Annotated in this window: 85 protein-coding genes and 1 pseudogene; 41 read left to right on the forward strand and 45 right to left on the reverse strand. The window is 74.5% G+C overall.

Going from position 1 to position 99,008, the window contains the following annotated elements; all coding sequences use genetic code 11:
- Window positions 1–61: 61 nt before the first annotated feature.
- Window positions 62–568, reverse strand: a complete 507-nt coding sequence (locus ABZ873_RS14485) for a CAP domain-containing protein (RefSeq protein WP_360870436.1) — start codon at window positions 566–568, stop codon at window positions 62–64.
- Between the two features lie 270 nt (window positions 569–838).
- Between ABZ873_RS14485 and ABZ873_RS14490 the strand changes: the two genes are divergently transcribed.
- From ABZ873_RS14490 to ABZ873_RS14520, 7 genes are all read left to right on the forward strand, one after another.
- On the forward strand, window positions 839–2,446 hold the full coding sequence (locus ABZ873_RS14490; protein ID WP_360870439.1) for a phospholipase: 1,608 nt from the start codon (window positions 839–841) through the stop codon (window positions 2,444–2,446).
- Between the two features lie 142 nt (window positions 2,447–2,588).
- Window positions 2,589–4,325: a WG repeat-containing protein gene (locus ABZ873_RS14495; RefSeq protein ID WP_360870442.1), complete on the forward strand. Its 1,737-nt coding sequence runs from the start codon at window positions 2,589–2,591 to the stop codon at window positions 4,323–4,325.
- 42 nt (window positions 4,326–4,367) lie between these two features.
- Entirely contained in the window at window positions 4,368–5,300 is a 933-nt protein-coding gene (locus ABZ873_RS14500; protein ID WP_360870445.1) for an endonuclease/exonuclease/phosphatase family protein, read from the forward strand.
- Between the two features lie 171 nt (window positions 5,301–5,471).
- Window positions 5,472–6,476: a hypothetical protein gene (locus ABZ873_RS14505; protein ID WP_360870448.1), complete on the forward strand. Its 1,005-nt coding sequence runs from the start codon at window positions 5,472–5,474 to the stop codon at window positions 6,474–6,476.
- The gene (locus tag ABZ873_RS14510) at window positions 6,473–8,551 is read left to right on the forward strand and encodes a hypothetical protein (RefSeq protein WP_360870450.1); all 2,079 of its coding nucleotides are present in this window, start codon (window positions 6,473–6,475) and stop codon (window positions 8,549–8,551) included. Before ABZ873_RS14505 ends, ABZ873_RS14510 begins: the two co-directional genes overlap by 4 nt.
- Window positions 8,548–9,510: a MoxR family ATPase gene (locus ABZ873_RS14515; protein WP_360870663.1), complete on the forward strand. Its 963-nt coding sequence runs from the start codon at window positions 8,548–8,550 to the stop codon at window positions 9,508–9,510. Before ABZ873_RS14510 ends, ABZ873_RS14515 begins: the two co-directional genes overlap by 4 nt.
- On the forward strand, window positions 9,503–14,203 hold the full coding sequence (locus tag ABZ873_RS14520) for an SAV_2336 N-terminal domain-related protein (RefSeq protein ID WP_360870453.1): 4,701 nt from the start codon (window positions 9,503–9,505) through the stop codon (window positions 14,201–14,203). The genes ABZ873_RS14515 and ABZ873_RS14520 overlap by 8 nt, the downstream gene beginning before the upstream one ends.
- A gap of 18 nt (window positions 14,204–14,221) precedes the next feature.
- On the opposite strand, the gene ABZ873_RS14525 is transcribed toward ABZ873_RS14520, so the two are convergent.
- The 3 genes from ABZ873_RS14525 to ABZ873_RS14535 are packed head-to-tail and all read right to left on the reverse strand — an operon-like array spanning window position 14,222 to window position 16,772.
- A complete protein-coding gene (locus ABZ873_RS14525) occupies window positions 14,222–14,884 on the reverse strand; it encodes a methionine ABC transporter permease (RefSeq protein ID WP_360870456.1) in 663 nt (220 codons plus the stop codon).
- On the reverse strand, window positions 14,881–15,897 hold the full coding sequence (locus tag ABZ873_RS14530) for an ATP-binding cassette domain-containing protein (protein ID WP_360870459.1): 1,017 nt from the start codon (window positions 15,895–15,897) through the stop codon (window positions 14,881–14,883). The genes ABZ873_RS14525 and ABZ873_RS14530 overlap by 4 nt, the downstream gene beginning before the upstream one ends.
- Window positions 15,894–16,772, reverse strand: coding sequence for a MetQ/NlpA family ABC transporter substrate-binding protein (locus tag ABZ873_RS14535; RefSeq protein WP_360870462.1), 879 nt, complete (start codon window positions 16,770–16,772; stop codon window positions 15,894–15,896). Before ABZ873_RS14535 ends, ABZ873_RS14530 begins: the two co-directional genes overlap by 4 nt.
- A 220-nt stretch (window positions 16,773–16,992) precedes the next feature.
- On the opposite strand from ABZ873_RS14535, the gene ABZ873_RS14540 reads away from it, so the two are divergent.
- The 3 genes from ABZ873_RS14540 to ABZ873_RS14550 all read left to right on the forward strand — a co-directional run bounded on the left by ABZ873_RS14540 (window position 16,993) and on the right by ABZ873_RS14550 (window position 20,152).
- Window positions 16,993–18,507 (forward strand): glutamate synthase subunit beta, encoded by a 1,515-nt coding sequence (locus ABZ873_RS14540; protein ID WP_360870465.1) that lies wholly within the window; start codon window positions 16,993–16,995, stop codon window positions 18,505–18,507.
- 43 nt (window positions 18,508–18,550) lie between these two features.
- Window positions 18,551–19,606: a hypothetical protein gene (locus ABZ873_RS14545; RefSeq protein ID WP_360870468.1), complete on the forward strand. Its 1,056-nt coding sequence runs from the start codon at window positions 18,551–18,553 to the stop codon at window positions 19,604–19,606.
- 162 nt (window positions 19,607–19,768) lie between these two features.
- Window positions 19,769–20,152, forward strand: coding sequence for a hypothetical protein (locus ABZ873_RS14550; protein ID WP_360870470.1), 384 nt, complete (start codon window positions 19,769–19,771; stop codon window positions 20,150–20,152).
- Window positions 20,153–20,236: 84 nt separating this feature from the next.
- Here ABZ873_RS14550 and ABZ873_RS14555 read toward each other — a convergent pair whose 3' ends face one another.
- From ABZ873_RS14555 to ABZ873_RS14565, 3 genes are all read right to left on the reverse strand, one after another.
- Window positions 20,237–22,912: a DUF6493 family protein gene (locus tag ABZ873_RS14555; protein ID WP_360870472.1), complete on the reverse strand. Its 2,676-nt coding sequence runs from the start codon at window positions 22,910–22,912 to the stop codon at window positions 20,237–20,239.
- Window positions 22,909–24,354, reverse strand: a complete 1,446-nt coding sequence (locus ABZ873_RS14560; RefSeq protein ID WP_360870475.1) for an SWIM zinc finger family protein — start codon at window positions 24,352–24,354, stop codon at window positions 22,909–22,911. The genes ABZ873_RS14555 and ABZ873_RS14560 overlap by 4 nt, the downstream gene beginning before the upstream one ends.
- Before the next feature lie 88 nt (window positions 24,355–24,442).
- Window positions 24,443–25,045 carry a WHG domain-containing protein gene (locus ABZ873_RS14565; RefSeq protein WP_360870478.1) on the reverse strand — a complete coding sequence of 201 codons (603 nt, stop codon included), beginning with the start codon at window positions 25,043–25,045 and terminating at the stop codon, window positions 24,443–24,445.
- Window positions 25,046–25,142: 97 nt separating this feature from the next.
- Here ABZ873_RS14565 and ABZ873_RS14570 point away from each other — a divergent pair, with 97 nt between their 5' ends.
- Both ABZ873_RS14570 and ABZ873_RS14575 read left to right on the forward strand, forming a co-directional pair.
- Window positions 25,143–25,931, forward strand: coding sequence for an SDR family oxidoreductase (locus ABZ873_RS14570; RefSeq protein ID WP_360870481.1), 789 nt, complete (start codon window positions 25,143–25,145; stop codon window positions 25,929–25,931).
- Between the two features lie 161 nt (window positions 25,932–26,092).
- Window positions 26,093–27,508 (forward strand): lamin tail domain-containing protein, encoded by a 1,416-nt coding sequence (locus ABZ873_RS14575; RefSeq protein ID WP_360870484.1) that lies wholly within the window; start codon window positions 26,093–26,095, stop codon window positions 27,506–27,508.
- Between the two features lie 12 nt (window positions 27,509–27,520).
- On the opposite strand, the gene ABZ873_RS14580 is transcribed toward ABZ873_RS14575, so the two are convergent.
- From ABZ873_RS14580 to ABZ873_RS14620, 9 genes are all read right to left on the reverse strand, one after another.
- Window positions 27,521–27,952, reverse strand: a complete 432-nt coding sequence (locus ABZ873_RS14580) for a hypothetical protein (RefSeq protein ID WP_360870487.1) — start codon at window positions 27,950–27,952, stop codon at window positions 27,521–27,523.
- On the reverse strand, window positions 27,949–29,028 hold the full coding sequence (locus ABZ873_RS14585) for an ABC transporter substrate-binding protein (protein ID WP_360870490.1): 1,080 nt from the start codon (window positions 29,026–29,028) through the stop codon (window positions 27,949–27,951). Before ABZ873_RS14585 ends, ABZ873_RS14580 begins: the two co-directional genes overlap by 4 nt.
- 129 nt (window positions 29,029–29,157) lie before the next feature.
- The gene (locus tag ABZ873_RS14590; RefSeq protein ID WP_360870493.1) at window positions 29,158–29,919 is read right to left on the reverse strand and encodes a class F sortase; all 762 of its coding nucleotides are present in this window, start codon (window positions 29,917–29,919) and stop codon (window positions 29,158–29,160) included.
- Window positions 29,916–30,746, reverse strand: coding sequence for a hypothetical protein (locus ABZ873_RS14595; RefSeq protein ID WP_360870496.1), 831 nt, complete (start codon window positions 30,744–30,746; stop codon window positions 29,916–29,918). The genes ABZ873_RS14590 and ABZ873_RS14595 overlap by 4 nt, the downstream gene beginning before the upstream one ends.
- A gap of 616 nt (window positions 30,747–31,362) precedes the next feature.
- Window positions 31,363–32,430 carry an FAD binding domain-containing protein gene (locus ABZ873_RS14600; RefSeq protein ID WP_360870499.1) on the reverse strand — a complete coding sequence of 356 codons (1,068 nt, stop codon included), beginning with the start codon at window positions 32,428–32,430 and terminating at the stop codon, window positions 31,363–31,365.
- A complete protein-coding gene (locus ABZ873_RS14605) occupies window positions 32,427–34,991 on the reverse strand; it encodes a molybdopterin cofactor-binding domain-containing protein (RefSeq protein WP_360870502.1) in 2,565 nt (854 codons plus the stop codon). Before ABZ873_RS14605 ends, ABZ873_RS14600 begins: the two co-directional genes overlap by 4 nt.
- 137 nt (window positions 34,992–35,128) lie before the next feature.
- Window positions 35,129–35,545, reverse strand: coding sequence for a hypothetical protein (locus ABZ873_RS14610; RefSeq protein WP_360870504.1), 417 nt, complete (start codon window positions 35,543–35,545; stop codon window positions 35,129–35,131).
- 70 nt (window positions 35,546–35,615) lie between these two features.
- The gene (locus ABZ873_RS14615) at window positions 35,616–36,107 is read right to left on the reverse strand and encodes a DUF3291 domain-containing protein (RefSeq protein ID WP_360870507.1); all 492 of its coding nucleotides are present in this window, start codon (window positions 36,105–36,107) and stop codon (window positions 35,616–35,618) included.
- 48 nt (window positions 36,108–36,155) lie between these two features.
- The gene (locus tag ABZ873_RS14620) at window positions 36,156–36,848 is read right to left on the reverse strand and encodes a transcriptional regulator (protein ID WP_360870510.1); all 693 of its coding nucleotides are present in this window, start codon (window positions 36,846–36,848) and stop codon (window positions 36,156–36,158) included.
- A 126-nt stretch (window positions 36,849–36,974) separates the two neighbouring features.
- Between ABZ873_RS14620 and ABZ873_RS14625 the strand changes: the two genes are divergently transcribed.
- The gene (locus ABZ873_RS14625; RefSeq protein ID WP_360870514.1) at window positions 36,975–37,790 is read left to right on the forward strand and encodes an alpha/beta hydrolase; all 816 of its coding nucleotides are present in this window, start codon (window positions 36,975–36,977) and stop codon (window positions 37,788–37,790) included.
- Between the two features lie 52 nt (window positions 37,791–37,842).
- On the opposite strand, the gene ABZ873_RS14630 is transcribed toward ABZ873_RS14625, so the two are convergent.
- Window positions 37,843–38,250 (reverse strand): PPOX class F420-dependent oxidoreductase, encoded by a 408-nt coding sequence (locus tag ABZ873_RS14630; protein WP_360870517.1) that lies wholly within the window; start codon window positions 38,248–38,250, stop codon window positions 37,843–37,845.
- Window positions 38,251–38,565: 315 nt separating this feature from the next.
- Between ABZ873_RS14630 and ABZ873_RS14635 the strand changes: the two genes are divergently transcribed.
- Window positions 38,566–39,339 carry a trypsin-like peptidase domain-containing protein gene (locus tag ABZ873_RS14635; RefSeq protein WP_360870520.1) on the forward strand — a complete coding sequence of 258 codons (774 nt, stop codon included), beginning with the start codon at window positions 38,566–38,568 and terminating at the stop codon, window positions 39,337–39,339.
- Window positions 39,340–39,357: 18 nt separating this feature from the next.
- On the opposite strand, the gene ABZ873_RS14640 is transcribed toward ABZ873_RS14635, so the two are convergent.
- On the reverse strand, window positions 39,358–41,082 hold the full coding sequence (locus ABZ873_RS14640; protein WP_360870522.1) for a GAF domain-containing SpoIIE family protein phosphatase: 1,725 nt from the start codon (window positions 41,080–41,082) through the stop codon (window positions 39,358–39,360).
- A 141-nt stretch (window positions 41,083–41,223) separates the two neighbouring features.
- Here ABZ873_RS14640 and ABZ873_RS14645 point away from each other — a divergent pair, with 141 nt between their 5' ends.
- Window positions 41,224–41,526 (forward strand): hypothetical protein, encoded by a 303-nt coding sequence (locus ABZ873_RS14645; RefSeq protein ID WP_360870525.1) that lies wholly within the window; start codon window positions 41,224–41,226, stop codon window positions 41,524–41,526.
- Between the two features lie 109 nt (window positions 41,527–41,635).
- A complete protein-coding gene (locus ABZ873_RS14650; protein WP_360870528.1) occupies window positions 41,636–41,845 on the forward strand; it encodes a hypothetical protein in 210 nt (69 codons plus the stop codon).
- 101 nt (window positions 41,846–41,946) lie between these two features.
- On the opposite strand, the gene ABZ873_RS14655 is transcribed toward ABZ873_RS14650, so the two are convergent.
- The 5 genes from ABZ873_RS14655 to ABZ873_RS14675 all read right to left on the reverse strand — a co-directional run bounded on the left by ABZ873_RS14655 (window position 41,947) and on the right by ABZ873_RS14675 (window position 49,735).
- Window positions 41,947–43,311, reverse strand: coding sequence for a carotenoid oxygenase family protein (locus ABZ873_RS14655; RefSeq protein ID WP_360870530.1), 1,365 nt, complete (start codon window positions 43,309–43,311; stop codon window positions 41,947–41,949).
- Between the two features lie 76 nt (window positions 43,312–43,387).
- Window positions 43,388–44,887 (reverse strand): MFS transporter, encoded by a 1,500-nt coding sequence (locus tag ABZ873_RS14660; RefSeq protein ID WP_360870533.1) that lies wholly within the window; start codon window positions 44,885–44,887, stop codon window positions 43,388–43,390.
- A gap of 107 nt (window positions 44,888–44,994) precedes the next feature.
- Window positions 44,995–46,998 (reverse strand): ATP-binding protein, encoded by a 2,004-nt coding sequence (locus tag ABZ873_RS14665; RefSeq protein ID WP_360870536.1) that lies wholly within the window; start codon window positions 46,996–46,998, stop codon window positions 44,995–44,997.
- Window positions 46,999–47,084: 86 nt separating this feature from the next.
- A complete protein-coding gene (locus tag ABZ873_RS14670) occupies window positions 47,085–48,362 on the reverse strand; it encodes a cytochrome P450, cyclodipeptide synthase-associated (protein ID WP_360870539.1) in 1,278 nt (425 codons plus the stop codon).
- A 209-nt stretch (window positions 48,363–48,571) separates the two neighbouring features.
- The gene (locus ABZ873_RS14675) at window positions 48,572–49,735 is read right to left on the reverse strand and encodes a hypothetical protein (RefSeq protein WP_360870542.1); all 1,164 of its coding nucleotides are present in this window, start codon (window positions 49,733–49,735) and stop codon (window positions 48,572–48,574) included.
- A gap of 92 nt (window positions 49,736–49,827) precedes the next feature.
- On the opposite strand from ABZ873_RS14675, the gene ABZ873_RS14680 reads away from it, so the two are divergent.
- A complete protein-coding gene (locus ABZ873_RS14680) occupies window positions 49,828–50,526 on the forward strand; it encodes a 4'-phosphopantetheinyl transferase superfamily protein (protein ID WP_360870545.1) in 699 nt (232 codons plus the stop codon).
- A gap of 528 nt (window positions 50,527–51,054) precedes the next feature.
- Here the strand turns inward: ABZ873_RS14680 and ABZ873_RS14685 are convergent.
- Complete coding sequence (locus ABZ873_RS14685; protein ID WP_360870548.1) at window positions 51,055–51,477, reverse strand: GNAT family protein; 423 nt, start codon at window positions 51,475–51,477, stop codon at window positions 51,055–51,057.
- Between the two features lie 73 nt (window positions 51,478–51,550).
- Between ABZ873_RS14685 and ABZ873_RS14690 the strand changes: the two genes are divergently transcribed.
- Entirely contained in the window at window positions 51,551–52,072 is a 522-nt protein-coding gene (locus tag ABZ873_RS14690; protein ID WP_360870551.1) for a GNAT family N-acetyltransferase, read from the forward strand.
- Window positions 52,069–52,632: a putative immunity protein gene (locus ABZ873_RS14695; RefSeq protein ID WP_360870554.1), complete on the forward strand. Its 564-nt coding sequence runs from the start codon at window positions 52,069–52,071 to the stop codon at window positions 52,630–52,632. Before ABZ873_RS14690 ends, ABZ873_RS14695 begins: the two co-directional genes overlap by 4 nt.
- Window positions 52,633–52,808: 176 nt before the next feature.
- On the opposite strand, the gene ABZ873_RS14700 is transcribed toward ABZ873_RS14695, so the two are convergent.
- Window positions 52,809–53,348 carry a hypothetical protein gene (locus ABZ873_RS14700; RefSeq protein ID WP_360870556.1) on the reverse strand — a complete coding sequence of 180 codons (540 nt, stop codon included), beginning with the start codon at window positions 53,346–53,348 and terminating at the stop codon, window positions 52,809–52,811.
- Between the two features lie 133 nt (window positions 53,349–53,481).
- Between ABZ873_RS14700 and ABZ873_RS14705 the strand changes: the two genes are divergently transcribed.
- Window positions 53,482–54,525 (forward strand): phytase, encoded by a 1,044-nt coding sequence (locus tag ABZ873_RS14705; protein ID WP_360870559.1) that lies wholly within the window; start codon window positions 53,482–53,484, stop codon window positions 54,523–54,525.
- Between the two features lie 67 nt (window positions 54,526–54,592).
- Here the strand turns inward: ABZ873_RS14705 and ABZ873_RS14710 are convergent, their stop codons facing one another.
- The 3 genes from ABZ873_RS14710 to ABZ873_RS14720 form a co-directional block, all read right to left on the reverse strand.
- The gene (locus tag ABZ873_RS14710; RefSeq protein ID WP_360870562.1) at window positions 54,593–55,057 is read right to left on the reverse strand and encodes a hypothetical protein; all 465 of its coding nucleotides are present in this window, start codon (window positions 55,055–55,057) and stop codon (window positions 54,593–54,595) included.
- 171 nt (window positions 55,058–55,228) lie between these two features.
- Window positions 55,229–55,726: a YfbM family protein gene (locus tag ABZ873_RS14715; protein WP_360870565.1), complete on the reverse strand. Its 498-nt coding sequence runs from the start codon at window positions 55,724–55,726 to the stop codon at window positions 55,229–55,231.
- 68 nt (window positions 55,727–55,794) lie between these two features.
- Window positions 55,795–56,826, reverse strand: a complete 1,032-nt coding sequence (locus tag ABZ873_RS14720) for a hypothetical protein (protein ID WP_360870567.1) — start codon at window positions 56,824–56,826, stop codon at window positions 55,795–55,797.
- Between the two features lie 257 nt (window positions 56,827–57,083).
- Here ABZ873_RS14720 and ABZ873_RS14725 point away from each other — a divergent pair, with 257 nt between their 5' ends.
- Entirely contained in the window at window positions 57,084–59,831 is a 2,748-nt protein-coding gene (locus ABZ873_RS14725) for a M4 family metallopeptidase (RefSeq protein WP_360870570.1), read from the forward strand.
- Window positions 59,832–59,887: 56 nt separating this feature from the next.
- Here the strand turns inward: ABZ873_RS14725 and ABZ873_RS14730 are convergent, their stop codons facing one another.
- From ABZ873_RS14730 to ABZ873_RS14760, 7 genes are all read right to left on the reverse strand, one after another.
- Entirely contained in the window at window positions 59,888–60,616 is a 729-nt protein-coding gene (locus ABZ873_RS14730; protein WP_360870665.1) for an alpha/beta hydrolase, read from the reverse strand.
- Window positions 60,617–60,840: 224 nt separating this feature from the next.
- A complete protein-coding gene (locus tag ABZ873_RS14735) occupies window positions 60,841–63,786 on the reverse strand; it encodes a condensation domain-containing protein (RefSeq protein WP_360870573.1) in 2,946 nt (981 codons plus the stop codon).
- Window positions 63,776–65,617 (reverse strand): non-ribosomal peptide synthetase, encoded by a 1,842-nt coding sequence (locus ABZ873_RS14740; protein ID WP_360870576.1) that lies wholly within the window; start codon window positions 65,615–65,617, stop codon window positions 63,776–63,778. The genes ABZ873_RS14735 and ABZ873_RS14740 overlap by 11 nt, the downstream gene beginning before the upstream one ends.
- 1 nt (window position 65,618) lies before the next feature.
- On the reverse strand, window positions 65,619–67,514 hold the full coding sequence (locus tag ABZ873_RS14745; RefSeq protein WP_360870579.1) for a non-ribosomal peptide synthetase: 1,896 nt from the start codon (window positions 67,512–67,514) through the stop codon (window positions 65,619–65,621).
- The gene (locus ABZ873_RS14750; RefSeq protein WP_360870582.1) at window positions 67,514–70,675 is read right to left on the reverse strand and encodes an amino acid adenylation domain-containing protein; all 3,162 of its coding nucleotides are present in this window, start codon (window positions 70,673–70,675) and stop codon (window positions 67,514–67,516) included. The genes ABZ873_RS14745 and ABZ873_RS14750 overlap by 1 nt, the downstream gene beginning before the upstream one ends.
- Window positions 70,676–70,963: 288 nt before the next feature.
- Window positions 70,964–72,295, reverse strand: a complete 1,332-nt coding sequence (locus tag ABZ873_RS14755) for a condensation domain-containing protein (RefSeq protein WP_360870585.1) — start codon at window positions 72,293–72,295, stop codon at window positions 70,964–70,966.
- A gap of 105 nt (window positions 72,296–72,400) precedes the next feature.
- Window positions 72,401–73,768 (reverse strand): MFS transporter, encoded by a 1,368-nt coding sequence (locus ABZ873_RS14760; RefSeq protein ID WP_360870588.1) that lies wholly within the window; start codon window positions 73,766–73,768, stop codon window positions 72,401–72,403.
- A 503-nt stretch (window positions 73,769–74,271) separates the two neighbouring features.
- Here ABZ873_RS14760 and ABZ873_RS14765 point away from each other — a divergent pair.
- The 4 genes from ABZ873_RS14765 to ABZ873_RS14780 all read left to right on the forward strand — a co-directional run bounded on the left by ABZ873_RS14765 (window position 74,272) and on the right by ABZ873_RS14780 (window position 78,033).
- Window positions 74,272–75,198, forward strand: a complete 927-nt coding sequence (locus ABZ873_RS14765) for a hypothetical protein (RefSeq protein WP_360870591.1) — start codon at window positions 74,272–74,274, stop codon at window positions 75,196–75,198.
- 48 nt (window positions 75,199–75,246) lie between these two features.
- Window positions 75,247–76,290: an aldo/keto reductase gene (locus ABZ873_RS14770; RefSeq protein ID WP_360870667.1), complete on the forward strand. Its 1,044-nt coding sequence runs from the start codon at window positions 75,247–75,249 to the stop codon at window positions 76,288–76,290.
- Between the two features lie 376 nt (window positions 76,291–76,666).
- Window positions 76,667–76,915: a hypothetical protein gene (locus ABZ873_RS14775; RefSeq protein WP_360870594.1), complete on the forward strand. Its 249-nt coding sequence runs from the start codon at window positions 76,667–76,669 to the stop codon at window positions 76,913–76,915.
- Between the two features lie 53 nt (window positions 76,916–76,968).
- On the forward strand, window positions 76,969–78,033 hold the full coding sequence (locus tag ABZ873_RS14780) for a zeta toxin family protein (RefSeq protein ID WP_360870597.1): 1,065 nt from the start codon (window positions 76,969–76,971) through the stop codon (window positions 78,031–78,033).
- 16 nt (window positions 78,034–78,049) lie between these two features.
- Here the strand turns inward: ABZ873_RS14780 and ABZ873_RS14785 are convergent, their stop codons facing one another.
- The 3 genes from ABZ873_RS14785 to ABZ873_RS14795 form a co-directional block, all read right to left on the reverse strand.
- Entirely contained in the window at window positions 78,050–78,946 is an 897-nt protein-coding gene (locus tag ABZ873_RS14785; RefSeq protein WP_360870600.1) for a hypothetical protein, read from the reverse strand.
- 263 nt (window positions 78,947–79,209) lie between these two features.
- Window positions 79,210–79,710 carry a hypothetical protein gene (locus tag ABZ873_RS14790; protein ID WP_360870603.1) on the reverse strand — a complete coding sequence of 167 codons (501 nt, stop codon included), beginning with the start codon at window positions 79,708–79,710 and terminating at the stop codon, window positions 79,210–79,212.
- Between the two features lie 77 nt (window positions 79,711–79,787).
- A complete protein-coding gene (locus ABZ873_RS14795; protein WP_360870606.1) occupies window positions 79,788–80,216 on the reverse strand; it encodes a DUF4279 domain-containing protein in 429 nt (142 codons plus the stop codon).
- Between the two features lie 209 nt (window positions 80,217–80,425).
- Here ABZ873_RS14795 and ABZ873_RS14800 point away from each other — a divergent pair, with 209 nt between their 5' ends.
- A complete protein-coding gene (locus ABZ873_RS14800; RefSeq protein ID WP_360870610.1) occupies window positions 80,426–80,968 on the forward strand; it encodes an HPP family protein in 543 nt (180 codons plus the stop codon).
- Window positions 80,969–80,989: 21 nt separating this feature from the next.
- Here the strand turns inward: ABZ873_RS14800 and ABZ873_RS14805 are convergent, their stop codons facing one another.
- The gene (locus ABZ873_RS14805) at window positions 80,990–82,468 is read right to left on the reverse strand and encodes an amidase (protein WP_360870670.1); all 1,479 of its coding nucleotides are present in this window, start codon (window positions 82,466–82,468) and stop codon (window positions 80,990–80,992) included.
- A 223-nt stretch (window positions 82,469–82,691) separates the two neighbouring features.
- On the opposite strand from ABZ873_RS14805, the gene ABZ873_RS14810 reads away from it, so the two are divergent.
- From ABZ873_RS14810 to ABZ873_RS14825, 4 genes are all read left to right on the forward strand, one after another.
- The gene (locus ABZ873_RS14810) at window positions 82,692–83,282 is read left to right on the forward strand and encodes a PadR family transcriptional regulator (protein ID WP_360870613.1); all 591 of its coding nucleotides are present in this window, start codon (window positions 82,692–82,694) and stop codon (window positions 83,280–83,282) included.
- Window positions 83,283–83,344: 62 nt separating this feature from the next.
- On the forward strand, window positions 83,345–85,069 hold the full coding sequence (locus ABZ873_RS14815) for an acyl-CoA dehydrogenase family protein (RefSeq protein WP_360870616.1): 1,725 nt from the start codon (window positions 83,345–83,347) through the stop codon (window positions 85,067–85,069).
- A 203-nt stretch (window positions 85,070–85,272) separates the two neighbouring features.
- The gene (locus ABZ873_RS14820) at window positions 85,273–85,485 is read left to right on the forward strand and encodes a hypothetical protein (protein ID WP_360870619.1); all 213 of its coding nucleotides are present in this window, start codon (window positions 85,273–85,275) and stop codon (window positions 85,483–85,485) included.
- Window positions 85,486–85,554: 69 nt separating this feature from the next.
- Window positions 85,555–85,848 (forward strand): nuclear transport factor 2 family protein, encoded by a 294-nt coding sequence (locus ABZ873_RS14825; RefSeq protein WP_360870622.1) that lies wholly within the window; start codon window positions 85,555–85,557, stop codon window positions 85,846–85,848.
- On the opposite strand, the gene ABZ873_RS14830 is transcribed toward ABZ873_RS14825, so the two are convergent.
- On the reverse strand, window positions 85,836–86,570 hold the full coding sequence (locus ABZ873_RS14830; protein WP_360870625.1) for an MBL fold metallo-hydrolase: 735 nt from the start codon (window positions 86,568–86,570) through the stop codon (window positions 85,836–85,838). The two genes, ABZ873_RS14825 and ABZ873_RS14830, sit on opposite strands and share 13 nt — an antisense overlap.
- Window positions 86,571–87,116: 546 nt before the next feature.
- Here ABZ873_RS14830 and ABZ873_RS14835 point away from each other — a divergent pair.
- Window positions 87,117–87,742: pseudogene (locus ABZ873_RS14835) on the forward strand (nucleoside/nucleotide kinase family protein).
- Window positions 87,743–87,825: 83 nt separating this feature from the next.
- Here the strand turns inward: ABZ873_RS14835 and ABZ873_RS14840 are convergent.
- The gene (locus tag ABZ873_RS14840; RefSeq protein ID WP_360870628.1) at window positions 87,826–88,062 is read right to left on the reverse strand and encodes a hypothetical protein; all 237 of its coding nucleotides are present in this window, start codon (window positions 88,060–88,062) and stop codon (window positions 87,826–87,828) included.
- Window positions 88,063–88,234: 172 nt separating this feature from the next.
- Between ABZ873_RS14840 and ABZ873_RS14845 the strand changes: the two genes are divergently transcribed.
- Genes ABZ873_RS14845 through ABZ873_RS14855 form a run of 3 tightly spaced genes read left to right on the forward strand, consistent with a single transcriptional unit; the run spans window position 88,235 to window position 89,855 of the window.
- A complete protein-coding gene (locus ABZ873_RS14845) occupies window positions 88,235–88,663 on the forward strand; it encodes a hypothetical protein (protein ID WP_360870631.1) in 429 nt (142 codons plus the stop codon).
- Window positions 88,657–88,890: a helix-turn-helix transcriptional regulator gene (locus tag ABZ873_RS14850; RefSeq protein ID WP_360870634.1), complete on the forward strand. Its 234-nt coding sequence runs from the start codon at window positions 88,657–88,659 to the stop codon at window positions 88,888–88,890. Before ABZ873_RS14845 ends, ABZ873_RS14850 begins: the two co-directional genes overlap by 7 nt.
- The gene (locus ABZ873_RS14855) at window positions 88,887–89,855 is read left to right on the forward strand and encodes an NAD(P)-dependent alcohol dehydrogenase (RefSeq protein WP_360870637.1); all 969 of its coding nucleotides are present in this window, start codon (window positions 88,887–88,889) and stop codon (window positions 89,853–89,855) included. The genes ABZ873_RS14850 and ABZ873_RS14855 overlap by 4 nt, the downstream gene beginning before the upstream one ends.
- Here ABZ873_RS14855 and ABZ873_RS14860 read toward each other — a convergent pair.
- The gene (locus ABZ873_RS14860) at window positions 89,812–91,119 is read right to left on the reverse strand and encodes an AI-2E family transporter (protein ID WP_360870640.1); all 1,308 of its coding nucleotides are present in this window, start codon (window positions 91,117–91,119) and stop codon (window positions 89,812–89,814) included. The two genes, ABZ873_RS14855 and ABZ873_RS14860, sit on opposite strands and share 44 nt — an antisense overlap.
- Window positions 91,120–91,223: 104 nt before the next feature.
- The gene (locus ABZ873_RS14865; protein ID WP_360870673.1) at window positions 91,224–91,379 is read right to left on the reverse strand and encodes a DUF6131 family protein; all 156 of its coding nucleotides are present in this window, start codon (window positions 91,377–91,379) and stop codon (window positions 91,224–91,226) included.
- A 299-nt stretch (window positions 91,380–91,678) separates the two neighbouring features.
- Between ABZ873_RS14865 and ABZ873_RS14870 the strand changes: the two genes are divergently transcribed.
- The 6 genes from ABZ873_RS14870 to ABZ873_RS14895 all read left to right on the forward strand — a co-directional run bounded on the left by ABZ873_RS14870 (window position 91,679) and on the right by ABZ873_RS14895 (window position 96,828).
- Complete coding sequence (locus ABZ873_RS14870) at window positions 91,679–92,128, forward strand: SRPBCC family protein (RefSeq protein ID WP_360870642.1); 450 nt, start codon at window positions 91,679–91,681, stop codon at window positions 92,126–92,128.
- 5 nt (window positions 92,129–92,133) lie between these two features.
- Window positions 92,134–92,958, forward strand: a complete 825-nt coding sequence (locus ABZ873_RS14875) for a DUF1206 domain-containing protein (protein ID WP_360870644.1) — start codon at window positions 92,134–92,136, stop codon at window positions 92,956–92,958.
- Window positions 92,959–93,070: 112 nt separating this feature from the next.
- Window positions 93,071–93,616 (forward strand): hypothetical protein, encoded by a 546-nt coding sequence (locus tag ABZ873_RS14880; RefSeq protein ID WP_360870646.1) that lies wholly within the window; start codon window positions 93,071–93,073, stop codon window positions 93,614–93,616.
- Window positions 93,617–93,752: 136 nt separating this feature from the next.
- Complete coding sequence (locus tag ABZ873_RS14885) at window positions 93,753–93,992, forward strand: hypothetical protein (protein ID WP_360870649.1); 240 nt, start codon at window positions 93,753–93,755, stop codon at window positions 93,990–93,992.
- A 50-nt stretch (window positions 93,993–94,042) separates the two neighbouring features.
- Window positions 94,043–96,283, forward strand: coding sequence for a heavy metal translocating P-type ATPase (locus ABZ873_RS14890; RefSeq protein ID WP_360870676.1), 2,241 nt, complete (start codon window positions 94,043–94,045; stop codon window positions 96,281–96,283).
- A complete protein-coding gene (locus ABZ873_RS14895; RefSeq protein WP_360870652.1) occupies window positions 96,280–96,828 on the forward strand; it encodes a copper chaperone PCu(A)C in 549 nt (182 codons plus the stop codon). Before ABZ873_RS14890 ends, ABZ873_RS14895 begins: the two co-directional genes overlap by 4 nt.
- Window positions 96,829–96,870: 42 nt before the next feature.
- Here ABZ873_RS14895 and ABZ873_RS14900 read toward each other — a convergent pair whose 3' ends face one another.
- Together ABZ873_RS14900 and ABZ873_RS14905 are read right to left on the reverse strand one after the other, a co-directional pair.
- The gene (locus ABZ873_RS14900) at window positions 96,871–97,599 is read right to left on the reverse strand and encodes a DUF4328 domain-containing protein (protein ID WP_360870655.1); all 729 of its coding nucleotides are present in this window, start codon (window positions 97,597–97,599) and stop codon (window positions 96,871–96,873) included.
- Window positions 97,600–97,781: 182 nt separating this feature from the next.
- Window positions 97,782–98,150, reverse strand: a complete 369-nt coding sequence (locus ABZ873_RS14905; RefSeq protein ID WP_360870657.1) for a hypothetical protein — start codon at window positions 98,148–98,150, stop codon at window positions 97,782–97,784.
- Window positions 98,151–98,311: 161 nt separating this feature from the next.
- Here ABZ873_RS14905 and ABZ873_RS14910 point away from each other — a divergent pair, with 161 nt between their 5' ends.
- Window positions 98,312–98,953, forward strand: a complete 642-nt coding sequence (locus ABZ873_RS14910) for a GNAT family N-acetyltransferase (RefSeq protein WP_360870660.1) — start codon at window positions 98,312–98,314, stop codon at window positions 98,951–98,953.
- Window positions 98,954–99,008 lie beyond the last annotated feature (55 nt).

Here is a 99,008-nt window from a genome sequence, read left to right on the forward strand (position 1 = left end):
GCTTCCCGCGCGGGCGCGCGGGAAGCCGGGGGGGGTGATGCGGGTGGATACCGGCTGCCGGTCAGTCCGTGAAGACCTGGACGATCCGGTCGCCGGAGACGGCGACGCCGGTCTTCTTGAAGTTGCAGTTCTTGATGGCACCGGCGTGCGACGGGCTCTTCAGCCATCCGTCGACGTGTGCCTTCTCGTCACCGGAGCCCCAGGCTATGTTCTCGGATCCGGTGGTGAAGCCGGTCGCGCCGGCCTTCTTGATCCGGTCCTGGATGCTGGACCCGTCCGAGCCCACGTGGTTGGTGGTCGAGTCGGCCGCGTATTCCTGCGCTGCCTTGGTGAGGGCCGGGTCCACGGTGAGCGGCGCGCAACCCGCTTGCGCACGCGCCTGGTTCACCAGTTCCAGGACCTTGCCCGGGTCGTTCTGCATCGGAAGCACGGCGTGTGCCCCGGAGTTCGCGGTCGGCGCCGCGGCGGCTACGGCCGTCGTCGCACCGGCGGTGCCGGCCAGTACCAGCAGGGAGGACGCGCAGGCGAGGACGCACCGGCGTCGCGTTCGGCCAGATCCGTGTCCCATGGGGTACCTCTTTTCGTTGGCTGGAAGCGGCGGACGCGAGCGCGCCGCCGCCGGAGCCCCAAGACCCGATTCTGCGCCGAGCCCCTCCGGCCCGCATCTCTCCAGGGCATCGCCGCAGCTCAGAGGCCGGATTCCGACCCCGTGACGGAGCGGGAGACGGCCTGGCCGGATCTGTTCGCCGTGGCGCCGGACCCTTCGTACGGACTGGTAACTTCCGCAAGTCGATCTTGCTTCACCCGCAGTTCACCTGCGCTGCACGAAGGAAACACCGTGATACGTCCGCGCCACGCGGCAGTACCCGCCCTCGCTCTCGCCCTCAGCCTGCTGCCCGCCTCCGGTGCGTTCGCCGCCCCCGCCGACGGCGGGACCCCGTACCTCGACACCGTCGAACAGACCCTGCGTCAGGTGTCCCCCGGTCTCGAAGGCAGCGTCTGGGAGCGCACCGCCGGCAACCGCCTGGACGCGTCCGCCCCCGGCGGCTCCGACTGGCTGCTCCAGACCCCCGGCTGCTGGGGCGACGCCACCTGCGCCGACCGCCCCGGCACCCGCCGGCTGCTGGAGAAGACCACCGAGAACATCGCGGCGGCCCGGCGCAGTGTGGACATCTCCACGCTCGCCCCCTTCCCCGAAGGCGCCTTCCAGGACGCGATCGTCGCGGGCCTCAAGCGCTCGGCGGACGCCGGGAACCGGCTCGACGTACGGATCATGGTCGGCGCGGCGCCGATCTACCACTCCACGGTCGTGCCCTCCAAGTACCGCGACGAACTCGTCGCGAAGCTCGGTCCCTCCGCGCGGAACATCACGCTCAACGTGGCCTCGATGACCACCTCGAAGACGGCCTTCTCCTGGAACCACTCCAAGCTGCTCGTCGTCGACGGCACCTCCGCGATCACCGGCGGCATCAACAGCTGGAAGGGCGACTACCTCGACACCGCCCACCCCGTCTCGGACGTGGACCTGGCCCTGACCGGCCCGGCGGCGGGCTCGGCAGGGGCCTATCTGGACACGCTGTGGGACTGGACCTGCCGCAACAAGTCGGCCTGGACCAGCGTGTGGTTCGCCTCGACGGGCGACGCGGGCTGCATGTCCACCCTGCCGCGCGACACCGCCGCGCCGGTCGCCGCCGGACAGGGCGGCGGAGTACCGGTGATCGCGGTCGGCGGTCTCGGCGTCGGCATCAAGGGCCGCGATCCCGCGTCCCGCTTCTCCCCCGTGCTGCCGACCGCGCCCGACACCAAGTGCCTGGTGGGCGTGCACGACAACACCAACGCCGACCGCGACTACGACACCGTCAACCCCGAGGAGAGCGCCCTGCGCTCGCTCGTCGGCTCCGCCACCCGGCACATCGAGATCTCGCAGCAGGACATGAACGCCACCTGCCCGCCGCTGCCCCGCTACGACATCCGCCTCTACGACACCCTCGCCGCCAAGCTCGCGAGCGGTGTCAAGGTGCGCATCGTCGTCAGCGACCCGGCCAACCGCGGCACGGTGGGCAGCGGCGGCTACTCGCAGATCAAGTCGCTGAACGAGATCAGCGACGTACTGCGCGGCCGGCTGACCGCGCTGACCGGCGACGCGGCGAAGACGCGTACCGCGATGTGCTCGAACCTCCAGCTGGCCAGCTTCCGCAGCTCGGACCGCCCGACCTGGGCCGACGGCCACCCGTACGCCCAGCACCACAAGCTGGTCTCCGTGGACGACTCCGCCTTCTACATCGGCTCGAAGAACCTGTACCCCTCCTGGCTCCAGGACTTCGGCTACATCGTGGAGAGCCCGGCGGCCGCCGGTCAGCTGAACGCCTCCCTGCTGGCCCCGCAGTGGCGCTACTCGCAGGCCACCGCCACCTTCGACCACGCGCGGGGCATCTGCCAGGGCTGACGCCCTCCGGCGCACCCCCGTTCGTACTCCCTCCCCTCCGGGTCCTGTCGGCGGTGCCGCCTACGCTGGCCACCGGCCCCGCGCCGCGCCGCTCAGGGCGCGCGTGCTCCCGTACGGCGGGCCCCGAAGGAGAGTCGGCACCGTGTCCCGCAGTACCCCGCCCGTCCCCCGCGCCGTCCCCGTCGAGGGCGGCGCGCCCTTCGGCCGGCGCTTCGCGCTGGTCGACCCCGCGGCCGGGCTGGTCCGCCCGCCGGACCTGAGCGCCGTCGGACGGTTCCGGGCCGACGGGCGGGGCGGCCTGGTGGCCCCCGCCGCGGACCTCTCCGGACGCTGGGGCTACCTGGACGGGCGGGGGCACTGGCTGGCCGAACCGGCCCTGGAGCACGCCACCGACTTCGACGGCGCGGGCCTGTCCCGCTTCCTCGCGGACGGCGCGTGGGGGTACGCCGACACGGCCGGTACGCCGGTGGGCCCGGCCCGTTTCACCGAGGCGGGCCCCTTCTCGTACGGGCTGGCCGCCGTCCGCACCCCGGAGGGCGTCGGGTACGCCGATCCCACCGGAGCCGTGGTGATCGGCGGAACGTACCGGCAGGCGGGGCGCTTCGGGCCGAACGGGCTCGGCGGTGTGATGCTGCCGGACGGCCGCTGCGGCTATGTGGGCCGGGAGGGCCGTACGGTCATCGCCCCCCGCTTCGAGGGGGCCCGCCCCTTCACGGCGACCGGGACCGCGCCCGTGTGCCTCGGCGGGCTGTGGGGGCTGATCGACACCGAGGGCGAGTGGATCCTCCCGCCCTCCTTCACCCTGTGCAACGCCTTCGACGAGAACGGCCTGGCGTACGTGATCGGCGGCGGGCCCGGGGACTCCTTCGCGGGCTTCGTCGACACCCGCGGCACGCTGGTCCTGCGCCGCGACGGGGAGATGGACGACGCGCTGTCCTGCGGCCTGTTGAAGGTCGGGAACGAATTCACCCGCGGCTACCTGGACGCCACCGGCGCCCCGGCGATCGAGCCCGTCTACGCATGGACCGACCGCTTCGACCGGGGCGGCGCCGCGGTGGCCCTCCCCGCCGGGCAGACGGCCTGGGGCGTGCTGCGGACGGACGGCTCCTTCACCCCCACCCCGCACGCCGAGCCCCTCACCGACACCGACAGCTGGATCACCGGCTTCGACGGCGGGCACGGGCTCGCCCCCTTCCTCACCACCGAGGGGGACATCGTCCACGTGGACCGCGAGGGCCGGGACCTGTGCCGGATCCGCACCGCGTCCGCCGACGGCAGCACGGTGGCCCTGCTCGACGCGGCCGGCCGCACGCTCTGGGAGGACAGCACCGCGCCCGGCACCTTCGAGCGGAACCCGCTCTTCCTGAGCGCCGACGCCCGCACCCACATCGACCACCCGGAGACAGCGGAGGGCGATATCGGCGCGGCCGTGCGCGCCCTGCTCGACCTCCCCGCCCGCACCTTCCGCCCCACCTCCCTCATCTGCGACCGCGACGAGGACCCCTACGACCTCTCCGCGCTCGACGACTACGACCTGGAGCGCACCCACGAGGGCGCGATCCTGACTATTGCCAGCACCTGGCTCGCCGCCGAATGGCTCACCGAGTACCCCTTCCTCCAGGAGCGGACGCAGCAGTGCTTCGCGGAGATCCTCGACACCTGCGTCGACCGCCTGAGCTCGCACCTCGGGAGGCCGCCGCTCGCCGACAGCGCCACCCTGCTGCGCGGCGGCGACGGCGAATGGTCCGCCGACTGGGAGGTCGACGGCCGCCGTCTCGTGCTCCAGCTCTTCGAGCTCGTCGGGGACGGGGACCACGAGATCCAGATCTGGCTGGCCGTCACCACCGGGACGGTCACCCAGGGGGTCACCACCCCCTGAACGAGGTGAGGAGGACGGAAAGGCGGGGAAAAGATCACGGGTGTGCGCCGAACCCCCGTGATCCCCGTGACCCCCGCCGCCCTGGCCCTTCTCCTCCTGCTGGCCCTGCTCGCCGCCGCCACCGCCTCGCTGGCCCCCGCCGCGCCGGCCCTCGCCGCCGCCGCGGCCGCCGGGACCGTCCGCCTGACCAGCTACAACATCTGCGGCAACATGTGCTCCGCCCCGCCCTACGATCCGGCCCGCCGGATCGGGGCCGTGGCCGCCGAGGCCGAACCCGCGGGCGGCTGGGGCGCCGATCAGCTCTTCCTCCAGGAGGTCTGCGCACACCAGTACGACGAACTCCTCGCCCGGATCGGCCCTTTAGGCTACGAGGGCTTCCACTCGGCCACCCTCCCCGCGGGGAATCCCGCCATCTGCGAGGGCCACGCCTACGGCAACGCCGTCATCGTCCGCGGGCCGCTCTCCGGCACGGCGGAACTGGACCTGACGGTGGGCGGCGAGCGCGAGCCCATCACGGTGCCGTGCGCCCTGAACTCCCTCGCCGACCGGCCCACCTGGTCCTGCTCGGTCCACCTGTACTGGGACGACGGCACCCTGGCCGCCCCCGAGGCCGACCGGCTGGCGGCCCAGGCCCGGCGCTGGCTCGCGGAGGGCTACGCCGTCGTCCTCGGCGGGGACTTCAACCACTCCCCCCGCAGCGCGACCCTCTCCCGCTTCTACCTGGCCGCGCGCGGGGAGGGCGCCTCCGGCTCCTTCACCGAGGCGGACGAGACCGACCGGCGGTACTTCGACCCGGCGGTGTGCCCGCCCGCCCTCAGCACCGCGTGCCGGTCGGGCGAGGCCACCTTCGGCCCGAAGAAGCTCGACTACGTCTTCCTCGACGCCACCCACTTCCGGGCACCGGACGCGGACGCCCTCCCCCGCGACCCGGCCGTCTCGGACCACGCCCTGCTGCGCGCCTCGGCCACCGGCTGACCCCCGCCCACCGTCCCGCCCACCGTCCCGCCCACCGTGCCGTCCACCGGCCCGTCCACCGGCTCGTCCGCCGTCCCCCGGTCCGGTGCACATTCACCGATTACCGTACTGAGCACGGCGGTTGTGTCCTAGGGTGGCCCCGGATCGACGTACGGGCGGCAGGGGGCGTGGGTGGGCGGGTCGGGCGCTGTTCAACTGGTTTTCGTCCACGGCATCGGAGGGCTCCGCGACAGCGCGCGGGAGCGCCGCGACTGGCTCGACGCCCTGGCCGAGGGAGCCCGCCGGGCCGGGCACGCCGACGTGGTCTCCGGGCTCACCCAGGGCTGGCTGGCCGACACCCGCTTCGCGGACTACAGCGACCTGTTCACCGACCCCGAGGCCCAGGGCGGCGAGGGCGGCCCGTCACCGGAGGACCGCGAGGACACGGCCTTCATGACGGCCTTCGTCGGCTCCATGCTCGACGAGCTCGGCCGGCAGGCCCGCGAGCGCGGCGACCTGCGGGCACAGGCCGTGGTCGAGGACGCCCGCGCCCAGCTGCCCGGCAAGGGCGAGGACGGGGAGCAGGGCGACGACGAGGACGTGGAGCAGGGCTTCGGCGAGCCGTTCCGGATGCTGGGGGCGGTCCTGACCAGCCTCCTGCAACTGCCCGGACTGCGCGGTTCCAGCCAGTGGGCCAGTGGTACGCCCCTGCTGTGGCACCTGGCGCAGGTCGGCCGCTACCTCCGCCGGCGGGAGGCCGACGCCTCGGGCCGCACCCTGGACCGGCGGATCCGCGAACGCGTCCTGCGCGGGACGGACCCCGAGCGGCCGCTGATCGTGGTGAGCCATTCGCTGGGCACCGTCGTCGCGTTCGAGGCCCTGCGCGGCTACGAGGGACGCGTACCGCTGCTGATGACGCTGGGCTCGCCGCTGGCCACCGCGGCGGCCGTGCTGCACCGGCTGGAGCCGCAGCCTCCGCGCACGCCGGAGCCGGTGGAGCGGTGGCTGAACTTCTGGGACCGGGACGACATCGTGGTGGGCCGGCCCCGGGTGGAGAAGTGGATGGGAGCCAATACCTCCGGTGTCCTGCCGGTGACGGCGCGGGTGGACTCCGACGGCCTGTGGGTGCACACGGCGACGAAGTACCTGCGGCAGCCGGCGGTGGCCGGTGCGCTGGTCGAAGCGCTCAAGAAGTGACCGAGGGGCGGCACCGGCACGTCCTGGTGGTGGGTGCGCAGTGCGCGTCCATGCCGAGGCTGCCCCGGCTGGAGTCCGCGGCCCGCGGGCTGCACTCCGTACTCACGCACCCCGACCTCGGGGCGTGCGCGGCCCGGACCGGTGCGCATCCCTCGCTGCTGATCAGCCCCGCGCTCACGCCCGGCGCGGTGCGCGCGGCCGTGCACGAGGCGATGCGGCGGGCGCGTGAGGACAAGGCCGTCCTGGTCCTGGCGCTGCTCGGGCACGGCTTCACCACGCCCGCGCAGCAGGGCCTTTATTACATGACCGCCGAATCGACGACCGGCAGCACACTGTCCGCGCTGAACGTGGGCCAGCTGCTGAGCGAGGCGGTCGACGAGCCGGGCGTCGAGGGGGTGATCGCGCTGATCGACACCTGCTACGCGGGCGCCGGGCTGCCGGACACGGGCAGGATCGCGGGCGGGCTGCGGGCCGGCCGGCTCCGGCTGTCCGTGGTCACCGCCGCGGCCTCCGACCAGCCGGCCCGCGGGATGAAGCTCAGCCGCGGGCTCGCCCATGTCCTGCGGTCGGGGGTGCCCGGGGCGGGCGCCGTGCTGTACGCGGACGAACGGCTGCTGGGCGCGCTGCGCCCGCACACCGTCGGCCAGGCCGTGGGCGGGTTCGCCTTCCAGAACGACCCCTTCGCGGCGGAGGGGCTGTGGCTGGCCCGCAACGCCCGGCGCGGAGCGGCCGGGGCGTCCGGGGCGGTGGGTCCGCTCGGGCTGGGCGACCTCCAGCAGGCCGTGTCCTTGTGGCGGGCGGACACCCGTCTGCCGCTGCCGCTGACGCGCGCCGAGCTGGACTCCCTGTACGCCTTCGCGCGGGAGGGCGAGGTGGACGACGAGGCCGACCCCCGCTGGCGGGCGCGGGTGGTGGAGGTGGTGGGCACGCTCCTCGTCTGCTCGGACACCGTCACGCTCCTCAACGAAGCCCTCGCCGAGGTCCTGACCAGCGATCTGCTGCGCGAGGCCCGCCGGCTGGCCGGCCTGCCCCCCGCGGCGGAGGGGCCCGAGCTCCTGCGCGACCTGGTCGAGTACGCGGCCCTGCGGGCGGCCGGGGCCACCGGTCCCGCCTGGCAGGGGCTCGTACGGCTCGTGGCCGCGCTCGCCCGGCAGTCCGGTGCGGAGGAGGCGATGCCCCGGCTGCGGGCGTGGGCCACGGACCTCAAGGCGGTCACCGAGTTCAACGACGCCCTGGCCGCGTTCGACCGCAAGGACCGGCAGGACGGCCTGCGGCTGGTGCTGAGCCTGGCCGGCGCGCTGACGGACTGGCCCGAGGAGGTGGACGCCTGGCTGGTCGGCACGGGTGAGCGGCTGCCGGTGCACCGGCGCTTCCCCTGCCGGTCCGCCGACCGCCTGGGCACCGCCGAGACCATCGGCGCGGCCCTGCGCTGGGCGCGCGGCCTGCTGTCCGGCTCCGCGCCGCTGGTGAACGTCGATGTGGCCGCGCCCGCCCATCTGCTGGCGCGCTGGCAGCCCGAGGAGGCGAAGGTCGGCCTGCGGCTGCTCGGGGTCAACCATGACATCGTCGTCCGGTGGAGCGGCCGGCTGGCGCCCACCGCCGAGAACGCCGAGCTGGCCGCCGAGATGAACGACGCCGCCCGCCGGGCGCTGCGCGGGATGGGCGGCTGCGCCACCGTGCCCGTGGAGTGGATCGGCGCCTCCGTCCTGGCGGACCCCGAGGAGCTGGAACGGGCCCTGACGACCGGGCGGTACGACACCGCCGTCGGCCTCGACCACCACCCCGACACCTTGCAGGACGTGCTCGAACAGCTCCTGCCCTACGCCCCGATCATCCTGTGGCCGCGGCCGGGCGCCCGGATGGGCCACGGGCGGCTGCGGGCCCTGGTGCAGCAGCACTGGCACGGTCTCCCGGCCGTACTGCCGGCCGCCTACCGCAAGCGCTGGGACGTGGTCCACGGCGAGTGCGCGGACTGCCTGGGTGATGTCCGGGCCGTCTGGCACGACGAGGCATGGCTGGAGTTCTGCCGCCCTTTCGAAGAACGCGTCGTGGCCGCCCCTGAGGAGGAATGGTGACCTGGAACCCCTACTACCGCGGTGACGGCGAGCAGCGGCGGACCCCGCTCGCCGACCCGCCGCCGTGGCGGACGTTCCCGCGGACGCCGCAGCACCGCCAGTACCAGCCGCCGCCCGGCCTCGTCGACGCGGTCAACACCGCCCTGCACCTGCGCCGTCCGCTCCTGGTCAGCGGGCCCGCCGGTTCGGGCAAGTCCACCGTGGTGGAGCAGGTGGCGCACGAGCTGGACCTCGGGCCGGTGCTGCGCTGGCACATCACCTCCCGCAGCTCGCTCACCGAAGCCCTGTACCGCTACGACGCCCTCGGGCGCATCCACGCCCAGAGCCTGCGCGCCGCCACCGCGCCGGGGCCGGCGGGCCGCCGCGCGGGCGGGCGGGGACGCGGCCGGGACGACATCGCGCCCTTCCTGCAGCTCGGGCCGCTGGGCACGGCGCTGCTGCCCGCCGAACGCCCGCGCGCGCTGCTCATCGACGAGATCGACAAGAGCGATCTCGACCTGCCCGGCGACCTCCTGGAGGTCCTGGAGCGCGGTGAGTTCGAGATCCCCGAGCTCGTCCGCTACCGCCGGGCCCGCGTCTCCGTGCGCCAGTGGGACAGTACGGCGGAGCACCCCGTCGAGCAGGGCCGCGTGCGGTGCACGCAGTTCCCGTTCATCGTCCTCACCAGCAACGGCGAACGCGAGTTCTCCCCGGCCTTCCTGCGGCGGTGCATCCGCTATGCCATGCCCACACTGACCGCCGGGCTCCTGCACGGCATCGTCCAGGCCCATTTCGAGGCGGTGCCGGAGGGCGGGGCGGCGCTGGTGGACGCGTTCGCCGAACGGGTCCTGGGCGGGGAGCACCTGGCCATCGACCAGCTGCTCAACGCGGTGGCCCTGCTGACCGGCGAACAGGCGCCGCAGGGGAAGCAGTCCGAGGAGCTGCGCGAGCTGATCCTGCGCGAACTCTCCCGTGCCTGACGCCCTCGCCCGTCTCCTGCGGGTCCTGAGCGAGGCGCCGCTGCCTCCGGGGACCGACGCCCGTGCCGTGGCCGACGCCCTGTGGCTGGCCGCCTCCGGCACGGTCGGCGCGAGCGCACCGCCCGCCCCGCCGCCGTCCGCCGAGGGGCCGTGGGACACCGGCGCGGAACCCGAACCGGCCGAGGGGTCCGCCGAGGAGTTCCCGCCGGGCGGGACGGACGCCCGCACGGCCGGGCCGGGCGTGGAGCTGTCCGTACGCCGTGCCGGTACGGGCACGGCCGTCCGCGGGGTGGCCGTGTCGCTGGGCCGGGGCAGCGCGCTGCCGGACGCCCTCGCGGTCGGCCGGGCGGTCCAGCCGTTCCACCGGCCGTGGCGGCGCGGCGCGCGGGAACGCCTCGACATCGAGGCCACCGTGGAGCACTACGCGCGCGGCGGTCCGCTCGTACCGCTGTTCGGCCCCGCGCCCGAGCCGTGGTTCGAGGTGGTCGTCCTGGTGGACTCCTCGCTGTCCATGAGCGTGTGGGAGGAGACCACGCGCGCGGTGACCCGCCTCCTCACCCGTCTCGGCGGCTTCCGCGCCGTCCACACCTGGCGGCTGAGCTGGGCGGCGGACCGGCCGCGCGTACAGGACCACCAGGGGCGCGAGGTCCCCGGCGCGCGCGTCCCGCACTACGGCAGCGGCGCCGGCACCCGGCGCCTGATCCTGGTGGTGTCCGACTGCGCCGCCCGCGGCTGGCACGAGCCGGAGCCCTGGCTGCTGCTGCGCGACTGGGGCAGGCGCGGGCCCGTGGCCCTGCTGGACCCGCTGCCGTCGCGGCTGTGGCGCCGCTCCGCCCTGGACCACCCGGCCGTACGGGTCACCAGCGCGCGCACCGGCGGCCCGAACAGCACGCTCCGCTTCGCCCTCCCGCCGCGGCTCAAGGCCCGCGCCGAGCGGGAGGAGGGCCTCGCGCCCTGGGTGCCCCTGCCCGTCGTCGCCTGCACGGCCCGCTCCCTGGGCGCCTGGGCGGGGACCCTCATGCGCGGCGATCCCGCCGGATGCGACGCGGTGCTCCTCCCGGAGTCGGGCCGGCTGCGCACGAACACCCCGGCCCGGCGGAGCGATCCCGGGCGGCTGGCCGAAGCCTTCGTGCACACCGCCCCCGCACCGGCCGTACGCCTGGCGGTCCTCTGCTCGGGCCTGCCCGAACTGCCCCTGGCCCTGCTGCACGTCCTGCGGGAGGAGGCGGTGCCCGAGGCGGAGCACGCCGATGTCGCGGAGCTGCTGACCAGCGGTCTGTTCACCGTACGCCGCGAGCCGGAGGGTGATCCGGTGCTCGTGCTGCACGCCGCCGCGCGCGCGTACCTGCGCGACCACCTGACCACGCACGACGTCTGGCAGACCCGCGCCGCCCTCGGCCGGCACGCCGCCGCCCACCCGCACGCGCCACGGGGCATCGCCGCCGTGCTGCACGACGCCTGGGCGCCGTCCGAGGTCCCGGCGGATCCGGTGCCGTTCGGGCGGACGGCGGCCGTGTCGGGGTGGGAGGCGAGCGGACCCGACGGCGGGGAGGCCCGGCGGCTGGCCGACTGGGCGTGGACCAGGATCCGGACCGACCTGAGCCCGGGCATGGACCGGCAGGTGCTCGCGGACTTCGGGAAGCTGCTGCGCCATCTGATCGACTACGCGCACTCCCGGCTGCCGGCTCCCCTGGGCAGCTGGCCCGGCCCGGACACCCCCTTCGACGACCGGCGCGTGGCGCAGGGCGTGGTGACGGCCTCCGATGTGCTCGAAGACCTCTGCGGGTTCGCCTCGGCGGCCGGGGTCGGGCTGACCAGGATCGACCTGGCACGGGAGGACACGGAGTACGACCTGCTGTGGGCCGCGCCGAGTGGGGCTGTTCCGGTCCAGCTGACCATGCACCGCCGGTTCTCCTGGCATCCGCTGCTGACGAGCAGCCGCTACGACCAGGGCCGGGTGCCTTTCGTTCCCCTCGCGCTCCATGTGCACTTCGACGAGGCGGACACGCCCGACGGGCTCGCGACGCTCGACGACTGCCTGAAAATGGTGCGCTACGGGGGCTCGCAGCCGGGCCTGGCCGTCCTGCTCCGCGTACAGACCCGCTACGGACCGGCCCCCGGCGGGAGCGGTGCCGCGCTGGCCGACGCGCTGCGGGCGCTGCGGGCACAGGCCGGGCACCCGGCCTATGTGACGCTGGCTCATCAGGCCGCCCTGGAGCAGCCTCCGGTGCGGGTCAGTTCCGACCAGCTGTCCGCGTGGTTCAGCGGACGTGCGGTGCCCTCCGACGAACGGGCCTACACCTGGCTGACGGACCACCTCGCCCGGTTGGCGGACCCGGCGGACCGTGGTGAGCCGGGCCCGGTCCCGGCCCGGCGGCACCGGTTCGCGGCACTTCGCCACCACGCCCTCGCGGAGAGCCGCCGAGCAGCCGTCGTGCAACGCGCGGCACGGCAGCCGGCGCAGCCGCTCGCCGACTTCCTCCAGGGGTACGCCAAGCTGGAGCGGGCCTCCTACACCGCGCAGCCGCACGATGCCCAGCTGCGGGACGCGGTGGGCCGGGTCGTGGGCGGGGAGAGCGCGGCGGTCATGCTCGTCGGCCCGCCGGGTTCCGGCAAGACGCGGTCGGCGCTGGCGGCGCTGCGGACATTGCCGGAGGACTGGCAGGTGTGGGAACCCCGCAACACCGCCGCGCTGCGGACCGCCATGCTGACCCGGATCCCGCTCGCCCCGCGGACGGCGATCTGGCTCGACCACGGCGAGTCCTACCTGTTCGACCGGAAGGGGCGCGGCGAGGGGATCGCGGGGGGCCTGGACCTGTGGCTGCGGACGGCGGTGGACGGTCCCGCGCTGCTACTGATCGGCCTGCGGCCCGACTCGTGGACGACGATCGCCACGCCTCCCCCGGAAGGCGCCACCGACGCCCACGCACAGGTGCGTTCCCTCCTCTTCCGCACCCAGGTCGTGTTCATCGACCGGCCCACCCAGAACCTGGGCGGACCCGTCGCTCCGGGACGACTGGTCGACGGCACGGCGGCCGAAGCCCTGCGGACGCTGCTCGGGCGTGCGGACCTCCCTCCGGCGGAGGTACGCGCCGCCGTGGACCAGGCCATCGCCTGGCTGCGGAGGGAGGAGACACTGACCGACCGCGAGTTCGTCCTCGGTGCCCTGCTGGGGCACAACGGGATGACCTCCAAGCAGGCGACTCAAGTGGCCCGGCTGGCGCTGACCTGGCTGGAGGAGCACGACGGCTCCCAGCGCGCCGAGTACGTACTCGGTCCTCTGCTGGCCCTGGAAGAGCTGCCCGAGGAGGACGCGGAACGGGCCGTGCGGATGGCCTCGGAATGGCTCGACGCGTTCGGAGCCGAGCGAACGGCGCATTTTGTCCTGCGCCCCGTCCTGCGCCGCCGGGACCTGCCGAAGGAGCGGGCCGACACCGTCGTGGACCACGCCCTGAACTGGCTGGAAGGCCACAGGACCGGCCAGCCGGCCCAGTTCGTCCTGGGCCCGGTGCTGCGCCGCCGCGACCTGCCGTCCGAGGCGCTGTCACGGTGCGCGCGGGTGGCCCTCGACTGGCTCCATGACGCCGGGACCGACCGCGAGGCCATGTTCGTCCTGCGCCCCCTGCTCCAGCGGAACGACCTCGACCCCACGGTGGCGCGGTCGGTCGAACAGCTCACCCTGGAATGGCTACAGGTGCACGACGCCGTCTATGACACGCGGTTCGTCCTGCGTCCCCTGCTGCGCCGCACCGGCCTCAGCCCCGAGGTGGCGCGCCCCGCCGTGGGCTTCACGCTGTCCTGGCTGCAGGAGCACGGCACGGCACGGCAGGCGCACCTTGTCCTCCACGCCCTGCTGTCCCTTCCCGAGCTCGACGCGCACGAGACGGACGGGGCCTGCCGGGCGGCCCTGGAGTGGCTGGAGTCCCATCCTCACAGCGCGTCGGCCCATTCCGTGCTGCGCCCCCTGCTGCGGCGCGGCATTCCGGACAACGAGCTGTCCGTACGCGCGGTGGAGGCGGGCGAGGAGTGGTGCCGGGCGCGTGCCGCGGAGGGCAAGCCGGACAACGGCATCGCGCGGCTCGTGAACGCGAGCCGCGGCGTCCTGGAAGCCCGGCGGAACCGTCTCGTACTCGTCTTCCAGATCGTGGGCATGGCCCGCGCTTCCCGGGCGGACCAGAGCGCATGGCGCACTGCCCTGGACTGGGTCCTGTCCGTCGTACTGGACCGGGACGCGGGTTTCCGCCGGGAGGGACAGCACACCGGGGACGGCTGGTCGGTGGTGCTGCTCCCGGACGGGAAACCGCGATCCGAGCGGGTGTCCGAGCTGCTGCGGCGGCTGGAGGACGCGCTGCACGAGCACAGTGTGGTGGGCTCGATGCGGCTGTGCTTCGCCCTGCATCACGGGGAGGTGGTCAAGGTCGAGCACGGATGGGCGGGGCAGGCTCTGATCACAGCCTCCCGGCTGGTGGACTCCGCGCCCGTCCGCGCCGCGATGGACCACGGCCGGCGCTCGTCCGTGGCCGCCGTGCTGTCGGACGTGGTCTTCACCGAGCTGGCCGCAGGGCCCGGATCCGCCCTGACCACCCGCTTCCGGCCGGTGTACATCGGCTCGCAGAAGGCTTGGCTCTCGGTCGCCGGGTACGAGGAACCGCCGGGCATCGAGCCCTGGAGCAAGCCTCCGGCCCCCCGGTAGGGCCGGAGGCACACGGGGTCAGCGGCGGAGGACCTTGCGGGAGACCGCGTTGCCCAGGAATTGCGCCGACTGGACGAGCGCGATGAGGACGAGGACCGTCACCACCATCACCGAGGTGTCGAAGCGCAGGTAGCCGTAGGTCATCGCCAGGTTGCCGACGCCTCCGCCGCCGACCGTGCCGGCCACGGCCGAGAAGTCGATCAGCGCGACCAGCATGAAGGTCAGTCCGAGGACCAGGGGCCCCAGCGCCTCCGGGATCAGGACCGTGAGCAGGATCCGCAGTGGGCTCGCGCCCATGGAGCGGGCTGCCTCGATCACGCCCGGTTCGACGGAGAGCAGGTTGGACTCGACGATGCGGGCGATCCCGAAGGTCGCGACGACCGTCATCGGGAAGATCGCCGCGTTCGTGCCGATCATCGTGCCGACGACGCCCCGCGTGACGGGGGCGAGCGCCACGATCGCGATGATGAAGGGGACGGGCCGGATGATGTTGATGAGCGAGCCGAGCACCGCGTGGACGGCCCGGTTGGGCAGGATCCCGCCCTTGCGGGTCGCGTACAGGGTGAGGCCCACGGCCAGCCCGCCGAGGGTGGACAGGGCGAGGGTGACGAGCACCATGTAGACGGTCTCGCCGGTGGCGTCGAGGACCTTGGGCCAGAAGGTGTTCCAGTCAGCCTTCATCGGGCACCCGCTTCCACGCGCTCGGAAGCGGACAGTCCGGCGACGACGGCGTCGACGGCCGCGGGCTCGCCGCGCAGTTCCAGGGTGACGCTGCCCAGGGGCCGTCCCCGTACCTCGCCGACCCCGCCGTGTACGAGGGTGAAGTCGACGCCGTGCGTGTGCAGGAGCTTCGAGAGCCCGTCGAGTCCGGGGCGGCCGTCGGCGACGGGCAGGGTGATCAGCCGGCCCGGGTGGCGGGCGCGGAGCCGTTCCAGGAGGGCGGGGTCCGGTGCGCTGTGCCGGGCGGAGCGGACGAAGGCGGCGGTGGTGGCGTGCCGGGGCCGCGCGAAGACCTCGTACACCTCTCCGCTCTCGACGACCGCGCCGTTCTCCATGACGGCGACGCGGTCGCAGAGGGTGCGGACGACCTCCATCTCGTGGGTGATGAGCAGGATGGTGACGCCCAGTTCGCGGTTGACGCGGCGCAGCAGGGCCAGGACCTCTTCGGTGGTCTGCGGGTCGAGGGCGGAGGTGGCCTCGTCGCAGAGGAGGACCTTGGGGCGGGTGGCGAGCGCGCGGGCGATGCCGACGCGCTGGCGCTGGCCGCCGGAGAGCTGTTCGGGGTAGCGGGCGCCGTGGCCGGCGAGGCCGACGAACTCCAGGGTCTCCTCGGCGCGGGTGCGGGCCGCTGTGCGGTCGAGTCCGGCGAGGCGCAGCGGGTAGAGCACGTTGCCGAGAACGGTGCGTGAGCGGAAGAGGTTGAACTGCTGGAAGATCATGCCGATGTCGCGGCGGAGCGGGCGCAGTTGGCGTTCGGTGAGGGCGGAGAGGTCCTGGCCGTCCAGCAGGACGCTGCCGGAGGTGGGCTCCTCCAGGCCGTTGACCAGCCGCAGGAGGGTGGATTTCCCGGCGCCGCTGTGGCCGACGACGCCGAAGACGGTGCCCGCGGCGACGGTGAGGCTGACGCCGTCGACGGCGCGCGCTCCGCCGGGGAACTCCTTGGCGACCTGGCGCAGTTCGATCGCGGCGGTCATCGCTTGAGCTGCTTCTGGATCCGGGCGACCTCCGCCTGGAGTTCGGCGGCGGGCAGCTCGATGTGGTGGGCGGTGCCGTTGCTGGTGCGGCGGACCTCGTCCTGTACGGCCTGGGAGGCGTAGAGCTTGATCACCTTCTGGAAGTCCGGGTCGTCCTTCCGGTCGGCGCGGGTGGCGATGACGTTGAGGTACGGGACGGACTGCGGGGCGGCGGGGTCGTCCTTGAAGAGGGCGGTGTCGGCCTTGATCCCGGCGAGTTCGGCCACGCCGTCGTTGATGACGGCGGCGTCGGCGTCCTGGAGGGTGCGCGGGGTCTGCTGGGCGTTGACCGGGGTGAGCTTGAGGTGCTTGGGGTCGGCGGTGATGTCGTCGGGGGTGGCGAAGAGCCCGGCGTCCTTGCGGAGCTCGATCAGCTTGGCCTGTTCCAGGACGCGCAGGGCGCGGCCCTGGTTGGCGGGGTCGTTGGGGAGGGCTATCTCGGAGCGGTCGGGGATGTCCGCGAGCTGCTTGTGCTTGCGGGAGTAGAGGCCGAGGGGGACGACGGTGGTCGCCGCGATGGGGGCGATGTCGGTCTTGTTCTCGGTGTTCGACTGGGCGAGGAAGACCAGGTGCTGGAAGGCGTTCAGTTCGATGTCGCCGGCGCTGAGCGCCTTGTTGGGGAGCGAGTAGTCGTCGAAGACGACGGTTTCGACGGTCAGGCCCTCCTTCTGGGCCTCCTTCGCCAGGACGTCCCACTCCGGGGAGTCGCCGGAGACGCCGACCCTGATGCGGTGGGCGTCCCCGCCCCCGGCGCCGCAGCCGGATACGAGCAGTGCGAGGGCGGTGGCGGTGGCGGCGGCGAGCAGGGTGCGGCGGCGCGGGAGCGCAGAAATCATCGTGTGATCCATGTGCAGAAGGAGGTCGAACAAAGGGATGGAGGGATCGTAGATCGAATTCCCCCTCTCACCTTTGAATGAAAGGTTCCCTTCATGAATCCGAAACGAATGGAAGAGATCCTGCGGCCCTGACACATGACTGCCACATCGCCGCCATGCGGCGTAACCTGGTCGGACCGGCACAGAGCGCGCCCATACGCACGATCCAGGGAGGCGGCGCGTGACCGATCCCTTCGGCTTCCTCAGGATCCCCCGCGAGCCCGTCCCGGCCCGGCCCGTCGGGGAAAGGCTCGGCGACTGGCACGAGGTGTACGCGGGTCAGGCCCTGCTGCCGTTCGTCTCCCGGCAGGCCGACCGCTGCATGGACTGCGGGGTCCCCTTCTGCCACACCGGCTGCCCGCTGGGGAACCTGATCCCCGAGTGGAACGCGTACGCCGCCCACGCCGACTGGTACGCGGCGTACGAGCGGCTGCACGCCACGAACAACTTCCCCGAGGTGACGGGCCGGCTCTGCCCGGCGCCCTGCGAGGACGCGTGCGTGCTGGCGATCAACTCCGACCCGGTGACCATCAAGAACGTCGAGCAGGCCATCGTGGACGAGGGCACACGCTGCGGCTACATGCGGCCGCACCCGGCGGAGCGCGGCAGCGGGCGGACGGTCGCCGTCATCGGCTCCGGCCCGGCCGGACTGGCCGCCGCGCAGCAGCTCACGCGGGCCGGGCACACGGTGACGGTCCACGAGCGGGCCGACCGGATCGGGGGCCTGCTGCGGTACGGCATCCCCGAGTTCAAGATGGAGAAGGCCCCGCTGGACCGCCGCATCGAGCAGATGCGGGAGGAGGGCACGGTCTTCGTCACGGGTGCGGACCTGGGCGGCGCCACCGACGCGGGGGCCGGCGGGCTGCGCGGGCGCTGCGACGCGGTGGTCGTCGCCGTCGGGGCGGGCGAGCGGCGCGAGCTGCCCGTACCCGGCCGTGCGCTGGCCGGCATCCACCAGGCGATGGAGTACCTGACCTGCGCGAACCGGGTGCAGGAGGGGGACTGCGCCGCACCGGGCATCACCGCCGAGGGGCGGCATGTGGTCGTGGTGGGCGGCGGGGACACCGGCTCGGACTGCCTCGGGACGGCGCTGCGGCAGGGCGCGCTCTCGGTGGTCCAGATCGACATCAACCCCGAGCCGGGCGAGGACCGGCCCGAGGGCGAGCCCTGGCCGGTGTACGCGCGGACGTACCGGATCTCGCACGCCCACGAGGAGGCCCGCGGGCGGGCCGGACAGGACCCGCGGCTGTTCGCGCGGGCCACCCTGCGCTTCGACGGGGATGCGGCGGGACGGGTGCGGGCGCTGCGGCTGACCGCCGTCGAGCCGGTGTCGCGCAGCGCGCTGGCGGGCACCGAGCAGGTGGTACCGGCGGGGCTGGTGCTGCTGGCCCTCGGCTTCTCGGGGCCGGAGCGGGCCGGCCGGCTGCGGGAGCAGCTGGGGCTGGAGCTGGACGAGCGGGGCAACTTCGCGCGGGACGCCGGTTTCGCGGCGGCCGGCGGGCGGGCGCCCGGGGTGTTCGTCGCGGGGGACGCGGGCCGGGGGCAGTCCCTGGTGGTGTGGGCCATCGCGGAGGGCCGGGCGGCGGCCGCCGCGGTGGACCGCTATCTGACCGGCTCCACGTGCCTCCCCGCGCCGATCGCCGCCCACGACCGGCCGATGACGGCGCTGGGCCGCATGCGGTACGGGGCGTTCTGAACCCGTTGGCCCCGGCGGTCCCCCGGCTGCGACGATGCGGGGCATGAACAGCACGGGGGATGAACGGATCGGCGTCGTGGCGCTCGGCACGCTGCGGGCTCGGGGCACGGTCGAGGCGGTGGCGGGCGGGCGGCTCCTCGTCCGCACACCGGAGGAGCTGGCGGTGTACGAGCGCGAGGACTTCCTCGCGGGCCGGACCGGGGGCGCGCTGCACGCCCTACGGACGGAGGAGCACGAGCGGGCGGTCCCCCTGCCGGACGGCGGCTTCGTGGTGGCCGGGACGGCGTCCGTACGCGCGCTGGATCCGGACGGCGGCCCGCGCTGGGAGCACGCGCACGATCCGTGGCACGGCACGGGGCGGGCGCAGAGCCCGGCCGTCAGCCCGGACGGGCGGCTGGTGAGCCTGGTGGTACCGGCGATCGAGCGCGACCGGAGCAAGGCGGCCCTGGTCTACGACCTGGAGCCCGAACGCAGCTACACCTGGGACGAACTGCTGCTCCTGGACGCGGCGTCCGGCGAGGTGACCGGCCGGCAGCGGCTGCGGTCGCTGACCTCGGGCACGGTGCAGTATTGGCGCTCGGACGGCGGGGCGGTGGGGGTGTCCTGCTGGACCGCCTGGAACAGCTGGTCGACATGGTGGGCCGAGCCCGGCGCCGAGGGATTCCGCCTGCTCGGGAGCACCTGGATGCACGCCATGGCCGGTTTCCTCGCGGACGGCCGGGCCCTGACCCAGCGCTTCGCGGAGCACGTGTTCCCCGCCGACGACCGCGACGAGCTGGCGGTGTTCGACCCGGTCTCCGGGGAGCGGGTGGCGCTGCTGGACCTGGCGGAGCTGGCCGTCGACCCGGAGAACGACGAGTTCTCCTCCGCCGAGATCGTGGACGGCCGCCACCTCGTGCTCCCGGGCCAGGTGTACCCGTCGACCGGGCCACCGGAGCACCGCCACTGGCTCCTGGCCGCGGAGGGCCTGCGCCCGCTGGGCCGGCTGGACTACCCGCGGGCGGTCGGCCCGGACGTGACCCCGCTCGGGGACGGCACCTGGCTCACCGAGGACGACGGCCTGCTGCACCGGTGGTCGCCGGCAGACCGGGGCGCCTGAGCGGCGTGGCGGGGGCGGGGCCCGGCGGGCCAGGCGGGTGAGCTTGGGACCCGGTTGGCCCACCCCGGTCCGGCGTGGCTGCCGTCGTACGCGGCGGGGCCGCCCAGGGTGGTGGGGACCGTCCGCAACTCGCTGTGGGCCGCTTCGCCGGGAGTGTGAGTGATGCGCCGCTTTTTGCCCGTCCTGCCAACCGCCGTCGTCCTGACCGGAGCGCTCGCCGCCCCGGCTGCCGCCGTCGCGGCGGACCCCATGCCGATCACCTCCCCGTACGTGCAGGCCGCGGCGGACGTCTCCGCCTCCGGCGCGCTGCGGCGGGCGAAGAACATCGACTGGGTGCGCCACGTGAACACCGGTCGCTACTGCGTGAACGTCAGCGAGAACATCAACCTGGCGTTCAGCGTGGTCCAGGTCGAGCTGCCGAACACCAACCGCCGCAGCTTCAGCACGGCGCCCAACTCGGTCTGCGGCCCGGACTCCATCTCGGTCTACACCTATGACCTGAACGGCAACTACGTGGACAACGCCTTCACGGTCGCCGTGCTCTGACGCTCTGGCGCCGCGGTGTCCTGACCGCTTCGGCGCGACGAGGACGAAGGGCCCGCCGGAACACCCGGCGGGCCCTCGCCATGCTCACGCGGCGTTCGCCGCCAGGGCTGTGTGCAGTCTGCGTGCCTGGGCGAGCAGTTGCGAGCCGCCCTTGCGGGCGGCCGTCCCGGCCAGGCCCTCGGGTACGGGGCCGGAGGCGCCGCAGTGCTCCACGCAGTCGGCGGCCACCGCGAGGAGTTCGCCCGCTCCCCGGGTCGCGCCGTCCGCGAGGACGGTCGGCAGCGCGGGGGCCAGTACCGCCCAGGTGGTCGCGTACGCGCCGGTGGCGGCGGCCGTACGGGCCGCGTCGGCCAGGCGGTTGGGCTTGACGTTGCCCAGGGCGAGCAGTTCGGCCAGGTCCCGGCCGAGCAGCGCCGCGTCCAGTTCCCCGCGTCCGGCGAGGACGAGCAGCGCGTCCACGGCGGCGAGCCGGTCCTCGGTGTGCCGGGCGCCCAGGCCGGTGGCCACCGCCAGGTGCAGCGCGGGTCCGGCGGGGCCGCCCAGTTCCGCCAGCCGGGACAGGATCTCGCCCGCGCCCTTCTCCTCGACGGTCGCGCAGCCGGTCAGGTGGGGCAGCAGCCAGACGGCCTGGGTCTCCCGGTCCTCGGGCAGGACGGAGAGGACCGGCAGGGTCCAGCCCCGCCAGTGCCAGCAGCGCTTGGCGCCCGCCGCGTAGGGCCGGGCCAGCGCATGGAACACGGCGGGGAACTCCTTCTGGATGACGCGGTGTCCGGAGGTCTCCAGGACCAGGTGCGAGACGGCCTCGCGTTCCCCTCCCCACCAGTAGCGCGCGTTCGTCTCCCCCTCCTTGAGGCGCCGGGTGTACGGGGCCGGGGCGCCCTCGGTGGTGAGCCAGGCGGCGAGGCGCCGCCCCTCGGGGGTGCCGAGCGCGGCCGCGGCCCCGGCGGCGGAGGGGTCGCGCCGGACGCGCAGCAGGGCCTGGGCGAAGTCGACGGGGCCCGGGGTGATGCCGAGGCGGCCGTACTCGGTGAGCCGTGCGACGAGCTCCAGCGGTTCCACGGTGCCGGAGTCCCAGGTGGGGGTGGCGAGGAGGAAGGGCTGGGGGTCGGTCAGGACGCGCAGGGCGGCTTCGCGCAGCCGGGCGGCCGTGACCCGGTGCAGGGCGTCGTGTATGCAGTCCTGGCCGTAGCCGGAGCCGTTGATGCGGCGGGCGGCGGCCAGGTCCTTGGCCCGGACCCGCCCGAGGACGGCCGCGGCGACGACGGCGAGCCCGCGGAGGTCGTCGGGGGCCGTGCAGCAGTCGCTCTCGCCCGCCCAGTGCAGGTCCGCGAGGGCGGGGCGCAGCCCCGCGGCCAGGGCGGCCCGGTCCTGGTGGGCGTGGCGGACGAGGAGGTCGAGGGCGGTCTCGGTCTCGGCGGCGGTGGCCTCGGCGGACTGGAGGAGGGCGGCGACGAGTTCCACGGTCTCGGCGACCGGCCGCGGGCCACCGGTGCTCAGCGGGCGGCGGGCGGGCGCGGCCGGGAGGGTCTCCTCGTAGGCGTCGGCGGGGGTGCCGGGGTCGGCGAGGGCGCCGAGCAGTTCGGCGGCGGTGCGGCGGAGGGCGGGGCCGAGTTGTTCGGCCTCGAAGGCCAGCTCGGCGCGGAGGTGTTCGTCCTCGGGGCGCAGATGGGTGGCGACGAGCTTGAGGGCGCGTTCCTGGAGGGCGGTGTCGGCGTGGCCGAAGGCCGCGGTGACGGCGGGCAGCAGCAGGGAGCGGTCCTCGGGGGTCTGCCGCAGGGCCTTGCCGAGCAGGACGAGCTGGGCGCGGACGAGCTTCTTCTCGGGGCGGAAGAGCACGGCGGAGGACATCTCGGCGAGCCGGTCCGCGGGGAGCCGGCCCTCCGCGAAGAGGCCCGCGAGGATCTGCTGGGCGCGGCCGGCGATGGGTGAGGGGGCGTCGGCGGTGAGGGCGATCCAGTCGGCGGTGTGCTCCTGCCGCTCCTCCGGGGTGAGGTCGAGGACGTCGAGGAGGTCGGTGTAGAAGCCGAGCCGGTTGGGGCGGCGGTTTCCGCGGAGCAGCCGGGCGATGGCGCCGTCGACGAGGACGCGGCGGCCGATGACGCCCTCGGCCGCGAGGTGGGCCAGCTCGGCGGGCCAGGTGCCGGGCCTGCGCGGGTCCTCGTACCGGTCGAGGCCGGGGGCGGGCTCGGCGGTCTCGAAGAGCAGCGGCACGAGTTCGCGTACGTACGGCTCCTCGCGCAGCCCGACGCGCAGCGGGCGGCGCTCGGCGCGGCCGCGGCGGGCGCGGGTGGTGCTGTCGATGGTGATGTGGTCCGTCCAGGCGTGCACGAAGGCGTCGCCGGTGGGGGCGGGGGCGCCGGTGTCCGCCAGGAGCAGGCGGATGAGCGGGTAGTCGTCGTGGACGGTGGCGGTGCGGGCGGCGAGGCGTTGGGCGACGTCGGCGCGCCAGGCGGGGGCGCGGCCGGCGAGGGCGGGGGCCACGAAGGCGGTGTCGCGGTTGGTGCCGTCGCGCAGTTCGCGGGCGGCGATCCAGGCGGAGGCGGCCGCGGCCCCGGTGTGGCAGGCGGCTCCGGCGAGGAGGAGGGTGCGCAGGGTGCGTTCCTCGTCCCAGCGGCGGCGCCAGCCCCAGCCGCGGATCTCCTTGCGCAGGGCGGTCAGTTCGGGCAGCTGGGCGCGGCGTTGCGTGTCGTCGAGGGTGCCGATGAGGCCGGCGACGAAGGTGGTGCGGCCGGCCCGGACGGCGTCGAGCAGGGTGGTCATCGGGGGTCTCCGGTGGTCGTGGAAGCGGCCGGGGCCGGGGTGGTGGCGGTCGGGCCGGCGGGCGCGGCGGCCTCGCGGCGTGCCATGCGGACGGCGAGGGCGTGCTTGCAGGGGCCGCGGCGGCCGCGGTAGTCGGCCCACCACTGGCAGGTGCAGCTGAGCACCCCGCCGGCGGCCTCGCGGACCTGGTAGTGGCGCTCGCCGGAGCGGACGGTGGCGGTGGCGTCCGCGTGCCGGAGGACGGCGCCGTCGGCGAGGAGGGCGCGGGCCGCGACGAGGCGCGGGTTGTGCCGTTCGGCGCGGCGGGCGTCGTAGGGCAGTTCGCGGTGGAAGTAGGCGGCTTCGGCGGTGTCGTAGCCGACGCGGCCGGCGGTGCCGAGCCGGACCAGGGCGGCGCGGACCCGTTCGGCGCTCAGCCCGCTCTGGGCGGCGAGGTCCGCGACCTCGATACGGGGTTCCCAGGCGAGCAGGACGGAGACCAGGTCGGCGTCGGCGGCGGCCTCGTCCGTGGCCAGCGCCTCCAGGACGCCGCCCTCGCCCGAGAAGCCGCGGCTGGGCTCCGGGGAGAGCGTGAGGGTGAGGCGCATGCCGGGCAGGGTGACCTCCCAGGCGGCGGCGGTCGCGGCGCCCTCGTGTGCGGCGGGGCCGTAGACGCGCAGGCCGGTGGCGTGCCGCAGGACCCGCTGGAGGGCGGCCAGCCGCTCGGGGCCGGGCAGGCAGACGGCGCCGGGCACGGGCCGGGTGGTGGGGCGCAGGGTGCGGCCGGCGGGGACCACCCACAGGGCGGCCTGCCGGCCGCCGCCGGTTCCGGCCGCGCCGGTGCCGCGCGGGAGGGTGCGCAGGAAGCGTACGGCCTCGGCGGCGGACAGTTCGGCGCGCAGGTCGAATCCGGCGGTGGCCACCTGGGATTCGGCGAAGCCGCGCAGCCAGCGGTCGGGCAGCGGGACCTTCTTCTCCACCACGGGGCCGTCCAGGGTGGTGACGGCCAGTTCGTCGGGGCCGACGCGCAGGTGCAGGGGTTCGTCGCCGGTGAGCCGGGACAGGGCCTCGCGCAGCGGGTTGTTGACGTCGACGTTGGTGGTCCCGTGGCCGGTGTCGGCGCCGTCGAGCCCGCCGGGCAGCACGTCGAGCCGGGCGTACACCCCGCAGCACCCGGAGAAGGACTCGAAGCGCAGCCGGTCGCCGTTGGCCGTGACCACCGGGTCGAGCGAGGCCCGCAGGGTGCGCTGGTAGTAGCGGGTGGCGGCGACGTCCGCGACGGCGAGCAGGCCCCGGGCGGCGGCCTGGGGCGCGCTCAGGAAGCCGGCGAAGAACTGCGGGTGGGCCTCGGGGCCCACCGGGGTCAGCCCGCCGGAGGTCTCCAGCCCGAGGAGGCGGCCGTCGCCCCGGGCGGTGAGGGCGGACGGGCGTGCGTAGGCGAGTGCCTGGAGGGATCGGCTCATGGGCGTCAACGTAGACGGCACCACCGACAACGCTGATGGGCCGTCATGTTCCGTGCGCGTACGGGAGCTTTCCGCGCGGCGGCGCCGGTCAGGACGGCCGGGCGCCGAGCCCGGTCAGCAGCACGTCGAGGGCGAGGTCGGTGGCCTCGGCCAGCGGGGTGTCGTCGAGGAGGGAGCCGACGGCGAGCAGGGCGAGCCCGTGCAGGGTGGAGAAGGCCACCTGGGCGAGGCGGCCCGGGTCCCCGGCCCGTACGGCGCCCTCCCGCTGGGCGTGCGCGATCAGCTCGGCGGCGATCTCCAGGCTGCGGTGTCCGAGCTCGCGCAGCTCGGGGCTGGAGGCGTCGGCGTGCTTGGCGGTGAACATCAGGCTCAGCAGCGGGGCGTGCCCGACGGCGAAGTCGACGTAGGCCCGGCCGAGTCCGGCGAGCCGGTCGGTGACGGGGCCGGGGGCGTCGGCCTCGGCGCGCATCCGCTCGTTCAGCCGGGCGAAGCCGGTGACGGCCAGGGCGTCGAGCAGGGCCTGGCGGTCCCGGAAGTGGCGGCCGGGCGCGGCGTGGCTGACGCCCAGGTCACGGGCGAGGCCGCGCAGGGAGAGGCTGTCGGCCCCGGTGGTCGCGAGGACGGTCTCGGCGCGCTCCAGCAGAGCGGCCCGGAGGTTGCCGTGGTGGTAGGGGGTATCGGCGTGGGCCACGACCCTGCCCCTCTCATGTTGTCATTGACTACAATGTTGCCCCTGCCTACATTAGGTGGACCGGGCATCACCGGAGTCTCGAAACGGAGTACGTACGATGTCTATGACATACCGCGGCACCACCGCTCTGATCACCGGGGCCAGTTCCGGCCTCGGTGTCGAGTTCGCCCGCCAGTGGGCCGAGCGCGGCGCGGACGTCGTGCTCGTGGCCCGCCGCCTGGACCGGCTGGAGCAGCTGGCCGAGGATCTGCGGAGCCGGTACGGGATACGGGCGCACGCGGTGGCCGCGGACCTCGCGGCGCCGGGCGCGGCGGCGGCGCTGCACTCCGAGCTGGAGGCCCACGGCTTCCGGGTGCACACGCTGATCAACAATGCGGGCTTCGGCAGCCACGGCGCGTTCGCGGAGCAGGAGCCCGCGCGGATCAACGAGATGATCCAGTTGAACGTGGTCGCGCTGACCGAGCTGACCCGGCGGTTCCTGCCCGCGATGACCGCCGACGGGCGGGGCGCGCTGGTGACCGTAGCCAGTGCCGCCGCCTATCAGCCGACGCCGTCGATGGCCGTGTACGGGGCGACCAAGGCGTTCGTACTGAACTTCACGGAGGCGGTGGCCTACGAGACGCGGGCGTCCGCGCTGCGCGTGCTGGCGGTATCGCCGGGGCCGGTGCGGACCGAGTTCTTCGACGTCGTGGGCAGCCAGGACGCCGCCGTGGGCCGGATGGCCACCCCCGAGCAGGTGGTGACGGCGACCCGGCGGGCCCTGGAGCGGCGCAGCAGCCCGCCGAGCATCGTCGCGGGCCTCGGGAACCGCATCTCGGCGATGGCGGCGAGCCTGGCGCCGCGCCGGCTGACGCTGGCGATGGCGGGGCGCGCGCTCAAGGCGTGACGGGGGGGGCACGGGCGGGGGCTTACGGGCCGCGGGGCGGCCGGTGCGCCGAGAACTTCGGCCGCCGTTCACGGGCCGTCCGCCCCACGGGAGCCGTCCGGTCGGGTCCGCGCCCGACTGTCGGGGCGCCCCGATTTCCGCGACCCCTGGACGGATCCCCCGTGACCGCATCCCGCACCCGCCACCGGCGCCGTGACCTGGCCCTTCTCCTCGCCGCCGGATCCCTCGCGGCCGGCCTGCTCGGCGCCGCCCCGGCGCAGGCGGCGCCCGCCGACGACATCCGGATCAACGAGGTGGTGACCACCGGCGGCGTCGAGGACTCCATCGAGCTGTACAACAAGGGCACCGCCGCCGTGGACCTGTCCGGCTGGGTCCTCAAGGACGACAAGGACAGCTCCTCGTACACGATCGCCTCCGGGACCACCCTGGCCGCCGGGGCCTTCCGCACCTTCGACGTGCACGGCTCCTTCGGCCTCGGCTCGGAGGACAAGGCGCGCCTGTACCTGCCGAGTGGCCGGACCCTGGTGGACAGCTTCTCCTGGACCACGCACTCCGCCCCCTCCTGGTCCCGCTGCCCGGACGGCACCGGCGCGTTCCGGGCGGCCGCGCTGACCCTGGGCGGCGCGAACTCCTGCGGCACCGGCGGCGGCGGTACGACGCCCACCGCCTGGCCCGGCGGCAGCGCGGTCGCGACCGCCGACGGCTCCCAGGTGTTCGGCCAGGACCTCAGCGGGCTCCACCAGGAGGGCGGTGTGGTCTGGGCCGCCCAGAACAACGGCAGACTGTGGCGGCTGGTCCGCGACGGCTCGGGCGGCTGGCAGCCCGACACCGGCAACGGCTGGACCTCGGGCAAGTCCCTGCGCTTCCCCGGCGGTTCGGGCAGCCCCGACAGCGAGGGCGTCACCCTCACGGGCGGCGGATCGGCCGCCGGGGTCTTCGTCGCCTCGGAGCGCGACGGCAACGCCTCCGGGACCAGCCGGCTGTCGGTACTCAAGTACGACATCTCCGGCAGCGGGAGCACACTGACCGCCGCCAAGGAGTGGAACCTCACGTCCGACCTGCCGTCGGTCGGCCCGAACCTCGGCCTCGAGGCCCTCACCTGGGTCCCCGACGCCTCCCTGACGGGCGCCGGCTTCAAGGACGCCTCGACGGGGGCCGCGTACGATCCGGCGCGCTACGGGGCCCACGGCGGCGGGGTGTTCTTCGTCGGCGTGGAGGGCACCGGCATGATCCACGGCTATGTCCTGGCGGACTCGGGCGCGTTCACGCGCGTCGCGAGCGTGAGCAGCGGCATGGCCGGGGTGATGGAGCTCCAGTGGGAGCCGCAGGCCGGCCGGCTGTGGGCGGTGTGCGACAACACCTGCGACGGGCAGCACCGCACCCTGCGCGTCGACGCCTCGGGCGCCTTCGCCGTCACCGCCGTCCACGCCCGGCCCACCGGCATGCCGAACTACAACAACGAGGGCTTCACCCTCGCCGGCGCCGACGAGTGCACGGCCGGCCTCAAGCCGGTCCTCTGGTCCGACGACAGCAACGACGCCGGCCACGCCCTGCGCCGAGGCACCATCACCTGCTGACCCCTCGCTTCGTCATGACAGGTCCGGGCGGCCGAGCCAGGAGGGGCGGAGGGGGATGCCGTCCTCGTCGTGCGGCGGGCCGGGGGCGGGCGGGGGTTCGGGGGCGGGGTCCGGTGTGGGCTGCGGGGCGGGGTCGGGGGTGGGTGGTGGGGCCGGGCGGGCGGAGTCCTCCAGGAGTTCCGCGATGGTGAAGCGGGTGGCGTAGGAGTGCCAGGCTCCGTCCAGCACCAGCAGGAAGCCTTCCCCGGTGCGCAGCAGGCGGCGGCGTTTGGGGCTTCTCGGGTGCTCGGGGTCGTAGGAGCGGGCCCGGCGCTCCAGCTCGGCCAGCGCGTCGTCGCGTGTGCCCTCCACGTGGGTGAGGACGTACGCCTCCATGCGCTTGCGTTCCCCCAGGCCGACCGTGACCTCCACGATCAGGCCCCAGGTGGTGGGCGTTGTCGTCATGTTCCTGCCTCTGTCGCGCGGATACGGAAGGCGGACGACGGGTCGGCCGGGTCCCGGTCCGCGATCCGGACCGGGGCATCGGCCCACTGCCATACGCCGATGCCCGGGACCCGGGAGAACGTGATCCGCCCCCGGGTGCCCTCGACGGCGACCTGCGACCAGGCCGCGGCCGTGCCGTGGCGGCGCAGGAGTTCGGCGAGGACGGTCACCGTGTCGTAGCCCTCGAAGGCCACGAAGGAGGGGGATTCGCCGAGGCGATCGCGCAGGGCTTGGCCGACGCGGGCGCCGAGGGGGCCGAGTTCCTCGGGCAGGTAGCGCAGGAAGGGGACGGCCGCCCCGTCGGTGCCCAGCAGGCGGGCCCAGTCCGTGAACTCCGGCTGCCCGGCGGGCGCGCCGATCAGGAGGCCGGTCAGGCGCCGGTCGCCGCGGACGGCCCGGACGAGGGGGACCGCGGGCTCCGGGGTTCCGGCCAGCAGGAGCAGGGCCGTGGCCCGCTGCCCGGCGAGCGCGTCGCAGAGTTCCGCCGGGCCGAGGGCGCGGGCGTCCAGCTCGATGAGGGTGGCGCCGCGCGAGCTGAGGCGGTCGCGCAGGATGCGGGTGCCCGCCGCCCAGTAGACGCTGGGCTCTGCCGCCACCGCGATCCGGGTGTGGCCCGCGCCGAGGAGGAAGTCCGCGTAGAGCCGCCAGCCGCGGGACTGCGGCGGGGCCAGCCGGGCCACCCATCGCGTGGGCCGCTCGGTGAGCGCGTCGAGCACCGCCGAGGAGCAGAGGAACGGCAGCCCGAGGGTGTCGGCCCGCGCGGCCGCCGCGCGGGCGACGACGCTGTGGTACTCCCCCGCCACCGCGGCCACGCCCAGCCCGGCCAGCTCGGTCACGGCCCCGGCGGCCTTCTCCGGGTCGGCCGCGGTGTCCCGGACCAGCAGTTCCAGCGAGGCCCCGGCGATGCCGCCGGTGTCGTTGACCTCGCGGACGGCCAGTTCCAGTCCGGCGAGCAGATGGCGGCCCGCCTCCACCCAGCCCGGCGGGGAGAGCGGTACGAGGGCTCCGATCCGCAGCGTGGTCGGTGAGGTGATCATGTGGCCATTCCACCGGCCGACGCCGTGTTCCGGCAAGAGGGTAAGGGGCGACGGGCTGTGCCCGTCAGCCGCAGAGGCCCCTGCGGCTGACGGGCGGCCGGGCCTCCTTCCCGGCTTCGGCGGTGCCCGTCAGGCGGCGCCCGTCATCCGGGCGAAGACCACCACGTTGCTGTCGTAGTAGTGCTTCTTGGGGTCGAAGTCCCCGCCGCACGTGACCAGGCGCAGACCCGCGTGGTCGAGGTTCTTGTAGACCTCCATCGTGGGGAACTCGGCCTTCGGGTACTCCGCGACCCGGTCCACGGTGAACGTGACCGTCTTGCCGTCCTTCCTGGTCACCTTGATGGTGTCGCCGCCCTTCATCGCCTTCAGCTTCTCGAACACCGCCGCCGCTCCGTTCCACGTGACATGCCCTGCGATCACGGCCGGTCCCTGGGAGCCGGGGGTGGGCCCCGGTTCGTACCAGCCCGCGAGCGCGGGGTCCTTGGGGGTCTGCATGGTGCCGTCCGTGTTCTGCCGCAGCGTTTCCAGGGTGCTGGTCAGGCCGAGGGACGGGATCGTGATCTTCTGCGGTTCCGAGCGCGCGAGGGCCGGTGCGGCGGCCTTGCCCGCGCCGGAGCCGGTGCCCGCGCCCGCCTCCGTACCGGACTTCGCGCCGTCCGCCGGGGGCGCGGAGCCGGCGCCGCCGGGTGCCTGTCCGGCCGGTACGGGGGCGGTGGCGCCCGCCGCGTCCGGCTGGGCCTGCCCGGCGGGCACCGCGGGCTTCGCGGTGTCCTCGCCGCCGCCGCAGCCCGAGAGCAGCAGCCCGGCCAGGACCGTCGCCGCGAGGGCGCCGGCGGTGCGGCGGCGGGCGAAGCCGCTGGGCGGGGTGGCCGCGCGGGTGGGCCGGTTCACGCGCCGCCTCCCGTGGTCTCCCGGCGGACGGTGACGGCCTGGGCCCGGCGGCGCCCGAGGACCACCGCACCGGCGGCCACGGCGAGGGTGGTGATGGCGACTCCGTCCCGTACCGTCACGGGCAGCTGGGCCGCGGCCGTCTGCTCGGAGCCGCCGCCGGTCTCGATGGCGCCGACGGGGAGGGAGCCCACGGCCGCGCCCTTGACCTCGCCGCAGTTGGTCGGGGCGGTGGCCTCTTGGGGCAGCTTCGGGTCGAGTTCGCTCTTTCCGGCGCCCTGGACGTCGTACTTGCCGTTCTTGTTGCGGTCGATGCCGTGCTGCACGACGTGCAGGTCCTTGATGTGGTCGACCACGTCCTGGCCGACGGCGATCGTCCGCTTGTAGGAGAGCTTGCCCTTCTTGTCGGCGACGGGCATGCGTTCCACCGCGAGGCCGCTGGTGGGCTTGGTGTCTCCGGAGGTGGTGAGCGAGATGTTGATGTCGCCGTAGTCGTGTGTGGCCTCGGTGTTGCTGAGGACCCCGTCGCCGTCGGTGTCGTCGGAGGCGTCCGGGCAGTGGAAGTCGTGCCCCTTGGTCGAGCCGTGCAGGTGCTGGGCCGAGGGCTGCCCCGGCACCATGCCCTCGGACTCGATCTGCACGGTGAGCTGGTTGCCCCTGAGGCTGAGCATGACCGTGCCGCGGGAACCGGATTCGTTCAGCTGCGCCAGATCGATCTGGTACGCCTTTCCGCCCTCCGCGAGGGCGGGCCCGGAAAGGCCGATGGTCAGGAACACGGCGGCGGGGACGGACGCGAGAACCACGAGGCGGCCGGCGCGCTTGACTATCATATTCGCTCCTGTTCCATGGATTCCCGGGACGGGAATCTCACATCTCATGTCGTACGAGTGGGAAGCGAGCCCCGGTGGGGGTCTCGTTCCCTTCTTCGGCACCCCGGCTGCTGCGGATGGGTGCCTTTTTGAAATATTTTTCCGGCTACCGGATCTACGCACGGACGGGCCATTTCGAGGCGCGTGCGGGTGGGCGCGGGCGTATTTCGCGCGCACGAATCACCGGTAGGTGCGGCAGCGCCGCTGCGGGCTCGGGGCAGCGCTCATGGCCCGGAACGCCGGGGGCGGCTGCCCGTCCGGTCCGTCGCGAGTATTGCCGGACCGGAGAAAAAGAAGGTGAAAAGGGGGTGGAAAACGCAGAGGGAGGTGAGAAATTCCCACCTCCCCGCGCCCGGCCCTGCCGCATTACCTCCCCGAGGTCACCTCACCGTTGGACGGACGGTCGGATTCAGTGGCCGGACACCGGTCTCTCCGGAACTAATCTGACCTCATTCGATTCGCCTCTGCCGCAGTCACGCACGCGCATCCACCGCCTTCGACTTCAGGTTCGGTCCGCTTCGGTCTCGACCTTTGTAGTCCTCCCGGCGGCGGGCGGGCCAATAGTTGGCGGCTGATGCTAAGAATTCACCGGATCCGCCGCTCCCGGGCCGCCGGAGGACCCGCCGGACGGCCGGCCCGACGACCCGCCCGACCCGCCCGGCCCGGCCGCGCGTTCGAGGACTTCGAGGACGGTGTCCCGGAAGAGGGTGGTCTTGTAGCCGGTCAGCGGCAGCGGACGGCAGCGCTGCAGCACCGTCGCGGCGGCCGCCGACAGCGCCTCGGGGGTCGCCTCGCGGCCGATCAGGGCCGCCTCCACCTCGGTCAGCCGCAGCGGTACGCGGGCCACCCCGCCCGCCGCGACGGCCACGTGCGTGACGGTCGGCCCGTCGAACGCCAGCCGGGCGGCGGCCTCCACCAGCGGCCATTCGGCGTGCGCCCGGCTGATGGCCCGGTGGCAGGCGGCCCGTTCGCCGGGCACGGCTGCGGGCAGCCGGACGGCGGTGAGGACCCGGTGCGGTGGCAGCAGGTGGTCGGTGCGGTCGAGTCCGCGTCCGTCGCCGTACAACTCGGCCACGCTGCGCGGGGGTTCGTCGTGCACCTCGGCCTCAGCGTCGTAGGTGAGCAGGGCCATCGCCAGGGTGGACGGGTGCGGGGCGACGCAGAGGCTGTCCCCGGCGACGACGCCGTAGTGGTGGTCGCCCTCGCGGGCGGGGCAGCCGGTGCCGCCCTTCTGGAGGCAGCTGACCCGCGGATTGCGGTAGTACCAGCAGCGGTTGCGCTGGAGCAGATTGCCGCCGAGGGTGCCCGCCGCGCGGATCTGCGGGGTGGCCGCGCTGTGGGCCGCGGCCGCGAGGGCCGGCCAGCCGACGCGCACCCGGGGGTCGGCGGCCAGCGCGGCGAGGGTGGTCAGGGCGCCGATCCGCAGCCCGCCGCCGGGCAGCGGGGTGGTCCCCCGCATGCCTCCGGCGCCGTCCGAACCGTCCGCCCCGCCGGCCCCTCCCGCCTGCCCGAGGTCGGTGAAGGGCCCGGCGGAGACCCCGCTGCGCTGCCGGGCCGTGGTGTCGGTGCCCCCGGCGCGCAGCTCGCCGCCGCGGACCCGTACGGCTTCCGAGAGGGCGGTGAGATCGAGCGGTTCGGTGCTCACGTACCCAGTCCTTCCAGGAGCCGGTCGGGCCGGATCGGCATGTCGTACGGGCGCCAGCCGGTGGCGTCGTGGACGGCGTTGGCCAGGCTGGCGGCGGTGGGCAGGGTGGAGATCTCGCCGAGGCCGACCCCGCCGCCGGGCACGTGGTCGAAGCCCTCCTGGTGGAAGTGGACGGTGATCTCGGGGGTGTCGCCGATGCCGGGGATGCGGTAGTCCTCCAGGTTGTCGGTGAGGACCCGGCCGGTGACGGGGTCGGCGCGGCGCTCCTCGAACAGGGCGTAGCCGATGCCCTGGATCACGGCGCCCTCGCACTGGCTGCGGGCCAGCCGGTCCTCGTGGATGCGCCCGGCGGCGATGCCGCTCCAGACGCGCAGCGGGCGGATCCGTCCGAGCCGGGTGTCCACCTCGACCTCGGAGACCTGGACGGAGCCGGTGAAGCCGCGGCCGACGGCCACGCCGCCCAGGGGGAAGGGGAGCGCGTAGCCGCGGTGGTCGCGCGGGCGCCGGCCGGTGACCCGTACGCCGTGGGCGGTGTCCAGCCGGGCGGCGACCTCGCCCCCGCCGAGCGCCGCGCGCAGCCGCTCGGCGGCGTCCATGGCGGCGGGGACGAGGGAGGGGGTGGTGCGGCTGCCGCCGGAGGTGGGGCCGTGCGCGGCGTCGCTCCGGCCGACCTCGGCGCGCACCCGGTCCTCCGGCAGGCCGAGTCCGGCGGCGACGGCCCGGCACAGCACGGTACGGGCGCCGGTGCCCATGTCCTGGACGGAGCAGCGGGCGAGGACCATGCCGTCCTCCACGGCGAGTTCCACCTCGGTGACGGGGTCGAGGAAGTACAGCCAGTTGGCCGCCGCGACGCCGACACCCCGGCGGAAGCGGCCGGTGCCGCCGCGCGGGCCCGCCCAGACGGGCAGGGCCGCGGCCAGGTCGTAGAGGGCGTGGCGGCGGGTGTTGCCGTCCCAGCGGCGGCGCAGGGCGATGGGGTCCTCACCGAGCCGGTGGGCCATCTCGTCGACGGCCTGTTCCAGGGCCCAGCACATGGTGGGTCCGCCGGGCCCTCGGAAGGGGGCGCCCGGCGGCTGGTGGGTGACGGTGTCGAAGTCGCGCAGCCGGCGGGGGGCCTTGCCGTACATGAAGCGGGCGAGGGCGGCGACGGTGCCGCCGGTGGAGACGCCGCCGTCGTTGTCGGCGTCCATGGCCAGCGCGCTCAGCCCGCCGGACGCGTCGGCGGCCATGGCGATGCGGATGCGGGTGCCGGGGCGGTAGCCGCCGTCGGTCAGTTCCTCGTCCCGGTCGAGTACGACCCGTACGGGCGCTCCGTGCAGCCGGGACAGTTCCGCGGCGGCGACGACGTCCGAGGTGAGGCCCATCTTGCAGCCGAAGCCGCCGCCCACGTGCACGGCTGTGGCCACCACCTGTTCGGGCGGCAGGCCGAAGCGTTCGGCGGCCTGCTCGGCGACGTGGCGTACGGACTGGGTGGACACCTCCAGGCGGAGGCCGTCGTCGGTCCACGTGGCGAGGCAGGCGTGCGGTTCGAGGGGGGTGTGGGTCTGCGCGGCGGTGGTGAACTCGCCCTCCACGACCCGTTCGGGGCTGCGCCTGCGGGCTTCGGTGATGCGGCGGACGGCGGTGGCGGGGCGCCGGCTCATGGCGGAGGGGCCGCGCAGGTTGCCGCGCCAGCGGGTGGGCAGCAGCTGCGGGGCCTCCCCGGAGGCCGGTGCCCGTTTCCGCGCGGCCGCGTCCTCGTAGACGTACGGGCCCTCCCCGGTCCTGGCCCTGCGTACGTCCAGGGCCGCGGGCAGTACCTCGTAGTCCACGGCGACCCGGGCGGCGGCGGCCCGCGCCGCGGCCCGGCCGGCTCCGGCCACGGCGGCCACGGGCTGGCCGACGTAGCGCACGACGCCGTCCGGGGGCAGCAGGGAGACGAGCGGTACGCCGTCCGCCGTGAGGGAGCGTACGTGGGCGTGGGCGTGCGGGGAGCGGATGATCAGCCCCTCCAGCAGCCCTTCGGGGTGCAGGTCGGTGGTGTAGCGGGCGGAGCCGCCGGTCTTCTCGGGGGCTTCGACGCGCGGGACCGCTGGCGCCGCGCCTCCGGCCGGGGCGGTGTCGTACTCGCCGGCGCAGGCGGCGGCGACCGCCCGGAAGATGCCCGCGTAGGCGCCGCAGCGGCACAGGTGTCCCGCCAGCGCGTCGGCGGTCTGCTCGCGGGTGGGCGGGACGGAGCCGCGCGTGGCCCGCCACCGGTCGACGAAGGCGGCCGCCTCGACGACGAAGCCCGGGGTGCAGTAGCCGCACTGGAGGGCGTCCTCCGCGGCGAAGGCGCGGGCCACCGGATGGTCCGCCAGGCCCTCCACGGTGGTCACGCGCCGGCCGGCCAGGGTGACGGCGGGGGTCAGGCAGGACACCCGGGGCTCGCCGTCGACCTGGATGGTGCAGGCGCCGCAGACGCCGCCCTCGCAGACCAGTTTGGTGCCGGTGAGGCCCAGCCGGTCGCGCACCACCTCCACGGCGGCCGGGTCCTCGTCCACGTCCACCGCGCGCGGGGCGCCATTGACCTCGAACTCCACGAGACGTGCTCCTCAGCCGTGGGGCGGTGAGCGCCGGTGCCTCGCGCTCACCTTCACGTCCCTTGATATCCCGGTCCCGCGCGCGGCGCAGTACGAGGATCCGCGCCCCCCGCGGCCGTCCCCGTCAGGGCATCTCGTCAGGGCATCTCGTCCGGGTCGCAGCTGGCCCGGCGCAGGCCGATGGTGCGTAGGGCCCGCATCAGGGCCTCGTGGTCCCCCTCGCGGACGAGGTGGACGGCCCCCTCGGCGGCGAGCCCGGCCACCGCGCGGGGTACGGGCGCGGCGGCGGTGCGGAGCACGACCCCGCCGGGCGGGTCCAGGGCCCGCACGCCGCGGAACAGGCGCAGGACGGCCGGGTCCGAGTCCAGGCTGTCCAGGCCGGGCGGCAGGGCCAGGACGGTGATGTCGGGCAGGAGCACGCGGGCGTGGGCGAGGGCCACGGCGGGGTCGGAGGCGTGCGAGAGGACCTGGAAGTGCGGATTGCGCTGGATGCCCGCGCGCAGCAGTTCCAGCTGCTCGCCCTCGGGCACGCCCACCACCAGCACGGTCATCACGCTCCCCATCGTGCTGTCCGGGCGGGCGCGCGGCGAGTCGGGGGGCGGCCGGTGCCGTGCGTCGGCCGGGTCAGGGCCGGGCGGCCGGGAGGTGTGCGGCCGCCTCGGCGGCGGAGTGGGCGGAGGCGAAGGTGAACGCGCGCGGGGACGGCCCGTGTTCGCGCAGCTCCGCGAGGCGTTCCAGGGCCTCGGGGACGGTGGGGATCTCGCCGGCGGGGATCCACCACAGCACCAGGTGGGCCTCCATGTGGCGTTCGAACCAGTCGCGGCGCCGCCGCATCGCCTCCAGGTGTCCGCTGCGGTAGAGGAAGTCCCACAGGGCCTCGCGGGTCTCCCACACCGAGAGGTTGACGATGACGTTCTCACCCGCGGGGCGCAGACCGGTGGCGTCGCCCGCGCCTTCCTCGATCAGCCGCCAGACGAAGCCGGGGGCGGCGTCGGCGAGGGCGTTGACCGGGTTCAGCATCTCCACGAAGGGAGCCAGGCGCGGGTCGTCGAGGGGGTGGCGGAGGGTCGCGACGTTGAACTGGGCGAGGTGGAAGGCAGGCGTGGGTGAGGTCATGGCCTCATCCCAGCACGGGCCGCATTTCTATGTCAATGAGTATTGTTTTTAGAGTTGTTCGACCACCACGCAGCACTCCCCCGGCCGGGCGTCCATCCGGGCCCGCACCGGGCCGTCCGTACCGAGCAGCCCTTCCAGCAGGGCGAGGTTCATCCCGCAGACGAGTGGCGGGAAGCGCTCGGCGACGGCATGGAAGGGGCAGTTCCGCATCCGCACGACGCGACCGTCCGACTCCTCGCCGGCCTCCTCGCCGCCGCCCCCGCCACTGTCCTCGCCGCCCTCCACATGCGGCTCGTAGCCCCGGGCAGCCAGCAGTTCCATGGCCTCCGCGAGCCCGCCGCAGGGCGCCGCGCCCCCGCGCAGGGCCTCGCCGCGCCGGCGGGCGGCCGCGCAGAGCCCGGCGTCCAGACCGGCCTGCTCGGCCGCCTCGGCCAGCAGTTCGGCGGCGGTGCGGTAGTCCCGGGCGGGCAGCGAGACCGAGCGCTCGCCCGGCGCCCGCGTGTACACCTTGGCGGGGCGGCCCGCCCCGGGCCCCGAACGCCCCGTCAGGCGCCGGCTCCCGCTGACCAGCAGCCCGGCCTCCGTCAGGCGGTCCAGGTGGTGCGCCGCGAGGGTGCGCGCCACGCCCGCGGCCTCGGCCGCCTCGTTGCGCCCGACCTCGCGGCCCTGGGCCACCACGTACTCGTACAGACGGCGCCGCACAGGGTCCTGCAGCACCGCGATCGCATCGATGTCCTCCACCCGGCCATTCTAGAAACGACGCGGATTGGAGTTAGAAAGCGGTGGCGCCGGAAGTGGCGGGATCGCGTTTTCCGTCGGCGGATTACGGCGTACCGGACGCCGGTGCGGCGGCACTAGATTCGGCCCATGGAAGAGATCAGCCACCGGTCGGCCGACGACTGCACCCTGCACGCCACCCTCATGGGAGAGGGCGAGGCCCTGGTCCTTCTGCACGCCGGCGGCCCTGACCACAGGAGCATGCTTCCGCTGGCCGAACGGCTCGCCGATCGCTTCCTGGTCGTCCTGCCCGATCTGCGAGGCTACGGCCGGTCGGTCTGCAGGGAACCCGCCCGCTACACCTGGGCCCGGTACGTCGAGGACGTCATAGGGCTCCTGGACCGCATCGGCCGCTCCCGTGCCGTACTCGCCGGGGCGGGTCTGGGCTCCACGATCACCCTCCGGACAGCGGCCGCACACCCGGACCGGGTCCGGGCAGCCGTGCTCATCGGGGTGGAGGACATCGAGGACGACGAGGCCAAGGAGGCCGAGATCCGCTTCCTCGACGCGTTCGCCGCCCGTGTCGCGGCCGAGGGCATCGAGGCGGGCTGGGCGCCCGTCCTCGCCGCCTTCCCTCCCCTTGTCGGTTCCATGGTGCGCGACGCCATCCCCCGGTCGGACCCCGCCAGCATCGTGGCCGCGGCCGCCATCGGCCAGGACCGCTCCTTCCGGAGCGTCGACGAACTCGCGACGATCACCGTGCCGACGCTCGTCTTCCCGGGCACCGACCCACGCCACCCCAGCGCTCTCGCCGAAGCGGCCGCCCGCACCCTGCCCCACGGCCGACTGGCCGCGATCCCGATCGGCGACGACCTCCTGACCGCCGTGGACCTCGCCCGCGCCACCGCTCCCGCCATCCGGGAGTTCCTGGCCGGAGCGGTCCCGCCCGTGGCCGGCACGGAGTGATCGTGGCGGTGTGACGGGACCGGTCGTGACGTCCCCCTTCGCGGCCGGAGCGCTAGAGAGAACCGACGACCTTGCGGGGCACGACCCGGACCACCACGCGGGGCGCGTCCTCGCCCGAGGCGGGGTTGAAGTCCGCGTACTCCTTGCCCGTGTACTTCCGCGAGAGCGCGTCGATGAGCCGCTGGCCGCCCTCGGTGTCCAGCTCGGCCGTGCCGCGCACCTCGGCGTAGGTGTACGGCGCGTCCGGCGGGTTGATCATCACGGTGATCCGGGGGTCGCGGCGCAGGTTCCGCTCCTTGCGGCGCCCCACGGTGGTGGAGATGAGGAGGTCGTCGCCGTCGCGCATGAGCCAGGTCACCGACAGCTGCGGGCTGCCGTCGGGCTGGACGGTGGCCACGGTCGCGAAGACCGGGGATTCGTCGATGATGCGCTTGAGATCGTCGGAGAGTGTGGTGGACATGGCCTGGGCCTTTCCGGAAGGGCGCCCGTGCCCGCGGCACGGAACGACGAGGTGTGACCCCGCGTCACCCTAGCCCCGGGGCGCCCGGACCGCGCGGCCACGCGCTTCGTGCGGCGCACGATCACCCCCCTGCCCGGCCCCCGCCGGCTGTGCCGGGAGTGGCTGGGCATGCGACTCATAACCCTCTGGGGCGGGCGTGGCGAACCGTGGTACGAACCGGTGTACGCCTCTTCGGGCGGCCGGACCGCGCGGTCGGGCCGCCCCCACCGAACGGAGTTGGTCCTGTTGTTCAGTGCGTTACGTGTGTCACGCGCGTTGCCCGCGATACGTGCCGTGCGGGCCGCCGCCCTCACCGTCCTGCTCGCGGGGGCCTCCCTGCTCGCCGCGGGCGCACCCGCGAGCGCGAGCGCCGCCGCCCCCACTCCGGTGGGCGGGGGCACGGGGATCATCTTCCGGATCACCCCCACTCCGCAGGAGCCCGCCGGCTACTACATCTGCACGCTCACGGCGGTCGGACGCGACGGCGCGGGCAACCTCGTGGCCCTGACGAACGCCCACTGCTTCATCGACGACGCCGGCAACAAGCTGGTCGGCGAGCAGGTCTACCGGGACAGCTCCCCGGCGGGCACCGCCTTCGCCCCCGCCCCCGTCGAGAACAGCCGCCCCGACCTGGCTACGGGCCCGATCGGCACCGTGACGTACGTCAGCACCCCCAACAACCTGCTGAACTCCGGCCCCAAGGGCCTGGATTACGCGGTCATCAAGCTCGACGAGAGCCGGGTGGCCCCCACCAGCACGGTGGGCGGTACGACGATCACCTCCCTCGGCGCGCCGCCGCCCAACGGCACCCGCATGTGCAAGGAGGGCCACCGGACGGGCCTGACCTGCGCCATGAAGCTGGGCACGAACGGGATCTGGTTCACGCACCTGATCTGGACGAACGCCGGTGACTCGGGCTCGCCCGTGGTGCACGGCCAGACCCTGGTGGGCAACGCCTGGGGCGCGCAGCACAGTTCCCCGATCCTCAGCATCCTCGACGAGATGAACGCCCAGGGCGGCGTGGGCGCGGGCTTCCACCTGGTGCCCTGATCACTCGGCTCGCTCGGCTCACTCGGCTCTCTCGGCCTCCCGGCCCGGCGCCACCCTGACAGCGAGCAGCACGGTGTCGTCCTCCGCCCTCGCCGGTGCCACGGTGTCCGCCAGGTGCTGGAGGACGTCGCCCAGGGGTGTCGCCGGATCGGCCTCGGCCAGCAGGAGGGCGGTGCGGTGGATGACGTCGTCCAGGTCCTCGTCGCGGTGCTCGACCAGCCCGTCCGTGTAGAGCAGGAGCGTGCTGCCGGGCGGCAGCAGCCGCGTGTGGCTGCTGCGGGACACGGGCGGCAGCGAGGGGTGCAGGAGCAGGTCGTGGACGTCCATGCGCTCCGCCGCCGCGCCCGCCGCCTCCGGGTGGACGAGCAGCGGCGGCGGATGGCCCGCGTTGGTCCACGTCAGCTGCCAGTGCCCGGCGGGGCGCGGCGCGAGGTGGCCGTGGACCAGGGTGCCGCCCGTCGGCACGCCGAGTGTCCCGGACGCCTCCACCAGGGCCTCGACCGCGTGGTGCGGGGGATGGCCCCGGTGGTCGTGGTCCGCCTGCCGGAGCATGCTGCGCACCTGCCCCATGACGGTGGCGGCGCGCATGTCGTGCCCGGTGATGTCCCCGACGGTCACGGCCCAGGCGCCGCCGTCCCCCGGCAGCGGGTAGAGGTCGTACCAGTCCCCGCCGACCATGTCCTGGCGGGCGGCGGGCCGGTAGAGGGCGGCGGTCTCCAGGCCCCCGACGGCGGGCAGTCCGGTGAGCATGGCCTCCTGGAGGCTGCGCGCGACCGAGATCCGCTCGTCGAGGTAGAGGGCGCGCTCGACGGCCCGCGCGGTGTAGTCGGCCAGTACGACGAGCAGCGCGCGCTCGGCGGGCTCCACGGCGTGCGGGATGTCCCAGCCGAGCGCCAGCACCCCGAGGATCCCGTCGGCGGCGGGCAGTGGTACGCAGACCAGCGTCTGCAGGCCCAGGGCTTCGAAGCGGGCCAGGACCTCGGGCCCGTAGCCGCTCTCCAGGGCCGTGCGGTCGCGTATCACCACCGTCCGCCCCTCCCGTACGGCCTTGGCCTCCGGGCGGTCGGCGGCGGTCTCGTACTCCTGCCCGTGGTCCCGCCACGGGTCCGCGCCGCCGGGCATCGAGACCCGGCGGAGCAGTCCGTCCTCGCCGATGAGCAGCAGGCCGACGTGCGAGGGCTTGAGGTCGCCGCCGGCCAGCTCGCCCACCCGCTCGCAGACCTCCATCAGCCCGCTGGTGTCGCCCAGGCCCTCCGCCGCCCGCAGCAGCAGCTGGGCCCGGCCCAGCAGCGATTCCATCCGGTCGGCGTCCGCCTCCGCGATCCCGGCGGCCTCCTCGGCCTCCACCTGCCCCCGCCAGGCGGCCCGGGAGCGGCTGCGCAGGCGCATCTGGGCGCTGCACGCGGCCGCCAGCTCCCCGAGGTCGCGCAGATCGTCCTCGCTCCACGTGCGCGGTCCCTCGTCGGTGACCGCGAGCACGCCCAGCAGCTCGCCCCCGGAGCCGATCATGGGGATACCGGCGAAGGCGAGGCCCGGCCCGCCCGGCAGGGCCAGCGGCGCGCCCTGCCCGGCGGCGCGCCGGCACAGCTCCGCGATCTCGGGCTCCACGGGTCCGGCGGGCCAGCTCTCGCCGCCCAGGGGGTCGTCGTCCGGAGCCTCGTCCTCCAGCACACCGTCCGGCACCCATACGAGGCCGCGCGAGGCGGCCAGGAGGCGGGCGGCGAGGCGCGCGAACCGGTTCACCGCGTTCCCTTCACGTCGGGCGTGCCGTGGTGGCACGCGTGCCACCCAGCGTATGCGCGGCATCCGGTGTGCGAGCCCGGCGTACCTGAGGGACGCTGGCGTCATGGCAGTGCAGGTGTCGGCGCGGACCCTGGAGGGCGGATGACCTGGGCATCATGGACCACGCAGGGCGTCTACGCCGGGCGGGGCGGCGTACGGACCGACGGCGCGCCCGTCCTGACCGGCCAGCTCGACGTCCATACGACCTGGACCGAGGCGGACGGCATGGCGCATGTCGCCGTACAGCACAGCGGTGGCGCGGAATGGTTCACGCTGACGGGCAGCCCGGTTCCCTGCCCGAGCGCGGAGGCGAGCCGCACCCTGCACGACGCCGTCCTGCGCGCGGTGCGCGCCGGGAACGCGGCGACGCTCCCGCACCCGGACGCCTCGATGGGGAACGCCTGAGCGCGGCGGACGCTCCCGGTCCGGCCCGGGTCCCCGGCCGGACCGCATACCGGCCGGTCGCAGGGGTAGGCGCGGGCAGGACAGCGACACGTACCGAGGAGGAGCCGCCATGAGCCCGGACCGGCGACCGCACCTGCCCCCTCCCGTTCCGGAGGACCCCGACGCCCCCACCCCCGACCTGCCGCCGCTCGGCCCGTCCGCGCCGGATCTGCCGGGGGCCGGCCCGGAGGAGTCCCGGGAGGACCCGCCGGAGGACGATCCGAAGCGGGCGGGCTCGGCGGACCGCTCGGCCGAGCGGGCGGAGGAGCCCCCGGACTAGACGGCGGGAGACGTGACGGAACGGCCGGACCCGCGGGACACCGCGGCTCCGGCCGTTCCGTGTGCCGGCCCCGGGGGCAGGGCCGGCGGACCGTGGGGCTGTCAGGCCGTGAGGCCGTCCAGCGCGGTGTCCGGGATCCACGAGCCGTGGATGCCGCCGGGCACCCGGCGGGGCAGGTGGACGGTGGCGACCGGGTCGAGGTTGGCCGCCTCCAGGACGAGGAGCTGCGAGGAGTCCTGCTTGAGGTCGGAGACCACGGTCAGGAGGTAGCCGTCGTCCTCACAGACGGCCCCGGCGGCGGGGACGAAGACGGCTTCGCCCGGCATCCGGGCGTCGCCGACCTGATGGATGCGGCGGGCGCCGGTGGTGCGGTCGTACTTGACCACGCCGTAGCCGCCGAAGCCCTTCTCGTCGGGGAAGGCGATGGCGTACTGGTAGCGGTTCTCGGCGCCCAGGAAGTCCTCGTTGAGGGTGGGGAACTCCACCGGCAGGTCGTCGATGATCTGCTCGTCGACGGTGCCGTCGGCCATGTCGACCACCCAGCGGCGGGTGTAGGAGCGGGAGCCCGGCTCGGAGCCGCGGTCCGGGGCGCCGGCCCACCAGTTCCAGGAGAGGCGGAAGCCCTCCCGGTCCACGGTCGGGCCCTCCAGGACGATCCGGCCGCGGCCGTCCTCGTAGGCGTTGCCGACGTGCAGCATGTTGCCCGGCTCGATGGAGAACCAGCGGATGTGCCGGGTGCCGTCCTCGCCGCGCGGCATCACGCCGATGCGGGCGGGCTGCTGGTCGCTCCAGCCGTAGGGGATGCCGGAGTGCTCGGTGGGGTCGAAGGTGACGTTGCCCTCCATGAAGACGACGTGGTGGCGGGTGATCGCGAAGTCGTGCTTGAGGGCGGCCGTGGCACCCGGGATCTCGGCGCTGTGGATGATCTCGCCCTTGGCGTCGGAGACGTAGTACATGAGGTAGGGCGGGAAGGGCGAGGAGCCGAAGAAGTGGAGCTCGCCGGTGACCGGGTCCTCCTTGGGGTGCGCGGTCATCGCGGAGGTGAGCTTGCCCTTGAAGTCGAAGGCTCCGACGGTGTCCAGCTCGGGAGTCAGTTCGAAGGGGTAGTTCGACTCGCAGAGGGCGAGCAGGCGTCCGGCGTGCTCGATGACGTGGGTGCCGGCGGTGCTGGCGGTCAGGTCGGGGCCGCGGTCGGTCATGTACGGGGCGCCGTCGAGGGCGGGGGTGTGGACCCAGCGGTTGCGGTACCACTCGGCGCGGCCCTCGCGCAGCCGGATGCCGTGCACCATGCCGCTGCCCTTGAACCAGTGGGTGGGGGTGACGCCGGGCTTCGGGTTGTGCCCGTTGCGGATCAGACGGCCGGTCAGCTCGGGGGGCAGGGTGCCCTCGACGGTGAGCCCGGTGGCAGAGATCTCGTCGACGACGGGGGTGTAGTGGCCGGTGAGGTACGGCTTCGGGGTGGTCATGGCGTTGCCTTTCGCGGGGGTGGTGCCGGGGTGGGGAAGAGGTCGCCCGGGTGGGGTGGTACGGGATTCCACGCGCTCAGTGGGACCGGCTGAGCCCGGGGCCGACGGGCCGCGGTTCGGGCGCCGGGGCGGTGGCGGGGGTGGTGGTACGGGGGCTCGTGGGGCGGGTGAGGAACAGTGCGAGCAGGGCCGTCGCGGCCAGGATCGCGGCGGAGACGGTGAAGGCCGCCCGGTAGCCGGCGGTCAGGGCCTCCCGTACGGGCTCGTGGGCCGCCGCGGTCACGGATCCGGCGAGGGTGGTCAGGACGGCGAGGCCGATCACGCCGCCGACCTGGCGGGTGGTGTTCACCAGTCCGCCGGCCAGACCGGTGTCCTTGCCCGGGACCCCGTCCACGGCGAAGGTGGTGAGCTCGACGAAGGAGATGCTGAGGCCGAGCCCGACGAGGACGCTCGGGCCGAGCACGTCCACCGCGTAGCTCCCGTCGGCGTGCAGCCGGGACAGCCACAGCATTCCGGCGGCCTCGATGAGCAGGGCCGCGGTGACGGTGGCCCGGGCGCCGAAGCGGCGGGCGATCTGCGGGGCGAGGACGGCGCCGAGCATATTGGCGGCGGCGAAGGGCAGTTGGCCGAGGCCGGTGGCCAGCGGGCCGGAGCCGAGGACGTGCTGCTGGTAGAGCGGGAGGAAGAAGAAGAGGGCGATCCACACCGAACCCATCAGCGCCATCAGCAGATTGCCCGCCGCGACCCGCCCGGTGCGGAAGAGCCGGGGCGGTACCAGCGCGTGCGGCCGGCTTCGCTCGATGACCACGAAGGCGCCGAGCAGCAGGACGGCGGCGCCGAGCGCGCCCAGTACCCGGGGGTCGGTCCAGCCGGCGCCGCGGGCCGTGGTCAGGCCCCAGACCAGGCCGGTCAGGGCGAGGGTGACGGTGGTGGTGCCCAGCAGGTCGAAGCGGCCGGCGGGCTCCGCGGCCCCGGCCGCCGGCCGCGGTACGAGGAGGACCACGGCGGCCAGGACGCCCGCCGTCGCCAGCGCCACCGAGTGGAAGATCCACGGCCAGCCCCACGCCTGGGTCAGGGCGCCGCCGAGGATGACACCGCTGGCGCCGCCCGCTCCGGAGACCGCTCCCCAGACGCCCAGCGCCCGGCCCCGGCCGGCGCCCGTGGGGAAGCTCTCCATCACCAGGGCGAGCGCGGCGGGGGCGATGGCCGCGGCGCCGAGACCCTGGACGGCGCGGGCCGCGATCAGTACGGCCGAGGAGGTCGCGAGCCCGGCCGCGAGCGAGGACAGGGCGAACAGGGCGAGCCCGGCGATCAGCACCCGGCGGCGGCCGAGCAGGTCACCGACCCGGCCGCCCGCCAGGAGCAGGGCCCCGAACGCCAGGCCGTAGGCGTTGACCACCCAGGTGGTCCCGCCGTCCGAGAGGCCGACCCCGGCGCTGATCTGCGGGAGCGCCACGTTCACGATGGATGTCGCGAGCATGACGGTGAACTGGGCCGCGGCAAGCGCCGCGAGCACCGCCTGCGGCCGGTGGGGCCGGGCTGCCGCCCGGTCCTTCTGTGTGCGTGCTGCGTTCATGGGGCACAGACTCGTGCCGGACGCTGTCCACTCTCCAGAGCGGGCGGCGCCCTACGCTGTCCACCGCTGTCCGCGGCTGTCCACCGGGCGGCTGCCCGCCGTACGGGCTACCGGGGGCCGTGCAGTTCCCGTTCCCACAGGGCCTCGCACAGCAGGTCCAGGCCCTGGCGCAGGTGGCGGCGGTACGTGCCGTACGGGAGGCCGAGGCGGCGGGCGGCGGCCTCCTGGGTGGGCGCACCGGAGAAGTAGCCGGCGGCCAGCGCCTCGCGGGCCCGCACCCCGCGCGGATCCCCGGCGAGCTCGTCGACGGCCCGGCGCAGCAGGGCGCGCGACTCCCCCACCGGGTCGTCCAGATCGGCGGCGAGCCGGGTGCGCAGCAGGGCGCAGGCGGCGAAGGCGCCCGTGTCGCGCCAGTGCGCCAGGGCCTCGCGTACGGCCTGGTCGAAGACGGAGCGGGAGACGGGCGAGGGTCCGGCGGCGGGGAGCGGTTCGTCGGTGAGGGAGATGAACCGCTGGAGCCAGCGCTCGACGGGGGTGCGCCGCCAGTCGACGGCGAACAGCCCGTAGGTGTGCTCGCCGACGCGCGGGCGGGCCCCGGTGTCGTCGAGGGTGCCCCGGACGCGTTCGGCCCAGGCGTCGGCGTCCCGGTAGACGGCGAATCCGTAGGCGCGGCCGCGGGCGCGGGCGGACTCCGCCTGGGCGCGGGAGCTGCTGAGGTCGATGACCCGCGAGGGCACCTGGTACCGCTCGGGGTAGACGGTGAAGCGGCTGATGCCGATGTGCTCGCCGGGGCTCACGGGCGCGTCGGCGTCGGTGTGCCGCCAGGCGGCGGCGACCACCGGGTCGGTGGCCAGGTCCTGCGGGTCGGGGGGTGCCGGGAGGGCGAGCCGGGCGGTGAAGGCGACGATCCGGCCGGTGCTGACGAGCCGGTAGACGCTGAACGCCTGCGGCTGGCGGTCGGCCCAGTAGCGGACGAGGTCGGCGGAGGCGGGGCCCTCGGTCTCCTCGGCCATCCGCAGGACGGTGTCGAGGTCGTCGGGGTGCAGGGGGCGGTCGTGCACCTCGTCCTCGCGGGACCAGGTGCGCAGCCGGGCGAGGGTCTTGCCCTCCCGGAAGAGGTAGAACAGCTCGTCGGTGACGGTCCACACGCGTTCGTCGGGGGCCTCGCGCAGCAGCCGCAGGTATTCGTCGGCGAGGCGGCCGCGCATGGTCTCGAAGGCGTTCGGTGCCCGCCAGCGCAGGTCGGCGGCGAGGGTTTCGCGTGCGGCGTCGTGCGGGTGGAGGCCGCGGTGGGTGGCCTCCATGAAGGGCAGGTCGCGCAGCCAGGCGAAGAGGAGGTGGGCGTCCTCCTCGGGCAGGACGGCGGCGAGCAGTTCCTCGGAGGTGGAGTGCGCCTGCGCGGCGAGCTCCAGGGCACGCCGGTGGGCCGCGGTGGGGACCTCGCCGATCAGCCCCGACAGCAGGGTGCGCAGGACGTCCGCCGAGGGGGCCCAGATCTCCTCGCGGCCGCAGCCCGCCGATCCGGCCGCGGCGGCCAGGGAGAGGGCGAGGGGGTTGCCCCCGGCGAAGCGCAGGACGCGGTCGCGCAGTTCGGGCCGGATGTCCGCCGCGACGAGCAGCCCGCGGGCCTGGTCCTCGGAGAAGGGCTCCAGTTCGGTCACGTGCAGCAGCCGGGACCAGGCGGGGTCGGCGCTCCACTGCGGCTCGGGCGGGCGCCGGCCGCCCAGGACGACAAGGGTGTCGTCGGCGGCGCGGGGCAGGAAGTGGTGCCACAGCCAGCTCTCCAGCCACTGGCAGTGCTCGAAGGAGTCCACGAGCAGGACGGTGCCGGGTACGTCCAGGAAGGGGCCCGCGGCGCGTTCGAACTCGGCGGGGTCCCGGCTGACGAACCGCCCGTCGAGCTCGACGAGCAGCCGTCCGGCGGCCCGCGCGTGGTCGGCCAGCCGCCGCAGCAGCGTGGACTTCCCTATGCCGCCCGGCCCGCACACGTAGAACGCGAACGGTGCCTGCGGATCCCCCGCCAAGGCCGCCTCGAAGCGCTCCAGTTGATCGTCGCGGCCTATGAAGGCCCGCACGCGGGCCCGGCTGAGTCTTTCTCCCACGGACACCATGGCCGTTCTCCTTGCCCTCTGTTCCACGCGGCGTTCCACCCTGCCGCGCGGGGGCGCCGCCTCGGAGCCCCCGCTTCCTGTACGAGTCACTTCGCGCGCCCGGGGTTCCCCTCGCCGGGCCGTCCGCCGGGGCCGGGGGCGGTGCCGGGGGTGAAGTCGAGCGAGAGGGAGACCGGGCCTCGGGTGTACAGGCCGGTCTCCCGGTAGTGGAAGCCGGGGCTGTAGCGGACCTCGTCGAGCAGCGGCAGGAGCATCGCGGCGACCGTCTCGATCTCGGCGCGGGCGAAGGCGGCGCCCACGCACTGGTGGAGTCCGGTGCCGAAGGCCAGGTGCTGGGCTGCGGCGGTGAAGGAGCGGGCGGTGCCCAGGTCCGGGCGGTGGAGGTCGAAGGAGTCCGGGTCGGTGAACGCCTCGGGGTCGCGGTTCGCCGCGCCGATCATGCAGAAGACGGTGGCGCCCGCCGGTACGCCGGTGCCGCCGAAGTCGGTGTCGTACCGGGCTCGCCGGGGCACGAGCTGGACCGGCGGGGTGTGGCGCAGGGTCTCGGCGATCGCGGCGGGCAGCAGCCCGGGGTCCGCGCGGACGGCGGCGAGCTGCCCGGGGTGGTCGATGAGGTGCTTGAAGAGCAGGGCGAGGGTTTTGTCGGCGGGCTCGGCGGCGGCGACGAGCACGTTGAGGATCAGGGCGGTGACATCCCCGTCGCTCATGGCCACGCCGTCGAACTCCGCCGCGCAGAGCCTCGATATCAGGTCCTCGCGGGGGTGGCGGCGGCGCTCCGCGATGACGGGCAGCAGGTACGCCTCCAGCCGCTCGGCGCAGTCCAGGCAGTGGCGGCGGCGCTCCGGGGTAAGGGTGACGCTGGTGATGAACTCGGCGACGCCGTGGTGCCAGGCCGCCAGTTGGCGCCAGTCCCGTTTGTCCAGTCCGAGGACGTCGAGGGTGACCTGCACGGCGAAGGGCCTGCCGAAGTCGTTGACCAGGTCGATGCGGCCCCGGTGGAGGAAGGGGGCGAGCAGGGCGGTGGCGTTGGAGCGGATGGCGCGCAGCTGGTCCTGGAGGGCCGGGCCGGTGAAACCCCGTACGACGATCTTGCGTTTGGCGGTGTGCTCGGCGCCGGTCATCTGGGCGAGGACCCGGCCGCGCATCACCGGTTCGGCGCGCAGCTGGAGGGTTTCGGTGGTGAACGCCTCGTGGTCGGTCAGGACGCGCTTGACGTCCGCGTGGCGGGAGAGGAAGTAGCTGTCGATCTCCGGCTCGTGGTGCACCGGGGCCTGCTCCCTGAGCGCCGCGAAGTGGCGGTAGGGGTCGGCCGCGAACTCCTCCGACAGGACGCTGAGGGTGGCTGCGGGTGCGGGTACGGGCACGGTGGGGCCTTTCGGGGGGCGCGGCGCGCATGGGGGTGGGCGCGCGGGTGACGCGGGGGCGCGGTGGGGTGCGGTGCGCCCCGGTCTGCGGTGCGCCCCCGGTCGGTGGTGCGCCCCGGTCCCGTGCCGCTCCACACCCTCGACCATTGGCCACAGGTTAACAACCGTTCGCGGGTGGGCGGTTGCGGTGCCGCAGCGGGACTCGCTGCTCACCCCTGCGGGATCCCGGCCCCCTCGGCGGCGCTGCCCAGCGCCTCCAGCCGCTGTTCCGTCAGCCGCAGATGGTGCGGGTCGAAGGCGGGCAGGGCGCGCAGCAGCCCGAGGAGTTCGGTCCCGGAGGTCATGGCCCGTACCGGGTCCTTCAACCGGGTCCAGCAGTACAGGGCACCCGCCGCCGCGTCATGGGCCTCGGGCGCGGTGGCGCCCTGGGCGGCGAGCCGGGCCCGTACGGCGGCGGTCCACAGCGCGGTGGCCAGGGCGAAGTCGCCCGCCATCCGGGCGAGGTCCGCGCGGATCTCCGTACAGCGCAGCGCCTCGGGGGAGCCGGGCCCGGCGGTGTCCAGGAGGTGCCGCTCCCAGGACCGGGCCAGCTCCGCGGCCTCGGTGTGCCGCCCGGCGGTGGCGAGCGCGTGCAGCCGGGGGCGGGGGTCGCCGTCCGGCAGGGCCCGGGGAGCGGCGGGCTGGGCGTCCAGCTCGCGGGCGGTCGGCAGGACGAGGGTCCCGGGTGCGAGCCCGGCCGAGCCCGCCGCGAGGGTGTGGAGCTGTACGTCGGAGGGGCGCGCGGGGGCGCGGCGCAGCTGGTCGATCCAGTGGCGCGTGTAGCCGCTGACCGCGCCGGGGGCCGTCACGGGCGCGGTGGGCGGGCCGGGCGGGGCGACTACCCCGTACATCTCGGCGCCGGGCGGGGCGGGCAGGGTGCCGTGCTCCCGCAGCAGCGGCCAGGCTTCCTTGTCCGCGGCCAGGTCCAGCAGCAGGGTGGTGGTCCCGGCGGGCCGTTCGCGCAGCTCGCCCGTCAGCCAGTCCCAGGCCAGGGCGGTGTAGCGGACGGTGCCCGGGGTGCTGCCGGGGAGGGCCAGGTGGAGCCGGTGGCCGCGGCGGTCGGCGGTGAGCCGGCCCGAGAGGTAGAGCAGCAGCGGACCGGGGGTGCGGGCGGCCGTACGCAGGCAGGCCAGGACGGTGTTGGGCTCGCGGGCGCCGTCCAGGTACACGGTGTCGCTGGGCAGCTCGCTGCCGAGCAGCAGCCCGGCGGGGACCATCGCCAGCGCGGCGAGATTGGCGCCGGGCGCGAGCCGCACGGTGCGGCGGTGCACGGCGGCGTCCCCCGCGATGAGCAGTACGTGACCGCGCCGGCGGTCCCGTCCGTTGATGTGCATGAGCAGACGGTACTCACCCGGCGCCGCCCCGGGGGCCTCATGGGGGTGTGCGGGCGGGGCGCGGCTCGCCGGCCTGGTCTACCCTCGGTCAGGTGATCGAGTACGTGAACCAACTCGGCGGCAGCGCACCGTCGACCGGGCCGGCGCCCGAGGGGAGGACCGCCGTCGTGTGGTCGCTGGACACCACGGCCACGACGGTGGGCGGCTACCGCCTCCAGGACGCGGCCGGGGTGCTGGACGCCGACGAGCGGGACCGGGCGGCGCGCATGGCCCGCCCGGACCTCCGCGACCGCTACGTGGCCTCCCACCTGGGGCTGCGGATCCTGCTCGGCGGCTACCTCGGGGCCGACCCGGGGGCGGTCCGCCTGACCCGCGAGGACTGCCCGTGCTGCGGCGCCCCGCACGGGCGGCCCGCGGTGGCGGGCGGCGGCGTGCACTTCTCGCTCTCGCACAGCGGGGACCTGGCCTACCTGGCGTTCGCGGCGGTGCCGGTGGGCGTGGACATCGAGGAGATCCCGGGCGAGCAGGCGGTCACGGACGTCCTGGGCTCCCTGCACCCGGCGGAAACGGCCGAACTCAGCGCCCTCCCTGTGTCTGCCCGCCCCGAAGCCCTCGGCCGCCTGTGGGCCCGCAAGGAGGCATGCCTCAAGGCCACCGGCACGGGGTTGGCCCTCGGCCTGACCGAACCCTACGTAGGCTCCCTCCCCACCCCCTCCCCCGTCCCCGGCTGGACCCTGACCGACCTCCCGGCCCCGGCGGGCTACGCGGCGGCACTGGCGGTGGAGGGCTGAGGGCGGGGGCTGGGGCTGGCGGCTGAGCGGGGCTCGAGACGCGGGCGGGGCGGGGGCGGCTGGCCGCTGAGCGGCTGGCGGCTGACGCTTGGCGGGCCCGCGTTGGCGCGCGGCACCTGGCAGCCGGCCCTTGGCGGCTGACGCATGGCGGCCGGCGGCCGGGGGCCGGGGTAGCCTGCGCTCCACCCGCCGGCCGAGCGCGCGCTCGGCCTGCTTGCCGGGCGCGCCCTCGGGCGGGGGCGGAACGGCGCGGCGGTACCCGTGGTGCGCATCCTGGCCCGGCCGTGCAAGCGCCCCGCAATCCGCACCCGACCACGGCGGACGGCCTTGACCGTCACTGCTGATGGCGGACTTGACGGCGTTCCGGTTCCCCTTTCCGGAGGCGAAGGCCCGCCCGTCCGGGCCTGCCCGCGCGGCGCCCCGGCGTAGGCGAACAGATCCGTACGGGCCGACCGGTTCATGCCGGGCGGGCGAGCGACACACCGCCCGACTCCGCCCCCCAACCGGCAGCGTCTCGTCGGTCGGTCGTCAGGGGCTCAGCAGGCCCCCTACCCACCAGTCGTGCGGCCGGCCGTCGTTGGCGATGCTGCGGTTGCGCAGTGTCCCTTCCACCGTGAAGCCCAGCTTCTCGGCGACGGCGCGCGAGCCGGTGTTCCCCACCATGGCCCACCACTCGACGCGGTGGACATCAAGCGCGGCCCAGCAGTACGAGCCGACCAGGCCACCGGTGTCCTTCCGGAACGCGCCCAGGGTGTAGTCCTTGTCCGAAGCCCACTGGGCGGGCAGCTTCTCGCCCACCAACTGCTCCGCGTCCGCCCGCCGATACGGCACCGGAACCGGCGTGTAGAACTGGATGTCCTCGTCCTGGCAGGCTTCGTACACCGCGTCCACATCGGCAGCCGTGAAGGCCCGCAGCAGCAGACGGTCGGTCTCAAGAGTCACAGGCTCCATCGCGGCAGTATGACCACCGCCGCCGAGCAACGACCAACGAATATCCCGCACACGGCCGGTCTAAGCTATGGCCATGCCCACCATGATCCACCAGCAGCCGCGCACCCTGCGGCTGGAGCCCGTCACCGTCGCCAACTTCGACGCGGTGTGCGCGATACAGGTCCGTCCGGATCAGGCCCACTTGGTCTCGCCCGTCGTCAAGTCCCTGGCCGAGGCATACGTCAACCCGGCGGTCGCCTGGCCCCGGGCCATCGTCGACGGCGACGAGGTGGTCGGCTTCGTGATGGCCTTCCTGGACATCGTCTGGGACCCGGCCGGCGACCCCGCCGACCGCCGCAGCGGCATCTGGCGCCTGAACATCGCCGCCGGCCACCAGGGCAAGGGCTACGGCACCTTCGCGATCCAGGCGGTCGCAGATGAACTCCGCCGCCAGGGCACCACCCACGCCTACGTCACCTGGCACACGGGGCAGGGCACGCCCGAACCCTTCTACCTCGCCCTCGGCTTCACCCCGACAGGCGAACTCAGCGAGGAGCAACGCGTAGCCGTCCTCGCCCTGGACACGCCCCAGGCCGGGCCTACCGCGAGGCGATGACCATGAACGGTGACTTCGAACTGTCCATGGACGAACTGCGCGTCGTGGCGCGCTATGTCGCGGAGACGGCGCAGCAGGTCCTCCCGGTCTTCGAGGACGCCCACCCCGACGACGCCCGACCGCGCGCGGCCGTCGATGCGGCCTGGGAGTTCGTCAACGGCGCGCCCAGGACCAGGCTTCAGCGCATCACGTCGATGGACGCTCACCGAGCGGCGAAGGATGCCGTCACCGAAGCGGCACGTCTCGCCGCGCAAGCGGCAGGCGACGCCGCATCCGCCGCCTACCTGCATCCGATCGCGAAGGCGCACCAGGTGGGCCACATCCTGCGCGCCTCCGCGAATGCGGCCCGCATCGCCGAAATCGCCGCAGGCGAGGACCCCGAGACCGCGAACCGGGCGATGGAAGAGGCCCGCGAACGAGCCACCCCGGCCCTGATCGACATCCTCCAGCGCTACCCCCTCGCCCCCACGGGCAAAAGCCGCCCCGCCCAGCTCATGACCACACTGGACCTCTCCCTCCGCGTATCCCCGCAGGCGGGACCTGACCACGCGGGTGGCTAGGCCCTGGCCGCGCCCCTCCGAGGCGCCCGTTGGGCAAGCCACCGCAGGGGCATCAACAGGGGGTGATGGCGGAGGCCGGTAGGCCCGGCGACGTCGCGCCGCGCCGCGTCACCCGTAGGGGGTACGGACGTACGGCAGTTGCCGCGGCCGGGGGCCGCCGCCCCGCAGGCGGGCCGTCACTCCGGTCGGCGCACGGCCCCATCGGCCGGACCGTCCACGTTCCACGTCGGCGGCAGATCCGTATCGCAGAAGACGCACGCGTAGTCCCCGTCGCGGACGACGTTGAGCTGACGGCACGCCGGGCAGCGGCGGAACACCAGCTCGTGGGTGAAGCCGGCGGGCCGGCCGAGCCCCGCCCGGTCGAGGGCTTCCGCCACCGCCGGCCAGGAGGCCGCGTCCGGGCAGTAGCCGGTGGACTGGTTGCTGATCTCGGCCACGACCCACCCGCCGGACTCCTCGCGGAAAGCGACCTCCCCCGCCCCCAGGACGGCCCCTCCCCCGGCACACACCACATGCTCACTACGGCGCGGCGCCAGCCGCAGCACACCGGCCGGGTCCACCACGTAGGTGAACGGCTCTGCCGCCGGCTCCACCCCTCGCGCCCAGGACGCGAAGTCCGCCGCCGAGCGGATGCTCCGCCCCTCCGCCCCCGGCCGCACCAACTCCCGCAACTCCTCCGGCCCTGCATACCGGTACAACCGCCGCCCCGTCCCCATGTCCGCCAACCTAATGCCCGCACGGGCCCGGCGGCCCCACCCCCGCGCCCTGACCGGTTCAACTGGCGTTCACGCACCGCTCGCCGGGTATCCCTAGCCTCCTCCTGTCCGTCACCCGACCGAGGGGAACCCGGTGTCCTTCACCTCTTCCGTCCGCGCCGCCGCCCTGCCCGCCGCCGCCGTCCTGGCCGTACTGGCCGTTCCCGCCGGCCCGGCGCACGCGGCGGCGGCAGCGGCGGCCGTGTCCGTCACCGCCAGTGTGGAGACCGCCCCGGTCTCGCACAGCGGGGACGCCGCCGACGACCCGGCCATCTGGGTCCACCCCACCGATCCGGCCAAGTCGGTGGTCGTCGCCACCGACAAGAAGGGCGCGCTGGAGGTCTACGACCTCTCCGGCACCCGGATCCAGCGGATCACCGGCGACTACGGCAACAACGTCGACCTGCGCGGCAACATCGTGATCTCCGCCGACGACGAGGCCGCGGGCGGCAACGGCGCCATGCACGTCTACCGGATCGACCCCGCCACCCGGCGGCTCCAGCGCCTGGCGGACGTACCGACCGAGGTCACCGCGCACGGCATATGCCTCTACACCTCGCCCGTCTCGGGCAAGCTGTACGCCTTCCCCAACTCCACCTCCGGCCGCGTCGAGCAGTGGGAGATCGCCGTGCAGGGCGACGCGGTGACGGCCACGTCCGTCCGCCTGTGGGACGCGGGCTCCGCGGTCGAGGGCTGCTACGCCGACGAGACCACCGGGAAGCTGTACCTCGGCGAGGAGGACGTCGGCGTGTGGGTGTACGGCGCCGAGCCGAACGCCGGGACCGGCCGCACCAAGCTGGACTCCACCGGCTCCGGCGGCCACATCACCGCCGACACGGAGGGCATCACGGCGGCGGGCAACCGCATCTACGTCTCCTCGCAGGGCAGCAACGACTTCACCGTCTACGACCGCACGAGCCGGGCCTACCTCGGCCGCTTCTCGGTGTCCAACGGCACGGCCGCCGACGACTGCGAGGACACCGACGGCATCGACGCCACCGCCGCCAACCTCGGCCCGGCCTTCCCGCAGGGCGTCTTCATCTGCCAGGACGGCTCGAACGGCGCCCCGGGCACCAGCGGCAACCAGAACTTCAAACTGGTCCCGCTCCAGCGCATCACATCCCACTTCGGCGGCTGACCCCTTCGGCACCCCGAGCCACGCCGGTCACCCCGCCGGTACGAACCCCGCCGCCGGTGTACGGCCGTCAGCCGTGCTGGGGGTTCAGGAGGGTGGCGGCCGAGGTGACGAAGGTAGCGGTGGCTTCGTTGGCCGCGTGGCGGAGGGCGTCCAGTTCGGGGCGGGTGGTGGCCCGGCGGAGTGCGTACGTGGCGTCCGCCGCCCGCTGGGCCGGGGCGGACAGTTCCGGGACCAGGACCTGGAGGCGGACGTGCGGGGCGGTGATCGCGGAGCGCGTGTCGTGGGATCGTGTCTGCGCCTCCAGCTGGCGCTCGGTGTCCGCCGCGATCAGCGCCAGCCGCTCCCGGTGGAACATGGCCGAGCGGTGCGCGTCCAGGGCGGCCGCGAAGTCGGTGACGGCGCCGAGCCGGTCCTGGCGGTGGCCGTCGGCACGGGCCTCGGCGCGGGCCGTGCGCGCGGCGCGGAGCTGGAGGGATCCGGCCGTCAGGGCCCCGGCGAGGGTGCCGAGCACCGCGATGATCGAAGCCCACATGGCGGTGGTCGTCCTCTCGGTCGGGCTGGGGCGGGCGTAGGGCGCGACCGCCGCCGCCCTCGGATCGAGTCGGAGCGGGTGTGCTGACGGTGATCACGCCACAGTACTGAACTTTGCCGCGCAGGAAGGGACTTCACGGCAGAGGGCGCCGCGCGCGAAGCACGTCCGCCCTCAGGAGATCCAGATCAGCAGCGCGTCCCCCTCGCGGGCCGCCGCGCGGAGGTAGTGGCCGAGGGAGAGCCAGTGGGACGCGACCCAGTCCGGGTCCTCGCCGCGCTCCCAGATCGCCTGCGGGTAGACGTTCGCCGCGGCCAGGTCGGCCGGGGTGACCCCCGAGGTCAGGGTGTCCGGGTTGTGCGCGGCCAGGGCGGAGGCGGCGGCTCGTACGCGGTCGGCGGCCAGGAGGCGGGGCGGGCCGTAGCCCCAGTCGTGCCCCGCGGGCCACGGCATGTCCTCCTCGCCGAAGACCACGTCCACGGGGAATCCGCGCCGGGTCAGCACGAAGTCCAGCGCGTTCCACGCCTTGTCGGTCTCGTGCACGCGCGCGGCGGCCGCCGCGTCCTCGCGCTCGTACAGGCCGCGCGCGTGCCCGGCCGCCCAGTCCGGGTCCCGCAGGGCGCGTTCCAGTTCGGCGGGGCCGAGGCGGAGATAGTTACCGATCATGCTCATGCCCCACACCGTAGGGGCGGCCACCGACAACGCCCCCGCCCCTCACCCCACGCCGCCTTCGCCCCGCCTCACCTCACCGCGGCGTCGGCGTTCGGGTCCGGGCGGGGCTGCAGCCAGCCGCGGATGGCAGCCTGGACGCCCGCCTGGAAGCGGGTGTCCGCGTCCAGCTCCTCCAGCATGCGGGTGATGCGACGCCGGGCCGTGTGCACGTGGACGCCGAGCCTGCGGGCTATCGTCTCGTCCTTCAAGCCCGAGGCGAGCAGCCCCAGCAGTTCCCGCTGGTCGGCGCTGAGCGGCCCGCCGGGGCTGCCGACGGGGGTGGCGCGGGCCCACAGGGACTCGAACAGCGGCAGGGCGGCCCGGTGGAGCAGGGAGTCCCCGAAGAGCAGGGCCGCGCCGTCCGCCCCGGCGCCGTCCGCCCCCGCGTCCTCGCAGGGCGTCGGCGGCATGAGGCAGGCGCGCCGGTCGACGAGGACCAGGCCCGTGGGCAGCTGCTGCCCGATCCGGGCCTGGAGCCCGAGCCGGGTCAGCTCGACCAGCTCCCGCGCCCGTCGCGGGAAGTCCGTACCGCGCCGGTCGATGACGATGCGTACGGTGACACCGCGGGCCAGCAGGCGGTGGATCCGGTCCCTCCCCCGGCCCTCCTCCGCCTCCCCTCCCGGAGCGTCCGAGCCGTCGGAGCCGTCCGATCCGCCCGTACCGCCCGTGCCACCCGGGCCCCCCGTCAGCGCCGTCCGGTCCAGGATCAGCACCTCCGTCTCGGCCGAGTCCAGCATCAGGTCCAGGCGGGCCCCGACCGCGTCCGCCCCGGTCAGGATCTCCAGCCCCGCCGCCCGCTCCGGCGGCACCGCGGGGGGCGCCGGCAGCCGGTGGGCGAGGCGGTCGGCGTAGGTGCGCAGGGAGTTCAGGTCCGCCGACTCCCGGTGCAGGAGGTCCTGTCGGCGCTGGATGAGTACGCGCAGCACGGACGCCGGATCGACGGCGCCGGCTAACCCCGCCCTGCTGTCGTGCCTGCTGTCGCTTCTGTCGCGGCTGTCGCCACTGCCGTCCTGCGTGCGGGCGGCGGCCGGGGTCCGGTCGTGCGGGTCGGTTTCGATCATGCGGGGGATTTTGACCGCCTTCACAGGGCCCCCACAACTGTGCATGGCCACTTCTGAGGGGGGCCGGAGTCTGGTCGCGGGCCTCCGACGGCGCTTGCATGGCGGCGACTCACAGCAACGCATCAGGCACTCATGGTTGAGGAGACCCCTTGCCCAAGTTCAGCGCAGGTTCGTCGGCTCCGACCCCGGCCGTACGACGGATATGGCGGAAAGACCTCCGGTCCGCCGGAGGAATCGCGGTTCTGCTGGCCGCCGCAATGACCTTGCAGGCGTCGCCGGCGTGGGCCGCGGACCCGGGCCCTTCGAACGTCGTCCCTGCCCAGGACACCGCGACCCCGGTTCTCGTCGAGGGCATACGCGAGCCCGTGGACGCCAAGGCCGCCCCGGCCGACGCGGCGCGCGGCCACCTCGCCGCGAACAAGAGCCGCTACAAGATCCCGCGCGCGGCCGCCGATCTGGTCCCGCTGTCCGCGACGGCCACCGGCGGCAAGGACGAGACGGTCCGCCTCCAGCAGAAGCACCGCGGTGTGGACGTCCTGGGCGGCCAGTACGTCGTCCGCATGCAGAAGCAGGACGGCAAGCGCGTGGTCACCGGCACCTCGGGCCACTACTTCACCGCGCTGAGCACCGATGTCACCCCGCAGGTCAGCGAGGAGGTCGCGGTCCGCCGCGCCGTGGCCGCCACGGCCCGCCGGCTCGGGTCGGCCCTCGACAAGGGGCAGGCGCCCCGCTCGGAGTCGGGCGACCCGGCGGCCACCGGCATGACCGGCGAGGCCCGGGGCCTGGTCGTCCTGCCCAAGGGGGACGGCGTACTCGCCTACCGCGTCACCGTACGCGGCACCGCGCCCGGCACCGGGGCGCCGGTGGTGGACGAGGTGTACGTGGACGCGCGCTCGGGCTACCCGGCGCTCCAGTACAGCGCGCTCAAGACGCTGACGGCCCCGCCGGCCGCCGCGCGCACGGCCGGACAGGCCGCCGAGGGCCCCACGGCGGACGGGCCGCCGGCCGCCCCCGCGAACCTGGTCCCGGAGACCGGCTCCGGCACCCGCCTCGGTGGCAAGGCGGCCTCGCTGGACATCGCCTACGACCCGGCCGCCGGGAACTACCTCCTCGCGGACGCGGGCCGGATGCGCGCCGGCTCCAAGAGCCTGCTGTCGACGTGGGACGCGCGCGGCAAGTCGGTGTCGGAGACCTCGGGCAAGTGGCCGTCCGGCATCGCGATGTTCTCCTCCCCGGACACCACCTTCGGCGGTCCGGCGACCGACTCGGGAGCCGTGGACGCCCACTGGAACGCGGGCCAGGTCTACGACTTCTACAAGAAGAACTTCGGGCGCGACAGCCTCGACGGCAACGGCGGAGCCGTCAACTCCCTGGTCGGCGTGACGTATTACGGCCTGCCCTACGCGAACGCGTTCTGGGACGGCACCAAGATGGTGTACGGCATCGGTGACGACGAGTACAAGCCGATGTCCGCCGACACCGACGTCGTCGGCCACGAGATGACCCACGGGGTCATCGAGCACACCGCGAACCTGGTCTACGCGGGCCAGTCCGGCGCCCTGAACGAGGCCCTGGCCGACTACTTCGGCAACGCGATCGACGTCACCGCGAACGGCACGCCGATGAGCGATCCGGCGGCCGGCCTGATCGGCGAGGACCTGTGCCGTACGAAGGCGGCCGCCGCGTGCGCGCTGCGCGACCTCAACGACGGCGCCACCACCTCGAAGAGCTTCCTGGGCGTGTCCTTCGCCACCGACAACGGCGGCGTGCACCTCAACTCGACGATCTTCTCCGGCGCGCTGTGGGACATGCGCGAGGACCTGGGCGGCGCCCTGGCCGACAAGATCGTCTACAAGGCCGTCACCGAGTACATGACGCCGATCGACGGCTTCACCGAGGCCCGCGGCGCGGTCCTCGCCGCTGCCAAGGCGCTGGGCGCGACCTCGGCCCAGCAGAACGCCGTCAAGCGCTCGTTCAACGCCCACGGCATCGTCCCGGGCTGGGAGCAGGCCCTCGGCGTCGACAGCGACACCCTCTTCGGCGCGCTGAACACCACCGACTCCGGTGTGGGCGCGGGCGGCGGCTGGTGGACGGTGTCGAAGTCCAACGACGACGGCTCCGAGCCCTACTCGGTCTACGCGGGCAAGCTGGACGGCAAGGGCTCCGCGAAGGTGATCAGCCCCAACGACGGCCGCTACCACACCGCCCCGGCGACGGACGGCAAGACCGTGGTGTGGACGGCGTACGGTCCGGCCTCGGTGGACGTGCTGTCCCGTCCGGTGGCGGGCGGCCCGGTGAAGACCCTGTACAGCTCCTCGACCGGCATCGCGGGCCTGCGCGTGGACAAGGGCACGGTGGTGTTCGAGGAGTACGACATCCTCGGCGGACGGCACGTCGGCTACCTGCGGCCCACCGACAAGGCGCCGGTCTTCACCGACGGCAAGAAGTGGAACACCCTCACCGCACTGCCCTCCATCAGCGACAACAAGATCGCCTACGCGAAGCTGTACTCCCAGGGCGGCGCCTACCGGCTGGGCGTGGAGATCGTCGACCTGGCCACGGGCAAGGCAGTCCTGACGGAGCAGCTGGACGAGCCGGTGAGCCTCGGCCAGACCGGCATCAACGGCAAGAACGTGTTCTGGCTGGCCGACACCGACGAGAGCGACGGCGGTCTGATGTCGGTGGTCAGCTCCGGTCTGGACGGACGCGGCGCGTTCCTCGTCAGCAGCGAGCACAAGCCGGGCGCCTTCATGGCCTCCGACCTGACGGTCTCGCAGGAGGCGCTGACGCTGGTGGCCCGGACGCCCGACATCCGCTACCGCAACGAGTCGCTGCCGAAGCTGTGGCAGCTGACCACCGACGGCTCCCGCCGCGAGCGGGTCTCCTGCAACCGCGGTGAGCAGAGCTACCCGGCGGCCGGTACGGGCCGTCAGGTCGCCTGGCTGGACGCCACCACCGGCTCCACCGACCTGGTGGTCCGCGAGCGCCCGGCGGGCACCTGCTGATCCCCGCCTGAGCGGGAGGGGGGCCGACGGCGCGCTGCCGTCGGCCCCCTTCGCCGTTACCTCAGGTGGCGGTCGAAGAAGCGGCTGCCGTCCTCGACCTCGAACCATGGCGTGCCGGTGTGGCCGCCGAGGTTCGCGTGGAGCGTCTTCTCCCGCGTGCCGAAGGCGTCGAACAGGTCGAGGGCCCGCTGCCGGGGGTTCCCCTCGTCGTCCCACTGGAGCAGGAACAGCAGCGGCACGGTGACCCGCCGCGCCTCCTCGCGCTGGGCGCGGGGCACATAGCCCCCGGCGAAGAATCCGGCGGCCGCGACGCGCGGTTCGGTCGCCGCGAGGTGGATGCCGACGGCGGTCCAGCCGGAGTACCCGACCGGGCCGCGGGTCTCCGGCAGTGCGAGCAGGGCGTCCAGGGTGGCCCGCCATTCCGGGACGGCCCGTTCGACGAGCGAGCCCACCAGCGACTCGAAGATCTCGTCGGCGGGCTCCCCCGCCCGCATCGCCCGGCGCAGATCCGCGCGGGCCCGCTCGTCGGCGGCCGTACGGGGCCGGTCACCGCAGCCCGCGCTGTCGATGCTCGCCACCGCGTAACCGCAGGCCGCGGAGTGCCGGGCGCGGGCCACCAGCCGGTCCGCGCTCCGGGGCAGGCCGTTGTTGTGGGCCATCAGGATCAGCGGGGCCGGGTCGGCGGACGCGGGCGTCCACAGGGTGCCCGGGATCTCGCCGAGGGTGAACTCGCGTACGAGGACGCCGTCGTCGAGGCGCTGCTCGGAGGTGAAGTGAAGGGGCATGGTCATGCCTTTCGGGAGAGCTGGAAAACGGCGCTCCCGGACGACGACCTATCGCCCGACCGTGACCCCGGAGGAGAGCACCCATGTCACTGTGTTCACGGGTACCACCTCCTCGTTCTCTCGCACGGCCACCGGCAACCTAGCAGGGGCCGCCCGCCCCGCCCAAGGGATTTTTTCATGCGCCGGGAGCCCCGGGGCCTCCGGGACTCCCGGCGCGCACCGGCTCAGGCCCCGCCGGTCATCTCCGCCAGCACGCTCCTGCGGTCCTCCCCCGCCCGCGCCCGCAGCGGGCGCGCCAGGCGCCGGCTGTCATAGTGCCAGCGGTGATCGAGATCCCGGGAGACGGTCTCGGCCGTACGGAGCTCCGCGCGCGTCCCGAGCAGTTCCGTGAGGTCCTGGGCCAGGTCCTGCCAGGACACATGCCCGCTGCACGCGTTGGCGACCCCGTGCACGGGCCGGTCCAGGCACTCCGCCACCGCGCGGGCCAGGGCGGCCGCGTGCACCCAGGCGACCCCGTACCAGGGGTGGCCGCCGGTGCCGGGGCGGGGCAGCTCGATCGGGCGGCCCTCGCGGGCGGCCTGGTAGAGCGTGCCGAGGGCGCCCCAGCGCAGCTGCTCGCGCAGCCGGTCGTGGCCGCCCCAGACGATCGGTGAGCGTACGGCGCTGGCGCCGCCGCGCCCCCCGGTCCCGGCGGCGCGCAGGACCCTCTCCTCGCAGTCCAGCTTGGCCTGCCCGTACGGGCTGACCAGCCCCTGCGGCGGCGCCTCCTCGGCGACCCGGCCCGTGGCGGGCTGCCCGTAGGCGTCGACGCTGCTGACGAAGACGAAGGGGCCGCCGCGCCAGGCGTCGACCATGGCCTCCGTCGCCGCGAGGTCCACCTCGTGCCGGGTGAAGGTGCAGGCGGCGTGCACCACCGCGTCCGCCTGTGCGACGGCGTCCCGCAGCCCGGCCAGGTCGGAGAGGTCGCCCTCGATGACCTCGACACCGTCGGCGGCGACCAGATGCGCGGATTCGGGCCGGGCCAGGGCCAGGACGGGACGCCCCTGGGCGGCGAGTTCCCGGACGACGAAGGCGCCGACACCGCCCGTGGCCCCGGTGACCAGGACCGTGCCCGGCCGCCGGCCCCGGGAGCGGGCCACGGGCCGGGGCGCCGTCTTCGCGGCGCTCTGCCGCGCCGCCCGCTCGTCGAGGAGCGCGGTGAGGGCGCGCGGGGTGCGGGCCTGGAGGACGTCGAGGCCGGTGAGCGGGAGCGTGAGTTCCGTACGCAGCCGTTCCGCGAGCTGGACGGCCTTGAGGGAGTGGCCGCCGAGGGCGAAGAAGTCCTCGTCCGGGGCGGGCCGGACGCCGAGCACGGCGGTGAAGCCCTCCGTGACCGCCCGGGCCCGGGGGCCCGTCGGGGCGGCCGGGGGCGGCGTCCCGGGCAGCCGGGCGGCGTCGGCCGGTCCCGTGGCCGTACGGGGCAGGGCGTCGAGCAGGGTGACCGCGGCGGGGAGGTCCCCGGGGGCGAGGGTACGGCGCAGCAGCCCGAGCAGTGCCAGCCCGGACGGGCCGTCGCTGCCGCGCAGCACGGCGTAGGCCACGGCCGGTCCCCCGGCGGGCCGCACCACGGTGGCGTCGGCCACCTCCGGGTGGGCGCGCAGGGCCTCGGCGGCGGGATGCCGGTCGCCCTCCGGGGCGGGGTCCTCGGCCGTCTCCACGGGCGCGGCCGTCTCCACGGGCTCCTCCGGGGCGGCGGCCGGCCCGGGCAGTGCGGCCGGGACGGCCTCCGGGTCCTCCGCCACGGCCTCCAGCAGGGCCGCGAAGTCCCGTACGGCCGCCTCCGCCGCCGGGCCGTCCAGCGCCTGGGCGTCGTACTGGACGAGCGCCCGGGGCCCGGCCGGGTCACCCAGGTCCAGGGCGTAGGAGAGGGCGAACTTGGCGCCGTCGGAGGGAAGATCGACGTACTCGGCGGAGGTGCCCGGCAGCCGGAGCACCGTCGGCTCGCCGAGGACGTCGGAGGTGACGCGGACCAGCCCGGTGCCGTCGGCGTCGCGTGCCCCCGCGCCGAGGCGTTCCAGGACCAGGTCGAAGGGGATGTGCCGGTGGCGCTGGGCGGTGAGCAGGGCCTCGCTCACGCGGGGCAGCAGTCCGGCGAAGGACGGCCGGTCGGAGAGGCCGACCCGTACGGGCAGGGTGTTCACGCACAGGCCGACCAGACCGCGCATGGCCGTTCCGCTGCGGTGGGTGCTCGCCACGCCGATGACAAGGTCCTCGTCGCCGGTCAGGCGGTGCAGTGCGGCGAAGGCGGCGGCGAGGGACACGGCGAAGAGCGTGGCGTTGTGCCGCGCGCCCAGCGCCCGCAGCGCGGCGGGCAGGGCGGGAGCCAGGGGCACGCTGTGGACGGCCGCCGTGCGCGCGGCCGTGTCCGGGGCGGGCGCGGTGGGCCGGGGCAGGCGCGGTGGGGCCGCGTCGGCCAGCAGGCCCGCCCAGGCGTCGAGTTCCGTGCGCAGGCCGGGCAGGGCTTCGTGCTCGCGGCGTGCGTGGTCGGCGTACTGCGGGGGCGCGGCGGGCAGTGCGGGGACCTCGGCGCCGGTGATCTGGCCGTACAGGGCGGCCAGTTCCCCGGCGACGGTCTCCAAGGAGGCGCCGTCCAAGGCGATGTGGTGGAACGTCAGCAGAAGGGTGTGGTCCTGCGGGCCGTGGCGCAGGACGAGCGCGCGGACGGCGTCCCCGGCCGCGAGGTCGAACGGCCGGGCCGTCTCGCGGCGCAGCAGTGCCGGGGCGTCCGCCGGGGCGGCGTCGCTGACGTGCACGGGGACGGTGTGCGGGGTGGGCAGGACCTCCTGGTGCGGTACGCCGTCGCGCTCGGTGTAACGGGTGCGGAGGATGGTGTGCCGGGCGACCAGTGAGGTCAGGGCGGTGGCGAGCGCGGCCACGTCGAAGGGGCCGCGCAGCCGGGTGGCGAAGGGCACATGGTACGAGTCCCCCGCGCCGCCGAGCCGTTCCATCAGCCACATGCGGTGCTGGGCGCGGGAGAGCGGGGCGTCGGTGACCTGCGCGGTGTCCCCGTCCTGAGCGGGTACCGCCGGTGCGGCCGGGGTGCGGCGGGCGGTGCCCGCGCGGGCCCGGCGCAGCAGTTCGCGCTGGAGCTGCTGGCGGTCGCGGGCCGCGGAGTCGGCGTCAGTGGGCATCGCTGTGCTCCGGGGTCTCGGGGCGGAGGTCGGTGTGGGCGGCGAGGAGGGCCCGTTCGACCAGGGCGGCCTGTTCGGCGACGGTCGGGGTGGCGAAGAAGTCCGCGAGGGAGAGCTCCACGCCCAGTTCCTCGCGCAGGTCCTCGGTGACGGCGAGGGCGAGCAGGGAGTGGCCGCCGAGCAGCAGGAACTCGTCCTCGGCGCGGGTGACTTCGGTGCCGAGGGCCTGGCTCCACACGTCGGCGACGGCCTGTTCCAGCGGGGTCAGGGGGGCGGCGGCCGGCCCGTCGGCGGGCCGGTTCCCCTCGGCGGTGGCCCGGCCGGTGAGGGCGCGCCGGTCGACCTTTCCGGCCGGGGTGAGGGGCAGCCGTTCCAGCAGGGTGACCGTGTCGGGGACGAGGTGGGCCGGCAGGAGGGCGGCCAGCCGCTCGCGCAGGGCCGTACCGGCCGGTACGGGGCCGGGTGCGGGCACGACGAAGGCGACGAGCCGGGCCTCGGGGGTGCCGGCGCCTTCCACGGTGACGGCGGCTTCGTCCACTCCGGGCTGCTCGCGCAGGGCGTGTTCGACCTCGGCGGGCTCGATGCGGAAGCCGCGGACCTTCACCTGGTCGTCGTTGCGGCCGTGGAACCGCAGGATGCCGTCGGGCCCGAGGGAGACGAGGTCGCCCGTGCGGTAGAGCCGCCGGCCGGTGGCGGGGTGCTGGACGAAGCGTTCGGCGGTGAGTGCGGGCAGGCCGGTGTAGCCGAGCGCGAGCCGGGTGCCGCCGATCCACAGTTCGCCGCGCTCGCCCTCGGCCACGGGGTGGCCCTCGGCGTCCAGGACATGGGCGGTGGCTCCGGCGATGGGACGGCCGATGGGGACCGGGCCCGCGCAGTCGGCGGCGGTGACGCGGTGGGCGGTGGCGAAGGTGGTGGTCTCGGTCGGCCCGTAGCCGTTGACCAGTTCCAGCCAGGGGAAGGCGGTCAGGACCTCGCGCGCCTGGGCGGCGGCCATCGCCTCGCCGCCCACGACCACCGAGCGGAGCTGGGCGAAGACGCGGGAGCGGCGGGTGGCGAGCTGGTGGAAGAGGGCGGTGGTGAAGAACGCGACGGTGACGCCGTAGCGCTCGACGTGCCGGGCGAGGTCTTCCAGGGAGGGCCGCTGCTCGGTGCAGACGACGACGGCGGCGCCGTTGGCGAGGGCGGACCAGACCTCGAAGGTGGAGGCGTCGAAGGTCATGGGCGAGTGGAACAGGACCCGGTCCCGGCCGCCGAGGGTGACGTAGTCCGGGGCGGTGACCAGCTCCGCGACGGCCCGGTGCGGGACCAGGACGCCCTTGGGGCGGCCGGTGGAGCCGGAGGTGAACATGATGAACGCGGGGCGGTCCGGGTCGCAGTCGTCGGCCTGCGGGCCGCTGGTCAGCGGCTGCTCGGGCAGGGCGAGCACGGGCCCGGCCGGGGTGGCGGCGTCCAGCAGCTTGGCGTCACCGACGGTGAGGGTGACCTCCGCGTCGGCGGTCATGGCCTCGGTACGGGGGCGGGGCTGGGCCGGATCGAGGGGCACGCAGACGGCCCCGGCCAGCCACAGGCCGAGCTGGGCCACGACGGTGCGCGAGGAGCGGGCCGTCAGGAGCGCCACGCGGTCCCCGGGGGCCACGCCGTGGGCGCGGAGGTGGGCCGCGAGGGCGTGGCCGGCCTGGAGGAGGCGGCCGTAGGTGAGGGTGGTGTCGCCGTCCACCACGGCCAGGGCCTCGGGGGTGCGGCCGGCGTGCCGGGCGAGCAGCGCGGGCAGGGTGGCCGCCGCCTCGGGGGCGGTGGCGGCGGGCTGCTGCGGGAGGGTGAGGGTGGTCATGTCAGGCTCCTTCCGGGCGCGGGGTCCGGCGCTGGTCGAGGAGGGCGGCGAAGGCACGCAGGTCGGTGCTGCGCAGCAGCTCGGGGGCGCGCAGGCGCACGCCGGTCTCGCGTTCGACGGTCTCCAGGAGGCGGGCGGCGATGATGGAGGTGCCGCCCGCGTCGCTGAACCGGTCGGTGAGGGCGGTCCCGGGCCGGCCGAGGAGATCGCGGACGGTGGTCAGTACGAGCCGTTCGGCGGCGGTGAGGGCACTGTCGTCCTCCGCGGCCGGGGCTGCCGCGGCGGCCGGTGCCTGGGCGGCGAGGGCGGGCCGGTCGACCTTGCCGTTGGCGTCGAGCGGGAACTCCTCGACGAGCCGTACGGCGGCGGGGACGGCCTGTTCGGGCAGCCAGGAGCGGACGGCGTCGAGCAGGTCGCCCGCTTCGGGCGTGGTGCCGTCGGCGGGGCGCACGTGGGCGACGAGGCGGCTGTGGCTGGCGCTGTCGCGCAGCACGGTGACGACGGCGGTGCGCACCCGAGGGTCCTGCTCGAAGGCGGCTTCGACCTCGGCCGGTTCGATGCGCACTCCGCTGATCTTCACCTGGTCGTCGAGGCGGCCGAGGAAGTCGAGGCTGCCGTCGGAGTGCATGCGGACGCGGTCGCCGGTGCGGTAGAGCCGGTCCCCGACGGGCAGGGCGGTTCCGGCCGGGGGCGCGGTGAAGCGGCGAGCGGTGAGTTCGGGGTCGAGGTAGCCGAGGGCCAGGCAGTGGCCGCCGATGCGCAGTTCGCCGTCCTGCCCACGGGGCACGGGGTGGCCCTCGGTGTCCGTGACGACGAGGGTCACGCCCGGCAGCGCCGTGCCGATGGGCGGCGGGGCCGGGTCGCCGGCGCGCGGGCCGGTGGCACGGAGGGTGTGGGCGGTGGCGAGGACGGTGGCTTCGGCGGGCCCGTAGGCGTTGTGGACGGTGGCGGTGACATCGGGGCCGGGGTGGCGGCGCATACGGTCGCCGCCGACGACGAGGTGACGCAGGCTCAGGCCCTGCGGCCAGGGCCGGTCCAGGAGCGGTTCGACGGTGGGGGTGGCGGCGACGGCGTGGGTGAGGCCGGCCTCGCGCCACCAGTCGGTGAGGACGTGGGAGTCCCAGCGGGTGTCGTCCGGGGCCGGGACCAGGGCGGCTCCGGAGGTCAGGCCGGCCCACAGTTCGAGCAGGTGCGGGTCGAAGGCCACGCCGATGAGGAGGGACTGGCGGTCGCCGGGGGCGAGTCCGGTCGCGGCCCGGTACCAGTCCAGGGCCACGGACAGCGAGGCTTCGGCGACGGCCACGGCCTTGGGGCGGCCGGTGGAGCCGGAGGTGAGGACGGCGTACAGGGCCCCCTCGGGCGCGCGGCGCGTACCGCGGGCGGAGTCGGTGAAGGCGGCCACGGCGGTGGCGGGGGCGTTGACCCCGTCGGTGGGCAGCGGAAGCGGGGTGTGCTGCCCGGTGCGGTACTCGGCGGGCAGGACGGCGGGGTCCCCGATGAGGCAGACCACATCGAGGTCTTCGGTGACGGCCTGGGTCCGGCGCTCGCCGGGCCGCGGCCCGAGCGGCAGGTAGACGGCGCCGGCCCGCGCGAGGGCGACGGCGGTCACCACGAGCGCGGCGGACCGGTCGAGGCAGACGCCGACCAGATCCCCGGCCCGGACCCGGTCCCCGAGGGCAGCGGCCAGCTCGGCGGCGGCCGTGTCGAGCTCCTGATAGCTCCAGACCCGGGCGCCGTCGGCCACGGCGGGAGCCTCCGGCGTCCGCCGGACCCACTCCTCGAACCGGGCGAGGACGCGGCTCGGTTCGGCGGCGGGCCCGTGGACGACGCTGAGCGCGGGGTCCGTGTCGAGAGAAGCGGCGGGCAGGACAGCGGTGGTCAGGGAGTGGGTGGTCATCACGACTCCGTGGTGTGGCTGGTGGTGGCGAGGGCTGCGGCCTGGTCGGCGAGTACCGGGTTGCGGAAGAGCACGCGGAGCGGCGGGCGGGTGCCCAGGCGGGGCTCCAGCCAGGCGGCCAGTTCCGCGGCCAGCAGGGAGTGGCCGCCGCTGTGGAAGAAGTGGGAGCGGGCGTCGAAGCGGCTGTGGCCGAGGACCTTGCTCCAGCCCTCGGTGAGCAGCGCCGTCATCGGGTCGGCCGGGACGGGCGCGGGGGCCGGGTCGTGGTCCGGGCCGTCGGCGGCGGGCTCCGCCGGGGCGGTGTCCTCGGGTGCCAGGCCGGCCGCCCGTCGGGAGAGCGCCGTACGGTCCGGCTTGCCCCCGGCCAGGGTCGGCATGCTCTCCAGCCGGGCCCACCGGGCGGGGACGAGGGGGCCGGGCAGCCGGCGGCTCAGCTCGGCGTGCAGCGTCTTCTCGTCGAACTCCGCGCCCTCGGGGCCGAGTTCGAGGAAGCCCACGAGCCGGGGGCCGCCCGCGTTCTCCCGGTCCAGGACGACGGCGCAGGACCGCCCGCCCAGCACCGCGGAGGCGGCGGCCTCGATCTCCTCCAGCTCGATGCGGTGGCCGCGCAGCTTGATCTGGTTGTCGCGACGGCCGAGGAAGTACAGCAGGCCGTCCAGACCGCGGTAGCCGAGGTCGCCGGTGAGGTAGACCCGCTCCCCGCCGAGGGCGTCGACGGTGACGAACCGTGCGGCCGTCACCTCCGCGTTGCCCGCGTAGCCCTCCGCGAGTCCGGGCCCGGCGATGGCCAGTTCACCGACCGCGCCCGGGGGCAGCGGGCGGTGGTGGGCGTCGAGGATGTGGATCCGCTCGCCCGGGAGCTCCGTACCGAGCGGGATCTCGGCGCCCTCGGTGAGGGCGTCGCGGGAGACCTCGTGGACGGTGGAGCTGATGGCCGCCTCGGTGACCCCGTACACGTTGAGCACGGTGGCGTCGGTGTCGGCCAGGACTCCGCGCAGGGCCTCCACGGGCAGCCGCTCGCCGCCGAGCACCAGGAGCCGCGGCGCCCAGGTCTCGTCGCGCAGGACGGGGCGCAGGTCCTCGCGGGTGGCGAGGAAGTAGCTGGTGGGCAGGTTGGCGACGGTGACCCGGGCGTCGGCCAGCAGTCCGGCGAGCTCGGCGCCGGTGGGGACCTCGTACTCGGGCAGCACCAGGCAGGCCCCGGCGTGCAGGGTGGGCAGCACCTCTTCCAGCGAGACGTCGAAGGAGGGCTGGGCGAACATCAGGACCCGGTCGGAGGTGGTGAGGCCGAAGCGCTCGGCGGTGGCCGTCATGTGGTGCACCAGTGCGGCGGGGCCCACGGCGACCGGCTTCGGTGTGCCGGTGGAGCCGGAGGTGTGGATGACGTACGCGGTCCCGGGGAGGACGGTGCCGGTGCGGGCGGCGGGCAGTTCCCCGGCGTCGATCCGGGCGGTCGGCAGCGTGCCGGGCAGGGCCGGGGTGCTGTCGCCGGTGAGGACCAGCGCGGGGGCCAGCCGCTCCAGCAACAGGCCGAGCCGGGCCGGCGGGTCGGCCGGGGACAGCGGGCAGTGCACGGCGCCGGTGCGCAGGCAGGCGAGGAGGGCGACGACGGAGTCGAGCCCACGGGGCAGGACCGCGGCCACTGGCATCCCGGGGGCCACTCCGGCGGCGCGCAGCCGCCGGGCCAGGGAGTCGACGCGCTCGTCGAGTTCGCCGTAGGTGAGGCGGCGGGCTCCGCACAGCACGGCCGGCAGGGAGCGGTGGTGGGCGGCGACGGGGTCCAGCGGGTCCCGGTCGGCGGGTACGGGCAGCGGCTCGGCGGCCGGTTCCACGGCGGCGGGCGCGAGGTCGGCCAGCGGGGTCTCCGGGCTGTCGAGGTAGGCGCGCAGCAGGTCGAGGAAGCGGCCGGAGAGCAGCCGGGCGATGTCCTCGCCGAAGAGGTCGGCGTCGTAGTCCCAGACGAGGGTCATGCCGGGCGCGCCGACGCGGGGGGTGACACCGCGCCGGTCGTCGGGGAGCAGGACCACGTCGAGGTCGAAGCGGGTGGTGCCGGTGTTGAAGCCCTCGAAGAGGGTGATGTCGAGGCCGGGCACGTCGATCTCGGGCAGGGGCGCGTCGTGGGCGCTGAACATGACGGAGAACAGCGGGTTGTCGGCGCCGGAGGTGTGCATGCCGAGCGCCCGGGTCAGCTCCTGGACGGGCACGTCCTGGTGGGGCAGGGCCCGGATCAGGGTGTCGGTGACCTCGTCCATGGTGTCCTGGGCGGGCAGTGCGGCGTCCAGGGCGAGGGGCAGCGCGATGGTGTTGACGAACATGCCCACCGCGTCCTCGTAGCCGAGGGGGCGGTTGCCGACGGCGGTGCCGATGACCATGCGGGAGCGGCCGCTGTGCCGGCGCAGCAGCTCGGCGAAGAGCCCGAGGAGCGTGCTGAACGGGGTGAGGCCGCGGTCGCGGGCGTGGCCGCGCAGGCGTTCGGCGAGGTCGGCGCCGATGGTCTGGCGCAGCTGTCCGCCGTGGTGCCGGCGGCGGGCGCCGGGGCGGGCCAGGCCCGGCAGCGGCAGGTCGTGCTGGAGGTCGCGCAGTGCGGTGCGCCAGAAGTCGAGGGAGGCGGGGGTGTACGCGGCTTCGGCGCGGGCCGTGATGTGGTCGGCGTAGGAGGAGGCGGAGGGCAGTTCCAGGGGCTCGCCGAGGACGTGGGCGCGGTAGACGCGGAAGACGTCGTCCAGCAGGATCGCGAAGGAGTGCCCGTCGTGGATGAGGTGGTGCTCGACGTGGATCAGCCGGTGGTGGCGGTCCGCGAGCCTGACGAGCGTCCAGCGGATGAGCGGCGCCTCGAAGGTGTCGAGCGGGGTCTCCGCCTCGGTGCGCAGCAGCCGGGCGAAGGCCGCCTCCGGGTCCTCCTCCGCGCCGAGGTCGACGGTGTGCAGCCGGGGCGCGCAGTGCGGTGCGACCCGCTGGGCCGGTACGGAGCCGGTGGCGGCGACGAGTTCGAGCCGCAGGCCGGGGTGGCGGGCCAGGGTGGCCGCGAGTCCGCGGCGCAGGGCTTCGGTGTCGAGGGTGCCCCACAGGTCGAGCGAGGCGGTGAAGTTGTACGCGCGGCTGCCGGGCTGCATCTGCTCGTGCAGCCAGACGATCTCCTGCGAGGAGGAGAGGGGAAGCATGGGCGATCCCTGAGGTTGTCGGGTCGGTGTGCGGTGCCGGTCACGGTCGTGTCCGGGCGCTCGTGCGGTCGGCTCCGCGGGTCGCGCGGTGCCGGGTACTGCGTGGGGGATGCCGTGGGGGGGGAGGTTCGGGGTGCGCGGCGGACGGCGTGGGTGGGCCGTGGGGGCCGGGCGGTACGGCGTACGGGGTGGGGGCGCGGGTATCGCGGAGGGCGCCGGGGGGCGGCGTGCGCCGGGGGCTCGTCGCGTGCCGGGGTCACCGCTGGGTGGGCGGTTCCGGCGGGCGGGTCACCGTACGGTGTGCTCCGCGGGGCGCAGGGCGTGGGTGAGGGCGTCGAAGGCGCGGTGGGCGGTCTCGTCGTCGAGCACGGCCCGGTCCCAGACCATCCGCAGGCGGATCTCGGCGCCTTGGGTGACGGAGACGGCGAAGGGGCCGCGGACGGGCCTGCCGTCGATGTGGACCTCGCGCCCTTCGGCGCCGGCCAGCCGCAGGGGCGGGCGGCGGCTGTCGTCGTCCACGGTGAGCAGTCCGTCGAGACCGCCGGTCCAGCCTGAGCCGGCGGCCCGTACGGCTTTCACGACGGCGTCGAAGGGTACGTCGGCCCGGTCGAGGTCGTCCCACCAGGCGTCGGCGGTGTCCTCGGGGCCGGGTCCGAAGCCGCTGCCGGGGGCGTCGGAGGTGAGGTCAGGGTCCGTGTCGGCCGGGAAGACGAGGGTGTTGAGGAAGCAGCCGATGACCGGCTCCGCGCCCGCGGGGCGGCCGCCCCAGGGGTAGCCGAGCGGGACCGTGCGGGCGGGCCCGTACAGCTCGCGGGCGGCGGAGCGGCAGGCGTCGAGCAGCCCGGGGAAGGAGACTCCGCCGTCGTGCGCGGGCAGGACGGCTTGCGCGGCACCGCTGGGCCGCGCGCCCTCGGGTACGGCTGCGGGGCGCGGCTGCGGGGCGTGGGTGTGCAGGGCGTGCAGGCGGCGCGCCCAGTAGGCGGCGGCCTCGGGGGTCTCCGCCCGTTCCTCGGCGGCGAGTTGGCGCAGGACGGCGTCCTCGTAGGCGGCGGCTTCGGTGGCGGACTCCTGCGGTGCGGGGGCGGCTCCGGGGGCCTGGGCCTCGTACTCCCCGTAGGCGGCGCCGAGTTCGTCGACGATGCGGGCGAGCGAGCGGCCGTCGCAGACGGCGTGGTCGAGGGCGACGGCGAGCAGGTCCTCGGCGCGCTGGGCGTCGTGGACGAGGAAGAGCCGCAGGGGCGGGCCCTGCGGGTCCCAGGCGGCCAGGGCGCGGCGCAGGGTGTCGGCGGGCCGCTCCCCCGGTAAGGGCTCCGGGTGGGTCAGGGGGATGTCCGGGGCGCCGACCCGCAGGACGGGGGTGCCGCGCAGGACGGTGGGCCGGGAGCGCAGGGCGGTGTGCCGGGCGGCGAGCGCACGGGCGGCCGCGCGCAGGCGGTCGGGGTCGACGGCGCCGTGGGGGAAGGCGAAGAACATGGGCACGACGTCGGGGCGCCCGGCCGGGTCCAGCGCGCGCACCAGCAGGAAGCGGCGCTGTGCTCCCGTGACGGGCAGCAGGGTGTCGGGCCCGTCGCCGGCGAGGCGCCGGTAGCGGGCCAGGTACTGGCTCGTGATGCTGGGCACGTGGTCCCCTTCGTGGTGGCCGCGGGCGCGTGCTCGCGTGCTCGCGCGGACGGTGTGGGTGGCGGGCGGGGGCGGGGTGCGCCCCGGTGCGCCGTACGGTGGTGGTCAGCCGGTGGAGGCGGGGGCGGGGCGTTCCCCGGCGTCCGTGTCGGCGTCCTTGCTCGCGGGGGTGTCGGTGGCGGTGGCGGTGCCCGTGTCGGTGGTGGTGTCGGTCTCGTCCGCCGGGGCGGGCAGGTCGCGCATCCGGCGCAGCGGGGAGAACAGCAGCGGCAGGGGGACGGCGAGGATGCCGACCGCGCACCAGACGAGCGCGGTGCGCGAGCCGTAGGACTGGGCGAGGGCTCCGCCGAGCAGCGCGCCGAGGGGCAGGGTGCCCCACATGAGGAAGCGCAGGGTGGCGTTCATCCGGCCGAGCAGGCGGGGCGGGCACATGCTCTGGCGGAAGCTGACCTGCGCGATGTTGTAGACGACGGCTCCGAAGGAGACGACGGCCGATCCGGCGGCGAAGAGGACCGCGCCGGTGGCACCGGCCCCGGACAGCGGCCACAGCAGCGCGAACGGGCCGGTGGCGAGGACGGACAGCAGGATCACGCGGGCCTGACCCAGGCGGGCGGCGAGGCGCCCGGCGCACAGGGCGCCGAGGAGTCCGCCGACGGCGGACGCGGAGAGGACGAGGCCGAGTCCGCCGGCCTCCAGCCCGACGACGCGGACGAGGTGCACGGTCTGTGTGGCCATCAGGACGGCCGTGCAGAAGTTGGCGAGTCCGGTGGTGAGGGCGATGACGCGCAGCAGCGGGTGGCCGAGGATGAAGCGGACGCCCTCGCCGATCTCCTTGCCCAGGGAGCCGCCGGGGGCGGGGGCCGGGGGCGCCGTCTCGGGCTGTGCGACGCGCTGGAGGAAGAGGGCGGAGAGCAGGTATCCGACGGCGTCGACGATGACGGCGAACTGCGCTCCGACGAGCTGCACCAGTCCGCCGCCGATGCCCGGGCCGGTGACCTGCGCGGTCGAACGGACCGTCTCCAGCGCGCCGTTGCCGGCCACGAGCTGTTCGCGGGGCAGGATCTGCGGCAGGTAGCTCTGGTGGGCGACGTCGAAGAACACGGTCGCCACGCCGGTGACGAGCGCGACGGCGTAGAGCTGCGCCATGGTCAGCGCCCCGGCGAGCGCGGCGAGGGGGATGCTCGCCATCGCCACGGCGCGCACCAGGTCCGCGCGGATCATCAGGGGCCGTTTGCGCATGCGGTCGGTGAGTGCGCCGGCGGGCAGCCCGACGAGCAGGAAGGCGGCGGTCTCCGCGGCGGTCAGCAGGCCCACCTGGAAGGCGGGCGCGTCGAGTTCGAGCACGGCCACGAGCGGCAGGGCCACCAGGGTCACCTGGGCACCGAGCTGTCCGGTGGCGGCTCCCGCGAGTAACAGTCGGAAGTCGCGCAGGCGCAGAGGGCCACCGGAGGCAGCTCGATTTGTGTCGGACATGTGAACGACCTTCACCGATCGGCCGATCAAGAGTCAAAGCAAACCTGTCATTTTCGGACGCGTTTTGCGGCAGGGCGGTCACGGGTCGGGAAATCTTTCGTACTACCCCGGGTATCACCGTGTGAATTCCCGCTGTTGGGGCGGGCGGGGCGCGAGGGTGGGGCCAAGGGGGGACCGGGGTCGGGACGGGAGCCGAGCGGCAGCCCTTACCGTGAGTAATCGCTTGCACCCTGGCCGAAAAGACGTATCCGCCGCCACCCCTCTCCGGAGGCCCTCATTCCGTCCGCTATGCGAACGGGAGGACGCAAAAAGAGGACGCCGCCTACGCTGGAAGGGCACTCGCAGACGGATCAGCGGAGGCTCCCCCCAGGAGCCCGCTCGGACGGGGTGAGGCCATGACGAGCACACGGAGCACAGCTCACGCCCGGCGGGCGGCAGGGGCGAGGCGAACCCCTCGCCCGCCCTCCCGCTTCCGTGCCGCCGCGACCGCGACCACGCTCGCCGTGGCCTCCGCCTGCCTGGTCTCCGGATACGCGGAACCGGCGCGGGCCGCCGCCCCCGCCTGCGAGACCGCGCCGTCGGACAGCTTCTGGCGGGCGCCCGTCGACACGCTGCCCGTACATCCGGACTCCGCCCGCTACGTCTCCTCGATCGGCTCCGACGCCCCGCTGCACCCGGACTTCGGCTCGGGGCTGGTGGACGGCCGGCCGATCGGCATCCCCGTCACCGTCTCGGACACGGCGGTGCCGGAGTCGCGGGTCACCTTCGACGTCCCCGAGGAGAGCGACCCCTCCGGATACCGCATCCCGTCCGGCGCCAGGATCGAGAACGGCCCGGCGAGCGACGGCGACCGGCACGTCGTCGTCTGGGACCGCGGCCCCTGCAAGTCCTACGAGCTGTACGACGCCGAGCCGCGCGGCGGGAACACCTGGCACGCGGGCAGCGGCGCCGTCTTCGACCTGCGGAGCAACGAGCTGCGCCCTGACGGGTGGACCTCGGCCGACGCCGCCGGGCTCGCCATCCTGCCCGGCCTGGTGCGGCACGACGAGGCGGCGTCCGGGCGCATCGACCACGCGATCCGCGTCACGGTGCCGCGCTCGGACCAGAGCTACGTATGGCCCGCACGGCACCAGGCCGGCGCGGCGGCGGACCCCTCGCTGCCGCCGATGGGCCTGCGGCTGCGGCTCAAGAGCTCCGTCAACACCTCGAAGCTGGAGCCGCAGGCCAAGGCGGTGGCCGACGCCCTCAAGACGTACGGCGCCATCGTCGCGGACAACGGGTCCGCGTGGTTCATCTCGGGCGAGGAGAACGCGGCCTGGGACAACGACCAGCTCGCCGCACTCAAGGGCTTCAAGGGATCCGACTTCGAGGCGGTCGACACCTCCGGCCTCGGCCGGTCCCCGGACTCGGGGGCGGTCGCGCCGCGTTGAGGGTTGCGCTGGAGTGCACTCCAACTCGTAGGGTCCGCCGGTATGACCATGCGATACAGATTCCTCGGCGGAACCGGCCTGGAAGTGAGTGTGCAGTGCCTCGGCACGATGATGTTCGGGGCCGTGGGGAACCCCGACCACGAGGACTGCGTACGGATCATCCACGCGGCCCTCGACGCCGGGATCAACTTCGTCGACACGGCGGACATGTACTCGGCGGGCGAGTCCGAGACCATCGTCGGCAAGGCGCTGCGCGGGAAGCGGCGCGAGGACGTGGTCCTCGCCACCAAGGGCCACTTCCCGATGGGCGAGGGCCGCAACCGCGGCGGCAACTCCCGCCGCTGGCTGACCCGCGCCGTGGAGGACAGCCTGACCCGGCTGGACACGGACGTGATCGACCTCTACCAGGTGCACCGCCCGGACCCGCACACGGACATCGAGGAAACCCTGGGTGTCCTGGGCGACCTGGTACGGGCCGGCAAGATCCGGGCCTTCGGCTGCTCCACCTTCCCCGCCGAGGAGATCGCCGAGGCGCACCACGTGTCCGAACGGCGCGGCCTGGCCCGCTTCCGGACCGAGCAGCCGCCGTACTCGATCCTGGCGCGCGGGGTGGAGAAGGACGTACTGCCGGTGGCCGCGCGGTACGGCATGGGGGTCCTGACCTGGAGCCCGCTCGCCTCGGGCTTCCTGAGCGGGCGGTACCGGGCGGGCCAGGAGGCCGACCTGAGCCGGGGCCGTGCGGCCCTCACACCGGCCCGCTTCGATCCGGCGATCCCGGGCAACGCGGCGAAGCTGGCGGCTGCCGGGCAACTGATCGAGGTGGCGGAGGAGTTCGGCTGCACCCTGCCGGAACTGGCGGTGGCCTTCCCGCTGGTGCACCCGGCGGTGACGTCGGTGATCATCGGCCCCCGCACGATGGACCAGCTGGACTCCCTGGTGAAGGGCGTCTCGGTGATCCCGGACGACACAACGCTGGACCGCATCGACGACATCGTCCCGCCGGGCACCAACCTCTACCACCCGGACGGCGCCTGGCGCCCGACTGCCCTGACGGACCCTGCCCGGCGCCGCCGTCCGCTGTCGGACCGCTGAGGGGGGGACGGCGTAGGCGCCGCCGGCAGAACAGCGGCTGGCGACCACCCGAAGGCGGGACACAACGGTCCTCCCCGACCCGGTGGTTGCAGACACAGGGTGGCGCGATCCGCGGAGGGCTCCGGCGGGTCGGCGGCGCGGCGGGTGCAGCCGCACCGCCCGCCGCCGATGGCACCAACGCCCAGGGCCAGTAGAGCGGGTCGCCGTGCCGGATCCGGTGCGCGGTCGGCCGCAGCCGTACGGCCGGAAGGAGGCGGCCGCCGCGCGCGGGGCACCGTACACCTGCCACCGCCGGCCGCAGAGCCAGAGGTGGCGGCCCAGCGCCAAGCATTGGCATGATCACCTCCGTGACCACGGAGACGAGAGGGCGGCAGTCATGACCGGCAACGCATCGCTGCGCGAGTACATCGACCGCTACGCGGCCGGCGAGATCCCCCGCGCCGAGGCCCTGGCGGCCATCGCCGGCTGGGACTTCGAAGAAGAGTGGTTCGACCCGGCCCACACCGCGCCGACCCACCAGGACAACACCCTCGCGGTCGTCGACCAGGCCCGCGGCCTCGGCAAGCTCACTCCCCAGGACATGGAGGAGATCCGGGAACGCCTCGCCCGGCGCGGCGGCGCCTGAGCCACCACCACCGCCGCCGCCACAACCACCACCGCCGAGAGGAGAACCCGCACGTGTCCGTGCCCGTGGCCGGGGAGTACGAACCGCTCTACCGCGAGCTCCAGCAACGCATGGGCCCCGGCGGGGACCTGTCCGTGGCCGGGGAGTTCGACACCAAGAACCGCCACCAGGCCAACGGCCTGTGGACCCCGCAGCGTGCCCTCCTGCACGACGCCCTCATCGACCGTTTCAAGAGCCAGTGCCAGGGCAAGCCGCGCGACGGCCACGCCGTCCTCTTCACCGGCGGAGCCCCCGGCTCGGGCAAGGGCAGGGCCCAGCGCGGCCTGTCGCAGTGGCAGGCGCAGGACTCCGCGCTCGGCGAGCAGCTGCGCGCCGTGCACGGGGTCGATCTCGACGACTACGTCGTCCTGGACCCGGACGAGTTCAAGATCGCCCTCTTCGAACAGGGCGGCGCCCCGCAGCTGCCGCCGGCCCTGGAACGCCTCTCCGACGGCCGCCCCCTCTCCCCCTCCGAGAAGGCGTCCCTGGTCCACCGGGAGTCGGGCCACATCCAGGACGTCGTCGAACGCTGGGCCCGCGCCGAGGGCTACAACCTCCTGTACGACCAGTCGCTACGCGCCCTCGGCTGGACCTCGAACCTCCTGGGCGACCTCCGCCAGGAGGGCTACGACAAACGCGTCCTGCTGTCGGTCGAGGTCCCCGAGGACCAGTGCCTCGCACAGAACGCGGAGCGCTGGCTGGCCGGCCGCAAGGAGTTCGACGCGGGCCGCGACTGGTACGGCGGCCGTATGGCCCCCGAGGGCTTCATCCACTCCCTGTACGCGGACAGCACCACGGGCCGCGGCTACTCGGTAGGCCGCGAGAACGCCGAAAAACTGGCCACCCAGGGCCTGGCCACCGCCCTGATCACCACAGACCGGGGCACCTTCCCCCCTCCCCCGGCCCCCACGCCCACCGCCTACCAACAGGCGGACGCCACGATCCGCATCACGCGCGGCGCCGAATTCCTCCCCGGCGTAAACCTCAACCGCTCCACCCTCCCCCGCCCCACGACCCCTTCCTCCACCCCACCACCCCCGTCCCCCACCCCCACCCGCACCCCCGGCGTCGGCCTCTGACTCTGACCCGGACCGCCTAAAGACCGGCCCGTTCGAGCAACCACTCGGCCTGCGGTCGCGTGAGGGTCGGCGGCTCGGGCGGGCGCGGCGGACAGGCGTGCTCGTCCCGGCGGAACGAGAGGAACCACGCCTCTACCGGGCTCGTGGCTTCCAGCCCGGCCGCGAGCCGGTCGCGCAGCTCCGGCAGGGTGTCGGACCGGCCCGCCACCTCGTTGCGTACGAACAGGTCCGAATCCTCCGCCAGCAGGTCCCGCAGATCGGCGGGCAGGTCCGGGTGAGCGGCGACGGCCTGACGTACGTCTGCGTCCGGGTCGGTGGCGAGAGCGTACGTCGGGGCACTGTGACGGACGGCGCCGGCCCGGGTCTCGGGATCGGCCAGCAGTCCGGAAAGGAGGTCGGCCGGCGGGACAAAGGTGCGGGCGCTGAGGCGGCGGATGCCCGCGTCGGCATCCGTCAGGAGCATCCGGCGTACCTCGTCCGGCAGTTCACGCCAGCGCGGAACGACGGCCTCGCGCACGCGGGTCTCCGGGTCGGCCGCCAATCGGGCCAGGAGATCTGCGGGCAGGTTGGCGTTCAGCGCGAGAAACCACCGCACCGACTCGTCCGGATCCGCCGCCAGACGGGCCAGCAGGCCCGCCGGCTCGTCCTTGACGCCTGCGGCGATCGCGCACCGGATCACCGGCTCGGGATGCTCCGCGAGCCGGGCCCTGGTCCGCCAGTGAACGGACCCGTTCGCGGCGAGAGACCGGGTGGCGCCCAACCGCATGATCTCCTCGATCTGGTCCTCGGTCAGGTCCCGGCGCATCAACGCGACCTGCCGACGGGCCACCGGGTGCCGGATCAGACGCCGCACCAGGTCGGCGGGGAGGTCCTTCTGGACTGCCAGGGCTTTGAGTTCGTCATCAAGGTCCATGGAACGCAGGCCAGGGGCGCCCCGTAAACGATCCCTGGACGCCTCAGGCACAGTCCGTGGCGGCGCGGCCCCTCAGCGGGTCGGTGAGCACGGCGGTGAGGCCGGACGCGCGGGCGGTGACGAAGACGGTCACCCCGTCCGGGTCGGGTGGGGCCGCGAGATCGTGCGGGATCTTGTACGGGGCCAGGTCCCGGCCCCGCGTTGCCGCCGCGAGCCGGGTGATCGGGTGGCCGACCAGGGTTCGCCGGGCGAGGTGCTGGAGCTCAGCGCCGTCTCGGCAGGGCAGGGCGGCCGTGATCCGGTGGGCGGTCGCGATGGGGGGTCGGGTGCGGTTCGTCTCCCGTGCGGAGCGGGCCGGCCGCGTGCGCGAGGCCGCCGGAGACGAGCTCCGCGAGCAGGCCGGCGGGGACCACGGCCGGGTCCGGCTCGTAGAGGTAGTGGCCCAGCGGTCGTGGCGTGGGCGCCGGCAGTCCGGGTCCGGTGAGCGAGTTGCCGCCGGGCAGCAGCGTTGCCCTGCGCAGCGGCTCCGCCGGCGGAGGGCGCGGGGCGCCGCCCGCGCCGAAGAACCAGAGCACCGCCTCCTGAGCCTCCCCCTCGTACGAGATCCACTCGGCTTCCGCGGCCCGCGCGGCGAGCTCGGGCACGGTCTCGTACGGGAACTCCGGCGCGAGCCGGACCCAGCCCTGGCCGGTGGTGCGGGCCCGATCCAGAGCCCGGGCCAGCGGCGGGTGGCAGGGCCCGGGGCCGCACGGTCCGGCCCTCAAGCCGTGAGCAGCGCCCGGAACGTGTCAAGATCCGCCCGCGCTTCGAACCAGGCGCGGCGGTCCGGCCGTACCCCCGCTCAGTCCGAGAGGTCGTACTCGTCGACGTCCAGGACGGCTCCCGTCGCGGCCAGGAAGTCCACGGTCTCGCGGTCCAGGCTCCAGCCGAAGAGGCCCGGGGCAGGGTCAGGGCTCCTGAAGTAGCGGACGATCTGCAGGACCGCGGCCGGCCCTCCCCCGTCCTCCTCGTCCAGGCGGCGCGCGAGGTCGGCCACACGGGGCATGTGGGGGCGGAGGCGGGCCATGACATGGGCGATCTGTTCGTCCACGCGGAGATCCGGGGCCCGGCAGGCGATCTTCCAGGCGTGGCAGACCGGTACGGCCGGCTCCGCGCGGCGGGTGCCGCGGGCGGTGGTCTCGTCGGGCTCCAGGCCCAGGACCGCCGTCATCTGCTGGGCGGTGGTGCGCTCGCTGCGCAGCGCGAAGTAGACGTACTGGTCGATGATCATGTCAGCGCAGGCTACCCGCGGCCGTGCCGCTGCTCCCCCGGGCCGGGCGACCTGCTCGCAGCGGGCTTGCGCGGGCCGTATAGGGTCGTAACGGACGTTCGCGGCTTACCCACGGCCCGTCGTCGCCCGTCTCGGCAATGATCTGCCCGGCGCACCCCGTCCTGTCCTGCCCCGGCCCGCCACGGCCGCCCGTACCTGAAACGCGATACATGAGCCTCGACACGGCGCTGCGCCCCGAGTCACCGACCGTCCCCTCCCCGGTACCCGTCGCCCCCGCCCCGCCCGCGCGCCCCACGCCCGGCGCCGCGCTGCACAGCATCGCCGCCGCGACCTCCGTGCTGCTGGCGCTCGTCGCGATCGGGGCCATGATCCACGAGCCCGTGCTGATACCGCCGCTGGCCGCAAGCGCCGCGCTCGTGCACAGTGCCCCGGCGCTGCCGCTCGCGCAGCCGCGCAGCGTCGTCATCGGCCACCTCATCGGCTGTGCCGTCGGCTACGCCGTGCTCGCCGCGGCCGGCAGCAGCGGCTGGGCGGCGGCCGTCGCCGCCGGGCTCACGCTCGCCGTCAACATGGCCGCCCGTACGCCGCACTCCCCCGCCGTGGCCACCGCCGTGATCGTCGTCCTCCAGACGCCCACCCCGGAGCGGTTCGTTCCGCTGCTGTTCGGTTCGACCGTGCTGCTGGTCCTGACCGGCTACGCCGCCTCCCGCGTCCGGCGCAAGGCCCCGAGGTACCCCCTGTACTGGTGGTGACCCGCCCCTCAGGGCCCGCCGTCAGCTGACCGGCACGTCCGGCCTCCGCTCCGCCCACGGCCGGACCTCCTCCAGCTGCGCGGCCACCCGCAGCAGCGTCACCTCGTCGTCCCGCCGCCCCACCAGCTGCACCGCGAGCGGCAGCCCGTCCGGGCCGAGGCCCGCCGGTACGGAGGCGGCCGGGTGGCCGGTGACGTTCCACAGCGCGGTGTAGGCCACCATCGGGCGGGAGCGCGCGAGCGCCGTCAGCAGCCCGGCGCCGTCCAGCGCACCCACCCGGCGCGGGCGCTCCGCGATCACCGGGGTGAGCAGCAGGTCCATGGTGGTGAACATCCGGTCGACGCGTTCCGCCAGCCGCTCCCCCGCCCGGATCCCGCGCTCCACGGCCGATTCCGGGACCAGCCGGGCCAGCGCGAGCGTGCTGCGGGTGCGCCGCTCCAGCAGCTCGGGGTGCTCCACGGCCGCGGCCTCGGCCCGGACACCGCCGCAGAACTGCGCGGCGAACGGCGCCGTCGCGTCCGGGTAGCGGGGATCGACCTCGCGTACGTCGTGCCCCAGCTCGCGCAGCGCCCGTACGGTCTCCAGCAGTGCCCCGACGTGCTGCGGATCGGGACGCACCCCGGGCACGGCGGGCTTCGCCGAGTAGCCGATGCGCAGCCGGCCGGGCGGGGTCTCCAGGGCCCGGACCCAGCTGGTGGCGGCCGGGCGGGCGCTCCAGCGGTCGGTGGGGGTGGTGCCGGCGAGGACGTCGTAGAGCAGGGCGGCGTCCCCGACGGTGCGTGTCAGCGGCCCGATGGTGCCGAGTGCGTACCAGAGGTGCGGGGTGGGAGCGGTGGAGACGCGGCCGCGCTGCGGCTTGAGGCCGAAGAGGCCGCAGCAGGCGGCCGGGATGCGGATGGATCCGCCGCCGTCGCCGCCGAGGGCCGCGCCGACGAGTCCGGCCGCGACGGCCGCGGCGCTGCCGCCGCTGGAGCCGCCGGGGGTACGGGTGGTGTCCCAGGGGTTGCGGGTGTGGCCGTGGGCGGCGGATTCGGTGAAGGGCCACTGGCCGAACTCGGGCATGGCGGTCTTCCCGATCACGACGGCTCCGGCGGCGCGCAGCCGGCGTACGGCTTCGGAGTCGGCGGTGACGGGGGTGCGGTTGGCGGAGCCGCCGAAGGTGGTGACCTGGCCGGTGAGGTCGAGCTCGTCCTTGACGGCCACGGGCACGCCGTGGAGGGGGCCCAGGGGCGCGTGCGACTCCTGTGCCTCCAGTGCCTCCCGCGCGGCTTCGGCGTCGCGCGCGTCGGCCTCGGCGAGGGCCTGTTCGGCGAGGACCACGCGGAAGGCGCCGAGGGCGGGGTCGAGGCGGGCGGTGCGGCGCAGTGCGGCTTCGACGAGGGCGCGGGAGGTGGTCTTTCCGGTGCGTATCAGCTCGGCCTGGCGTGCCACCGGCTGGAACAGCAACTCCGCGTCGTCCCGGTCCTGTTCCGTGCGCCGCGCGTCCTCGTCCGTGTGCATGGACACCACCCTTTCCCCTTACCGTTCGGTAACTCCGGGCAAGGCTGGTACCCGGCCGCCCGCACGTCAAGCGGGTGCGGGCGGTGTGGCCGAAGCGGCCCCGTAGCGGCGGAGGCGTCCGTGCGGGAATGGTGCTGCCCGGCGGGGGTGGTGCGGGTGAGCCGCGTCTCACCTGCCTGCCACGGCTTGTCTATGCAACGAGTTGCATAGCAGGATCGGCGGCATGGCCCTCGACCACGCGATCCTCGTCTCCCTGCTGGAGAAACCCGGCTCCGGCTACGAGCTGGCGCGCAGGTTCGACCGGTCCATCGGCTACTTCTGGACCGCCACCCACCAGCAGATCTACCGGGTCCTCAAGCGCATGGAGAGCGAGGGCATGCTCGCCGTCCGCGAGGTCCCGCAGCAGGGGCGGCCGGACAAGAAGGAGTACTCCGTCGCGGGACCGGGCCGCACGGCCCTGGCCGGCTGGCTGCGCGAGCCGATCGAGCCGGAGAGCCTTCGGCACGAGCTCGCGGTGAAGATCCGCGGGGCGGCCTTCGGCGGCGACCCGGCCTCGCTGATCCACGAGGTGGAACGGCACCACGCGGCGCACAGCGAGCGGCTGGCGCGCTACCTCGCCGGTGAACAGCGCGATTTCACCGGCCCGGAGGCGCCGAGACCCCTGGACGCGGGGCGGGAGCTCCAGCACGTGGTCCTGCGGGGCGGCATCGCCCAGGAACGCATGTCGATCGCCTGGCTGGACGACGTCCTGACCACCCTCCACCGCATCGCAACCACCACGGACACCCCGCCGGGCCCTTCGACGGGGGCCTGATCGCCCGACTCGCACTCGCACTCCCGCCCACCTCACTCCACCCCCTCGGAAGGTGACTCGCCATGTCCGACGCACTGCTCTTCCACCCGCACACCTACGACCCCGCGCACTTCGACCCGGAGACCCGGCGGCTGCTGCGGGCCACCGTCGACTGGTTCGAGGCGCGTGGGAAGCGGCAGCTCATCGAGGACTACCGTTCGCGCGCCTGGCTGGCCGACTTCCTCGCCTTCGCCGCCAAGGAGGGCCTGTTCGCGACGTTCCTCACCCCCGCCTCCGCCGCCGGCGAGGACGCTCCGGACAAGCGCTGGGACACCGCCCGCATCGCCGCGCTGAACGAGATCTTCGGCTTCTACGGCCTGGACTACTGGTACGCCTGGCAGGTCACCATCCTCGGCCTCGGCCCGGTCTGGCAGAGCGACAACGCCGCCGCCCGCGCCCGCGCCGCCGAACTCCTCGCCGAGGGCGAGGTGTTCGCCTTCGGCCTCTCCGAGAAGACGCACGGCGCGGACATCTACTCCACCGACATGCTGCTGGAGCCCGACGCCGACGGCGGCTTCCGCGCCACCGGTTCCAAGTACTACATCGGCAACGGCAACGTCGCCGGCCTCGTCTCCGTCTTCGGCCGCCGCACCGACATCGAAGGCCCCGACGGCTACGTGTTCTTCGCCGCCGACAGCCGCCACCCGGCGTACTCGCTCGTCAAGAACGTCGTCGACTCCTCCAAGTTCGTCAGCGAGTTCCGCCTCGACGGCTACCCGGTCCGCGCCGAGGACGTCCTGCACACCGGCCGCGCCGCCTTCGACGCCGCGCTGAACACCGTCAACGTCGGCAAGTTCAACCTCTGCACCGCCTCCATCGGCATCTGCGAGCACGCGATGTACGAGGCCGTCACGCACGCCCACAACCGGATCCTCTACGGCCGCCCCGTCACCGCCTTCCCGCACGTGCGCCGCGAACTGGCCGACGCCTACGTCCGTCTCGTCGGCATGAAGCTGTTCAGCGACCGTGCCGTGGACTACTTCCGCTCCGCCGGGCCCGACGACCGCCGCTACCTCCTCTTCAACCCGATGACGAAGATGAAGGTGACCACGGAGGGCGAGAAGGTCATCGACCTGATGTGGGACGTCATCGCCGCGAAGGGCTTCGAGAAGGACAACTACTTCGCGCAGGCGGCCATCGAGATCCGCGGCCTGCCGAAGCTTGAGGGCACGGTCCACGTCAACCTGGCGCTGATCCTCAAGTTCATGCGCAACCACCTGCTGGAGCCCGCCGCTTACGAGCCCGTGCCCACGCGCCTGGACGCCGCCGACGACGACTTCCTCTTCCGTCAGGGCCCGGCCCGCGGCCTGGGCTCCGTACGCTTCCACGACTGGCGCCCCGCCTACGACGGCTACGCGGCCGTGCCGAACGTGGCCCGGTTCCGCGAACAGGCCGACGCGCTGGCCGAGTTCGTCGCCACCGTCGCGCCCGACGAGCAGCAGAGCCGCGACCTGGACTTCCTGCTCTCGGTCGGCCAGCTGTTCGCGCTGGTGGTGCACGGGCAGCTGATCCTGGAGCAGGCCCGCCTGACGGACCTGGACGAGTCCGTGCTCGACGAGCTGTTCTCCGTCCTCGTCCGCGACTTCTCGGGGCACGCGGTAGAGCTGCACGGCAAGGACTCCGCCACCGTCGCGCAGCAGGAGTGGGCCCTCGCCGCCGTCCGTCGCCCGGTCGTGGACGAGGACCGCTCGGCCCGCGTCTGGGCCCGCGTGGAGGCGCTGGCCGGGGCGTACGAGATGGCGCAGTAGCGGGTCGGCTTCCCCGGCGGGTGGCCCGTACGACGTGCTCGTACGGGCCACCCGGCGGCCACCCGGGGCATTCGGGTGACGGCGCGCCGTGTCGGGCCGCCGGAGGCCGGGCCGTTGGGGATGCTGGGGCGGCCCGGCGGCGCGGATACCGCCGGCTCCCCGCACAGCACCGCATCGCATCCCATCGCGAGAAGGAGTACGGCATGCCGACGGACTCGGTCGGGCGTTTCCTCGCGGCCCTGGACCCGCAGCACCGGGAGGCCGTCGCGCAGCGGTCCTCCGAGGAGCAGGACCGGCTCGCCTCCGCCTGGGAGCGGGAGCTGGAGTCGGACGACGAGCTCGACACCCTCGACGAACTCTCCCCGCCCGCCGCGGAGGCGGAGGCGGCCCGTCGGGTGATGTCCCGCGAAGCCTGAGCCGGTACGACACCACGCCGACCACGCGCCGCCGCCGGTCCGGGCGCGGACATCGCGGAGGCGGCGACCGTGCCGGCCGCGGGGGACGGCGTACTCGCGCTGCTGCACGCGTACGCCCGGGGCCTCGCGGCCCACTTCCGTACGGCCTTGCTGCCCGGCGCCCGCGTCGAGGGCATGCGTGACGGTGCGTTCGTGTCGTGGGCCCTGGAGGACTACTGCGGGCTCTTCACCGGCCGCCCAGCCGCCGACGAGGCGTCCCGCACCTGCCGGACGGACGTGTTTCTGCTGGTACGGGGCGACGACTGGCGGATCGCGCACAAGATCTACGACCGGCGGCGGCAGACTTCGACTCAGTCCCGATAGACGAGCACGAACTCCCCATAGGGGTGAGAGCCTTGGCGGTCGGCCGTCTCATCGAGGGCGGCACGCAGGGCACGCAGATGGCCGGGGGTGAGCTGGAGCGGCGGCTCGTCGGGCTGGTACGTGGTGCCCCGCGGGTAGTCCACGCCCGGGGTGGTGGTCATCTCGATGTGGCAGCCGAGGACATGGCGGACCGGCCGGGTGGCGCAGAAATCCAACAGCCGGTCGACGGTGGCGGAGTAGGCCGCGCGGTCCTCGATGTAGAGCCGCCCCGGGTAGAAGGAGTCGCCGGTGAGCAGCAGGCCGGTGTGCCGGTCGTGGAAGACCACGGCTGCCGGGTGGTGCCCGGGCCCGGGGATCAGGTCCAGGACGCGGCCGCCCAGGTCCAGTTCGCCCAGCCCGTCCGGCCATTCCCCGAGGCCGAAGGCGGCCGTCACCTCGTCCAGGCCCGGCCCCACGACAGCGGTACGCGGCCGGTCCGCGAACTGCCCGTCTGCGGCGATGTGGTCGCCGTGGCCATGGGTGTGCGCCACCAGCAGGTCATAACCCGGCCGGGGATGCCGCTCCAGCCACTCCGCGACAAGCCGGTCGACGGTCTCCCGCAGCGGGAAGTGGGCCGGGTCGGCGGAAGCGCCGGTGTCGAGCAGCAGCGCGCGCTCGTTGCCGAAGAGCAGGAAGAGGAACGGGGCCTCGTAGTGCACGGACTTGTTCTGCCGCAGGATCACGGTGTGTTCGGAGTAGGCGTGAACCTGGATCTCCGGTGCCGGGTCATGCTTCGCGGAAGGCCACCCCGCATGCCAGACGACGTCAAGACTGCCTGCAACGGGAGCACCCCGACCAAAATCGATCACCCACCCAACCTACCTCCACGCCCATCCGCCTGGCGCGGGCCGCCCACCGCGGAATGCCCCGTCACCGCTCCCACTCCTGCCGTCGCCCTCGGCGGTAATTCCCCGGCTGGACCGACCTGGCGGGCGGGCCGGGGACCGGAGACGGCTCTGGGCCTGGGTGGTGGAGCCCGGCGCGGCCGGGCCGCCCGAGTCACCGACGGGGACGGGTACGACGGCCCCGGAGCCCGCCCACCGCACGCCCAGTCCCGGTGATCGGGACCCGGTACGACACCTCCACGCCGTGCGCGGGAGCCGGTGGATGCACGGCTGCTCCCGAACGACGGGTGCGGGCACGCCGCGCTGTTCCATGACGTCGGCAGTGGCGTCAGCCCCTGCGAGAGGCGCTGGCGGAGGGTGGTGAGGTGCGGGCAGGATGGGCCGATGGAGCATGGGGAGCTGGAACGGCGGGCCCGGGTGCTGGCGGCGGCCGGGGCCCGGCGGATCCTGGGGATCGCGGGGCCGCCCGGGGCCGGCAAGTCCACCCTGGCCGCCTCCCTCGCGCGGGCCCTCGGGCCCGGGCTGGCGGCCGTTGTACCCATGGACGGCTTCCACCTCGCCAGGCTGAACTGGTCCGGCTGGGCCGCGCCGACCGCAAGGGCGCCCCCGACACCTTCGACGCGGCCGGATACGCGGCCCTGCTGCGGCGGCTGCGCCAGCAGGCGGACGGGGACGCGGACGGGGTGGTGTACGCGCCGGCCTTCGACCGGTCCCTGGAGGAGCCGGTCGCCGGGAGCATCCCGGTGGACCCCGGCGTCCCGCTGGTGATCACCGAGGGGAACTACCTGCTGTACGAGGCGGACGGCTGGGCGGCGGTCCGCCCGCTGCTGGACGAGGTCTGGTTCCTCGCGCCCGACGACACGCTCCGCGTGCACCGCCTGATCGCCCGGCACGTCCGCCACGGCAAGGCGGAGGCACAGGCCGCCGCCTGGGTGAGCCGTTCGGACGAGGCGAACGCCCGCCTCATCGCCCCCGGCGCCGCCCGCGCGGACGTCGTGGTGCGCCCGTGACCTGACCGGCCCTCATCAGGGCCACTCAGGCCGAGAAGGCCGGACAGGCCGGGCAGGCAAGGCGCTGATCCGCCGGACTGCCCCTAGTGCAGCTTCCAGGTGAACTTGCCGCCGCCCACCCACTGGACGACGTCCTTGTCGTCCAGGTCGTGGACGATGATGCCCGCGCTCGCGGCGAGCAGCAGCACATCGGTCATCGACGAGGCCACCCCGACCATCTCCCCGTCGATTTCCACGATGCGGAACGGCGGATCGCCGGGCTGGACACCCAGGACGATGATCCGGGGTGAGAAGACGTAGGGGGGCGCGCTTTCGGTCATGCAGAAACGGTTCCACGCACGGACCCGTCCCGCACGTGGAGAGAGCACCGGACCGTCGGCGGGCTGTCCGGAGAAGCGGCCACCCACCCCCACCCATGTACAGAACTCTTGACATCGTGTCGCCCATCCTTGACATTGCCCATGTCTGGTTTTCTTTACATGGGGAGTGGCCGTGGCAGTCGAGGAAAAACGCGCGTGGATCATGATCGTGCTCACGGTCGCCTCCTACGGGGCCTATCTGGTCCTCGTCCTCGGGCGGACCGGCACCGCTCCCCTCGCCGAGACCCCCTACGCGGCGGCCCTGCTCTGGACCGTCGGCGTCTCCGTCGTGGCCGCCATCGCCGTGCACATCACCGTCGCGCTCCTGACCCCCGCCGAGGACAACACCCGGGACCAGCGGGACCGGGAGATCCACCGCTTCGGTGAGTACGTCGGGCAGTCCTTCGTCGTCCTCGGCGGTATGACCGCGCTCGCGCTGGCCATGGCCGACATCGACCAGTTCTGGATCGCCAACGCCCTCTACCTCGCCTTCGTGCTCTCCGCCCTGCTCAGCTCCATCGCGAAGATCTGCGCCTACCGCCTCGGCTTCCAGCCGTGGTGAGGCCCACGCGCGTGACCAACTCCATCCGGGCCCTGCGCTTCGCCCACGACGAGATGACCCAGGCCGAACTGGCCCGCCGGATCGGCGTGACCCGGCAGACCGTGATCGCCATCGAGCAGGGCCGCTACTCGCCCTCCCTGGAGAAGGCGTTCCAGATCGCCCGCGTGTTCGCGGTACCGCTCGACGCGGTGTTCCAGTACTCCGAGACCGAGGGAGAGCCGTCGTGAAGGCCATCGTCCAGGACGTGTACGGACCGCCCGAGGTGCTGCGGCTCGCTGAGACGGACCGCCCGGTCCCGGGCCGCGGCCGGGTGCTCGTACGGGTCCGTGCCGCGGCCGTGGACCAGGGCGTATGGCATCTGATGGCGGGCATGCCGTACGCCGTGCGCGCCGTCACCGGCCTGCGGGCGCCCCGCGGCCGGGTGCGGGGCATGGACCTCGCCGGGCGGGTGGAGGCCGTCGGCCCGGGTGTCACCCGCTTCCGGCCCGGCGACGAGGTGTACGGCAGCGGCGAGGGCTCCTTCGCCGAGTACGCCTGCGCCAAAGAGGGCGCGCTCGCGCCCAAGCCGCGGAACCTCGGCTTCGAGGAGGCCGCCGCCGTACCGGTCTCCGGGTGCAGCGCCCTCACCGCCCTGCGCGGCACCGGCCGCCTCGGGCCCGGACAGTCCGTGCTGGTCCTCGGCGCCTCCGGGGGCGTGGGCTCCTTCGCCGTCCAGCTGGCCAAGGCGTACGGGACCCGCGTCACCGGCGTGTGCAGCGCCGCCAAGGCGGACTTCGTACGCTCCCTCGGCGCGGACGAGGTCCTCGACTACGCGGCGGCGGACCCCACCGACGGCAGCCGCCGCCACGATCTCGTTCTCGACATCGCGGGCAACCGGCCCCTCGCCCACCTGCGCCGCGCCCTCACCCCGCGCGGCACCCTCGTCATCGTCGGCGGGGAGGGCGGCGGCCGCTGGCTCGGCGGGAACGAGCGGCAGCTCGGCGCGCTGCTACTGTCGCCGTTCGTCCCCCACCGGCTGCGCCCGCTGACCTCGGTGGTGCGCGCCGCCGAGCTGGAAGCGCTCACGGATCTGCTGGAGGCGGGCACGGTCGTGCCCGCGGTCGACCGTACGTATCCGCTGGCCGAGGTCCCGGAGGCCGTACGCGACCTCAGGGCGGGGCGGATCCGGGGGAAGGCGGTGATCCGCCTGTAGGGGCCGGTCCGCTTGGAGGGGCCGGTCCGCCTCCGGGGGCCGGTCCGCCCGTAGGGGCCCCGGCCGCGTCGACCGTGCCCCGCAGCCGGCCGACCACGGTCTTCGCCACGGCGACCAGCGGCACGGCCACCACCGCGCCGCCCACGCCCGCCACGGTGGCGCCGGCCGCCACCGCGAGGACCACGCCCAGCGGATGCACGCGGGCGGCCCGGCCGACGATGAACGGCTGGAGGACATGGCCTTCGAGCTGCTGCACGACCAGGACCACCACCAGCACCATGGCGGCGGCGAACAGCCCCTCCGTGACCAGGGCGACGACCACCGCCAGGGCGCCCGAGACCACGGCGCCGACCAGCGGGATGAAGGAGAAGAGGAAGATGAACACGGCCAGCGGTACGGCCAGGGGCACGCCCAGGAAGTACACGCCGAGGCCGATGAACACCGCGTCGACGAGGGCCACGATCACGGTGCCCCGGACATAGCCGGTGAGGGTCCGCCAGGCGGCGGGACCGCAGTCCGCGACGGAGGGCCGGGCCGCGGCCGGAACGCCCTTGAGGGTCCAGTCCCAGATGCGCGGGCCGTCGTACAGCAGGAAGAGCGTGGAGAAGATCACCAGCAGGGTGCCGGTGATGATCTCGACGAGCACGGTGACGCCCTGCAGACCGCGTGAGGCGATGCCGCTGCCCGAGGAAAGGCCGTCGCTGAGGGTGTCGGCGATGGAGTTGATCTGCTTCTCGGTGACGTGGAGCGGGCTGCGCAGCAGCCACTGCTTGAGCTCCTGGACGCCTTCGCGGACGCGGTCGGTGAGCACGTCCGCGTTGTCCATGACCTGCCAGATCAGGAACCAGGTGAAGAGCCCGAGGACGACGAATCCGCACAGGGCCGTCAGCGCGGTCGCGGGGCCGCGGGCGAGCCCGTGGTGCTGGAGCCAGGCCACGGTGGGCTGGAGGAGGGCCGTGACCAGCAGGGCCACGGCGAAGGCGAGGACGACGATGCGCAGGGCGGACACGACGTGGAAGAGGACCCACAGGCCGGCCGCCACGACGAGGAGCCGCCAGCCCGCCTCGGCGGCCACGCGCAGCCCCCAGGGGATGACGTCGGTGGGCGGCGGGCGGGGCGACGGCTCCCGCGCGGCGGGCCCGGGGACCGCGGTGGTACCGCGGTCCCCGGGCCCGTTCGTGTCTTCCGCGATCCGCGCACGGGCCCGGCGGGCGGCGGCCGCGGGAGCGAGCCGTTCCCTCGGCCGGCGGGGTGTACGCGCCACAGCGGCCTCCCTTCGGGACGGGTCCCGGTCGAGCGGCCGCTGTGGGTGCCCGTCCGGTGCGTGCGCGGCCGGAGGAGCGGGCCGGACGTACCGGTGGCGGGGCGTCAGTAGTAGTGCTTGCGTCCGCCCACGGCGTGGCCCACGGCTCCGAGGATCCAGAGGATGAGCCCGATGACGAGCAGGATGATGCCGATCGTCCAGAGGATCGATATGCCCAGAAGCCAACCGATCACCAGGAGGATGACGCCAAGAATGATCATGACCGTCTCCGATCCGGTCCGTGCGAGGCCGGGACGGGCGTCCGGGCCGATCGCCTGTTCCACTCCCGAGAACCGGCTGATACCCGCTTCCGCGCACACCATGCCATGAGCGATCAGGCGGGATGTCCGGGTTCGATCCGCCTGACATCGCGGTGACGCAGCAGGTCGGGCGGCGGGTCACCGGCGGGCGAAGCGGTGCGCATGCGGGCCCCCGGCCGGGGTAGCCGGGCGGCGAGGCGCCCGACGGGTGGGGTCCGCATCATGGGATGCGGGACGGCCGGGGCGCGGAAGGGAAGGGCATGTCGCACGTCGAGGAATACGTCGAGGTCAACGTCCCGATACGCACGGCCTACAACCAGTGGACGCAGTTCGAGGACTTCCCCGCCTTCATGGAGGGCGTCGAGCGCATCGACCAGCACTCGGACACCCTCACCCACTGGGTGACGAACGTGAACGGTGTGCAGCGCGAGTTCGACGCGCAGATCACCGAGCAGCTCCCGGACCAGCGGGTCGCGTGGATGACCGTGGACGGCGAGACGCGCCAGGCCGGTCTGGTCACCTTCCAGCCGGTGGACGCCACGACCACCAAGGTGGTCCTGCACATGAACTGGGTGCCGGAGACCCTGGCGGAGAACGCCGCCGACCGGCTCGGCTTCGTCAAGCGACAGGTCGCGGGCGACCTCAAGAGGTTCAAGCTGTTCATCGAGTCCCGCGGGGTCGAGACGGGCGCGTGGCGGGGCGAGGTCTGAGCACGATGACGAGCAGAACCGCGAGCAAGGGCGTCCGTGAGGCAGGCCGAGGCGGCCGGGCCCGGGAGGTCACGGCACGCTGCGGGCTGGTGGCCCGCGGCGTGCTGTACGTACTGATCGGAACACTGGCCCTGCGGGTGGCCTTCGGTGACTCCAGTGCCCAGGAGGCCGACCGCCAGGGCGCCCTCCAGGAGCTCGCGGGCACGCCGTTCGGCGGGGTGCTGATCTGGGCCGTCGGCATCGGTTTTGTCTGCATGATGCTGTGGCGCCTGTCCGAGGCGCTGACCGGCGCCGCCGGACCCGACGGCGACAAGGCGACGAAGCGGCTGGCGGCGGCGGGCCGGACGGTCTTCTACGCGACGGTCGCCTTCTCCGTGCTGTCGTTCGCGGCGGGCAGCGGCGGGCGCTCCGGGGACCAGCAGTCCCGCGATGTGACGGCCAAGGCCCTGGACCTGCCCGCCGGACAGTTCCTGGTGGGCGCGGCCGGAGCCGGGATCGTCATCGCGGGCGTGGTGATCGGCGTGCAGGCGGCGCGCCGCACCTTCCGCAAGCACCTCGCCATGGGCGGGGTAGCGCAGCACTGGCGCAAGACCGTGGACGTCCTCGGGGTGGCCGGCGGTCTGGCCCGCGGCATCGTCTTCGCGGCGGCCGGCGGCTTCGTGGTGTACGCGGCGGTCCGCTACGACCCCGCGCAGTCGAAGGGCATGGACGACACGCTGCGGTCGTTCTCCACCACCGGCGCCGGGCCGTGGCTGCTGGTCGCGGTGGCCGCCGGTCTGACGGTCTTCGGGGTGTTCTCCTGGGCCCAGGCCCGCTGGCGCGAGGTCTGAGCGGGGCGCGGCGCGGGCAGGGGCGGCCCGGCGGGCGCGAGCGTGACGGGCACGGCGGCGGATCGTTCTCCGCGCGACAGGTCTTCATCTTCGAGGGAAGTGGGCGTACGGCGTGGATGTTCTCATCGCGGCCAAGCTGCACAATCGGTTCGCCCTGTTCGACCGTGACGGCGACGGCAGGGTCACCAAGGCCGACTACGACGAGCTGGTGCACCGCCTGACGGAAGCCGCCGGCCAGGCCGGCGGCTCCCCCGCCGCGCTCAAGCTCCAGGCCGAGTACGACGAGAACTGGGCGCGGATGTCCGCCCAGCTCGGGCGGGGCACGGACGCGGAGCTGGACGAGGAGGAGTTCGTCACCGCCTGGGACGCCGTGTGCCGGGAGACGGGCTTCGAGAAGACCATCATGGCCATCGTCGACGAGGTGTTCACGGCGATGGACGCCGACGGCGACCACTACCTGCTCCCGCAGGAGTTCACCCGCTGGCTCGGCGCCTACGGCGTCACCGGGGAGGCGGCGGCCGCGGCCTTCGCCCGCCTCGACCGCGACGGCACCGGCCGCATCAGCCGCGAGGAGCTGACCCGCGCGTTCCGCGAGTACTTCACCGGTACGGATCCGGAGCTTCCGGGCAACTGGCTGTACGGCCCGCTCCCCCACTGACCCTCCCCTCGCACCCTCCGCGAAAATCCGCGGGAACTCCCTCCGGCCCCGGTACGACTACGTCGCCGGAGGGAGTGCCGCCCGTCTCACCGGCACCTCGTCCGCCTGGAACCGAGTACGAGACTCCGGAGTGACGATGACGGACCGGCCCGAGCCCCCGCCCCCAGCGATCGCCGTCCTGCGGCGCTGGGCGCCCCCACCGGCCCTCGTCGGCTTCGTCCTGCTGCTCTCCCTGCTGTTCGGCGGGGCGTACGGGGTGGGCTCGCTCGCCGGCCCGGTCGCCCCCGGCATGCACGCCACCGATCCCGCGCCCCCGGACTTCGACAGCGACCCCGGACGGCGCCACGGCCACACCGGGCCGGGGGCCGGACGGTGACGGCCGGGGGCACGGAACTGCGGGAATCCACCGATCTGCTCGTCGGCGGGATGACCTGCGCGGCCTGTGTGAACCGGGTCGAGAAGCGGCTGGCCCGGATCGACGGCGTGAGCGCCACCGTCAACCTCGCCACGGGCCGGGCCCGGGTGAGCCACCCCGCGCAGGTCACGCCGCAGGAGCTCGTCGCGGCGATCGAGAAGGCGGGCTACAGCGCGGAACTCCCCGCCCCCGCGCTGCCTCGGGAGGGCGCCCGGCCACCGGCGGAGGACGAGGATCCCGAGGCGCGCGAGCTGCGGCAGCGGCTGCTGATCACCGCCCTGTTGTCGGGGCCGGTGCTGCTGCTGTCGATGGTGCCGGTGCTGCAGTTCCGCAACTGGCAGTGGCTGTGCTTCGTCCTGGCCGCGCCGGTGGCCGTCTGGGGCACCTGGCCCTTCCATGTCCGCGCGGTGCGCGGCCTGCGGCACGCGGCCGCCACGATGGACACCCTGGTCTCCCTGGGCGTGGCGGCCTCCTTCTCCTGGTCGGCGTACGCGCTGTTCCTCGGCGGGGCGGGCGATCCCGGGATGCGGATGCCGTTCACGCTGCTGCCCTCGGCCGGCGGGGAGGTCGCGCACGTGTATCTGGAGGCGGCGGTCGGGGTGCCGCTCTTCGTGCTGACGGGCCGTTTCCTGGAGTCCCGGGCCCGGCGCGGCACGGGCGAGGCGCTGCGCTCCCTCGCCGGTCTGGCCGCGAAGGAAGTGACGGTACGGGAGGACGGCGTCGAGCGGCTGGTCCCGGTGGAACGGCTGCGGGTGGGGCAGGAGTTCGTGGTGCGGCCCGGGGAAAGGGTGGCGACGGACGGGGTGGTGGCCTCCGGGAGTTCGGCCGTGGACCTGTCCCTGGTCACGGGCGAGAGCGAGCCGGTGGAAGTGGGCCCCGGGCAGGGCGTGGTGGGCGGTGCGGTCAATGCCGGGGGCCTGCTCCTCGTACGGGCCACCGCGGTCGGCGCGGACACCCAGCTGGCGCGGATCACCCGCCTGGTCACGGAGGCGCAGGCGGGCAAGGCGCGGGCGCAGCGGGTGGCGGACACCGTGGCGGGGGTGTTCGTGCCGGTGGTGCTGGCGCTGGCGGCCACCGTCCTCGGCTTCTGGCTGGGCGCCGGGGCCGATCCGCAGGCGGCCGTCACGGCCTGCGTGGCCATCCTGGTGGTGGCCTGCCCGTGCGCGCTGGGCCTGGCGACCCCGACCGCCCTGCTGGCCGCGACGGGCCGGGGGGCGCAGCTCGGTGTGCTGGTCAGCGGCCCGCAGGCGCTGGAGACGCTACGGCACGTGGACACGATGGTCCTGGACAAGACGGGCACGCTGACCACCGGCCGGATGACCGTGGCCCGGCTGACGGCGGTGGCCGACGGGATCGGGAGCGCGGAGGCGCTGTGGCTGGCCGCGACGGTGGAGCAGGGCTCCGAACACCCGCTGGGCCGCGCGGTGCTGGCGTACGGACGGCAGGAACTGCCGCAGCGGCCGCCGGGCACGGTGAGCGCCTTCCGGGCGACGGCCGGCGTCGGGGTGACCGGGCTGGTGGAGGGCCGCCGGGTGGAGGTACGGGCCGCGGGCGCGGATCTGCATCCGGCGCTGGACGCGGCGCTGGCCGAGGCGGAGACGGCCGGGCACACGGCGGTCCTGGTACGGGTGGACGGCGCCGACCAGGCGCTGATCGCGGTGGGCGATGTGCTGCGGCCCGGGAGCTACCGGGCCGTCGACCGGCTCCGGCGGCTCGGGGTGGAGCCGGTGCTCGCCACCGGGGACCGGGAGGCCACGGCGGTACGGGTCGCGGCGCAGCTCGGCATCACGGAGGTGCACGCGCGCTGCTCGCCCGAGGACAAGGCGCGGCTGGTGGCGGAGCTGCGGGAGCGGGGGCGGCGGGTCGCGGTGATCGGTGACGGGGTCAACGACGCGGGCGCGCTGGCCGGGGCGGATCTGGGGATCGCGATGGGCAGCGGTACGGACGCGGCGATCGGCGCCGCCGATGTCACGCTGGTGCGCGGCGACATCGAGGCGGTGGCCGACGCGGTCCTGCTGGCCGGGCGGACCCTCGGGACGATCCGGACGAACCTGGTGTGGGCCTTCGGCTACAACGCGGTGACGGTGCCGCTGGCGGCGGTGGGCTGGCTGAACCCGATGGTGGCGGCCGCCGCGATGTCGGTCAGTTCCCTGCTGGTGGTGGGCAACAGCCTCCGGCTGCGCACCTGGCATCCCTCACCGCCGCCCGGCCGGTGGGGTACGAGGCTCACGGCGGGGGGTGCGGGACGATGAACCGAGTGGACGCGGACGCGGTCGCGAAACGGACGGCGGACGGCGGCTGGTGGCCGACGCGCCGGCGGATGCGCGAGGCCCTGCCGGCGGTGGTGGCGCCGGTGATGGCGTGCGCTGTGGCGCTGGCCGGCCTGACGGTGTGGACGGCGTCGGGCGCGGCGGGCGGCCCGCCGCAGATCGCTGTCGCGGACGGCCGGGTCTTCCTGCCGTACGGCCAGAGCGCGGACACGGCGGCGTTCTTCGAGGTCACGAACATCGGCCGCGGGGAGGACCGCCTGACGAAGGTGACCTCCCCGTCCCCGTCCGTGGAGCGGGTGATGCTGAGCCGCCACGAGAGCTCGGGGCGCGGCGCGGACACCATGGGCACGGCAGGCTCGGCGACGATCCCGGCGGGCGCCACCCTCTCGATGTCCCCGTTCGACGTGAGCGTGATGATGCGTGTGACGGCGACCTGGGAACCGGGCGAAATAGTCCCCTTCACCCTCCACTTCCGCCACAGCCCCCCGGTGGAGGTGGTGGCGGTGGTGGTCCGCCCGAGCGACTGACCCTCCGCGCGGGCGGCGCGGGCCGTGGCCGCGACCGTGGTGTCAGGCGGGGAGGCCGGGGGTCGTCGGGATCGGGGTTTCCGCCGCCGGGCGGGGGCCCAGGGTGGCGCGGGCGTGCTGCATGGCGGTCAGGCGGCGGACGAAGAGGACGGCGAGGATCGCGGCGGCGATGTCGACGGCGTCGGCGGCCAGCAGCACCGTGGCCGCGTCGCGCGCGCCCTCGTAGGTGTCCGCGCGGCCGTAGGTCCGGCCCCCGTACCAGCTTAGGATCTTGGCCAGGGCGAAGGAGCCCCACCAGAGGTTCACCAGCGTCAGCGAGTACCGTCGGCCGTCGGCCGGGACCGGCGTGCTCGACCTCCAGGTCGCGACGGCGATCCGGTACGGCAGCCAGAGGTTGGCGAACGGCACCAGCCAGCCGCCGATCGCCCAGCCGGGGCTCAGCCGGTCCGCGCCGGGGGCGAACGCCTCGGCGTTCAGGCGCGTCCGGTGGAACCACACGATGAAGACGATCCCCGTCACGAGCGCGATCTGGCTCTGGAACATGCCGCTCCTGATCATCAGCAGGTAGCCCTCGTCCAGTGCGGCATCGCTCACCGCGTCCGGGTCGGCCAGGACCCGGTCCATCAGCGACCGCGTGTTCCAGTCGGCGTGGAAGGCGTACACGTCGAGGCCGATGACCAGCGCGAACAGCGCGGTCAGGGCGATGGCCAGGCCGACGGGCGCGCGCAGCCGCCCGCCCTTCACCCCCGGCGCGGCAGGAACTGCGGACATGCTGAGGAACCCCCCACGGGTCATGGACACGGAAGCGGCGCACCGGCCGGTCGGTCGGGTGCGCCAGGGAGGAACCTACGGCAGGCGGCCGGTCCGCGCCATCCTCATTTTCCCAGCTCAGACAGGGCAGACGGGGCAGGCGGGGCAGGAAGGTCAGGCAGGGGGCGCCCAGGGCGGTCCCGTCAGGACGTGCACCACGGGACGCGGCAGACATGCGGCGCCGCCCCCTCCGGGCACAGCCCCTCGATCACCGCCTTGCGGACCGCCCGCCAGACCCGCAGCGAGCACACCATCCGCACGCGCAGCTCCACCGCCTCGCGCCCGCCGGCGTCCTCGCCGGGGTGTTCGATCTCCCATTGCTCCGCCAGAAGTTCGTACGCCTCGGCCGCGGTCGGCCCGCCGTGGGGATACGTACGGACGATCTCCGTCCGCACGATCCGGGCGCCCCGCCCCCCGGCGGCCCGGTGGACGAGCCCCGTCACCCGGGCGAGTCCCGCCTCGTCCGCGTACAGACCGAAGCGCAGCACACGGGTCTTCCTCGTGTTCCTCATGCGCCCCAGCCTTGCCGCGCCCCCGCAACCCGCTCAACCGGTTTTCGCCGGGCCCCCGTGCGGGCCCGCCCGCGGCGACCCCTATAGTTAGGCCACCCTAACCTCGGGCCGCGACGGCACCCCGTGCCCGCACGCGTCCCTCAGCAGAAACCGGAACCCGTATGAGACCCGAGTCCACCGCCCTCGTCTCCCCGCGCGCGGACGTCATGACCGAGACCGTCGAAGGCTTCGGCACGGTCCGCTTCACCCCGGTCGACCCCGCCGCGGACTCCGCCGTGCTGCACTCCTGGGTCCTGGAGGAGCGCGCGCAGTTCTGGGGCATGAACGGCGCCAGCCGGGAACTGGTCCAGGAGATCTACGAGGACGTGGACAGCCGCGACACGCACCACGCGTTCATGGTCCGCCTGGACGACGAGCCGGTGGCCCTGTTCCAGACGTACGAGCCCACCGCGGACCGGATCAGCGAGTGCTACGAGGTCCGCGAGGGCGACATCGGCGTCCACCTGATGCTGGCTCCGGTCTCGGACCGGCCGCGCCCCGGTTTCAGCCGGACCCTGATCGGGTCGCTGATCCGGTTCACCTTCCGCGACCCGGCCGTCCTGCGGGCGGTGGCCGAGCCCGACGCGCGCAACGCCAAGGCCCTCGCCCTGTCGAACCGGCTCGGCTTCGTCCGGCAGGGGGAGATCACCCTCCCGGAGATCGACCTGCCCGAGGTGTACCTGCCGGAGAAGCAGGCCGTGCTCGCGTTCCTCGACCGCCCGGCCGTGCTGCCGGCCCCGGTGGCGGTCGTACCGGAGTCCTGACCGGCCCCGGCCGAAGCGGCATCGCGCCGCCCGCGCCCCCGCCGTCAGCCCTGGC

The sequence above is a fragment of the Streptomyces sp. NPDC047014 genome, assembly GCF_040644195.1.
Classification (GTDB): domain Bacteria; phylum Actinomycetota; class Actinomycetes; order Streptomycetales; family Streptomycetaceae; genus Streptomyces.

What these genes read in the sequence shown, in the direction of transcription:
- ABZ873_RS14730 (WP_360870665.1), bottom strand. Translation starts at nt 60,616, where the DNA reads ATGCCCCTTCACTTCACCTCCGAGCAGCGCCTCGACGACGGCGTCCTC.
- ABZ873_RS14650 (WP_360870528.1), top strand. Translation starts at nt 41,636, where the DNA reads ATGAGCCCGGACCGGCGACCGCACCTGCCCCCTCCCGTTCCGGAGGAC.
- ABZ873_RS14870 (WP_360870642.1), top strand. Translation starts at nt 91,679, where the DNA reads ATGTCGCACGTCGAGGAATACGTCGAGGTCAACGTCCCGATACGCACG.
- ABZ873_RS14750 (WP_360870582.1), bottom strand. Translation starts at nt 70,675, where the DNA reads ATGCTTCCCCTCTCCTCCTCGCAGGAGATCGTCTGGCTGCACGAGCAG.
- ABZ873_RS14905 (WP_360870657.1), bottom strand. Translation starts at nt 98,150, where the DNA reads ATGAGGAACACGAGGAAGACCCGTGTGCTGCGCTTCGGTCTGTACGCG.
- ABZ873_RS14895 (WP_360870652.1), top strand. Translation starts at nt 96,280, where the DNA reads ATGAACCGAGTGGACGCGGACGCGGTCGCGAAACGGACGGCGGACGGC.
- ABZ873_RS14645 (WP_360870525.1), top strand. Translation starts at nt 41,224, where the DNA reads ATGACCTGGGCATCATGGACCACGCAGGGCGTCTACGCCGGGCGGGGC.
- ABZ873_RS14690 (WP_360870551.1), top strand. Translation starts at nt 51,551, where the DNA reads ATGCCCACCATGATCCACCAGCAGCCGCGCACCCTGCGGCTGGAGCCC.
- ABZ873_RS14700 (WP_360870556.1), bottom strand. Translation starts at nt 53,348, where the DNA reads ATGGGGACGGGGCGGCGGTTGTACCGGTATGCAGGGCCGGAGGAGTTG.
- ABZ873_RS14710 (WP_360870562.1), bottom strand. Translation starts at nt 55,057, where the DNA reads ATGTGGGCTTCGATCATCGCGGTGCTCGGCACCCTCGCCGGGGCCCTG.
- ABZ873_RS14795 (WP_360870606.1), bottom strand. Translation starts at nt 80,216, where the DNA reads ATGATCATCGACCAGTACGTCTACTTCGCGCTGCGCAGCGAGCGCACC.
- ABZ873_RS14740 (WP_360870576.1), bottom strand. Translation starts at nt 65,617, where the DNA reads ATGACCACCCTCACCCTCCCGCAGCAGCCCGCCGCCACCGCCCCCGAG.
- ABZ873_RS14770 (WP_360870667.1), top strand. Translation starts at nt 75,247, where the DNA reads ATGCGATACAGATTCCTCGGCGGAACCGGCCTGGAAGTGAGTGTGCAG.
- ABZ873_RS14885 (WP_360870649.1), top strand. Translation starts at nt 93,753, where the DNA reads ATGACGGACCGGCCCGAGCCCCCGCCCCCAGCGATCGCCGTCCTGCGG.
- ABZ873_RS14525 (WP_360870456.1), bottom strand. Translation starts at nt 14,884, where the DNA reads ATGAAGGCTGACTGGAACACCTTCTGGCCCAAGGTCCTCGACGCCACC.
- ABZ873_RS14570 (WP_360870481.1), top strand. Translation starts at nt 25,143, where the DNA reads ATGTCTATGACATACCGCGGCACCACCGCTCTGATCACCGGGGCCAGT.
- ABZ873_RS14630 (WP_360870517.1), bottom strand. Translation starts at nt 38,250, where the DNA reads ATGTCCACCACACTCTCCGACGATCTCAAGCGCATCATCGACGAATCC.
- ABZ873_RS14800 (WP_360870610.1), top strand. Translation starts at nt 80,426, where the DNA reads ATGAGCCTCGACACGGCGCTGCGCCCCGAGTCACCGACCGTCCCCTCC.
- ABZ873_RS14840 (WP_360870628.1), bottom strand. Translation starts at nt 88,062, where the DNA reads ATGACCGAAAGCGCGCCCCCCTACGTCTTCTCACCCCGGATCATCGTC.
- ABZ873_RS14585 (WP_360870490.1), bottom strand. Translation starts at nt 29,028, where the DNA reads ATGATCACCTCACCGACCACGCTGCGGATCGGAGCCCTCGTACCGCTC.
- ABZ873_RS14890 (WP_360870676.1), top strand. Translation starts at nt 94,043, where the DNA reads ATGACCTGCGCGGCCTGTGTGAACCGGGTCGAGAAGCGGCTGGCCCGG.
- ABZ873_RS14820 (WP_360870619.1), top strand. Translation starts at nt 85,273, where the DNA reads ATGCCGACGGACTCGGTCGGGCGTTTCCTCGCGGCCCTGGACCCGCAG.
- ABZ873_RS14760 (WP_360870588.1), bottom strand. Translation starts at nt 73,768, where the DNA reads ATGTCCGACACAAATCGAGCTGCCTCCGGTGGCCCTCTGCGCCTGCGC.
- ABZ873_RS14485 (WP_360870436.1), bottom strand. Translation starts at nt 568, where the DNA reads ATGGGACACGGATCTGGCCGAACGCGACGCCGGTGCGTCCTCGCCTGC.
- ABZ873_RS14815 (WP_360870616.1), top strand. Translation starts at nt 83,345, where the DNA reads ATGTCCGACGCACTGCTCTTCCACCCGCACACCTACGACCCCGCGCAC.
- ABZ873_RS14555 (WP_360870472.1), bottom strand. Translation starts at nt 22,912, where the DNA reads ATGACCACCCTGCTCGACGCCGTCCGGGCCGGCCGCACCACCTTCGTC.
- ABZ873_RS14665 (WP_360870536.1), bottom strand. Translation starts at nt 46,998, where the DNA reads ATGGTGTCCGTGGGAGAAAGACTCAGCCGGGCCCGCGTGCGGGCCTTC.
- ABZ873_RS14875 (WP_360870644.1), top strand. Translation starts at nt 92,134, where the DNA reads ATGACGAGCAGAACCGCGAGCAAGGGCGTCCGTGAGGCAGGCCGAGGC.
- ABZ873_RS14865 (WP_360870673.1), bottom strand. Translation starts at nt 91,379, where the DNA reads ATGATCATTCTTGGCGTCATCCTCCTGGTGATCGGTTGGCTTCTGGGC.
- ABZ873_RS14545 (WP_360870468.1), top strand. Translation starts at nt 18,551, where the DNA reads ATGAACAGCACGGGGGATGAACGGATCGGCGTCGTGGCGCTCGGCACG.
- ABZ873_RS14595 (WP_360870496.1), bottom strand. Translation starts at nt 30,746, where the DNA reads ATGATAGTCAAGCGCGCCGGCCGCCTCGTGGTTCTCGCGTCCGTCCCC.
- ABZ873_RS14810 (WP_360870613.1), top strand. Translation starts at nt 82,692, where the DNA reads ATGGCCCTCGACCACGCGATCCTCGTCTCCCTGCTGGAGAAACCCGGC.
- ABZ873_RS14550 (WP_360870470.1), top strand. Translation starts at nt 19,769, where the DNA reads ATGCGCCGCTTTTTGCCCGTCCTGCCAACCGCCGTCGTCCTGACCGGA.
- ABZ873_RS14655 (WP_360870530.1), bottom strand. Translation starts at nt 43,311, where the DNA reads ATGACCACCCCGAAGCCGTACCTCACCGGCCACTACACCCCCGTCGTC.
- ABZ873_RS14910 (WP_360870660.1), top strand. Translation starts at nt 98,312, where the DNA reads ATGAGACCCGAGTCCACCGCCCTCGTCTCCCCGCGCGCGGACGTCATG.
- ABZ873_RS14735 (WP_360870573.1), bottom strand. Translation starts at nt 63,786, where the DNA reads ATGCCCACTGACGCCGACTCCGCGGCCCGCGACCGCCAGCAGCTCCAG.
- ABZ873_RS14530 (WP_360870459.1), bottom strand. Translation starts at nt 15,897, where the DNA reads ATGACCGCCGCGATCGAACTGCGCCAGGTCGCCAAGGAGTTCCCCGGC.
- ABZ873_RS14695 (WP_360870554.1), top strand. Translation starts at nt 52,069, where the DNA reads ATGACCATGAACGGTGACTTCGAACTGTCCATGGACGAACTGCGCGTC.
- ABZ873_RS14675 (WP_360870542.1), bottom strand. Translation starts at nt 49,735, where the DNA reads ATGCACATCAACGGACGGGACCGCCGGCGCGGTCACGTACTGCTCATC.
- ABZ873_RS14775 (WP_360870594.1), top strand. Translation starts at nt 76,667, where the DNA reads ATGACCGGCAACGCATCGCTGCGCGAGTACATCGACCGCTACGCGGCC.
- ABZ873_RS14720 (WP_360870567.1), bottom strand. Translation starts at nt 56,826, where the DNA reads ATGATCGAAACCGACCCGCACGACCGGACCCCGGCCGCCGCCCGCACG.
- ABZ873_RS14900 (WP_360870655.1), bottom strand. Translation starts at nt 97,599, where the DNA reads ATGTCCGCAGTTCCTGCCGCGCCGGGGGTGAAGGGCGGGCGGCTGCGC.
- ABZ873_RS14660 (WP_360870533.1), bottom strand. Translation starts at nt 44,887, where the DNA reads ATGAACGCAGCACGCACACAGAAGGACCGGGCGGCAGCCCGGCCCCAC.
- ABZ873_RS14580 (WP_360870487.1), bottom strand. Translation starts at nt 27,952, where the DNA reads ATGACGACAACGCCCACCACCTGGGGCCTGATCGTGGAGGTCACGGTC.
- ABZ873_RS14560 (WP_360870475.1), bottom strand. Translation starts at nt 24,354, where the DNA reads ATGAGCCGATCCCTCCAGGCACTCGCCTACGCACGCCCGTCCGCCCTC.
- ABZ873_RS14625 (WP_360870514.1), top strand. Translation starts at nt 36,975, where the DNA reads ATGGAAGAGATCAGCCACCGGTCGGCCGACGACTGCACCCTGCACGCC.
- ABZ873_RS14725 (WP_360870570.1), top strand. Translation starts at nt 57,084, where the DNA reads ATGACCTTGCAGGCGTCGCCGGCGTGGGCCGCGGACCCGGGCCCTTCG.
- ABZ873_RS14685 (WP_360870548.1), bottom strand. Translation starts at nt 51,477, where the DNA reads ATGGAGCCTGTGACTCTTGAGACCGACCGTCTGCTGCTGCGGGCCTTC.
- ABZ873_RS14785 (WP_360870600.1), bottom strand. Translation starts at nt 78,946, where the DNA reads ATGGACCTTGATGACGAACTCAAAGCCCTGGCAGTCCAGAAGGACCTC.
- ABZ873_RS14615 (WP_360870507.1), bottom strand. Translation starts at nt 36,107, where the DNA reads ATGACCTCACCCACGCCTGCCTTCCACCTCGCCCAGTTCAACGTCGCG.
- ABZ873_RS14715 (WP_360870565.1), bottom strand. Translation starts at nt 55,726, where the DNA reads ATGAGCATGATCGGTAACTATCTCCGCCTCGGCCCCGCCGAACTGGAA.
- ABZ873_RS14535 (WP_360870462.1), bottom strand. Translation starts at nt 16,772, where the DNA reads ATGATTTCTGCGCTCCCGCGCCGCCGCACCCTGCTCGCCGCCGCCACC.
- ABZ873_RS14805 (WP_360870670.1), bottom strand. Translation starts at nt 82,468, where the DNA reads ATGCACACGGACGAGGACGCGCGGCGCACGGAACAGGACCGGGACGAC.
- ABZ873_RS14745 (WP_360870579.1), bottom strand. Translation starts at nt 67,514, where the DNA reads ATGACCACCCACTCCCTGACCACCGCTGTCCTGCCCGCCGCTTCTCTC.